92 protein-coding genes, 2 tRNA genes, 1 other RNA gene, 1 pseudogene and 2 other annotated features are annotated in these 95,304 nt (G+C 42.7%); of the genes and pseudogenes, 45 read left to right on the forward strand and 51 right to left on the reverse strand.

All coding sequences use genetic code 11. The features are described from left to right. Positions 1 to 193: 193 nt before the first annotated feature. From rsmA to metG, 5 genes are all read right to left on the reverse strand, one after another. Positions 194 to 1,081, reverse strand: coding sequence for a 16S rRNA (adenine(1518)-N(6)/adenine(1519)-N(6))-dimethyltransferase RsmA (rsmA, locus tag VK097_RS01780; RefSeq protein ID WP_324210082.1), 888 nt, complete (start codon positions 1,079 to 1,081; stop codon positions 194 to 196). Continuing rightward, entirely contained in the window at positions 1,071 to 1,640 is a 570-nt protein-coding gene (rnmV, locus tag VK097_RS01785) for a ribonuclease M5 (RefSeq protein ID WP_324210083.1), read from the reverse strand. Before rnmV ends, rsmA begins: the two co-directional genes overlap by 11 nt. Before the next feature lie 156 nt (positions 1,641 to 1,796). Beyond that, positions 1,797 to 3,065 carry a resuscitation-promoting factor gene (locus tag VK097_RS01790; protein ID WP_324210084.1) on the reverse strand — a complete coding sequence of 423 codons (1,269 nt, stop codon included), beginning with the start codon at positions 3,063 to 3,065 and terminating at the stop codon, positions 1,797 to 1,799. Between the two features lie 236 nt (positions 3,066 to 3,301). Continuing rightward, complete coding sequence (locus VK097_RS01795) at positions 3,302 to 4,072, reverse strand: TatD family hydrolase (protein ID WP_324210085.1); 771 nt, start codon at positions 4,070 to 4,072, stop codon at positions 3,302 to 3,304. Positions 4,073 to 4,248: 176 nt separating this feature from the next. Then, entirely contained in the window at positions 4,249 to 6,207 is a 1,959-nt protein-coding gene (gene metG / locus VK097_RS01800; RefSeq protein ID WP_324210086.1) for a methionine--tRNA ligase, read from the reverse strand. A 328-nt stretch (positions 6,208 to 6,535) separates the two neighbouring features. Here metG and abrB point away from each other — a divergent pair, with 328 nt between their 5' ends. After that, a complete protein-coding gene (gene abrB, locus VK097_RS01805; protein WP_324210169.1) occupies positions 6,536 to 6,814 on the forward strand; it encodes a transition state genes transcriptional regulator AbrB in 279 nt (92 codons plus the stop codon). 123 nt (positions 6,815 to 6,937) lie between these two features. Here the strand turns inward: abrB and rsmI are convergent, their stop codons facing one another. From rsmI to tadA, 22 genes are all read right to left on the reverse strand, one after another. Beyond that, entirely contained in the window at positions 6,938 to 7,813 is an 876-nt protein-coding gene (gene rsmI / locus VK097_RS01810) for a 16S rRNA (cytidine(1402)-2'-O)-methyltransferase (protein ID WP_324210087.1), read from the reverse strand. Then, positions 7,791 to 8,084 carry a GIY-YIG nuclease family protein gene (locus VK097_RS01815; RefSeq protein ID WP_324210088.1) on the reverse strand — a complete coding sequence of 98 codons (294 nt, stop codon included), beginning with the start codon at positions 8,082 to 8,084 and terminating at the stop codon, positions 7,791 to 7,793. The genes rsmI and VK097_RS01815 overlap by 23 nt, the downstream gene beginning before the upstream one ends. Continuing rightward, entirely contained in the window at positions 8,071 to 8,817 is a 747-nt protein-coding gene (locus tag VK097_RS01820) for a tRNA1(Val) (adenine(37)-N6)-methyltransferase (protein ID WP_324210089.1), read from the reverse strand. Before VK097_RS01820 ends, VK097_RS01815 begins: the two co-directional genes overlap by 14 nt. 67 nt (positions 8,818 to 8,884) lie before the next feature. Next, the gene (yabA, locus tag VK097_RS01825) at positions 8,885 to 9,229 is read right to left on the reverse strand and encodes a DNA replication initiation control protein YabA (protein WP_324210090.1); all 345 of its coding nucleotides are present in this window, start codon (positions 9,227 to 9,229) and stop codon (positions 8,885 to 8,887) included. A gap of 14 nt (positions 9,230 to 9,243) precedes the next feature. Then, positions 9,244 to 10,071: a PSP1 domain-containing protein gene (locus tag VK097_RS01830; protein WP_324210091.1), complete on the reverse strand. Its 828-nt coding sequence runs from the start codon at positions 10,069 to 10,071 to the stop codon at positions 9,244 to 9,246. Positions 10,072 to 10,075: 4 nt separating this feature from the next. Next, complete coding sequence (gene holB / locus VK097_RS01835; RefSeq protein ID WP_324210092.1) at positions 10,076 to 11,065, reverse strand: DNA polymerase III subunit delta'; 990 nt, start codon at positions 11,063 to 11,065, stop codon at positions 10,076 to 10,078. 160 nt (positions 11,066 to 11,225) lie between these two features. Continuing rightward, positions 11,226 to 11,555, reverse strand: coding sequence for a cyclic di-AMP receptor DarA (gene darA / locus VK097_RS01840; RefSeq protein WP_324210093.1), 330 nt, complete (start codon positions 11,553 to 11,555; stop codon positions 11,226 to 11,228). Positions 11,556 to 11,571: 16 nt separating this feature from the next. Next, complete coding sequence (gene tmk / locus VK097_RS01845; RefSeq protein WP_324210094.1) at positions 11,572 to 12,204, reverse strand: dTMP kinase; 633 nt, start codon at positions 12,202 to 12,204, stop codon at positions 11,572 to 11,574. Positions 12,205 to 12,260: 56 nt separating this feature from the next. Continuing rightward, positions 12,261 to 13,694: an aminotransferase class I/II-fold pyridoxal phosphate-dependent enzyme gene (locus VK097_RS01850; RefSeq protein WP_324210095.1), complete on the reverse strand. Its 1,434-nt coding sequence runs from the start codon at positions 13,692 to 13,694 to the stop codon at positions 12,261 to 12,263. An 84-nt stretch (positions 13,695 to 13,778) separates the two neighbouring features. Next, a complete protein-coding gene (locus tag VK097_RS01855; protein WP_324210096.1) occupies positions 13,779 to 13,970 on the reverse strand; it encodes a sigma factor G inhibitor Gin in 192 nt (63 codons plus the stop codon). Positions 13,971 to 14,118: 148 nt separating this feature from the next. Next, positions 14,119 to 14,385, reverse strand: a complete 267-nt coding sequence (locus tag VK097_RS01860) for a pro-sigmaK processing inhibitor BofA family protein (RefSeq protein WP_324210097.1) — start codon at positions 14,383 to 14,385, stop codon at positions 14,119 to 14,121. 70 nt (positions 14,386 to 14,455) lie between these two features. Then, positions 14,456 to 14,674, reverse strand: coding sequence for a YaaL family protein (locus tag VK097_RS01865; RefSeq protein ID WP_324210098.1), 219 nt, complete (start codon positions 14,672 to 14,674; stop codon positions 14,456 to 14,458). Positions 14,675 to 14,689: 15 nt separating this feature from the next. Then, positions 14,690 to 15,286 carry a recombination mediator RecR gene (gene recR, locus VK097_RS01870; protein WP_324210099.1) on the reverse strand — a complete coding sequence of 199 codons (597 nt, stop codon included), beginning with the start codon at positions 15,284 to 15,286 and terminating at the stop codon, positions 14,690 to 14,692. 141 nt (positions 15,287 to 15,427) lie between these two features. Next, positions 15,428 to 15,745: a YbaB/EbfC family nucleoid-associated protein gene (locus VK097_RS01875; RefSeq protein WP_324210100.1), complete on the reverse strand. Its 318-nt coding sequence runs from the start codon at positions 15,743 to 15,745 to the stop codon at positions 15,428 to 15,430. 21 nt (positions 15,746 to 15,766) lie between these two features. Continuing rightward, on the reverse strand, positions 15,767 to 17,461 hold the full coding sequence (gene dnaX, locus VK097_RS01880; RefSeq protein ID WP_324210101.1) for a DNA polymerase III subunit gamma/tau: 1,695 nt from the start codon (positions 17,459 to 17,461) through the stop codon (positions 15,767 to 15,769). Between the two features lie 157 nt (positions 17,462 to 17,618). Further along, positions 17,619 to 18,737 (reverse strand): ABC transporter permease, encoded by a 1,119-nt coding sequence (locus VK097_RS01885; RefSeq protein ID WP_324210102.1) that lies wholly within the window; start codon positions 18,735 to 18,737, stop codon positions 17,619 to 17,621. Next, positions 18,734 to 19,999 (reverse strand): ABC transporter permease, encoded by a 1,266-nt coding sequence (locus tag VK097_RS01890; protein WP_324210103.1) that lies wholly within the window; start codon positions 19,997 to 19,999, stop codon positions 18,734 to 18,736. Before VK097_RS01890 ends, VK097_RS01885 begins: the two co-directional genes overlap by 4 nt. A gap of 12 nt (positions 20,000 to 20,011) precedes the next feature. After that, positions 20,012 to 20,944: an ABC transporter ATP-binding protein gene (locus tag VK097_RS01895; protein ID WP_324210104.1), complete on the reverse strand. Its 933-nt coding sequence runs from the start codon at positions 20,942 to 20,944 to the stop codon at positions 20,012 to 20,014. Between the two features lie 182 nt (positions 20,945 to 21,126). Then, complete coding sequence (locus VK097_RS01900) at positions 21,127 to 21,768, reverse strand: response regulator transcription factor (protein ID WP_324210105.1); 642 nt, start codon at positions 21,766 to 21,768, stop codon at positions 21,127 to 21,129. 13 nt (positions 21,769 to 21,781) lie between these two features. Then, complete coding sequence (locus tag VK097_RS01905) at positions 21,782 to 22,600, reverse strand: sensor histidine kinase (RefSeq protein WP_324210106.1); 819 nt, start codon at positions 22,598 to 22,600, stop codon at positions 21,782 to 21,784. 387 nt (positions 22,601 to 22,987) lie between these two features. After that, an RNA gene (ffs, locus tag VK097_RS01910) (signal recognition particle sRNA large type) lies at positions 22,988 to 23,253 on the reverse strand. A gap of 86 nt (positions 23,254 to 23,339) precedes the next feature. Continuing rightward, positions 23,340 to 23,831: a tRNA adenosine(34) deaminase TadA gene (tadA, locus tag VK097_RS01915; protein ID WP_324210107.1), complete on the reverse strand. Its 492-nt coding sequence runs from the start codon at positions 23,829 to 23,831 to the stop codon at positions 23,340 to 23,342. A gap of 34 nt (positions 23,832 to 23,865) precedes the next feature. Between tadA and VK097_RS01920 the strand changes: the two genes are divergently transcribed. Together VK097_RS01920 and VK097_RS01925 are read left to right on the forward strand one after the other, a co-directional pair. Beyond that, complete coding sequence (locus VK097_RS01920) at positions 23,866 to 24,399, forward strand: cysteine hydrolase family protein (protein ID WP_324210108.1); 534 nt, start codon at positions 23,866 to 23,868, stop codon at positions 24,397 to 24,399. A gap of 64 nt (positions 24,400 to 24,463) precedes the next feature. After that, the gene (locus VK097_RS01925; protein ID WP_324210109.1) at positions 24,464 to 25,753 is read left to right on the forward strand and encodes a glycoside hydrolase family 18 protein; all 1,290 of its coding nucleotides are present in this window, start codon (positions 24,464 to 24,466) and stop codon (positions 25,751 to 25,753) included. Between the two features lie 180 nt (positions 25,754 to 25,933). Here the strand turns inward: VK097_RS01925 and VK097_RS01930 are convergent, their stop codons facing one another. The 4 genes from VK097_RS01930 to VK097_RS01945 form a co-directional block, all read right to left on the reverse strand. After that, on the reverse strand, positions 25,934 to 26,452 hold the full coding sequence (locus VK097_RS01930) for a type 1 glutamine amidotransferase domain-containing protein (RefSeq protein ID WP_324210110.1): 519 nt from the start codon (positions 26,450 to 26,452) through the stop codon (positions 25,934 to 25,936). A gap of 265 nt (positions 26,453 to 26,717) precedes the next feature. After that, complete coding sequence (acsA, locus tag VK097_RS01935; RefSeq protein ID WP_324210111.1) at positions 26,718 to 28,433, reverse strand: acetate--CoA ligase; 1,716 nt, start codon at positions 28,431 to 28,433, stop codon at positions 26,718 to 26,720. Positions 28,434 to 28,658: 225 nt separating this feature from the next. Beyond that, positions 28,659 to 28,754 (reverse strand): hypothetical protein, encoded by a 96-nt coding sequence (locus tag VK097_RS15515; protein WP_324210170.1) that lies wholly within the window; start codon positions 28,752 to 28,754, stop codon positions 28,659 to 28,661. Positions 28,755 to 28,853: 99 nt separating this feature from the next. Continuing rightward, a tRNA-Arg gene (locus VK097_RS01945) sits at positions 28,854 to 28,925 on the reverse strand. Between the two features lie 159 nt (positions 28,926 to 29,084). Here VK097_RS01945 and VK097_RS01950 point away from each other — a divergent pair. Both VK097_RS01950 and VK097_RS01955 read left to right on the forward strand, forming a co-directional pair. Next, on the forward strand, positions 29,085 to 29,732 hold the full coding sequence (locus VK097_RS01950; protein ID WP_324210112.1) for a deoxynucleoside kinase: 648 nt from the start codon (positions 29,085 to 29,087) through the stop codon (positions 29,730 to 29,732). A gap of 12 nt (positions 29,733 to 29,744) precedes the next feature. Then, positions 29,745 to 30,428 (forward strand): deoxynucleoside kinase, encoded by a 684-nt coding sequence (locus VK097_RS01955; RefSeq protein WP_324210113.1) that lies wholly within the window; start codon positions 29,745 to 29,747, stop codon positions 30,426 to 30,428. A gap of 509 nt (positions 30,429 to 30,937) precedes the next feature. Here the strand turns inward: VK097_RS01955 and proC are convergent. From proC to guaB, 6 genes are all read right to left on the reverse strand, one after another. After that, positions 30,938 to 31,759, reverse strand: coding sequence for a pyrroline-5-carboxylate reductase (proC, locus tag VK097_RS01960; RefSeq protein WP_414672143.1), 822 nt, complete (start codon positions 31,757 to 31,759; stop codon positions 30,938 to 30,940). A 94-nt stretch (positions 31,760 to 31,853) separates the two neighbouring features. Then, positions 31,854 to 32,068: a binding site (T-box leader), on the reverse strand. A 237-nt stretch (positions 32,069 to 32,305) separates the two neighbouring features. Further along, positions 32,306 to 32,398, reverse strand: a tRNA-Ser gene (locus VK097_RS01965). Between the two features lie 384 nt (positions 32,399 to 32,782). Beyond that, the gene (serS, locus tag VK097_RS01970) at positions 32,783 to 34,060 is read right to left on the reverse strand and encodes a serine--tRNA ligase (RefSeq protein ID WP_324210115.1); all 1,278 of its coding nucleotides are present in this window, start codon (positions 34,058 to 34,060) and stop codon (positions 32,783 to 32,785) included. A 125-nt stretch (positions 34,061 to 34,185) separates the two neighbouring features. Further along, positions 34,186 to 34,403, reverse strand: a binding site (T-box leader). A gap of 159 nt (positions 34,404 to 34,562) precedes the next feature. Beyond that, positions 34,563 to 35,447 carry a pyridoxal 5'-phosphate synthase lyase subunit PdxS gene (pdxS, locus tag VK097_RS01975; protein ID WP_324210116.1) on the reverse strand — a complete coding sequence of 295 codons (885 nt, stop codon included), beginning with the start codon at positions 35,445 to 35,447 and terminating at the stop codon, positions 34,563 to 34,565. 28 nt (positions 35,448 to 35,475) lie between these two features. Further along, the gene (locus tag VK097_RS01980; protein ID WP_324210117.1) at positions 35,476 to 36,813 is read right to left on the reverse strand and encodes a D-alanyl-D-alanine carboxypeptidase family protein; all 1,338 of its coding nucleotides are present in this window, start codon (positions 36,811 to 36,813) and stop codon (positions 35,476 to 35,478) included. Between the two features lie 172 nt (positions 36,814 to 36,985). After that, the gene (gene guaB, locus VK097_RS01985; protein WP_324210118.1) at positions 36,986 to 38,452 is read right to left on the reverse strand and encodes an IMP dehydrogenase; all 1,467 of its coding nucleotides are present in this window, start codon (positions 38,450 to 38,452) and stop codon (positions 36,986 to 36,988) included. Positions 38,453 to 38,654: 202 nt separating this feature from the next. On the opposite strand from guaB, the gene VK097_RS01990 reads away from it, so the two are divergent. After that, on the forward strand, positions 38,655 to 39,611 hold the full coding sequence (locus VK097_RS01990) for a YaaC family protein (RefSeq protein WP_324210119.1): 957 nt from the start codon (positions 38,655 to 38,657) through the stop codon (positions 39,609 to 39,611). Positions 39,612 to 39,718: 107 nt separating this feature from the next. Here VK097_RS01990 and gyrA read toward each other — a convergent pair whose 3' ends face one another. The 7 genes from gyrA to dnaA all read right to left on the reverse strand — a co-directional run bounded on the left by gyrA (position 39,719) and on the right by dnaA (position 48,878). Next, the gene (gene gyrA, locus VK097_RS01995) at positions 39,719 to 42,235 is read right to left on the reverse strand and encodes a DNA gyrase subunit A (protein WP_324210120.1); all 2,517 of its coding nucleotides are present in this window, start codon (positions 42,233 to 42,235) and stop codon (positions 39,719 to 39,721) included. A gap of 112 nt (positions 42,236 to 42,347) precedes the next feature. Beyond that, on the reverse strand, positions 42,348 to 44,273 hold the full coding sequence (gene gyrB, locus VK097_RS02000) for a DNA topoisomerase (ATP-hydrolyzing) subunit B (protein WP_324210121.1): 1,926 nt from the start codon (positions 44,271 to 44,273) through the stop codon (positions 42,348 to 42,350). 102 nt (positions 44,274 to 44,375) lie between these two features. Further along, a complete protein-coding gene (gene remB / locus VK097_RS02005; protein WP_324210122.1) occupies positions 44,376 to 44,654 on the reverse strand; it encodes an extracellular matrix regulator RemB in 279 nt (92 codons plus the stop codon). A 15-nt stretch (positions 44,655 to 44,669) separates the two neighbouring features. Continuing rightward, the gene (gene recF / locus VK097_RS02010; protein WP_324210123.1) at positions 44,670 to 45,782 is read right to left on the reverse strand and encodes a DNA replication/repair protein RecF; all 1,113 of its coding nucleotides are present in this window, start codon (positions 45,780 to 45,782) and stop codon (positions 44,670 to 44,672) included. 15 nt (positions 45,783 to 45,797) lie between these two features. Then, positions 45,798 to 46,022 (reverse strand): S4 domain-containing protein YaaA, encoded by a 225-nt coding sequence (gene yaaA / locus VK097_RS02015; protein ID WP_324210124.1) that lies wholly within the window; start codon positions 46,020 to 46,022, stop codon positions 45,798 to 45,800. Positions 46,023 to 46,207: 185 nt separating this feature from the next. Beyond that, positions 46,208 to 47,344 carry a DNA polymerase III subunit beta gene (dnaN, locus tag VK097_RS02020; RefSeq protein ID WP_324210125.1) on the reverse strand — a complete coding sequence of 379 codons (1,137 nt, stop codon included), beginning with the start codon at positions 47,342 to 47,344 and terminating at the stop codon, positions 46,208 to 46,210. A gap of 184 nt (positions 47,345 to 47,528) precedes the next feature. Then, entirely contained in the window at positions 47,529 to 48,878 is a 1,350-nt protein-coding gene (gene dnaA, locus VK097_RS02025) for a chromosomal replication initiator protein DnaA (RefSeq protein ID WP_324210126.1), read from the reverse strand. A 564-nt stretch (positions 48,879 to 49,442) separates the two neighbouring features. Here dnaA and rpmH point away from each other — a divergent pair. From rpmH to VK097_RS02085, 12 genes and pseudogenes are all read left to right on the forward strand, one after another. Then, on the forward strand, positions 49,443 to 49,577 hold the full coding sequence (gene rpmH, locus VK097_RS02030) for a 50S ribosomal protein L34 (RefSeq protein WP_324210127.1): 135 nt from the start codon (positions 49,443 to 49,445) through the stop codon (positions 49,575 to 49,577). Between the two features lie 66 nt (positions 49,578 to 49,643). After that, positions 49,644 to 49,988, forward strand: coding sequence for a ribonuclease P protein component (rnpA, locus tag VK097_RS02035; protein WP_324210171.1), 345 nt, complete (start codon positions 49,644 to 49,646; stop codon positions 49,986 to 49,988). Between the two features lie 103 nt (positions 49,989 to 50,091). Beyond that, positions 50,092 to 50,856, forward strand: coding sequence for a YidC family membrane integrase SpoIIIJ (gene spoIIIJ, locus VK097_RS02040; protein WP_324210128.1), 765 nt, complete (start codon positions 50,092 to 50,094; stop codon positions 50,854 to 50,856). Further along, positions 50,853 to 51,467, forward strand: a complete 615-nt coding sequence (gene jag, locus VK097_RS02045) for an RNA-binding cell elongation regulator Jag/EloR (protein WP_324210129.1) — start codon at positions 50,853 to 50,855, stop codon at positions 51,465 to 51,467. Before spoIIIJ ends, jag begins: the two co-directional genes overlap by 4 nt. Positions 51,468 to 51,811: 344 nt before the next feature. Continuing rightward, the gene (gene mnmE / locus VK097_RS02050) at positions 51,812 to 53,188 is read left to right on the forward strand and encodes a tRNA uridine-5-carboxymethylaminomethyl(34) synthesis GTPase MnmE (RefSeq protein ID WP_324210130.1); all 1,377 of its coding nucleotides are present in this window, start codon (positions 51,812 to 51,814) and stop codon (positions 53,186 to 53,188) included. Between the two features lie 63 nt (positions 53,189 to 53,251). After that, a complete protein-coding gene (gene mnmG / locus VK097_RS02055) occupies positions 53,252 to 55,138 on the forward strand; it encodes a tRNA uridine-5-carboxymethylaminomethyl(34) synthesis enzyme MnmG (protein WP_324210131.1) in 1,887 nt (628 codons plus the stop codon). Positions 55,139 to 55,160: 22 nt separating this feature from the next. Then, positions 55,161 to 55,876: pseudogene (rsmG, locus tag VK097_RS02060) on the forward strand (16S rRNA (guanine(527)-N(7))-methyltransferase RsmG). Between the two features lie 257 nt (positions 55,877 to 56,133). Next, the gene (gene noc / locus VK097_RS02065) at positions 56,134 to 56,994 is read left to right on the forward strand and encodes a nucleoid occlusion protein (protein WP_324210172.1); all 861 of its coding nucleotides are present in this window, start codon (positions 56,134 to 56,136) and stop codon (positions 56,992 to 56,994) included. Between the two features lie 238 nt (positions 56,995 to 57,232). Next, positions 57,233 to 58,006 (forward strand): ParA family protein, encoded by a 774-nt coding sequence (locus VK097_RS02070; RefSeq protein WP_324210132.1) that lies wholly within the window; start codon positions 57,233 to 57,235, stop codon positions 58,004 to 58,006. Then, on the forward strand, positions 57,987 to 58,826 hold the full coding sequence (locus tag VK097_RS02075; protein WP_324210133.1) for a ParB/RepB/Spo0J family partition protein: 840 nt from the start codon (positions 57,987 to 57,989) through the stop codon (positions 58,824 to 58,826). The genes VK097_RS02070 and VK097_RS02075 overlap by 20 nt, the downstream gene beginning before the upstream one ends. An 80-nt stretch (positions 58,827 to 58,906) precedes the next feature. Further along, a complete protein-coding gene (locus VK097_RS02080) occupies positions 58,907 to 60,061 on the forward strand; it encodes an aminotransferase class V-fold PLP-dependent enzyme (protein WP_324210134.1) in 1,155 nt (384 codons plus the stop codon). Between the two features lie 23 nt (positions 60,062 to 60,084). Then, positions 60,085 to 60,789: a DUF554 domain-containing protein gene (locus VK097_RS02085; protein ID WP_324210135.1), complete on the forward strand. Its 705-nt coding sequence runs from the start codon at positions 60,085 to 60,087 to the stop codon at positions 60,787 to 60,789. 255 nt (positions 60,790 to 61,044) lie between these two features. Here the strand turns inward: VK097_RS02085 and yyaC are convergent, their stop codons facing one another. After that, positions 61,045 to 61,671, reverse strand: a complete 627-nt coding sequence (yyaC, locus tag VK097_RS02090) for a spore protease YyaC (protein WP_324210136.1) — start codon at positions 61,669 to 61,671, stop codon at positions 61,045 to 61,047. 85 nt (positions 61,672 to 61,756) lie between these two features. Here yyaC and VK097_RS02095 point away from each other — a divergent pair, with 85 nt between their 5' ends. The 7 genes from VK097_RS02095 (at position 61,757) to rpsR (ending at position 66,863) form a co-directional block, all read left to right on the forward strand. Next, positions 61,757 to 62,782 carry a YkvI family membrane protein gene (locus tag VK097_RS02095; RefSeq protein ID WP_324210137.1) on the forward strand — a complete coding sequence of 342 codons (1,026 nt, stop codon included), beginning with the start codon at positions 61,757 to 61,759 and terminating at the stop codon, positions 62,780 to 62,782. Positions 62,783 to 62,852: 70 nt separating this feature from the next. Then, a complete protein-coding gene (locus VK097_RS02100; RefSeq protein WP_324210138.1) occupies positions 62,853 to 63,758 on the forward strand; it encodes a mechanosensitive ion channel family protein in 906 nt (301 codons plus the stop codon). Between the two features lie 15 nt (positions 63,759 to 63,773). Next, positions 63,774 to 63,974, forward strand: coding sequence for a DUF951 domain-containing protein (locus VK097_RS02105; RefSeq protein ID WP_324210139.1), 201 nt, complete (start codon positions 63,774 to 63,776; stop codon positions 63,972 to 63,974). A gap of 328 nt (positions 63,975 to 64,302) precedes the next feature. Next, positions 64,303 to 65,403, forward strand: coding sequence for a redox-regulated ATPase YchF (gene ychF, locus VK097_RS02110; protein WP_324210140.1), 1,101 nt, complete (start codon positions 64,303 to 64,305; stop codon positions 65,401 to 65,403). Positions 65,404 to 65,785: 382 nt separating this feature from the next. After that, the gene (rpsF, locus tag VK097_RS02115; protein WP_324210141.1) at positions 65,786 to 66,076 is read left to right on the forward strand and encodes a 30S ribosomal protein S6; all 291 of its coding nucleotides are present in this window, start codon (positions 65,786 to 65,788) and stop codon (positions 66,074 to 66,076) included. A 17-nt stretch (positions 66,077 to 66,093) separates the two neighbouring features. Then, positions 66,094 to 66,570, forward strand: a complete 477-nt coding sequence (gene ssb / locus VK097_RS02120; RefSeq protein WP_324210142.1) for a single-stranded DNA-binding protein — start codon at positions 66,094 to 66,096, stop codon at positions 66,568 to 66,570. Positions 66,571 to 66,635: 65 nt separating this feature from the next. Continuing rightward, positions 66,636 to 66,863: a 30S ribosomal protein S18 gene (gene rpsR / locus VK097_RS02125; RefSeq protein ID WP_188632028.1), complete on the forward strand. Its 228-nt coding sequence runs from the start codon at positions 66,636 to 66,638 to the stop codon at positions 66,861 to 66,863. A gap of 126 nt (positions 66,864 to 66,989) precedes the next feature. Here the strand turns inward: rpsR and VK097_RS02130 are convergent, their stop codons facing one another. The 4 genes from VK097_RS02130 to VK097_RS02145 are packed head-to-tail and all read right to left on the reverse strand — an operon-like array spanning position 66,990 to position 69,575. Next, positions 66,990 to 67,607, reverse strand: a complete 618-nt coding sequence (locus VK097_RS02130; protein ID WP_324210143.1) for an ATP-binding cassette domain-containing protein — start codon at positions 67,605 to 67,607, stop codon at positions 66,990 to 66,992. Positions 67,608 to 67,623: 16 nt separating this feature from the next. Beyond that, a complete protein-coding gene (gene modB / locus VK097_RS02135) occupies positions 67,624 to 68,301 on the reverse strand; it encodes a molybdate ABC transporter permease subunit (protein ID WP_324210144.1) in 678 nt (225 codons plus the stop codon). A 12-nt stretch (positions 68,302 to 68,313) separates the two neighbouring features. Further along, on the reverse strand, positions 68,314 to 69,081 hold the full coding sequence (gene modA, locus VK097_RS02140; RefSeq protein ID WP_324210145.1) for a molybdate ABC transporter substrate-binding protein: 768 nt from the start codon (positions 69,079 to 69,081) through the stop codon (positions 68,314 to 68,316). Between the two features lie 11 nt (positions 69,082 to 69,092). Beyond that, the gene (locus VK097_RS02145; protein ID WP_324210146.1) at positions 69,093 to 69,575 is read right to left on the reverse strand and encodes a hypothetical protein; all 483 of its coding nucleotides are present in this window, start codon (positions 69,573 to 69,575) and stop codon (positions 69,093 to 69,095) included. Positions 69,576 to 70,117: 542 nt separating this feature from the next. Here VK097_RS02145 and VK097_RS02150 point away from each other — a divergent pair. From VK097_RS02150 to VK097_RS02230, 17 genes are all read left to right on the forward strand, one after another. Beyond that, entirely contained in the window at positions 70,118 to 71,065 is a 948-nt protein-coding gene (locus tag VK097_RS02150; RefSeq protein WP_324210147.1) for a YybS family protein, read from the forward strand. Positions 71,066 to 71,092: 27 nt separating this feature from the next. Next, the gene (locus tag VK097_RS02155) at positions 71,093 to 73,066 is read left to right on the forward strand and encodes a DHH family phosphoesterase (RefSeq protein ID WP_324210148.1); all 1,974 of its coding nucleotides are present in this window, start codon (positions 71,093 to 71,095) and stop codon (positions 73,064 to 73,066) included. Further along, positions 73,063 to 73,509, forward strand: a complete 447-nt coding sequence (gene rplI, locus VK097_RS02160; protein ID WP_324210149.1) for a 50S ribosomal protein L9 — start codon at positions 73,063 to 73,065, stop codon at positions 73,507 to 73,509. Before VK097_RS02155 ends, rplI begins: the two co-directional genes overlap by 4 nt. Before the next feature lie 54 nt (positions 73,510 to 73,563). Further along, positions 73,564 to 74,937 (forward strand): replicative DNA helicase, encoded by a 1,374-nt coding sequence (gene dnaB, locus VK097_RS02165; protein ID WP_324210150.1) that lies wholly within the window; start codon positions 73,564 to 73,566, stop codon positions 74,935 to 74,937. Between the two features lie 182 nt (positions 74,938 to 75,119). Further along, the gene (locus VK097_RS02170) at positions 75,120 to 76,406 is read left to right on the forward strand and encodes an adenylosuccinate synthase (protein ID WP_324210151.1); all 1,287 of its coding nucleotides are present in this window, start codon (positions 75,120 to 75,122) and stop codon (positions 76,404 to 76,406) included. A gap of 452 nt (positions 76,407 to 76,858) precedes the next feature. Beyond that, a complete protein-coding gene (locus VK097_RS02175; RefSeq protein ID WP_324210152.1) occupies positions 76,859 to 78,340 on the forward strand; it encodes a M23 family metallopeptidase in 1,482 nt (493 codons plus the stop codon). Between the two features lie 307 nt (positions 78,341 to 78,647). Continuing rightward, positions 78,648 to 79,352: a response regulator YycF gene (yycF, locus tag VK097_RS02180; protein ID WP_324210153.1), complete on the forward strand. Its 705-nt coding sequence runs from the start codon at positions 78,648 to 78,650 to the stop codon at positions 79,350 to 79,352. 9 nt (positions 79,353 to 79,361) lie between these two features. Continuing rightward, a complete protein-coding gene (walK, locus tag VK097_RS02185; protein WP_324210154.1) occupies positions 79,362 to 81,188 on the forward strand; it encodes a cell wall metabolism sensor histidine kinase WalK in 1,827 nt (608 codons plus the stop codon). Next, complete coding sequence (locus VK097_RS02190) at positions 81,188 to 82,501, forward strand: YycH family regulatory protein (RefSeq protein WP_324210155.1); 1,314 nt, start codon at positions 81,188 to 81,190, stop codon at positions 82,499 to 82,501. The genes walK and VK097_RS02190 overlap by 1 nt, the downstream gene beginning before the upstream one ends. A 2-nt stretch (positions 82,502 to 82,503) precedes the next feature. Beyond that, positions 82,504 to 83,442, forward strand: a complete 939-nt coding sequence (locus tag VK097_RS02195) for a two-component system regulatory protein YycI (RefSeq protein ID WP_324210156.1) — start codon at positions 82,504 to 82,506, stop codon at positions 83,440 to 83,442. Continuing rightward, positions 83,439 to 84,224 (forward strand): MBL fold metallo-hydrolase, encoded by a 786-nt coding sequence (locus VK097_RS02200; protein WP_324210157.1) that lies wholly within the window; start codon positions 83,439 to 83,441, stop codon positions 84,222 to 84,224. The genes VK097_RS02195 and VK097_RS02200 overlap by 4 nt, the downstream gene beginning before the upstream one ends. 182 nt (positions 84,225 to 84,406) lie before the next feature. Then, positions 84,407 to 85,627, forward strand: coding sequence for a S1C family serine protease (locus tag VK097_RS02205; protein ID WP_324210158.1), 1,221 nt, complete (start codon positions 84,407 to 84,409; stop codon positions 85,625 to 85,627). Positions 85,628 to 85,861: 234 nt separating this feature from the next. After that, positions 85,862 to 87,442, forward strand: a complete 1,581-nt coding sequence (locus VK097_RS02210) for an L-lactate permease (RefSeq protein WP_324210159.1) — start codon at positions 85,862 to 85,864, stop codon at positions 87,440 to 87,442. 93 nt (positions 87,443 to 87,535) lie between these two features. After that, positions 87,536 to 88,255 (forward strand): FadR/GntR family transcriptional regulator, encoded by a 720-nt coding sequence (locus VK097_RS02215; RefSeq protein WP_324210160.1) that lies wholly within the window; start codon positions 87,536 to 87,538, stop codon positions 88,253 to 88,255. A gap of 143 nt (positions 88,256 to 88,398) precedes the next feature. Continuing rightward, on the forward strand, positions 88,399 to 89,118 hold the full coding sequence (locus VK097_RS02220; protein ID WP_324210161.1) for a (Fe-S)-binding protein: 720 nt from the start codon (positions 88,399 to 88,401) through the stop codon (positions 89,116 to 89,118). A 14-nt stretch (positions 89,119 to 89,132) separates the two neighbouring features. After that, positions 89,133 to 90,572 (forward strand): LutB/LldF family L-lactate oxidation iron-sulfur protein, encoded by a 1,440-nt coding sequence (locus tag VK097_RS02225; protein WP_324210162.1) that lies wholly within the window; start codon positions 89,133 to 89,135, stop codon positions 90,570 to 90,572. Further along, entirely contained in the window at positions 90,565 to 91,266 is a 702-nt protein-coding gene (locus VK097_RS02230) for a LutC/YkgG family protein (RefSeq protein ID WP_324210163.1), read from the forward strand. Before VK097_RS02225 ends, VK097_RS02230 begins: the two co-directional genes overlap by 8 nt. A gap of 254 nt (positions 91,267 to 91,520) precedes the next feature. Here the strand turns inward: VK097_RS02230 and VK097_RS02235 are convergent, their stop codons facing one another. Then, positions 91,521 to 91,898: a DoxX family protein gene (locus VK097_RS02235; protein WP_324210164.1), complete on the reverse strand. Its 378-nt coding sequence runs from the start codon at positions 91,896 to 91,898 to the stop codon at positions 91,521 to 91,523. A 332-nt stretch (positions 91,899 to 92,230) separates the two neighbouring features. Between VK097_RS02235 and VK097_RS02240 the strand changes: the two genes are divergently transcribed. Further along, positions 92,231 to 92,527, forward strand: coding sequence for a 4a-hydroxytetrahydrobiopterin dehydratase (locus VK097_RS02240; RefSeq protein ID WP_324210165.1), 297 nt, complete (start codon positions 92,231 to 92,233; stop codon positions 92,525 to 92,527). A gap of 216 nt (positions 92,528 to 92,743) precedes the next feature. On the opposite strand, the gene VK097_RS02245 is transcribed toward VK097_RS02240, so the two are convergent. After that, positions 92,744 to 93,289 carry a GNAT family N-acetyltransferase gene (locus VK097_RS02245; protein ID WP_324210166.1) on the reverse strand — a complete coding sequence of 182 codons (546 nt, stop codon included), beginning with the start codon at positions 93,287 to 93,289 and terminating at the stop codon, positions 92,744 to 92,746. 177 nt (positions 93,290 to 93,466) lie between these two features. Here VK097_RS02245 and VK097_RS02250 point away from each other — a divergent pair, with 177 nt between their 5' ends. Next, positions 93,467 to 94,795: a S8 family peptidase gene (locus VK097_RS02250; RefSeq protein WP_324210167.1), complete on the forward strand. Its 1,329-nt coding sequence runs from the start codon at positions 93,467 to 93,469 to the stop codon at positions 94,793 to 94,795. 165 nt (positions 94,796 to 94,960) lie between these two features. After that, positions 94,961 to 95,304, forward strand: a 344-nt coding sequence (locus VK097_RS02255) for a D-alanyl-D-alanine carboxypeptidase (protein WP_324210168.1), incomplete at its 3' end; no start/stop codon positions are given.

The raw sequence follows: 95,304 nt of genomic DNA on the forward strand, positions 1-95,304 counted from the left end.
GAACCGCAGGAGATAAAGGAAACACGGCGACCATAGGGAGCCGCTGTTGACTTATCGGACGGAGGTGAAGGAAGTCACGCTAGTCGCTGGGCGCTGGAGCCGGACGTGGCAATTTTTGATAAAGCATTCGTAGAGCCAAAAGTTTATACTTTCCTATACAATAAAAAACTGTTGCCTTATGAGAGCAACAGCTTTACGTGCCTGTTTCGATTATCCTGTAAAATGTATTGGCTAAGAACGCAAACTCTTCCATTGTCAGGGATTCGGCGCGCCTTTTCTCATCTATCCTTGCCTGCTTCAGGCCATCTGATATCGTCTGGTTATCAGCTGAGGCTTTAAAGTGTCTGATAAGATTATTCCGCAATGTTTTCCGCCGTTGTGCAAAACACGCCTGAACGATATCGAAAAAAAAGTCTTCATCGATGACTTGTACCGGAGGGCTTTCTCTTCTGGTCAGTTTTAAAACACTTGAGTCAACATTTGGCGGTGGCATAAAGACACGTTTGGGCACGTTCATGATGACTTCTGCCCGGGTATAATACTGTACAGCAATGGACAATGATCCGTATCTTTTGCTATTCGGCCCTGCCGCCATCCGTTCCGCCACTTCTTTTTGAATCATAACCGTAAAACTCGTTACCGGCAAATCATCATGCAACAGTTTCATCAGAATGGGCGTCGTTATGTAATACGGAAGGTTGGCGACCAAATGAATTGGCTGACCAGGTTTAAAGCAGGATTTCACCATATCAGAAACATCTGCTTCCAAAATATCCTGATGAATGATTTGTATATTATCATATGGCGTCAGCGTCTCTTTCAGAATGGAAAGGAGGCGCTGGTCAATTTCATAGGCTGTTACCTTATCAGCGTGAACCGCCAATTGTTCTGTGAGAGCACCGATGCCCGGTCCAATTTCTACGGCGCCAGTCTGCTTGTCAATACCTGCTTTTTGGATAATGTTATTCAGGATATTGGCATCGATAATAAAATTTTGTCCTAAACTTTTTTTAAAGGAAAATCCGTGTGCGTCAAGTATCTCCTTCGTCCGCTTTGGTGTTGCAATCCATTTAGTCGTCATTGTTTTCCTCCTGGATTACCTGATTCATGGCCATATCAAATTGCTCTTTTGTTATCTGGAACATGGTGAGCCGTTTGAGAAGCTGTTTTCCGTTGGTATGCCCGATCCGAAGCAATTCACCAAGGCGATCCCGTCTTGCAGCTGCCTTCGAACCGCCGATAAGGCCTGCCGAAATCAGGTCTTCCCTCGAAATGCCGGAGTCCTCTTTTTCAAATATGGAATAAACGCCCTGAAGCGCCTCCCGGATTGCTTCAGCCGATGCATGTTCAATCCCGAGACTTTTATTATGCGGATGTTTTGCACGGGCGGCTTCACGGGGAAGGAAAGCGTGCCTGCAACCCGGTACAGCCTGATCGACAATATGACGGATCCGGTGTCCCGGGTAATCCGGATCCGTAAATATAATGACACCACGCTTAGCTTGTGCGTGCCTGATCTGATTTATCACATTATTATTGACTGCGGATCCGTTTGTCTCAATTGTATCAGCCTCCACCGCCTGTTGAATTTTAGACGTATCATCGCGTCCTTCCACAACAATTATTTCCTTTATCTTCACGTATATTCCTCTTCCCATATAACTATTCAGACATTTGCTGGCAGTTCATCCCGAAACTGAACCTCGTTGTTTACCCGTTCATTTTGGATGAGGAACTGATGCGGGATACAATAATGCTCCTGCCACCATCCTGTGACAGGAGCATTATATCATATCTTAATCAAGAATTTTGACTGTAACCGATTTCCGCCCAAAACTAAGTGCGTCTGCCCGAGTTGGCACATGCAAATCGATGCGTTTTCCGCCAATGTTTCCGCCGGTATCGCCGGCAATTGCAGTGCCATATCCTTCTACATGTACCTTGCTTCCCAGCGGAATGACACTTGGATCAACGGCAACAACCTTCTTTTTAGGGTTGTTATTTAAATCAATCCCGGTGGTCGTAATACCTGAGCATCCGGAGCAATCTGCTGAATAAGCTGTCGCCGTCATCTGCAGTACTTTACTACTGCTGTTATTATTACTGCTTGATTTGCTGTTATTGTCATTATTGCCGCTTTCTGAGCTGTTTTTAGTGCTGTTGCTGCTTTCTGAAGACAGTGTTGTCAAATTCTGTTCCGGCTTTTTTTCTTTCGTGCCAAGTGCTACAATGCGCTTTTCACTTTCTTGTTTAACTTCTTTATTAACCAGTTCTTTGTTGACTTTTTTCCCATTCTCTTTAGTTATTTCGAATGTTTTGACCAGGGTGCCTTCATGCCCTTCAGCAATGACTTTCTTTTTCCCCTTCTCCAGGTTATTATCTTTGCGTTCTTCAACCTTATAGTCAATGGTTTCTTTTACTTCATCTGTTACTTTTTTAACACGTGTAATGGTGATGGGATTGTTTTCTTTGATTTTTTTATCCTTGGCCGGCTTTAATTTGTCTGAATCATCAAGGGTTATCTTATTTTCCTTCAGAAGCTCTCCGACTGTTCCCCCGGCAGTCCAGACTTTTTGCTTGTCACCGCCGTCATTTATGGTTACCTGAAAAGCCCTGTCAATCGAATAGAGCATACCGTCCCTGATGGCAGCTGTTTTATTATGTGATGTTTCATCATGCTTTGAGACGCTGATTTCCGTTTCATCGAGAAATTCATTTATCGTGTCTTCAACCGTATAGTAATCCTTTTCTTTCCCATCAGCCGCAACGGTAATCTTATTTGCTGTTTCGTATGTAATCGTCATGCCGTCTTCAATCTCAGCATCTGTATTATGTGATAATGCGTCATGTTCTTCGTAAGCGATGCCTGCTTCATCCAGTAATTCGTTAACAGTATCTGCGTGTGTCTTAAGGGTCCGTTCTTCCCCATTATCAACGATGGCTACTTCTGCTTTGGTTGTCTCAACAATGACAAATGCTGAAAATGCAATTAGGGCTAACACTCCAACCACAGAAAGAATCCATTGCCATTTTCTTTTCGGCAAAAGATTTGAAAAGATTTTCATCTTATTTCTGCCTCCTTCCATCGCGATTTTGATTATATAGACAGTACTATGTAATTACAACGAAAATTCGTTTACGGTTCATTTACAATTGAATTACAAAAAATAACCATTGTATAACATGGCCTTTTAACCATTGGTATGAGCGGTTTTATATAATAAAAAATGAGACCGGCAAGTTGGCCTGGCCTCATCAGAAATCTCGCTTTATTACAAGAAGTTTACGACAGTTTTCATGGTTATTCGTTGATATTGAAGAAATTAAAAGCATTTTTTGTCGTTATGTTACTGAGCTCCTCGAATGGCATATCCCGAAGTTCAGCAATTTTCTCAGCAACCAATTTAACGTATGATGGCTCGTTTCTCTTACCCCGATATGGATGGGGAGCTAAAAATGGGGCGTCCGTTTCAACCAGCAGCCGGTCAAGCGGAACTTCAACCGCCACATCTTTAGGCAGGGTAGCGTTTTTGAACGTCACCGGCCCCCCGAGTGAAATGTAAAAATTCATATCAAGAAACGCCTGCACGTATTCGGCAGAATCATTATAACAATGCATAATACCACCGACTTCACCGGCATTTTCTTCCTGAAGCAGCTCCATAATATCTTCAGTTGCTTCGCGATTATGGATGATAATCGGCATATTGACTTTCTTAGCCAGGGCAATCTGCTTACGGAAAACCTCTTTCTGCACATCTTCTGGTGACTTGTCCCAATGATAATCCAGGCCCATTTCGCCGATCGCCACCACCTTTGGATGACTTGAAAGCTCCTCAATCCAGGCCAGATCCTCATGGGTCATATCTACCGCATCAACCGGGTGCCACCCGACTGCCGCATATATGGTTTCATATTGCTCTGCAATTTCAATTGCAAGCGGAATCGTCTGACGATCGAACCCGACAACAACCATGTACCTTACCCCAGCATCAAATGCACGCTGGATTGTTTCTTCCTGATCTTCAAAAAACTGGTCCGCATTCAAATGGACATGCGTATCAAATAACATAGCACCACTCCTTCGTCCCGCATATAATGGACAGTAACCCGCCAAAGTACGGAGGTAACTGTCCCTAAATATCCGATTTTGTTCAACTTTAAAACCGTTCCACTGAATGAAGTTTCACTTGACCACAGGAAAAGGTCAAACTCGGCTGAGCTGACCTTTTCCCCATTTTTATATCATTATTTTACAATTGAACCATTTGGCAACGATTGTTCAACAGAGGTCAGAATAACTTGCCCGGTATCATCTTCACCGCAAAGAATCATTCCTTCAGATTTCTCTCCGCGGAGTTTGACAGGTTTCAGGTTTGTCACGCAGATGACTTTTTTGCCGATCAGATCTTCCGGATTATAATACTCGGCTATACCTGATACGACCTGCCTTTTATCTGTACCGGCATCCAGCTGAAGCTTCAGTAATTTATTCGTCTTTTTCACCGGTTCGGCTTTCAGGACTTCTGCCACACGCAAATCCAGTTTCATAAAGTCATCAATCGCAATTTCCTCTTTTTGTTCCGGAACTTGACTTTCTGATTTATTCTCTTCCTGTACCGGTTTTTGCATCATCGCCTTAATAGTTTCAACTTCTTTGTCCACGTCAAGACGTGGAAAGATAGGATTGCCCTTCTGTACGGATGTTCCCGCTTTGATTTGGCCATTTCCATACACATTGTCCCAATCATTCAGCGTATCAGTGTCCAGCCCGAGCTGACGAAAAATTTCTTTTGGTGCTTCGGTCAAAAATGGCTGCAGCATAATCGCAATTTTGCGCAATGATTCAGCAAGATGAGCCATTACATTGCCGAGACGCTCTTTGTTTGTATCATCTTTTGCCAGGATCCATGGTTCTGTTTCGTCAATATATTTATTGGTGCGGCTGATCAGCTGCCACAGTGAAGAAAGAGCGACCGAAAACTGCATATTTTCCAGCGCGTTTTCAAGCTTGTCGATTGTTTCTGTTTGCAGTTCTTCCAGTGATTGTTCAATATCTGTTTCAGATGCAATATATGCCGGCATTTGGCCGTCAAAGTATTTCTTAATCATTGCAATGGTACGGTTTAGCAGATTGCCAAGGTCATTGGCCAGATCGTAATTTGTCCGTTCAACAAAACCTTCAGGCGTGAACACACCGTCAGAACCGAATGGCACTTCACGCAGCAGATAATAGCGCAGTGCATCAAGCCCATACCGGTCAGTCAACTGAATCGGGTCGACGACATTTCCTTTTGACTTGGACATTTTGCCGTCTTTCATCAATATCCAGCCGTGGGAAAACACTTTCTTCGGCAGCGGCAGACCCAATGCCATCAGCATAATCGGCCAATAAATTGTATGGAAACGGACGATTTCCTTGCTCATCAGATGCACGTCTGCGGGCCAGAATCTCTGATACAATGAATCATCATCCGTGCCATATCCCAGCGCTGTAATATAATTGGTCAAGGCATCAATCCAAACATAAATAACATGCTTCGGGTCTCCCGGAACTTTAATTCCCCAGTCAAATGTCGTCCGTGATACCGCAAGATCCCCCAGGCCAGGTTTAATGAAATTGTTCAGCATTTCATTTTTGCGGTTTTCCGGCTGAATGAATTCAGGATTGTCCTCATAAAACTTCAGCAGCCGGTCGACATACTTGCTCATTTTAAAGAAATACGATTCTTCTTTCACTTTTTCAACAGGATTGCCGCAATCCGGACAGTGCCCGTCGTCCAATTGACGTTCCGTGAAAAACGATTCGCATGATGTACAATACCAGCCTTCATATTCATCAAGGTATATATCACCCTGTTTCACAAGCTGGTCAAAGATTTGGGCCACCACTTTTTTATGACGTTCCTCCGTTGTCCGGATAAAATCATCATTCGTAATCTTTAACTTTTTCCATAGACTTTGGATACCACTGACAATATCATCGACATATTCCTGTGGCTCCATATCCTTTTCCTGCGCTTTACGCTGGATTTTCTGACCATGTTCATCCGTTCCGGTCAGGTACATGACATCGTATCCGCGCAGCCTTTTATAACGTGCCATGGCATCACCGGCAACTGTGGAATAGGCATGTCCTATGTGCAAATTGCCGCTCGGATAATAGATTGGTGTTGTTATATAAAATGTATTCTTAGTGTTTGGCATGGGCTTACCTCCTCCATCGTTATTTCTATTGTAGCCATTTTTAATCCGTTTGCCAATATTGTTTGGCGGGTAACCAACCATTATATGCGGGATAAAGGTCTATCTACAATCATATCAGAGTGATTTTCTCGATAAACGTCATTTTAACAAAAAACATACGAGTTGTTTAGTTAATTAAATTTTCTTATTTATTTTTATCTTAAGCTCTATATTTATTGACACTTTTTATAATGACTGGTACTATATTCCATAAGTAATTGTCGAAACATGCCGAAAAATTTTAGAATGGCGACAGTAAAAAAGCGATTAGAGGGGAGATATGGAGAACATGAAATCTACCGGAATTGTTCGGAGAGTTGATGAACTCGGCCGCGTAGTCCTTCCGATTGAATTGCGCCGTACGCTTGACATCAACGAGAAAGATGCCCTGGAGATTTATATTGATGATGATAAAGTTATATTGCGAAAACACACACCGAATATGACGTGTCAAATTACCGGGGAGACATCTGATGATAATTTCTCATTAGCAAATGGTAAGCTCGTTCTTAGTCCTGAAGGAGCGGAACAGCTTATTGGAGAACTTCAATCACGATTAGACAAATAACCTAAATTTCTGTATAAAAACATCTGCATGTAAGAAAAACGGCTGACGCATTGGTTTTCCAACGTCAGCCGTTTTTTGAGAGCTGTCTGGATTACCTGGCTAGCCAGGTAAAATAGAAATATCCTACTGATCCACATGATATGTTTGATAGACTTCACGCTTTGGCATGTTTCGGTCAGATGCTGTGCGTTTGATGGCGTCTTTACTGGAGAGATCCGCTTCGTTGATATAATGGGAAACATGCTCAACGACTGAAAGACTGCTCCACCACAGTTTATCCTTCTGTACCGATTCACTGGACGTTCCTTCAACCACCAGACAAAATTCACCTTTCAATTCCGTTTTCTCAGCCCAATCAATCAGCTCTGCAGCGTTGCCGCGTATATATTCTTCAAATTTCTTCGTCAGTTCCCTGGCAACCGAGATCTGCCGGTCGCCAAGATGGGAATGCAGCATTTTTAACGTGTCTTTTATCCGGTAAGGGGATTCATACAGCAAAAGCGTACCACTGACCAGTTTTAATCGCTCCAGTTCTGCCTCTTTATCCCTTTTTTTGCGCGGCAGGAACCCATAAAATAAAAACTCATCCGCAGGCAGGCCTGACCCGACCAATGCACATAAGGCAGCATTTGCGCCGGGCAGAACAACAACCGGGTAATCGGCTTCAATCGCTGCCTGCACCAGTTCATAACCCGGATCTGATATGCCGGGCATGCCCGCATCACTGACGATGGCAATTGATTCACCATTTTCAAGTCGCTCCAGCAACTGTTCGCCGCGTGTTTCCTTATTATGTTCATGATAACTGATAAGTTGGGTGGTGATGTCAAAATGATTCAGCAGCTTTTTAGTGTTCCGTGTATCCTCGGCAGCAATGACGGAAACTTTCATTAGTGTCTTCAGTGCGCGAAACGTAATATCTTCCAGGTTCCCAATCGGCGTCGGAACGACATAAACCGTATTTAGCTCCTGTCCACTAAAGCTCTTTTGAATTTTCATATTTCATCACTTCTTTCAGCTTATCCCGGATTAACTGGGCTTTCCCTTTCCGTGTCAGCTGTTTAATCTCATGTTCCCTGCGCATGGCTTCCTCTTTTGTCTCGAATTTCTCTACAAAAACCACTTGAAATGGCCCGCGGCCGCGTGTATATTTGGCACCCTTTCCTTCCTCGTGCATTTGAACACGATGTTCCAGATCATTTGTATACCCGGTATAAAGCGTGTCATCAGCACATTTTAAAATATAAACGATATGTTCATTGTTTTCCATAAATAATTCCCTCTGCTTCCGTTGTATAAGTATTATCATTGTTATAAATATATAAAGGCGGCAAAATCTTTAAATCAGCGCTTCCATCCCGGCGGCCTTCAATCAGAATCATATTAGCATCCCGCCCGCGTTTGGGGTAGACAAACTGAAGCCGTTTGGGCTCAATTTTATATTGCCGGAATAACGTGATAATATCCACCAGCCTTCCCGGACGGTGCACCATGGCAACTTTTCCGCCCGGTCGCACATGCAGTTTGCTTGCTTTGACGACGTCTTCCAGTGTGCTGTACACTTCATGGCGTGCAATCGTTAAATGATCATTTCGATTATGTTCTGTTCTGGCGGGTGTCGGAAAATATGGCGGATTGCAGGTAACCACATCAAACCTGCTGTGCCCAAGCATATTTTTCATTTGCTTTAAATCACCGCGTATCATCGTCAGCCGATCAATCAGCCCATTCAGTTCCACGCTCCGCTTTGCCATGTCAAAAAGCCGCTCCTGTATTTCTACCCCTATGATCGATGCATTTGTTCGGCGAGATAACAATAATGGCACCACACCATTACCGGTGCATAAATCAAGAATATGGCCTTTTTTGATCGGCACATAAGCAAAATGAGCCAGCAATACAGCATCAAGAGAAAACGAAAACACCTCAGAACTCTGGATAATATGCATATTGTCCTCTGACAGCAAATAGTCAAGCCGTTCATCATCAAATAATTGTACCATGTCACCCTTCCGTTCTTTCCGCGATATAAAAACTGCCTCTACCGGATAGAGACAGTTCTATAATACGCTATTTTGTTTTACTAAGAAACTGAAGACAAAATAAGCAATCTTCCTCTTGCCGTGGCGTGCCAAAATGGACATTGCAAATATGAAATCCTTCTTCATAGAGCCGCGCCAGGTTATCATAACCTTCTCCGGGTATATTGCTGGAATCACTCACAACTTTATTTTTCTTAAAATCATCATCTGTTTGCTCCAAACGGTCGCGCAAATGGTGATTTTCCATTTCCAGGCGATGCTTTTCCTCTAAAAGATTGCTTAGTTTGCCCTTTAAATCACCAAGCTGTTCATATAATTCTCCGATCTGGGTCTCCATATCAGACACCTGATCGAAAATTTGCCGCTGTGACACGCTTATTCACCCCACTATTCTGTGGCTTGCGCTGTAATAATGCCCTCATCAATCATTTCATTTAAAGTATATTCGATAACACGTTCATTTTCAGGTAGTTCAACATGAATAACGCGTTCCAAAATATTTAAACCAACGACTTTTCCTTCACCATATGGCGTATTGACCATCTCGCCGATATCAGGCATTTCGCGTTTTGCCGTTTCATAGTCGTCGTTTTCATATTTAAGGCAGCACATCAGTCTGCCGCACAATCCGGAGATTTTTGCAGGGTTCAAGGAAAGGTTCTGATCCTTGGCCATTTTAATTGAAACCGGTTCAAAATCCCCGAGGAATGTTGAGCAGCAAAGCAGTCTGCCGCATGGCCCGATTCCGCCTAACATTTTGGCTTCATCACGCACACCAATCTGTCTAAGTTCAATCCGTGTTTTGAAGGTTGCCGCCAGATCTTTTACCAGGTTGCGGAAATCGACCCGGCCATCCGCCGTAAAATAAAAAATGATTTTGTTGCGGTCAAATGTATATTCAACGTCCACCAGATTCATATCCAACTGGTGTTCCTTAATTTTTTGAGTGCCTGATTCCAGCGCTTGATCAGCAAGTTCATGATTTTCAACGACGGTTAATTTGTCTTTTTCCTCTGCCACACGAATAACTTTCTTAAGCGGGAGCACAACATCCTCTTCATCAACTTGTTTACTCGTAATGACTGCTTTTCCAAATTCTATTCCGCGAACCGTTTCAACAACAACATATTGATCAGTCTCTACATCATTGTTCCCCGGATCAAAATAATATATTTTACCCGCCTTCTTAAAACGGACACCTATAACCTCTATCATTCAATCACCCCTGTATTTGAATGGTGAGCTGCTCCATCACAAGTGTCGGTTGGACATTTTGCTTGAGTTTCCGTTTTGCATTAAGCAGATTATTTAATATCTCCAGCAATTTTTCCTGTGAGAAGAACATCACCAGATTATCGATTTTCGAATCATCCTTGGAAAAAACGGTCATGTCATCTTCTTTGCCGATATGGTAATATAGTATATCTTTAAATGCTAAGAGCAGCAAATCGAATCCCTGTTCCTGCTGCGAGCGTTCCTTGAAATGCGGCACCCATTGCTGGTGGATAAATAAAAAAGCATCATTTGTATGTGTTGCAAACATTTCTATCAATTGTATCATTAATTTTCGTGCCTGCGCAAACCACTCATCCTCGCTCCAAGAGATGGCCTCATCCAGGTTATTGGTTAACGTGCTAAGTAAGACAGCCGTCCGCCGGTTAATCCCATGATCGATTAACTGCTGCTGAAAAGCCTGCGGATTGAGAGGCTTCAAATCAATCGTCTGGCAGCGGGACCGAATGGTCGGAATGATTGACGAACTGTTTTCGGTCATCAGAATTGCTGTCGTCTTTTTGGATGGTTCCTCCAAAAATTTTAAAATACGATTGGATGCATTCGTTGTCAGCGTGTCAGCACCTTTGACGACATACACCTTTTGATCGGTTTCGAGGCCTGAATAAATGAACTCCTTTTGAAGATGTTCGATCTGCTCTTTCTTGATGGACTGTTCATCCGGCTCGATCCAATGCATATCGGGATGGTTGCCGGAGTCAATACGCTTGCATGCGTTGCACTCCTGGCAAGGTTCAGCGTCGGACCGGTTTGTGCAAAAAAGCGTTTTTGCCAGTAATGTGGCAATAGCCTCTTTACCCGTTCCGCGTTCTCCCTGAAGCAAGTAGGCATGGGAGATGCGGTCTTTATTAATGCTGTTGGTAATAATTCTGCTTGCCAGCGGCTGGATTTCGGCTATTTCAGACCACGTTTTCATTTTTTTCCCTCTTTATTTAATATATAATGACCAATAGGCTCTTCATTTCACTGATAAAACCTCATTCAGTGGAGCGCTTTTCCCCACTGAAAAATTTAGCCGGCCCATCGCTTACAATTTTTTGATCAGGCATTGCGGAGCTCTCCCGCAATGCCCCTGACTAAAACTGTATGAATTGTTCGATCGGAAGGATAAATACAGTTGCACCACCGACTTCGACTTTGACCGGTTTAGGAATATACGAGTCGGCATTGCCGCCCATTGGGGAGATTGGTGCTACCATCTGTTCACGTTTGGAACAATTATCCCTGATAACGTTCAATGCATGATCGACATATTGATCCTCACAGCCAATCATCAGTGTGGTGTTCCCCTCTTTTAAAAATCCGCCGGTTGTTGCCAGCTTTGTGATTTTAAAATTCTCTTCACCCAGCGCATCAAGAAGACGATTGGTGTCTTTGTCCTGAACAACTGCAATGAGTAACTTCACGGCTCTTCACCCTCCTTTACTTATTATTTAAATAAGAACCGATATATTTTACTGCGTCAGATTCAACTTGTTCAAATGACTGATCCGCATTAATAACCTGAATGCGGTCCGGAAATTTTGACATAAGATATTGATATGCTTCATAAACCTGTTCATGGAACCGGATATTTTCGAGATCAAGACGATTTCTCTCTCTGTCTTTGTTTTCCGCGATACGGGCTAAACCTTTTTTCGGTTCGATATCAAAAAAAAGGGTCATGTCCGGCATCAGATCCTGAATGGCGAACCGGTTAACCGTAAATACTTCCTCGATCCCGAGTCCTCTGGCAAACCCTTGATAAGCAAGGCTGCTGTCGACAAACCGGTCACACAGCACAACTTTTCCTTCTGCAAGGGCTGGCAGAACCTTTTCAGTCAAATGCTGTCTGCGGGCAGCTGCCAGCAATAAAGCCTCAGTTCGCGCGTCCATTGCGGTATGTGCCGGGTTTAGAATGATATCACGGATTTTTTCGGCTATTTCGATACCCCCGGGCTCCCGTGTCGCCAATACATCAAACCCTAGATCCGCAAGTTTTTTTTCAGCTGATTTAAGAATGGATGACTTACCGGATCCCTCGCCACCCTCAAATGTGATAAAGTAACCGTTCACGTGTCGTTGCTCCTTTATTGGTAAAGTGAAACTTCATTCAGTGGGACGCTTTTCCCTCACTGATTGCTGGTTGAAGGGAAAACTTTTATTCCATCGTTTATATCCAGATGCTGCAAATGAACACCCTGCTGAGTTAATTCTTTCATTGCCCGGATATGATTGCATGTAATCCGTTCCCCCTTCAGGATGAAAGGTATACCGGGAGGATACGGCGTGATTGCCTCAGCTGAGATAAATCCCGCCGACTGCTGAAGCGGAACTTGCGTGATCTGTTGATGGTGCATTGCTGAATAATCCAAATCAAGTTCCGTCAGTCGTTCTGTAAAAAGATTGTCTATATTTATTATATCATGATTCCGTTTATTTTTTAATTGAGCACCAATGTCTATGATGGCTTTTTTTAGCTGGTTAAATGCCGCAAAGGGAACAAGGCCGTGAATAAACAAAACCTGGTGATTGGTGGAAAGCTCCGGATAAATACCTTTCCGCTCGAATAATCCGGCTATCTCACCCCCGGTAATGCCGGGTTTTACCTGCAGCGTTATTTTCAGCGGATCATCTGCCGGCAGGACATCCCAATAATCACTGAAATCAAAAATTTCACTTGTCTCACGGGCACTTTCCACGATTAATTCCAAATCGCGTGCTGATAAATTTGCCAAAAACGCACGCACCAGGTCCAAAGAAGCCATAATAGGGTATGACGGACTGCTTGACTGAATCATCTGCAAATAATGATGGATCCGGCTGTTGGAAATCCGCCCTGATTGAATATGCAAAAAGGCGCCCATTGTCATCGCCGGAGCCATTTTATGCGCTGACTGAACGACTGCATCTGCCCCAAATGTCAAGACAGAGTCCGGAAACATCCTGCCTGATGAAAAGTGGACGCCGTGCGCTTCATCAATCAATACTGGTACATTATATTCATGGATAAGCTCAATGATTTCTTTTATTTCAAAAGTCTTGCCAAAGTAATCCGGATAGGTCAGCATCACGGCCTTGGCATCCCGGTGCTGCTCAAGGGCCATTCTGATTGTTTCAATATCCGGTGCTGTATAACGATTAACCGAATCATCAAATTCCGGTGCCATAAATATTGGTCTGGCACCGCTCAGTTCAAGTCCATTAAAAATCGATTTGTGGCTGTTGCGCTGCACAATGATTTTATCGCCTACTGCACAAACTGATAAAATCATAGCCAGATTGCCTGCTGTACTGCCGCCAATCAAAAAGTGGGTATGCTCCGCCCCGAAGTAAGACGCAGCCAATTTCTGCGCTTCATCAATCACACCGCCCGGTCCATGCAAATCATCAAGTCCGGACAGCTCCGTCAAATCTAGCGGCAATACCGGATCAAAATATTTCCGTGCCTGCTCCGGGAAAATCCTGCCACTCTTATGACCGGGCACATGAAATGAGGTCGGTTGATTGTCGGCAAACTGTTTCAGTGCATCGAATAATGGTGTGCTGTTCTGATTAAAATTCATGATTAATCGTCCTCTTTATATATGTCTATTCATTATCATAATCAACAAAAAAGACCGCTGCAACAATTAGCAGCAGTCACCGTTCTAGGAATATAGTGTTGGCTGATTCATATTTTTTAGTTTTTGCAGATAATAGCGATACTTTTCTTCCCTTGGTTCGGTATGAATCATGTTCGTTTCGCATTCACAACAAATGAACAATTTGTATAAATGAATGCCCCATTCTTTTTCCTCTTCGCAAATACCGCACCGTTCCGTCATCAATTGTTGTGCCATGTCCCCACCTCCGTTAGCTTAGTATCTCCTAATCTAACGAATTTTATACGAATCATTGAAACTTTTCTTAAAGCTGTTTCAATGAAAGTATATGCCGAAGGGGCTTATTTCTTTACACATCGTACGAGCACAGGCCAGAACAAATTTTTCACGGTATAATAAATAAATGAATAGCGGCAAGAGACGTCAGACCAAACAAACCCAAAAACCCTGAGATAATGACTGTAAATAGATTGATAGGGATATGTAAGCCGATTGCCGCGCCGAACACATTAAAGAAAAATAAGAACAATATGCCGATCCCCAATTTCACAGTACTGTTTGCGATAAAACGCATCGGTTTAACAGGAGCTCCCACAAATAATAGAATGACGATTAACGCAACCATAATCGAAATAACCAGTGTCGAACTCATGCCGAATCACTCCTTTTTCTTTTCCCTTTCTACTTTTATATGAAAGGACAAGCGGAAAAAGAACTGAAATCTATGGATTGTACCTGATGGCACTGATCTTCCGATATCTTGCTTCCCGCCATAGAAATAAGTACTTAGCTTGAGCAAGACACTCTTTATAATAACCATCATCTGTTGGTTCAATGCTTTTCTTCACAATCGATTGAATTTCTTTCCACTCATGTTCCAGCGTAAATAATGAATCCAATAATTGTTCATCGACTTCCCATTTTCTCCGTTTTTTCCCCATGCGCCTCACCTATCTTTATAGATCTCTTCTGCCTTCCAATGCTTTCGAGAGCGTTACTTCATCAGCATATTCCAGATCACCGCCAACCGGCAACCCGTGTGCGATCCGGCTCGTTTTGATGCCTGAGGGCTTAACGAGACGGGAAATGTACATCGCTGTTGCTTCCCCTTCAATATTCGGGTTCGTGGCCAGTATCAATTCCTCAACCTCTTCATCTTTCAATCTGTTAATCAAATCGGGCACATTAATGTCTTCAGGACCGATTCCGTCCATCGGTGAAATTGCACCATGCAGCACGTGATATTTCCCGTTGAATTCTTTCATTTTTTCCATCGCAATAACATCTTTCGGATCCTGCACGACACAGATAACAGTGTTGTCCCTTGCAGTATCCTGGCAAATGGCACACGGATCCTGATCTGTGATATGACCGCAATTTGAACAGTGAGTTAATTCACGTTTGGCGTTCACCAGCGATTTGGCAAAATCCATCACGTCGTCATCTTTCATATTTAAAACAAAAAATGCCAGCCGAACAGCAGTTTTAGGGCCGATCCCTGGCAATTTTGTGAAACTGTCAATCAATTTGGAAATCGGTTCCGGATAATACATTCATACGCCTCCTAGAACAAAAGCTCGGAGCGCCCGATTAGCGACGTACGGAGGTGAAGAAAGTCTCGCTAGTCGCTGGGCGCTGGAGCCGGACGTGACTTGCTTTGCAAACAAGGTTAATCATCATATATTGTTTGATGATCAGAACATTCCGCCAGGCAGATTCATACCTTTTGTATATTCTCCCATCGTGTCATTCGTTTTATCATCAATCTGTTTGATAACATCATTTGTCGCAGCTAGAATAAGATCCTGCAGCATGTCAACATCATCAGGATCAACAACTTCTTCTGAGATTTGCACATCGGTTATCTCTTTCTTGCCATTGGCCACAACAGTCACCATGCCGCCCCCGGCTGACGCTTCAAATGTCATCTCATGCAGTTCTTCCTGAGCTTTCATCATTTTCTTTTGCATTTTCTGCATCTGCTTCATCATATTGTTCATGTTTCCTTTCATAAAAAACGCCTCCTAAGAAATTTATTCATCATGAATCTCCAGCAACTCATCCCCTACCAACTTTCTGGCTTCTTCTACCAGGGGATCCTCCTGCTGATCTTCTTCTTTGGCCGCTGATTGTTCCTGCCTGCTTAAATATTCATTACGCAACTCCTGCCATTGATTTGCCGGAATTGGTATAATCGTCCACTTTTTTCCGGTAACACTTGTCAGCACCGACTCAACTGTATCGCGGTTATCTAAAAACAGCGAACAATGAATTTCATATTTAAATTGAACGACTAATCCCTCATCAGATGCCGCTGCAGGCTTGCTGTCCTGTATTGTAGCATGTGCAGGGGCACTTGTCGATTTCAGTTTGTTTAAAAACGAGGCCCATTGTGACTGCACTTCTTTAAGCATTGGCCTTTCCGCCCCATCCAGAACACTGCGGATTTTTTCATACGGAATATTGTAGCTGTTTTTGGCCGTTCTTGGCTTTGACCGTTTCGGCTCTTGCGCCGGTGCCTGTTGTCTGGCTGCTGCAGGCGACTCCTTCAAAGCGCTCAACTCTTTCTCCAGATGCTCCAGTCTGCCGATCAGCCTTGTAACAGCCTCCGAGTCTGCCACATTCTGTGTCTCTTCTTTCCGGTTATCCTTATTGGTTATCGTTAAAATGGCAATTTCGATAAATACTTTCGGGCTGGTTGTCCATTTAATTTCCTGCTGACACTGGTTAAGCTGGGTAATCGCATCTTGAATCCATTCTTCGGGAACAGTACCGGAAAGTTCCTTAAATGGCTCATCGGCCATGGCCCGCTCGAGAATTCCTTCAAGGGTCGGCGCGCTTTTGTACAGCAATAAATCGCGCAGGAAATAAATCAGATCATACACAAAACGTGCGGGATCTTTTCCGTTCTGGATTAAGTCATCAAGCAATGTTAAGGCTTTCTGCACATTCTGATCATGCATGGCTTGAACAACATCTGTCAAAATGCCCTGGGCGACACCGCCTGTAACAGCCAGGACATCTTGCACCTCGACCCGATCGTCACTGTACGAGATTGCCTGATCAAAGATGCTGAGCGCATCACGCATCCCGCCCTCTGCCGCCAGGGCCACAGTTTCCAGTGCTTCATCCGATACAGCAATTTGCTCTGCTTCAATCACTGTCCGCATCCGTTCTACAATTGATTTATTCGAAATCGGTTTGAAGTCGAAGCGCTGGCAACGCGAAGCTACTGTCAGCGGAATTTTATGAGGTTCAGTCGTCGCCAGAATAAAGACGACATGCTTCGGGGGCTCTTCTAATGTTTTCAAAAGTGCGTTGAATGCGTTTGTTGAAATCATGTGCACCTCATCGATGATGTACACTTTATAGGGAACCGAACTTGCGGCATACTTGACTTTATCCCGTATCTCGCGAACATCTTCAACACTTGTATTCGATGCCGCATCCATTTCGATAATATCGTTGATCGAACCATCCTGAATACCGCGGCAGGATGCGCATTCATTACACGGTTCTTTAACAGGGGCATGTTCACAATTGATTGTTTTAGCAAAAATCTTCGCAGCACTTGTTTTCCCAGTTCCCCGCGGACCGGAAAAAATATAGGCATGTGAAAATTTTTCCTGAGCAATCGCATTTTGCAGTGTTTTGGTGATGTGGGTCTGGCCGACAACATCCTGGAATGTTTTGGGCCGCCATACGCGGTATAGCGCCTGGTAGGTCATAATGAATGTTTCCCCTTTATGAGGCTGTTCAAAAAGATCCCTTTTTTGAACACGCAATGATAAATTCTACCTAAATTATACTCGATGTGAGGGGGGAATGTGAAGGGGATTGCAAATAATCGCCAAGACTGGCCGTTTTGTACAGCCAGCCTTCTTTTCACATATGCCTTCGTTCCATCAGATGGATGCCAATACCCATAAACACAACACCCATCAATATCAAAATGCTAATAGGATATAGAAGCTCTTCCAGCGGATAACCATAAACCGCGATACCATTTAATACTTCCATCCCATACGTCAGCGGATTAATTTTGGACAAGGCAAGCAGAAACTCCGATTCCACAATTTCAATCGGCCAAAAGGCACCGCCAATCATTGCCATGCTGACCGAAATAATCGGCAGCACCGCATTAAACTGCTGCGAGTTTTTAACGATTCCGGTTATCAGGATAGACAACGCAACAATAGCAAATACATATGGAATCAGAAGCAGCAACGTCTCCGCAAAGCTCCCATTAAAATCAACGCCAACGACATAACGGAAAACAAGAAAAATGATCAGTACCTGCAGATAGCCTTCAAAGAAACTATAGATTAAATTGGCGACATACATTTCCCATTTCCTCACAGGAGACAGAATCATTCTATCCCACAGCCCATCCTTTTTATCAGTTAAAATCGGCAGCACATTATAACCGATTGTGTATATGACAAAAAATAGTGTAAAACCAAACAGCGTATGAAATGTACTGTCAAACTCAAAATCATCTGAACTGTTGAAATGCCTCGCTTCAATCGAAAACACCGGTGTAGCCATCGCTTCATCCAATTCTTCTCGTACAATGTCACTGTCCATATTGTCTGAAGTACGTACCACTTCCAGAATTTGTTCCCGCTGCTGCTCTTTTGCATAAACTCTTTGAATCATCTGTTCGACGGTAGCGGCATTTGGTGAATCCACGCCGACAATCAATTGAAAGTCCTCTTCATGGAGGATGGCACCAAGCTCTGCCCTTCCGCTTGATACTTCTTCTTCCACACTTTCCTTACTATCCATCCAATTGAAGGCTAACCCTTCTGTTTCAGATAAAGCCTCTCCAGCTGCAGAATCCTTTACTGATTCCTCTGCTGTATAAATGGGCACCTGAATACTCCCCTCCAGGTTTGAACCGCCCAGAATCAGGGCAAATCCAATCGACATCACCGTGAACATGATAAATATAAAGGGGTTTCGGATAAATCGCTTCAACTTTGAAAGTAAAATTCCAATCATCCCGATATCCCCCTTTTCGGAAAACTGACCACAGCTAAAACAATGGCCGCCAATGCAAACATAAACAAGAATAACAAGTGAATCCAGATCTCCTGAATGCCATCACCTCTTAAAATCCCTATATAAGCTGACATTCCGGCTCCATTCGGCGTTAGATTTCCAATCGCCCGCAATAATTCAGAGGAATTTCCGATCGGAAAAAAACTACCGCCCAAAAATGCCATAAGGGTTACCAGTATCCCGGAAAAAAAGCTTGTAATAATTTCAGAATTAATACGATAGCTGATGGCAGTCAACAACACGGTTATGCCGCCGATAGCCATCGCATATACGAACGAAACAGTTAAAAATGTCATGAGATTTGGCCAGGCTATGCCAAAAACCAGCCAGGCAAAACCATAAACAATCAATAGATGAAGAAAGCCAAAAATCATGCCCGACAGCAAAATGCCAGTGAAATAAAGCCAGCGTGACACATTTCCCAGAATGATACGGTCAAAGACGTGTGTTTTTTTCTCATGGAATGCGATTGATCCAATGGTAGAAGCAAGAAACAGTACATTCATCACAACCATCCCGACAGCATAGTATCCTTTTGCCGTTACCGGATTTTTTTGATTGACTGTTGTTGTCTCGCCTGTTACCGCATCTTCATTCTGCTCAAGCACGCCGGGATCAATTCCATTTTTGCTTAAAAATGTGCCTATCGTAAACTGTTCCTGATATTGTTCTAGAAGCCCGTTTACAATGGACACACCAATTTCCTGTGTTTCGTTTTGCGATATCTTCAATTCTGGCTGTTCAGGTTTATCAAGCACCATATATTCGAGCATGTTATATGTGAAATTTTCTGGTACTTCAATCAGAGCGGTGTAGCTGTCATCATTTTTAAGTTTTTCGAGCTCGGATGGTTTTGCGTCATGAACGTCAACCATATCACTGACATCACCACTGCCGAAGACATCTTCTCTTAATGTGCTGACTGGCATCAATCCATCAATACCTTCCCGGATCCCCTCCACTGCTTCAGGAGGCAATTCCGCTCCGAGATCCTTCATAAAACGATTAATTTGCTGTTCCTCGTCACCATGTTCAACAAATGCAACCTTTACATCAATCGGACTGGATTCCCCATTCATGGTGCCGCCAAGTGCCGTTCCGAGGATGGCAATCAATATAATGGGAAGGCCAACCAATAAAAGCAATTGAACAGGGTTCCTAAGCAACATTAGCCCTTGTTTTTTCAAGATTTGCCAGATCATAAGATTCACCGCCTAATCCCTGAGTGCCCGCCCTGTCAGATGAAGAAAAACATCTTCCAGGGTTGGTGTCTTGACATCAACTGAACTCAGCTCCTGTTCAGCTTCTTCTGCCAGATGAATTAATTTAGGAAACATATTGATTTCTTTCGACACCGTTATAGTCACTTCTTTCTCACCAGCAACCACCTGATTAATGGTCGGGGACTGCTCTAAGAGTGTGATAAAACGGCCATTCAGCCGACTGGTTTTAATGGAGATGGTTTTCTCCGCAGAAAGGATTTGCTTAATTTCTTCTTTCGTGCCGGATGCAATCAAATTTCCCTGATCCATGATATATATTCGGTTACACAGAAATTCCACTTCTTCCATATAGTGGCTCGTGTAAAGAACGGTCATCTGTCTTTCGTCATTCAAACGCTTAACGGTTTCCAGAATATAATTGCGGGATTGCGGGTCAATACCGACTGCTGGTTCATCCATAATCAACAGCTCCGGATCATGCAGCATGGACACACCAATATTCAGACGCCGCTTCATCCCACCTGAAAATTTACTGACTACTTGTTTGCGCCGGTCGCTCAAGCCGATCTGATCCAGTACTTCATCAATTTTCCGTTTCAATGCATACCCTTTCAGCCGGTATATCCGCCCGAAAAATTGCATATTTTCTTCTGCTGTTAAATCATCATACAACGCAATTTCCTGCGGTACCATGCCGACGATCTTACGTAATGATGCAGGGTTTTTCAGAATGCTCTTATTGTTAAATCTTACATCGCCGCCAGTTGGTTCCACCAATGATGACATCATCGAAATAGCCGTTGATTTGCCAGCGCCATTCGGGCCGAGCAAGCCGACTATTTCACCTTTCTCAATAAACATATTCAGATTCTTGACCGCTTCAATTTGTTTGAACTTTTTTGTTAAATCCACCAGTTCAATCATCGTACCCGCCTCCTGTGTTTTTAGTGTACGCTGTTTTGCTGTGTGGCGCATACTGCCTGGAGTCACTGAATCGTATTTTTTACGTGACTGAAGTCATTGTTCGCCTGACATAGAAAAAGCTATTGCCGTAAAATCCCGGCAATAGCCTCATTGTTTTAATGAGATCGCTGATCAAATTACGTTCAATCATCAGCAATATGATGTTTCACTGCATAAATAGCTAATTGCGTCCGGTCGCGCAGTCCTGTTTTTTGCAGAATCTGTGTCAGGTAATTTTTTACCGTCCCGATCGATAAATAAAGTTCTTCGGCAATTTCTTTATTTGTCAATCCTTCACCTATGAGCTTTGTAATGGCGATCTCCCTTTCTGAAAGATGGACATCCACGGTTTTTTCGCTTTTTGAACGTTTGAGGAGACGCGGCATCACTTTCGCGGCAACCTCTTCATGGATGGTCATACCGCCGCTCATACAGCTGTAGACGGCTTCGATTAACTTATCGGACTCCGAGGTTTTCAGCAGAAATCCATTCGCCCCTTCTTTCAGAGCCTCAACCGCATACTCATCATCATTGAACGTCGTCAATATCAAAATTTTTATATCCGGCCATTGCTGTTTTATTTTTCTTGTCGCCTCAATGCCATTCATGACCGGCATTCTGACATCCATCATAATAAAATCAATGAGATGCTTTTCCACAATCGCAATTGCTTCTTCTCCATTTTCCGCTTGCTGGACCACACTGATGTTTTCATCCTGTTCTAAAATAACTTTAAGACCCTGCCTAACAATTGCCTGATCCTCGACAAGGAGCACCCGCCACATAACTCTTACCTCCCTAAGAACCCGGTATTGTTCCTTTGACCACAAACTTTTCATCAGTCTGATATATATCAAGTAGCCCTGCTATTTCCTCTACCCGCTTTTCCATATTCGACAGGCCGAATCCAAATGCAAATGGCTTAGTGTGCTGGATTGTATTGGCAATTTCAAAAGAGACCTCTTCCGTTGCTGATTTCCCTAATGTGACATGAACTTCCCTTGACTGGGCATGCCGCATTGCATTTGTCAGCGCCTCCTGAATGACTCGGTATAAAATGACACTTTTATCATTTGACAGCGGAATTGATAAGACGCCCTGCTTGATAGTAAACTGGACGAGCAGGTGACTTTCCGCCTCCAGTTTGCGGATCAAGTGAACCACTGTCGCAATCCCTTCATTTTCCTCTATTTTAAGCGCCTTTACTGCCTGCCTCGTTTCTTCCAGGCTCTCACTTGCCATCTGTTTTAATGTATTATATTCTGGATTCCTTGTCTCAATAGCAAGCGCTTCCATTTTCATAATCAGCGCTGTCAAACGATGTCCGACAGAATCATGGATTTCACGGGCGATTTTTGTTCGTTCTTCCAGCCTGGCATTCTGCTCTGCCGTCAGATTCATGCGTTTCAGTTTTCTGTACTCACCCAAAAGCTGTTCATAAATGTCCCTTTGCTCCCGCCGTTCATCAGTCATACGGCTCAATCTCAGCATCAAAAATGAAAAGAGCAGACTGATTATAATCATTTCAAGCAGCCGTTCGTTGGTTAAGGCAGCGAGCAAAACCGATAATCCAATATTAACAGTCAAATAATGAGGGAAGGTTTTTTCGGGTAACACCGTGGCAGCTTCTATCGTCATAAACAGCAAAAGGAGCAACGAAAGGGAAGTATTATCAGTCAACAGATAACCATGCACACATATCACGAAAGAAAGCATGATATAAAGCAACAAAAGAGCTGTTTTAATAGACAGGAAAAAATAAATTGCAAGGGACACTGCAAAAAACATGATACTTATTGGTGTATTGATACTGTCTAACAGTATTATTAATCCCCAGAATATAGCAAACACACTAAACCGCAAGCTAAATATCTTCACCCTGTATACCTGCTTTCCTATGTTTATTATTGAGACAATGCCAACACTATACTTATCAAAATTATAAAAAAAGACTGCATCAATTGTCGTTCACAACTTTGATGCAGTCTCTCTTCATTATGTAAACCGTGCACCCATTGTTGATCGGGCATCCCTAAGCGTTACCCAAGTTCATGGCTCGGCTCAGGCTTCCCCGCGGCACACAAGAATGTCCACTTACTGCTGCTTCCTTCCGGATCTGACAGGGTTCATGGGTTCCTGTTGCGCAGGACCTGGGCGTCAACACCAATCCCTTGAGGCAGACCTTAAAGACGTCCAACCTCGAATGGGGATTCGGCCCCGCTATAGCGGCTTGCGAGTACAGGGCACCGCTACCTCCCCGCTTAGCACGGCAATAATTATTATACTCACTATAACTGCAAAATGCAATCATAATCGTGAAGTGGATACAATTTACAGACAGTTTTATATAAAACAACTATTTTTTCCCACGAAGCTTCCGGAAAAAATCTGTCAGCAAAGCACTGCATTCGTCGTGCAGGACTCCGCTAGTAATTTCAGCACGATGATTGAACCGCCCGTCCTGCAATAGATTCATCAGTGTACCGGCACAGCCTGCTTTTGGGTCTGGTGCCCCAAAGACAACCCGTTTGATGCGTGACTGGACAATGGCCCCGGCACACATTGGACATGGTTCAAGCGTGACATACAGTGTACAGTCTTCCAGTCGCCAGCTGCCGATGATTTGGTTCGCCTTTTCAATCGCAATCAGCTCCGCATGTGACAACGTCGTCTGCGATGATTCGCGAATATTGTACCCCGCCGAAATTATCTCGTCCTGATAAACGACCACTGCCCCGATTGGCACTTCTTTCATCGCTTCAGCCTTTTTCGCTTGTCTGATTGCTTCTTGCATATATACAGCATCTTTTTCCAATTTCAACACCCCGCAACGTTTGAAATCACCCATAAAGGAAAAACTAGAATAGGAAAGGAGTCACTTTATGGATTCGTCTATTGATAACAGTGCCATTATATTTGTTGATATTATAAACGATTTTAACTTTGACGGCAGTGATAACCTGCTGAAACATACAGATGAAATTGTACCCGGCTTAAAAAAGTTAAGGCAGTTTGGGAAAGAAAATGATATTCCCATTATCTACGTTAATGATCATTACGGCATCTGGCAGGCGGACTTCAGGAAAATCATCGACCATTGCCAAAATAGTCGAAATCAGCATTTGATTCAGGCATTAAAACCGGATGATTCCGATTATTTTCTGATTAAACCGCAGCACTCAGCCTTTTTCCAGACCCCTTTACATGCACTGTTGAATGACCTGGGCAGAACACATCTTATCATGGCAGGCATCGCCGGGGATATCTGTATTTTATTTACAGCGAAAGATGCTTATATGTACAAATACAGCATGCATATTCCGGAAAACTGTATGGCGTCCGAGAAAAAAGAAGGCAATGAGTATGCGCTTTACCTAATGCGCTCAGTAATGGATGCACTGATTGATTCAATCTGAGTTATATCCTCCTCCCTTAAATCATATTGTAGAAAAAAGAGACGATTTTAAGGGAGGGATTTTTATGCAAATCCATGTTGTCCAACAAGGAGATACAATCTATAACATCGCTGATACATATGGTTCCACACCAACTGACATAATCGATGCAAACGAACTGGATACACCGAATAACCTTGTTGTCGGCCAGGCACTTGTCATTCCAATCGTGGGACAATTTTATTTTGTGCAGCAAGGAGACAGCTTATATTCGATTGCCCAGCAATTTGGCTTGACAGCTGAACAGCTTGCACAAATCAACAATATTCCCGTCGGGGGTACGTTAACTGTTGGAACACAACTTTATATTCCTGAACAGTCAAAACCGGAAATCACTTCAAATGCCTATATCGAACCGACTGGAGAAGAAGTTTCGCAGACGTTAATCAATTCTGCAGAGAAAGCAATGCCACATCTTACTTATCTTACACCATTCAGTTATCAGGTCAACCGCGATGGAACACTGACAGCCCCGCCCCTGGATAATTTTGCACAGATCGCCGCAAACCAGAACACGTCACTGATGCTCACTGTCACCAACCTGGAAGGAGGGGAATTCAGCCGTGAGCTCGGTCACATTATCCTGACCGTTCAAGCCGTCCAGAATACATTATTGGACAGTATCGTCAATGTGGCAAATGAGATTGGATTCAATGATGTTCACTTTGATTTTGAATTTTTACCGCCGGAAGACCGTGAAGCCTATAATGAATTTTTGCGAAAAGCAAAGCAGCGCTTATCGGAAGAAAATTTATTAATGTCCACTGCCCTTGCCCCCAAAACAAGTGCAGAACAGACAGGAGCATGGTATGAGGCACACGATTATGCAGCACATGGGGAGATTGCAGACTTTGTTGTGCTGATGACGTACGAATGGGGCTATAGTTACGGACCGCCATTGGCTGTATCACCGATCGATGAAGTACGAAAAGTCGTTGATTTCGCATTAAGTGTCATGCCAGCCAATAAAATTTTGCTCGGGCAAAACCTTTACGGTTATGATTGGACACTGCCATACACTGAGGGCGGTGAACCTGCTGAAGCCATAAGCCCCCAGGAAGCTATAACAAGAGCACGCAGCCATAATGTGGCCATCGAATTTGATCCAGAGGCACAGGCACCCTTTTATACGTATACTGATACCCAGGGAAACAATCATGAAGTATGGTTTGAGGACGCACGTTCCATTCAGGCAAAGTTCGATATGATTAAAGAGCTAAACCTGCTGGGAATCAGCTACTGGAAATTAGGCTTGGCATTTCCGCAAAACTGGCTGCTCTTACAGGCCAACTTTACAATCCGAAAATTGGATTAACAAAGGCTCGGGGGACCCGTTTAGCGACGTACGGAGGTGAGGGAAGTCTCGCTAGTCGCTGGGTGCTGAAGCCGGACATGGCTTATCTTGCCAATAAAAGTTGCGTCGCAAAATTTTATACCTTCTTATCAAATAAAAAAATCCCCTAACCGCTGTTAAAGCGATCAGGGGGATTTTTTGTTATGTGCTCAACACGTTCAATGCTTCTCTGTTAAACGCCGGAATATCATCGGGGTTGCGGCTTGTCACCAATTGGTTGTCGCATACAACGACTTCCTGATCCAGTACTTCTGCGCCTGCATTTTCCAAATCAACATGGATAGATTCGAAACCAGTTGCTCTGCGTCCATTCAGTGACCTTGCATTTATCAGCAATTGTGCCCCATGGCAGATAGAAAATACCGGCTTTTTATCGTCCATGAATTGCTTAGCAAAATTCACGAAACGTTCATCTGTGCGCAGCATGTCTGGTGAAAAACCCCCGGGAATAAATAATGCATCGAATTCTCCCGGCTTTACATCACCGATGCCTTCATCAACGGTGACAGTCGTTTCATTATTTTTGCCTGTCACTTCTTTGCCTTTCTCAGCACCGATTGTAATCACTTCATGACCGGCATCTTTAAATGCTTTAGCCGGTTCGGTATATTCAATATCCTCAAACATATCTGTAATAACTGTTGCTATTTTTTTTGCCATTTGAATTCACTCCTTAAGAAATGCTCCATAATCACTCTACCCGGCAAAAATTGAACTAAAACATACCGGCAATACTTTAATAATCATTCATGTCAATAAAATAGTGGCTTTTTCGATAAGAGATTGCGACCATAGCTGCGCCAAAAATAATTGACCATCAATTAATATACAAATTGATGGTCAAGTTAGCTTACATATTTATTAAATGTGACAGTTAACGTAAACCACTGCTGTAATCGACGCGACGACCCTTGTGGCTATTATATTATTCTTCAAGCGTTGAGGTATCACCTGTTGGCAATCCAAGTTCCCAGGATTTCAGGAGACGGCGCATGATTTTACCACTGCGCGTTTTCGGAATCGCATCTTTAATTTCCAGCTCCCGTGGTGCAGCATGTGCACTCAAGCCTGTTTTGACGAATTGCCGGACCTCCTCAAGCAGTTCTTCGGAATCTTCATAACCGTCATTCAGTGTAATAAACGCTTTGACAATTTCACCGCGTTCAGGATCCGGTTTACCGATAACCCCGGCTTCTGCGACGGCAGAATGCTCAATCAGTTTACTTTCCACTTCAAATGGCCCAACGCGTTCTCCCGATGTATTAATGACATCATCCAGCCGGCCCTGGAACCAGAAGTAGCCGTCTTCATCCATATAAGCACTGTCACCTGAAACATACCAGCCATTGATAAAGTAACTTTCATACTTTTCCGGGCGTTTCCAGATTTTGCGCATCATTGCCGGCCATGGTGCCTTAATCGCCAGATTGCCCATTTGATTTGCCGGCACTTCATTTCCTTCGTTATCAACAATTGTGGCTTCAATTCCCGGAATTGGTTTACCCATTGAGCCTGGGCGAATTTCCTGTGACGGCAGATTGACAATAAGCTGTGCGCCTGTCTCCGTCATCCACCATGTATCATGGATTCTCAGATCAAATGCCTGCAATCCCCAGGTGATGACTTCCGGATTCAGTGGTTCGCCAACACTCATAACATGCCGCAATGATGAAAGATCGTGTCTTTTAACGGGATCTTCACCGGCACTGACCAGTTTGCGAAGTGCAGTAGGTGCTGTATACCATACCGATACATTATATTTGTCAATCGTGCCATACCAGGCATCCGGACTGAATCGGCCGCCGCGCACCACATTTGTCACGCCATGGAGCCATGGAGCGAAAATCCCATAACTTGTTCCGGTTACCCAACCTGGATCCGCTGTGCACCAATAAACATCGTCTTCACGCAAGTCCAGCACCCACTTGGCGGTGGCATAATGCTGAATCATTGCGTTATGCACGTGGTAGACACCTTTTGGTTTACCGGTGGATCCGGATGTATAGTGGATGAGCATGCCATCCTCAAGATCAACCCATTCGATATCAAAATCTGCTGATGCATCTTTCATTTCCTGCTGATAATCAATGTATTTGTCGGACGATTCAATGTTGTCGCCGACAAGAACGATTTTCTCAAGATCAGGCAAATCATCCTGCGGCACCCGTTCAAGCAGGTCCGGTGTGGTAACCAGCATACTTGCTTCACTGTCCTCCAGACGATCACGGACTGCCTGCTCCATAAATGCCTCAAACAACGGTCCGGCAATTGCCCCTGTTTTTAAAATGCCGAAGAATGCCGCATAGAATTCCGGGCTTCTCGGAAGAAACATAAAAATGCGATCGCCTTTTTCAATGCCATACTTTTTCAACACATTTGCAAACTGATTGCTCTGCTTGCTTAATTCATTAAACGTTACTTTTTCTTCACGGTCGGGTGATGAGTATAATAACGCAGCCTTATCTCTTTTATCCGGGTCTTTCGCATGGCGGTCAACGGCTTCATATGCCATGTTGACTTTTCCTGTATCATTCCAGCTGAAATGTTTTTTCATATCGTCCCATGAAAACGTCTTACGCATGTCTTCATAGTTTTGCAGATTATACGTTCCGTCCTGTGCAGGTATGCGCTGCATATCCATTCCTATCACCTCATCTAGTTGATTTGTAATCGATTGCAAAATCGGTTGCTCCGAAATGCATTATAATTGCATTAATTATACAATTATATAAAGTTTTATAAACATTTTGGGAACTATCCATTATTTTAGAACAATTTATGACAATTTTAAAGTATTTTAATTGGATTCCATTTAAAAACACCTCCGTATCAGCATTGTACAGAGGTGTTGTCAGGCTCTTCACTATTAACCGGCATCTTTGATTTTTCTTCGTTTTTCGCTTTCTGAGATAATATAAGCACATGCAGCATCGCCTGTAATATTTAACGACGTTCGCATCATATCCAATAAGCGATCGATACCTATAATCCCAGCATAACCAAACCAACAACTGGAACACCCGCTGTTCCAACGCTTGCCAGTATAGAAATAATTGAGGTACGCCCCCGGCAGGAATCGAACCTGCGCACACGGCTTAGGAGGCCGTTGCTCTATCCCCTGAGCTACGGGGGCAAAGTATTTACAGGAGTCTTGCAAGCGGAAAAAAAGTACAATAAACATTATACAAAATTTCGCACCGAATGAAAAGCACAGATCTCAATTTTACATGGCAGGGGCTTTTTTTCTGTGCTACAATGTCAAAAGTGATATAGACTGATTGGAGGGAAAGTTATGCCACAGGTCCCATTCGTTGCAATCGAAGGACCAATCGGAATCGGGAAGACATCACTTGCAAAAAAACTTTCTGTCCATTTTGATTTCCACCTGTTAAAAGAAATCGTTGAAGAAAATCCTTTTCTCGAAAAATTTTACGATAATATTGAGGAATGGAGCTTTCAAACGGAAATGTTTTTTCTTTGCAATCGTTTCAAGCAATTGGAAGATATTGAGCGGAAATACCTGACCCAAAATAAGGCGGTCATAGCCGATTACCATATATCCAAAAACATGATTTTTGCTAAGCGGACACTGCAGCCGGACAAATTTTACAAATATGAACAAATATACCATATATTAACAAAAGATATGCCCGTACCTAATATTATGATTTACTTGCACGCCAGTCTTGATACGATTTTAAAACGGATTCGGCTTCGCGGCAGAGAAATCGAACAAAATATCAAAGCATCTTACCTGTCACAGCTCGCACAGGATTATGAAAACTATATGAATGAATTCGAAGTACTCCATCCTGACATCCCGGTCATTCGGATCAACGGGGATGAAATGGATTTTGTTAAACACCAGGAAGATCTCGATAACATTATTGATCTTGTGAAACAGCAAATGTGCAATCACAAAACAGTATCCAAACAATAAAGGGGAACAAACATGAATTTACGTGATAAATACCAGATTCCGCATGACAGCATCATTACTGTTGCCGGTACTGTCGGAGTCGGCAAATCAACGATGACAAAAGCGTTAGCCAACGCCCTGAACTTTAAAACATCCTTTGAAAAGGTTGATACAAACCCTTATCTCGGGAAATTCTATGATGATTTTGAACGCTGGAGCTTTCATCTGCAAATCTATTTTCTGGCTGAGCGTTTCAAGGAACAAAAGAAGATTTTCGAATACGGCGGCGGCTTTATTCAGGATCGTTCCATTTATGAAGATACAGGCATTTTCGCCAAAATGCATTACGAAAACGGAACGATGTCCAAAACAGACTATGAGACCTATACAAACCTTTTTGAAGCAATGGTGATGACACCGTATTTTCCACATCCCGATTTATTGATTTATTTGGAAGGCTCGTTTGATAACATACTGGAACGGATACATAACCGAGGACGTGAAATGGAAAAAAGTACACCGAATGCTTACTGGGAAGAATTGTACAATCGCTATGAAGAATGGATCAATAACTTTAATGCCTGCCCAATTTTGCGCATCGATATTTCCGATTATGATTTGCTTAAGCAGGAGGAATCCATTGAGCCAATCCTGGATAAAATCAGCCATTTCATTCAGCAGTCACGCAAATGGAAAACGAGAGAAATCATCAAGTGAAAGAGACCGGGACATAACTTAAATTATCAGCACCAAAGACAAACAATAGCGGGAGCAAAGGCATAGGTGGACCCCGCAGTGCTTTAGCACAAAGCAAGGCTTCCTTGAGTAATCTGCGACCTGCGAGGAGTGCTGCTTCGTCGAAATCACTTGCAACACGACGAGGAGGCTCACCAGCCGCCCGCGGAAAGCGAAGTATATTTCCGAAGCGGATATTTGCTCTAACTATCTATTCCAGTTGTTCGGATTTTTGATTGATAAAAATATTTTTGTCCCAGTTTCATTTTATGATTACCCAGGCGGGAAGACATCAATTATTAATAAACTCTCTGAGGTCAATTTTATTTTCGTTAATCACCTGATTTTAATACAAGCAGTGTGGGGCATATCCGGGTCTCTGCACTGGATGAATTCTTCTAGGTGTAATACAGCATTGATCGCAATCCTTCATGCTCAGGCATCAGTAATAGAAAACAAGGAGCCCGGTGCATGACCCGGAATCCCTTTGCTCATAGTTTTTTCCCTAATTCAATTGACCGTTCGCGTGCACTATCCACACATGACATCACTGTTTCCTGAAAATTACGCTCAGCCAATGTTTCAATTCCCGCCTGGGTAGTACCGCCCGGGCTTGTAATATTTTCACGGAGTTTGGACGGATTCAGACCGGAAGTTTTCAGCATCTCCCCTGCACCGACAATCGTTTGTGTTATCAAATCATGTGCTGTAGCATGATCCAAACCAGCACTTACTGCCGCCGATTCCATTGCTTCAACCAAGTAATAAACATATGCCGGACCGCTTCCTGATATGCCAGTAACTGTATGCATATCGGCTTCGGCTACTTCTGTCGCTGTACCGATCGTATTAAACAGATCCAGTGCCGTTTTCAGATGCTTTTCCGCAGCAAACTTCCCCCGGGTGACGGCTGTGGCGGATTGTCCTGCTGCAGATGATGTATTCGGCATTGCCCGGACCACCGGGACCTCTTTGCCAATCAATTGTGAAATCCTATCGGTTGAAACACCTGCTACCACTGAAATAAGCAATTGATTCGCGTTTAGGTAATTCCTGATTGATGTCACTGCAGCCTCCACATCATAAGGCTTAACGGCTATGACCACAATGTCAGCTCCATCTACTGTTCTTTGTTTATCTTCTGTATTTTGAACATCATATTGCTTTTTCAGAAATGCAAGGCGATCTTTATCGGATTTGTTCGTTACAAAGATTTGCTCTTTCGGAAAAAACTCACTGTTTACTATTCCTGTCAGAATCGACTCAGCCATGGATCCGGCACCGATAAATGCCAATTTTTCACTCATCTTCATCTCTCCTTTGAAGTTAATGATGTTTTTTATCTTTAATCGTAAAAGCAACCACTTAACCTGACAAAATTATAAAAACACCCCAATCGGTCCTGTAAAAAAGGACGAATTGGGGTGTTTTCCGTGGTACCACCTTCATTGACATGCCGAACATGCCCACTCTGTTTTCATAACGCACCGAGATTGCGGTCAGGGTTAATCTGACAACTCCAAGGCAGGTTTCACAAAGGCTTGTCCCATGGAATCTCTCAGCCGGTGAATTCCACTCTCTTACGGAAAGCATTTTGTTACTGACCTCTTCTTCGTTTTCACTTTATAAAAAAACATTATACATGAAATGCAGACTTTTAATTCAGATGTATTTTTATGTAATATACCTGTTAATATTCCGAATGTCAAGCATTTTTCAAAAAACGTAACTTTTACCTTCGGATTTCTCTTTAATAAAATGACTTTTGTCCAAACCACCTATAAGTAAAAAAACCGCTACATAAGATATAACGGTTTGGTGGTTTCAAATATCTCCAATTTATGCGATTTAAAATTAAATGGAGGAGGTAGAGGGATTCGAACCCCCGCGCGGTTTGACCCGCCTGTCGGTTTTCAAGACCGATCCCTTCAGCCAGACTTGGGTATACCTCCATATTGACGACAAGATTAAATTTAACATGTGTCATAGGAGTTGTCAATTCATTTTTAATTTTTTTGTTATAAAAATAGGCTCCACTTAGACTAGATTGTTGTTATTTAAACCGCCGCCTGCATACACGTGCCCGTCGCGTTGCAAGTTAATCTTCCCGCAACTCGAAGCTTACTTGGCAGAAGTATCATTCATCGCTTTCCCGGGGCTGTCGGTAAGCCTCCTCAAACTGACGCTTTTTCGGAGGCCTCACCCGGGCCTTCTTCTCTTGAGAGTCTGCGTATATACAAGTTGCTAAGAGCGGTTTATGAAATAAGTTTGCCGTAATTCAAAAGACATAACCATTTGAAATAGAGAAAAAGGAAATACGCACTGTTTATTGTGCTCTACGTCTTTATAACATGCTTGCCGCCCATATATGGACGAAGCGCTTCCGGTATAACAACCGATCCGTCTTTCTGCTGGTAATTTTCCAGGATGGCGGCCACTGTGCGTCCGACAGCAAGACCTGATCCGTTCAGTGTATGCACAAATTCCAATTTTCCGTCTGCTTCTCTGCGGAAACGGATACTGGCACGTCTCGCCTGGAAGTCCTCAAAGTTGGAACATGACGAAATTTCACGGTATGTTTCCTGGCTTGGAATCCATACTTCAATATCGTATTTTTTGGCGGCTGTAAAGCCCAAATCCCCCGTGCACATACTCATGACACGGTAGGGCAGATTTAATCGCTGCAATACCTTTTCCGCATCACCTGTTAATGTTTCCAATGTACCATAGGAATCTTCAGGTTTAGTGAAGTGGACCAGCTCAACCTTATTGAATTGATGCTGACGGATTAACCCGCGTGTATCACGTCCGGCAGATCCTGCTTCAGACCGGAAGTTTGCACTGTATGCTGTATATTTTTTAGGGAGGTCTTCAACACTGAAAATCTCATCACGATGGAAATTCGTGACTGGTACTTCAGCTGTCGGAATCAGAAAATAGTCCCATTCTTCAAGTTTAAATACATCTTTGGCGAATTTAGGCAGTTGCCCGGTTCCTGTAAGGCTACCACGGTTAACGATCTGCGGCGGCATCATCTCTGTATAGCCATGCTCATCCGCATGCAGATCCATCATGAAGCTGATCAGTGCACGCTCCAGACGCGTTCCAATCCCTTTATAAAACACGAATCGGCTTCCTGTAACCTTGGCAGCCCGTTCAAAATCGAGTATATCCAATTCGGCTGCAATATCCCAATGCGATTTTTCATCAAAATCAAATACCGGAAGATTTCCCCATTTACGGGCCAAAACATTATCATCTTCATCCTCACCGATTGGAACACTTTCATGCGGGATATTCGGAATCGAAAGCATAATTAGCTTTAATGATTCCTCAATTTCTTTCAGCTCTGCATCAAATTCCTTTATTTTTGCGCCGACTTCACGCATTTCTTTGATTGCCGGTTCCGCATCTTTCTTTTCCTTTTTCAGAGCGGAAATCTGTTTCGATGCCTCATTGCGCTTTGCTTTCAGCATCTCGGTCTCAGAAATTAATGTTCTGCGCCGTTCATCAAGCTCACCGAACCGCTCCAGCTCTGATAAGTCTTCCCCGCGATGAGCCAATTTTTCCTTTACTTCCTGAAAATTATTCCGCAAAAATTTCATATCCAGCATAGTAAAATCCTCCTTGTAATGTATTGGTATTAACCAAGTTTTAGCGCGTGCCCGCGGAAAACGACGAGTACACACCAACTGAAGCTGAAATCAAGTTAAATACAAAAAACTCCCGCCCCTGATAAAACAGGGACGAGAGTTAATTCCCGCGTTGCCACCCTTGTTGAAGCGCATATCCGCTTCCGGCTCAAATGTGATAACGGCGATTTGCCGGATTTGCCTACTAAAACATTCGGCAAACCAGTTCAAGGATGGATTCACAGACCGCTCCTATCGGTTTTCACCTGCCACCGACTCTCTGGCGAAAAGCAATCCTGTTACTGCTTCCTATCACGACTATTCCTTATGTTAGGGTATATCATATCTGATTTTGCATTTAGATGCAAGCGTCTATTTTTGATTGTTCCACCCTTTAGGCGAAATATTCAATCAAGAAGTTTTCATTGGTCGATTTCGGGATGAAATGTCGTACACCAATAGTGTTTATTATGATTTTTTCTTTCTACTCACTGCGGTCCTGCATGCGGTCATGTGCTTCCAAAGTCCCCATTTCAATACCTTTCATGGCAGTGCCAAGATCTTTGGAAAGCTCGGCGATCAATTGGTAATCCGTATAATGCTTGGTTGCTTCAACAATAGCCTTTGCAAATTTTTCCGGATGATTCGATTTGAAGATACCGGAACCGACAAATACACCATCTGCTCCAAGCTGCATCATCAATGCCGCATCGGCTGGTGTTGCCACACCGCCTGCTGCAAAATTGACGACCGGAAGACGGCCTTCCTTTTTGACGTCCATCAACAGTTCATATGGCGCACCGATTTCCTTTGCATAGGTCATCACTTCATCTGCCGACATGGATGTCAGTTTTCTGATTTCCGATTGAACCTGGCGCATGTGACGTACAGCCTCGACGATATTTCCTGTACCGGGCTCGCCTTTTGTACGCAGCATGGATGCTCCCTCGCCAATACGGCGTGCCGCTTCACCAAGATTGCGGCAGCCGCACACAAACGGCACGGTGTAGTCAGATTTTTTCAAGTGATATTCTTCATCTGCAGGTGTCAGCACTTCACTCTCATCAATATAATCAACACCCATCGCTTCCAGTACACGGGCTTCTACAATGTGTCCGATACGTGCCTTTGCCATGACTGGAATAGATACAGCGTTCGTAACCTCTTCTGTAATTTCCGGGCTTGCCATCCGGGCGACACCGCCGGCAGCGCGGATATCAGATGGCACCCGCTCCAATGCCATGACAGCGACCGCACCTGCCTGTTCGGCTATTTTAGCCTGTTCGGCATTAACAACATCCATGATGACGCCGCTTTTTTGCATTTCAATCACACCTTGTTTTGCGCGTTCTGTTCCTGTATTTGCCATGTTATTCCCTCCAATAGAGTAGATGTTCTTAAAACCAGCCTTTTACCGTATCAACCACAGTACTGAAAATATTTCCAAAGAAACCGCCGATGGCACCAAGTGTCAGCATGAACCAATTATCTTTTTCGACGGCTTTTTGCGCCACAAGATCGATTGACTGTTTGTCAGCATCCGGGAAAATATAGCCATAGTCATTATCCCCATTATAGACAACTTGAGCTGTTCCAATTTTTTCGCCTTTTTCAATGGGCGCTGACAACTTGCCTTCCTTATTCAATTTATCTTCATCCAATTGATATTCGATACTGTAATTCTTTGCCTGTTCTCCTCTGACGGGTGTACTGAATGCTTGGTCAGTAGCGACTTGGACACTATCTTTTTTCCCTTTTAAAACCGGGATATCAGACTTCCCTTCCAGTTGGTATCCTGCCGGGAAAATTTCCTTGTTTTCAAATTGCTTAAAGCCATAATCCAAAAGTTTTGCCGTTTCCTTAAAACGTTCGCCCTTACTGTCTGTTTTCATGACAACGGATATATACCGTTTACCATCTTTCTTAGCAGTCCCTGTAAAGCAATACCCTGCCATATCGGTAAAACCGGTTTTTAGACCGTCTATTCCTTCATAATGGAATTGCTCAAAATTGACTGAGTCATGCGGGAGCATCCAGTTCAAATTTTCAACAGTATAGCCCTCAAACTCGATTGACGTCTGGCTGGTTACATCCAGAGCCTCTGGGTAGTCATTCACCAGATTATAAGCCAGCAATGCTGCGGATCTGGCTGATAACCGATTGGTGCCATTCGGATCCGTTCCTTCAGGCGCATTCTCACCGAGTGAACTGTTTGCCAATCCGGTTGAGTTAACAAAGTTATATTCAGGCAGACCCATTTCCTTTGCCTTCTCATTCATCTTCTTAACAAACTCACCTTCAGAACCTGCAACAAGTTCCGCTAGTGCAATGGTCGCACCATTATCTGAAAAGACAGCCATTGCATTATATAAATCTTCTACCGTATAATCCTTACCCTTTGTCAGACCGATACCTGAGAAAGTCGTATTGTCTGATATATCAAAGGCATAGTCACTAACCTGTGTTGTCGTATCCCAGCTGATTTTCTCATCCTTGATCGCTTCCTGAATCAGATATTCGGTCATCATCTTGGTCATACTAGCTGGAGGCAGTGCCATATCAGGCTTTTTGGCATAAATAACCTTTCCTGTTTCGGCATCAACCAGTATAGCTGATTTTGCATTTATATCCAGTGGTTCTGCTGCCTGCACAGAGAACGGCTGTACAGTTACGGTTGTCAGCACCACCAATGCTGCAAGCAATATTGACATACTTTTCTTCATGTTGTATTTCACTTTCTCTACCCCCGCCATATTTATGAAATGGTTCATTTATTTTAGATTAATTTTCACACCTAGATATTTTACCATAAAAACCAGAGAAAAAATAGATAGGGAAGGGCCCTATCTATCAAAAAATTAATAGATCATATTGACTATGAGCAATCAACCGTTAAGTCCGTTATATTTACGAATAATTCGGGGCTTCTTTTGTGATTTGCACATCATGCGGATGGCTTTCTCTTAATCCGGCATTTGAAATCCGGATAAACCGTGCATCATGACGCAATGCATCAACCGATCCCGTACCGCAATAGCCCATGCCTGCACGCAGCCCGCCCATTAACTGATGAACGGTATCAGCAAGCGGTCCTTTATAAGCTGTCCTTCCCTCAATGCCTTCCGGGACCAGCTTTTTGGAGTCCTCAGCCTCCTGGAAATAGCGGTCCTTGGAGCCAGATTTCATGGCACCAACCGAACCCATGCCGCGATAAACTTTATATTGCCTTCCCTGGAATATTTCCGTTTCTCCGGGACTTTCCGCTACGCCGGCAAACATGCTGCCGAGCATAACAGCATGTGCACCGGCTGCAAGTGCCTTAACAATATCACCGGAATACTTGATGCCGCCGTCAGCTATAACCGGAATACCATATTCGGAAGCTGCGACGGCGCAATCATGAACAGCGGTTATTTGCGGAACGCCGACACCGGCCACAACCCTGGTTGTACAAATTGAACCGGGGCCGATACCAACTTTCACCGCCGATACGCCTGCTTTAATTAATCCGACTGTTGCTTCAGCAGTTGCCACATTTCCCGCTATAATGGCGAGATTGGGGTATGCCTTCCGAACTGCATGCACATGATCGATTACACCTGAGGAATGACCGTGTGCCGTATCGATGACAATCACATCAACACCCGCTTCAACCAGCTTATCAATACGCGTCATCGCATCACCGGTTACACCGACGGCTGCTCCGGTTAATAGCCTGCCTATGGAATCTTTCGCTGCATTCGGGAATTCAATCACTTTTTCAATATCTTTTATCGTTATTAAGCCTTTCAATATATCATTTTCATCGGTTAAAGGCAGCTTTTCGATCCGATATTCCTGAAGCAGATGTGCAGCTTCTTCAAGCGTCGTCCCCACGGGTGCGGTTACCAGATCTTCACTTGTCATCACTTCTTTAATCGCGGTAGAATAATCCTGAATAAAGCGCAAATCACGGTTCGTCAAAATCCCGGTCAATTTTTGATCGTCGATATTATTAACGATTGGAACGCCGGAAATTCGGAATTTTCCCATTAAATGTTCTGCATCATAAACCTGATGCTCCGGGGTAAGAAAAAATGGATTCGTGATCACACCACTCTCTGACCGTTTAACACGGTCAACCTGTTCTGCCTGATCTTCAATCGACATATTTTTATGAATGACTCCCAATCCACCCTGACGAGCCATCGCAATCGCCATATCTGCTTCGGTTACTGTATCCATTCCGGCACTTATCAACGGAGCGTTAAGTCTGATTTTTTCAGTTAATGCTGTACTGACGTCGACATCTTTTGGCAGCACCTCGGATCTGTCCGGCATCAATAAAACATCATCAAATGTCAGTCCTTCTTTGGCAAACTTATCGTCACGCATCTTTCTTCCTCCTATCCTTAGTGGTGTTAGTGACATGATTATTATGTTGTCAATTGGTGAAACTAACGCATGTACACCAATCAAATTGCGATTCTATTGTTTTATAGAATACGCCAACCGGCATGCTTTTTCAATACAATAAGCGATATGTGATAAAAGAAATTTGATTCGGAAAATTTGCATTTTTAAAGGAGGGCGGTTTATGTCGAACAATGATTTGGCGAACTTCTTCACATATCTCCAGTCACAGCAAACAGCCCGTGCATATTTACAGAACTGTTATTGCCGGCTGCATGGTGTTGATAAAACTGTAAAAAGCTTCGAGAACTGTAATAAATTCATGCATTATCTGGACCATGGTCTCAGGTTTTATGAAAATGGCAGACAAATGGAAACCCTCATGCAGCCGATGCTGTTTTTTTATGGTATGGTTCATTTACTAAAAGCAGCTCTTTTAACGGCAAGACCGGATTATCCCGAATCAACAGCAATATTGGCACATGGTGTATCAAGCCGAAAACGCAAGAAAAAAAATTATACTTTTTTGGATGATGAAGTCAAAATCCAGCATAATGGATTGTTTCCTTATTTCTCTGAACACTTATTTTCAATCGGAAGGTCCCCATTCGAAAAAATAAAAATGGAGCAGCTGTTTTCGTTAATTCCCGAAATGTCGCCAATATTTAATTTTCATCACACCGAAAAAATGATTGAAATCGGGGATGTCGAAACCACCCGTTTACAATTTTCGACCTTGTTATTGGATAACTATCATTTGACGGAAAATGCCTTTATCAAGCGTATCAAATCCTATTTGCCGCCAATCAGCCGCACGGAAACAAAAACTGATTTTCTTCGGGTTGATTTAGCAGCACCGTTCAGCCCGGTAAATGCAAGTCCCTTTTTCACGGATATGCAAAACAGAATCGTTTATTTTCCGGCACATCGGGATCATTTTTTTCCAATTTCCGAAATCATGGTTCACTATTTGCTTCTTTATAACTTGAGCATGTTATGCCGCTATGAACCCGAGTGGTGGGGGGAGCTCCTGGCTGCCAGACCCGATGCGGACTATCCATTTATAAAACATTTCCTGACAATTACTGCCGAAAAAATGCCGCTGGCACTGGGGAAACAGTTAATGCGGATGAATGGCTGATTGATTTTCATTTTGTTTGAAGTTAAATTACCATTAAACAAAAAGGTGACCTATAACGAATCGAATCATAACCCGTTGTGGTCACCTGTTGAATCAGCTTGTCAGGATTATGATTCCTCATTTTCCTGATCGTCTGTTGACGCTGAACCTGTTTCAGTATTACCATCTTGCTCAGAATTTGCCTCTGGTTCCGGTTCTTCTTCCTCTACCTTTGCAACGGTTGCGACTTCTTCATCTTCCTGAAGGCGGATCAGTTTGACACCTTGTGCATTCCGTCCGGTCTGGGAGATTCCTTCAACCTGAATACGGATCAGCACACCGGCTGCGGTGATCAGCATGATATCTTCCTCTCCTGTTACAGCCTTCACCGCTACAACATGATTGTCATCTGACAGTTTACACGTGAAGATACCTTTACCCCCACGATTTGTCTTGCGATATTGATCCTCCGGTGTACGTTTGCCGATACCTTTATTGGTGACATGGAGTACTTGCAAATCTTGATCTAGTATCTCCATGGATACCACTTCATCATCTTCCCGCAACGAAATACCGCGTACACCTGCCGCATTTCTCCCCATTGAACGGACCTGCTCTTCTGAAAAACGGATAAGATAGCCATTTTTGGTGCCTATCATAATGTCTTTCGATCCGTCCGTCAGCCTGACTGAAATCAGCTCATCCTCTTCTCGCAGCCCGACAGCAATCAGCCCGCCTTTGCGTATGTTTGCAAATTGCGACAGCTTCGTACGTTTGGATAAACCGTGTCTTGTTGTGAAGAACAGGTAGTAATCCTCACTGTATTCGGAAACCGAAATGACCGCGTTGATCCATTCGTCTTTTTCAATCTGTAGCAGATTAATGATCGGTATGCCTTTTGCAGTCCGGCTGAATTCAGGAACTTCATACCCTTTGGCACGGTAAACTTTTCCTTTATTCGTGAAGAAAAGAATGGTGTCATGGGTTGAAGTGGATACCAGGTGTTCCACAAAGTCATCGTCATTTGTGCCCATGCCCTGGATCCCGCGGCCGCCGCGTTTTTGTGTCCGGTACGTCGATGCAGGCAAGCGCTTGACATATCCTTGGTGGGTAAGCGTAATGACGACATTTTCCTCAGGAATCAGATCTTCATCTTCAATAAAATCTGCTCCGCCGGAAACGATTTGTGTCCGGCGCGGATCATTATATTTTTCTTTTATTCCGGTCAGTTCTTCACGGATAATTTCCAGCACTTTTTCTTCATCGGCCAAAATGGCTTTCAATTCATCAATTTGTTTGAGAAGGTCGTTATATTCATTAGCAATTTTTTCCCGTTCAAGGCCTGTCAGACGCTGCAGACGCATATCCAGGATGGCCTGGGCCTGTTTCTCACTCAGACCGTAATTCTCCATCAAGCCATCACGGGCGATATCAGTTGTTTTTGAGTTGCGGATAAGCGAAATGACCTCATCCAGGTGGTCCAGTGCCACACGCAAACCTTCCAGAATGTGCGCGCGTGCTTCAGCCTTCCGCAATTCAAATGCAGTACGGCGTTTAACAATGACTTTCTGATGTTCCAAATAGTGCTCAAGGCACTGTTTAATGGTTAACACTTGCGGCCGTCCATCTACCAATGCCAGTGTATTGATGCCAAACGTCGTCTGCAAAGCCGTATATTTATATAAATTATTCAACACAATGTTTGGATTGGCATCACGGCGAAGTTCAATGACAACACGTAAGCCATTCCGGTCTGATTCATCACGCAGGTCTGTAATGCCATCAATCCGTTTGTCACGTACAAGTTCTGCGATTTTTTCAACTAACTTTGCTTTATTGACTTGATAAGGCAATTCGGTGGCAATGATGGTTGATTTGCCATTTGCCTGTTCATCAATATGCACTTTTGCCCGAATCGTCACAGATCCTTTACCCGTTTCAAACGCTTTGCGGATACCGCTTCTGCCGAGGATTTCTCCCGCTGTTGGAAAATCAGGGCCATAAATATAGTTTTCCATTAATTCATGAATCGTGATTTCAGGGTCCCTGCTGACAGCCAATACCGCATCAATCGTTTCGCCAAGATTGTGAGGCGGGATGTTTGTCGCCATACCAACAGCAATTCCGGCACCGCCATTAACAATTAGATTTGGAAATCGGGCAGGGAAAACAACCGGTTCCCGTTCTGTTCCGTCGTAGTTATCCGCGTAATCAACGGTATCTTTATTGATATCCCGCAATAATTCCATGGAAATTTTGGACATTCGTGCTTCCGTATAACGCATAGCTGCTGCTGAATCTCCGTCAACTGAACCAAAATTGCCATGACCGTCTACGAGCATATAGCGATAGCTGAAATCCTGTGCCATGCGCACCATCGACTCATAGACAGCCGAATCTCCATGCGGATGATACTTACCGATGACTTCACCTACGATACGGGCAGACTTTTTATACGCTTTATCTGCATGCATTCCAAGGTCGTTCATGGCATACAGTATTCTGCGATGGACAGGTTTCATGCCATCACGCACATCGGGCAGCGCCCGTGATACGATAACACTCATAGCATAATCAAGAAAAGATGTGCGCATTTCCTGATTAAGATTAATTTCCTGAACCCTGGGACGTTGTTCATCCGCCATTTAAAAATACCTCCAAATCTTCCTTCCTGAGTTGAACAGAATCGAACATTTATGGGCAGTTAGCCGCCGTTTTCCGTCAGACTTCCAATCTATTTTCTTTCAGACCGTTTTACTAAATATCCAGGTTCTGGACATATTGAGCATTTTCTTCGATGAAATTCCGACGTGGTTCCACTTTGTCACCCATCAACATATCAAAAATATTATCGGCATCCATGGCATCGGAAAGACCGACTTGAAGCAATGTCCGTGTTTCGGGATCCATGGTCGTTTCCCAAAGCTGTTCTGCATTCATTTCACCAAGACCTTTATAGCGCTGCAGTCCTGGTTTTGGCGACTCTGAAAGCTCATTCAATATGCGCTCCATTTCATTGTCATCATACGCATAATAAGCAGCTTTTCCCTGCTGGATTTTATACAATGGCGGCTGGGCAATATAAACGTAGCCATGTTCGATCAAAGGACGCATGTAACGATAGAAAAAGGTTAATAGTAATGTGCGGATATGCGCACCATCGACATCAGCATCGGTCATAATGACAACTTTATGGTAACGGGCTTTGGTAATATCAAAGTCTTCGCCGATACCGGTTCCCATTGCCGTAATCATTGCTCGGACCTCTCTATTGGATAAAATTCTATCAAGACGTGCCTTTTCAACGTTTAATATTTTCCCGCGTAACGGCAGGATAGCCTGGAAGTGCCGGTCCCGGCCCTGCTTGGCTGAACCGCCGGCAGAATCACCCTCAACAATATACAGCTCACTGATGCTTGCATCTCTTGAGGAGCAATCGGCAAGTTTACCGGGCAAGTTAGATACTTCAAGCGCGCTTTTGCGTCTCGTCAATTCACGTGCCTTCTTCGCCGCAATTCGTGCTCGTGATGCCATCAAGCCTTTTTCGACAACAATTTTAGCCACATCAGGATTTTCAAACAGGAACCTCGAAAAAGCTTCGCTGAATGCTGAATCTGTCACCTTTTTCACTTCACTGTTGCCGAGCTTTGTCTTTGTCTGGCCTTCGAATTGCGGATTCGGGTGCTTAATGGAAATGATGGCTGTCAGACCCTCGCGAACATCATCGCCGCTTAAGTTCGGATCATTTTCATTAAACATATTATTTTTACGTGCGTAATCATTAATCACCCTTGTCAGACCGGATTTAAAGCCTGATTCATGGGTCCCGCCTTCATACGTGTGAATATTGTTCGCAAACGAGTAAATGTTGCTGGCAAATCCGTCATTATACTGAATCGCTACCTCAACCATAATTTGCTCTTCTTCAGTTTCTGAATAAAACGGCTCATGGAGCACTTCACGGTTGCGGTTAATATATTCGACATATGAACTGATGCCGCCTTCGTAACAATATTCGACCGGCTCACGGTCAGCCCGTTTGTCTTCAAGCGAGACGGTTATCCCTTTATTCAGAAAGGCAAGTTCGCGCACACGCTGTTCGAGTAGATCAAAGTTGAATTCCGTCGATTCAACAAATATTTCCGGATCAGGTTTAAACTGTGTTTTGGTCCCGGTAATATCTGTTTCACCGACTGTTTCGATCTTTCCTTGTGGTATGCCTTTTTCGAAACCAAGATAGTAAATATTTCCATCGCGGTGTACGTAAACATCTAGACTGCTGGACAGGGCGTTGACAACAGATGCCCCGACACCATGGAGCCCGCCGGACACTTTATAATTGTCATTACTGAACTTTCCGCCGGCATGCAAGACTGTCATAATGACTTCAAGTGCAGGTTTACCGGTTTTTTTCTGAACATCAACCGGAATGCCGCGCCCGTTATCAATGACCGTTATACTATTATCTTTTTCAATAATGAGCTGAATTTTATCGCAGTAACCGGCAAGTGCTTCGTCAATACTATTATCGACGATCTCCCATACGAGATGATGCAGCCCTCTTTCACTGGTTGTGCCAATATACATTCCGGGTCTCTTCCGTACTGCTTCCAAACCTTCCAGCACTTGAATCTGATCGGCACCATAAGCTTGTTCATTTGTAATTTTTCTTTCTGCTGACATCTTTTCACCTACGTTTCCTGGAAAAACTTCTGTCTCGGCTCACTCAGACAACGAGTACTAAAGTTTTCGCATACTTTAATTCCATGAAGTGACCTTCATGACTTACTCAATCTCATCCGAATAATCATCCATTTTGCTGATTGTCGAAATCATACTGGCTCGTTTTTTCAGAGTAGAAACAGATAACGCACTGTAATAAATATTCTCTCTCGTTATAACAACTGACTTTATCTCGTCAGTTGGACCAAAAAGTGTATGCTGTTTTGTGGCATTTTCCATCATTTTCTCCATTATCCCCGATGATGTGACAACACTGTGATCAATAATGGAGATGACATCTTTAGACTGGATTACATTATCATTGCCAATATGAATAAACATCGTATTCCTCCACAGTCACGTTTCAACAGTACCATTCTCAACACGAAACAGTTGTGCTTCCTGCAATGTTTCATGATTAATGCCATTAACATTCGTCGTCGATACAAACGTTTGAACTTTGCCTTTGATTGTATTTAATAAATGGGATTGTCTGTGATCATCCAACTCACTCAATACATCGTCAAGAAGTAAAACCGGATATTCGCCTACTTCATTGCAGATAAGTTCAATCTCCGCCAGCTTTATAGATAGTGCTGCTGTCCGCTGCTGCCCTTGAGATCCATAGGTCTGGACATCTTTATCATTGACATAAAAAACGATATCGTCCCGGTGCGGCCCGATTAAGGTCGTGCCGCGTTCTATCTCTTTATTCTTCAGTTCATGGAATTTATTAGTATATATACTTTCTATCTTTTCCTTATTTGCCGATTCTGATACTTCAATTGTTGGCACATAGCTGATTTCAAGCCTTTCCGTACCATGGCTGATCGAATGATGAACCGGACTTGTCCATTTCCGGAGCAAATCGAGGAAAATAAATCGGCGTTCCAATAAAATAGCTGCATGCTGAACCAATTGATCCGTCAATACATCCAGCATTGTTTTATTCTGTATTTCACGACGTTGCAGCTGCTTTAATAAGTGATTCCGCTGCTTCAATATCTTTTGGTACTGTCCAAGGTGATAAATATATGTTGGCTGAATTTGCCCAAGTTCCATATCGATAAATCTTCTTCTTGTCTGCGGCGGCCCTTTAACAAGCGATAAATGCTCAGGAGCAAACATAACGACGTTAAATGCACCGATATAATCGCTTAATTTCCGCTGTTCAATATGATTTAATTTTGCCTTTTTTCCTTTTGTCGACAAAATGATTTCAAGGGGGATTGTCTGGTTCCTCTTTGTGACCCTGCCTTCTATTTTAGCATACTCCCGCTCCCATGTGATAAGTTCCTTTTCTCTTGGAGTACGATGTGATTTTGAAAAAGCAAGTACATATACTGCTTCCATCAGATTGGTCTTTCCCTGCGCATTTTCACCAATAATCACATTGATCTTATTGTTGAACCTAATATCCAGTTTCTCATAGTTCCGATAGTTTTTTAATTGCAATTGTTCAATGTTCATGTGAATTCCCCGTATTTAATTCCGGATGACAACGTAAGATCCGATACCTTCCATTTCGATTACGTCACCCGGGTAAAGTTTTCTTCCTCTGCGGTGTTCGGGTTCACTGTTAACAAGCACTCCCTGATCCTGCAAAAAGGTCTTAACCATACCGCCGGAATCCAGTACATTCAACAATTTGATTAATTGGCCAAGCTGGATATAGTCCGTCTCAATTTGAATTTTTTCAGGTTCATACATGATGATCACCAGACTTTTCACTATATTGATTGACGTATTTGTACTTCTTACCTATTTTACTAAAGATTTGGTGCTATGGGAAGGAAAGATGCTTTAATTATTATAAAATCAGCGATTAATGGCAGTTTTCCGGAGAATGGAAGAGGAAGGAAATCGACGGATCGGCCGATTTCCATTTGTCTTACTTAATAAGTCCTTACTGGCAAAATCAGTTGTAAAATTGAATCATCATCAACAGGGCGAATAATGAACGGGCGCATGGCTCCGGTAAATTTAATGACAACCTCGTCACTCTCAATGATCTTCAAGGCATCCAGCATATATTTTGAACTGAATGAGATTTTTAAATCTTCACCTTCAAGTGACTCCGCTGTGATTTCTTCAGCCACCTGACCGACTTCAGGCGAATTGCTGGTAATTTGCAAAATTCGATTATCCTGGGCAGTCAATTTTACGACATTATTCCGCTCTTCTCTGGCAAGCAAGGACGCCCTGTCAATGGTATTAATTAATCCTTTTGTTTTAACATGAAGCGTTGTCTGGCTTTGTTCTGGAATCAGACGGGATGTTTCCGGGTAATTCCCGTCGAGTAATCTCGACAAGAAATTTAAATGCTTCGTACGGAACATAATTTGATTATTTGTGATATTGATTTCTACTTTTTCGCCTTTATCGTCCAGAATTTTATTCAGTTCGTTCAGACTTTTACCCGGAACAACGATACTTGGCAGATTTAATGTGACACCTTCCAGTGGAATAGTGCGCAGTGCAAGCCGGTGACTGTCTGTAGCAGTGAAATGCAATTTTTCATTTTCGATTTTGATATTGACACCGGTTAGGATAGGTCTGGTTTCCATTGCTGAAACAGCAAAAACGGTTTGTCTGATTAAGTTTTTCAGCAGGTCTGATTGGATTTCAAAACTGTTTTCCGTCTGCAAAACAGGCAGTTGCGGATATTCGCTGGCATCCTGTCCGTTCAGGTTAAATTTAGCCTTGCCTGATTGAATGGTCACATTAAAATTTTCATCAGCTTCAATTTCAACGGTGTCCTCCGGTAGTTTCCGAACAATATCCGGAAAATAGCGTGCCTGCAGAACGACACTGCCTGTTTCAATTTGTTCGACATAAACTATGCCGTCCTCTTCTGCAGGAATGAACGATTCGATTGAAACATCAGAATCACTCCCAGTTAATGTAATGCCATTTGCAGTCGTTTCAATTTTCATCCCAGTCAAAATCGGAATAGCAGTTCTGGATGAGATAGCTTTCATGACATCCTGGACACTGGAAATTAACTGTTGACGCTGAACGATAAATTTCATGAACTTAATTCTCCTTTTGGATACATATATTTATTATTTTTTTATAAAAATATAGTAATAACAGTAATAATGTCTGTGATTATGTGGATATCTTCGAGAACTTTGCTGTACGAAAGTTATACACATGTGGATAGAGTGTTTACAAGTGTGCAAGCTTAATTCACATGATTAACAACATGATAATCTATAATGATTTCATCTGTTCTTTTAATTCTTCGATATCCCGGTGCAACAGTGTGTCATTATCCATCATTTTCACAATCTTTTCGTGGGCATGAATGACGGTTGTATGATCCCTTCCGCCAAATTCCTCACCAATTTTAGGCAATGAAAAATCTGTCAGTTCACGTGATAGATACATCGCAATCTGTCGGGGGAATGCGATTGCCTTTGTCCGTTTTTTTGCCGCAAAATCTTCCAATTTTACATTATACTTTTCTCCGACCGCTTCCTGAATGCCTTGAATGGTAATGGCGCGCGGTTTATTGCTTGGGATGATATCCTTCAGTGCGTCTGCAGCAAGTGAGGCATCAATATCCTGATTAATGAGTGAAGAATAGGCCACTACCCGGATTAATGCACCTTCCAGTTCACGGATATTGGTATCAATCTGATTAGCAATATAAAGCATCACTTCATTTGGAATATCGAGTCCATCCGCTTTTGCTTTTTTCGACAAAATTGCAATTCGTGTTTCCAGATCCGGCGGTGTAATGTCCGTAATCAGTCCCCACTCAAATCTTGAACGCAGCCGGTCTTCAAGTGTCGGAATTTCTTTCGGCGGACGATCACTGGAAATGACGATCTGTTTATTTTCTTCATGAAGTGCGTTAAATGTATGGAAAAATTCTTCCTGTGTTGATTCTTTTCCAGCGATAAATTGAATATCATCGATTAATAGAACGTCGACATTGCGATACTTATTTCGGAATTGAGTCGCTTTATTGTCCATAATTGCATTGATAAATTCGTTCGTAAACTTTTCGGATGTTAAATAAACAACGTTTGCTTCAGGATTGTGGTCCTGGACGTAATGCCCGATGGCGTGCATCAGGTGCGTTTTGCCAAGACCGACACCACCATAAATGAATAATGGGTTGTACGCTTTTGCAGGGGCTTCTGCCACAGCAAGTGATGCAGCATGTGCGAAGCGGTTTCCGGACCCGATCACGAATGTATCAAATGTATATTTGGAGTTCAGCATCGTTTTGGTATGATTTGAACCGCCATTATTTTCTATCGGGACTTTTTTAGGAGCAGGATCCTCATCATCAACCGAATCATTTGCATCCGGAATAATAAATCGCGTCGATAAACGGGCACCTGTTATTTCCAGTAAAATTTCATCTATTAATTTAGTATATCGGCCTTCAAGCCAGTCGCGTGCAAATTCATTTGGCGCCAGAACAGTTAATGTGTCTTCTTTTAATGATTGAGCTTTTGTATTTTTTAGCCAGGTTTCAAAGCTCGGTTTGCTGATTTTCTCCTCAATCTTCTCCAGCGTCGCATGCCATAGTTCATCGATGTTTTCCAACTGACTTCACCCCTTTCAGTCTTGATAAGATGATAGAAAAACCCTTTCGCGATGAACATCCTGACAGGGAGATACGGAAAGGTTTTCTGTTAAAAATGTGTGCATATTTGATTGTGGATGTTTAAGCATGGTTACTGCAGCATAATCAAAGGGTTATGTACGTTATCCACACTTTTGTTGATAGTTTAATAAACAGAGGTGTGTATATATATCCACACATTATCCACACCCTGTGGAAAAAGAAAAGGTGATATCATTTATTACACATGTTAAAACACAGTTATAATATCAGAAAAAAGCGCATCATGCAACGCTTTTTCGACACTTATCCACATTATCCATCAGTTGTAGACAATATTTATCCACACTACTATATTTTGTGAGTAATTTGTCGATACGTGTTGTGAATAAAAATTTTTCGATAAAAAAATATAACAGGTAGGTGTGGATAAAATTTAAACGATGAAAAGTTGACAGGTGGAATTGATTTTCATTATAATATCTTAGACTGCCTTTAAAATTGTGTAGTGTTATGTTTGAATTCCTCAGGGAGGTGTATGATAAATGAAGAGAACATTTCAGCCAAATACGCGCAAACGGAAAAAAGTACATGGTTTCCGTAAACGGATGAGTACAAAAGACGGACGCCAGGTATTGAAGCGCCGTCGCCGTAAAGGAAGAAAAGTATTGTCTGCATAGACCACTGACATTATCAGTGGTCTTTTTTCCACTATAGCGGGAAAATGAATGGTGAAGGTGATCGGATTGAAAAAAATATACCGGGTAAAAGATAATGAGGAATTCCAGTATGTGTTCAAACATGGGAAGTCATTTGCAAACCGGCAGCTTGTTCTATATTATATAGAAAAACCTGGACAGGAGCATTTCCGCATTGGGTTATCTGTCGGTAAAAAAATAGGTAATGCTGTTATGAGAAATCGTATCAAACGTTATCTGCGCCAGGCATTTATTGAGCTGGAAGACTATGTAAGGCCGACAAACGATATTATTATCATTGCACGACACCCGACAAGGCAGATGAATTTTCACCAGGTGAAAAAGAGTTTAGTTCACTTATTGGCCAAAGAACGGCTGTTGTTAAAAAAATAACGGGCTTTTTTGATTATATATGGAATCTTCTATTGATTTAATGGTAAAATAGCTATTAGGTTTTATACATAGGTTGTTTTTTTGCTTGTTAGGAGGAAATAAATTGCGTAAAAAGATTTGGCTGCTTATAACCTTAATTGGGTTATTGGCACTTCTTTCTGGATGTACGGATATAAGAGAACCAATCACTCCAGAGAGTACTGGAATTTGGAATTCATATTTTGTATGGCCGTTATCACAGGTTATTACTTATTTTGCAAATATGTTCAACGGAAGTTATGGATTAGCTATTATTGTTGTAACTGTCATTGTCCGCTTAATTCTTCTGCCGCTGAACGTTAAGCAGTTAAAAAGTTCTAAAGCCATGCAGGATATTCAACCTGAACTTAAGGAACTGCAACAGCAATATTCATCAAAAGATGCGAACACCCAACAAAAACTGCAGCAGGAAACGATGCAGTTATTCCAGAAACATGGGGTGAACCCGCTTGCTGGATGTTTGCCGATATTTGTGCAAATGCCGATTCTGATTGCGATGTATCATGCCATTATGCGGACGCCGGAAGTGCAGGAGCATACCTTTCTGTGGTTTCAATTGGGAACCTCGGATTATATTTTGCCGTTGATTGCCGGTGGTGCAACGTTTATTCAGCAAAAGATGATGATGGGCGGTAGCCAGGCTGCCCAAAACCCGCAAATGATGGTGATGCTTTATGTCATGCCGATCATGATTATAGTTATGGGTTACATTCTTCCAGCAGCATTAGCACTGTACTGGGTAGTGGGGAATGTGTTTATGATTGCTCAGACGGTTTTCATCCGTAAACCGATGATGGATAATCAAAAAACTGGGGGAGACAAAAAGTGAGAGAAATAACTGCTAGTGGACAAACGGTTGAAGAAGCGGTCCAATCAGCATTAGAGCAGTTAGACACCACAAGGGACCATGTTAAAGTTGAAGTGATTGATGAAGGGAAAAAAGGGCTTCTGGGTGTATTTGGATCCAAGCGCGCCTTTGTTAAGGTGATGATGGAAAAAAATCAGATTGAAGAAGCCGAAACATTCCTGCAGGATGTAACTGGTAAGATGAACGTCGAAGCTGACATGACAACGACAGTTTCGGAAAATCACGTCACGTTTGACTTATCAGGTGATAAAATTGCTTTATTGATCGGCAAGCGCGGGCAGACATTGAATGCCATTCAATATCTGGTACATCTTGTCTTAAATAAGGACGGAGACCAGTATTACACCGTTAGCGTTGATGCGGAAGGGTATCGCGGAAGAAGGAGAGAGACGCTTGAATCCCTGGCACATAAAATGGCCGATAAAGCGCTAAGAACGAATAAAACAGTAACACTCGAGGCTATGCCTGCATTTGAACGTAAAATTATTCATAACGCATTACAGACGAATGAGCAGGTAAAAACGATCTCAGAAGGCGTTGAGCCGCATCGTCATATTGTTATAAAATCATAGTAGGTTGAGAACCTCCGGAAATCGGGGGTTTTTTGTTATAGGCTGTTTATCAGTTAGCTCGAAAAGATACGCTTGCGCTCGAAAATGCAGAAGTTTCACCCGTTCCCGCTGATTACTATTATGAAGAACCGGAACTTTAAGCTGAGTATATTTCCGCTGCGGTCTTTGGAGATAGAAGGAAATCCTTTATTCACATGTGGATAAAGGATTTCTTATTGGTTATAAATAGTAACACTGTGGATAAGTTTATTTTTGATGAAATTTATGATATTCTATGATATTAGTGACAGAAAAAAAGAGTGCTTTTGATATAGATAATTCAATGTAAGATGGAGGTGAGATGAATGGAGACAGATACGATTACAGCAATATCCACACCGGTTGGTGAAGGAGCGATTTCAATTGTCCGGCTGAGCGGTTCAGCAGCAATCCCGGTAACTGCGAAATTGTTTGAGGGTAAATATCTGCATGATGTCGATTCGCATACCATCCATTACGGGAAAATCATTGATCCCGAAACAAATGAGGCTGCTGAGGAAGTCATGGTTACGATCATGCGGGCACCAAAGACGTTTACACGCGAAGATGTTGTGGAAATTAATTGTCACGGCGGCATGGTGGCCGTTAATCGTGTGCTTGAAATTATTCTTGAACAAGGTGTGCGGATAGCAGAACCGGGCGAGTTTACCAAACGTGCTTTCCTGCACGGGCGAATCGATTTATCACAGGCAGAAGCAGTCATGGATTTAATCCGGTCAAAAACCGACAAAGCCATGTCGGTTGCACTCAAGCAAATGGATGGACGGCTCTCACAGTTGATCGGACGTCTCAGACAGCAGCTGATTGAAACAGTTGCACATGTTGAAGTGAATATCGATTATCCGGAATATGATGATGTTGAGGAAATGTCACACGAGATGATGCGGACGAAATCAAAGGAAGTGCATGCCGAAATTGAGCATTTGCTTGAAGTCGCCAAACAGGGAAAGATATTGCGTGAAGGACTGTCCACTGCGATTATCGGAAGACCGAATGTGGGCAAGTCTTCATTGATGAATACACTAGTCCAGGAAAATAAAGCGATAGTGACTGAGGTTCCCGGGACAACCCGTGATATTATTGAGGAGTATGTCAATGTCCGCGGCGTTCCCCTGAAACTTGTGGATACTGCCGGAATACGCGAAACAGAAGATATCGTGGAAAAAATCGGTGTAGACCGTTCGCGGAAAGTACTGGAAGAATCAGATCTTATTTTATATATCTTAAATTATAACGAAGAACTGACCGAAGAAGATAAAAAACTTTTTGAAGCGGTCCAGGGTTTGGACTATATTGTGATTATTAATAAAACTGATTTGGAACAAAAACTTGACTTGGAAAAAGTTAATGAGCTCGCTGAAGATAAACCGGTCATAACTGCTTCTTTAATTAAAGAAGAAGGAATTGATGAATTGGAATCAGCCATTTCCGAAACATTCTTTGCCGGTGATATTGATACAGGTGACATGACGTATGTCTCCAATATCCGCCACATCCAATTGCTTAAACAGGCTAAACAGGCACTGGAAGATGCCATGAGCAGTCTTGATATGGAAATGCCGCTTGATATCGTCCAGATTGATATCACACGCACATGGGAGTTTCTGGGCGAAATTATAGGTGATACAGCCAGTGACAGTTTAATTGATCAGTTATTTTCACAATTTTGTTTAGGAAAATAACGTGAATTTGAATATAAACGACATGATGATTTGAAATAATCACAAACAGAAAGGGTGAAAACGATGGTATATGAAGCCGGACGTTATGATGTAATTGTTATTGGTGCCGGTCATGCCGGTGTTGAAGCAGGTGTCGCGGCAGCAAAAATGGGCGCGAAAACATTAATGCTGACACTGAACCTTGATATGGTTGCTTTTATGCCGTGCAATCCGTCACTTGGCGGTCCCGCTAAAGGTATTGTTGTTCGTGAAGTTGACGCACTGGGTGGTGTGATGGCGAAAGTTATTGATAAAACCTACATCCAGATGCGTATGCTGAACACCCGCAAAGGGCCGGCAGTTCAGGCATTGCGGGCACAAGCGGATAAGCCGCTTTATATTAAAGAAATGAAACATGTTCTCGAAAATCAGGAAAACCTGACACTGAGACAAGGCATGGTCAATGAACTGATTATGGAAGACGGTGAATGTAAAGGTGTTGTTACAGAAACGAAAGCAGCTTATTATGCTGATAATGTTATCGTAACAACTGGTACATTCATGCGCGGTAAAGTACTGATGGGTGATCTCGAATATGAAAGTGGTCCGAATAACCAGCGGGCGTCCATCAAACTTTCCGAAAACCTTGAAGAGCTTGGTCTGGACATTACGCGATTCAAAACGGGTACACCACCGCGCGTGAACAGTCATTCAATCGATTATTCCAAGGCAGAAATTCAACAGGGAGACGAAAAACCACAAAGTTTTTCATATGAAACGACAGAATATATTACGAACCAAATTCCGTGCTGGCTCACGTATACGAATGAATTTACGCACCAGCTCATTAACGATAATCTGTCATCATCCGCCATGTATTCCGGTATGAAACGCGGAACAGGACCACGTTACTGCCCGTCAATTGAAGATAAGATTGTCCGGTTTAATGATAAGCCGCGCCACCAGGTCTTTCTTGAGCCTGAGGGCAGAGATACAGAAGAAGTATATGTTCAAGGGCTGTCAACATCGCTTCCGGAAGATATCCAGCATGATATGGTTAAAACAGTGCCCGGACTTGAAAATGCTGAAATTATGCGCGGCGGATATGCTATTGAATATGATGCGGTAGTTCCGACCCAATTATGGCCCACAATGGAAGTGAAAAGTATTCCAGGCCTGTTTACTGCCGGGCAAATTAATGGCACATCAGGTTATGAGGAAGCAGCAGCACAAGGAATTATGGCTGGTATTAATGCTGGTGCAAAAGTGTTCGGCAAAGAGCCTTTGATTCTCGACAGGTCCCGTGCATATATCGGCGTCCTGATTGATGACCTCGTTACCAAAGGAACCAAAGAACCATATCGTCTTCTGACATCCAGAGCCGAATACCGTTTATTATTGCGTCATGATAATGCTGACTTGCGTTTAACCGAAATCGGTTATAATTACGGCTTGATTAATGACGAACGCCATAGTCAATTTGCCGAGAAGCAGCGTCTTGTCGAAGAAGAGAAAAAGCGGCTTGGCAAAATTGTTATCAAACCGGAAGAACCTGTTCAGCAAATGCTGGAAAATGCAAACGGCTCACCACTAAAAGAAGCTGTAAAAGCATACGATATGCTGAAACGGCCGGAAGTAACGTATAAAATGCTGGAAGGTGTCATCGAAACAGACGATAATCTTCCGGATATTGTCAAAGAACAGGTTGAAATACAAATCAAATATGAAGGTTATATTAAGAAGGCAAATGAACAAGTAGACCGTATGCTTAAAATGGAAAATAAAAAGATTCCGGATAACATTGATTATGATGATATTGATGGCATTGCCTTTGAAGCAAAAGAAAAACTAAAAAGAATCCGTCCGCTGTCTGTTGGTCAGGCGTCACGGATATCAGGGGTTAACCCGTCAGATGTATCCATACTGCTTGTTTATATCGAACAAGGCAAAGTGGCTCGTGTAGCCAACTAGCTGTTAAAGGAGCAAACGATTCATGAAACCGGAACAATTTGTGCATGCGTTGTATGAGCAGGGAATCGAATTGGATGAAAAACAAACAGAGCAATTTGCTGATTATTTTCAGATTTTGGTGGAGTGGAACGAAAAAATAAATCTGACCGCTTTAACAGATGAGGAAGATGTGTATTTGAAACACTTTTATGATTCTATTTCCGCTGCATTTTATCATGATTTTACGGGGAACTTTACTATTTGTGATGTGGGTGCTGGGGCGGGATTCCCCAGTATCCCGCTTAAAATCTGTTTCCCTGATATGAACATAACCATTGTCGACTCCTTACAAAAACGGATTAACTTTTTAAATCAATTGGCAGCAAGACTGGGTCTTGAAAAAGTTGCTTTTTATCATGATCGTGCTGAATTTTTGGTAAAAATAAACAATTCCGGGAATCATTTGATATTGTCATTTCACGGGCTGTGGCCCGAATGTCTGTATTGACCGAATTATGTTTGCCGCTTACAAAGATAAATGGCTTATTTATTGCGATGAAAGGATCGCAGGCTAAAGATGAATTTAACGATGGTCAAAATGCTGTGAACATTTTGGGTGGGGGACTCGATAAAATCCATACATTCCAATTACCCGAAGAAGACAGCGAGCGGTCTATTATATCCATACATAAAAATCAAAAAACGCCTAAAAAGTACCCGCGAAAACCGGGACTGCCAAACAAGAGTCCTATCACTTAACCTTTCCTGTATGTTAGCCCAAAGATTATATGGTGATTTCATACTCATTCAGAAATATATATGATAAAATGAGGATAGGATTTGACGGATTCGATAGATTGTCGTGATAGATAAATTTTCCTCTATGAATAAATAAACTTCATAAATTGTTTCACGTGGAACAATTTTAGTTGCGATGATATATTTTTTGTGGGCATTTAAAAGGGAAAGTACCGGTTTGTAGTGAAAGAACATGATTGTAAAGGTGGTGTTAGGTGGTGGTTAGACCGTTAAACCGAATTTTTGGTATGGGCGGTAAAAATGAATCTGTACCAGAGGAAGAAAACTACCATCCGGATGAGGTAACCGAAATTTCTATTGAAAAAATAGAACCGAATAGATTTCAGCCGAGATCTGTGTTCAATGAAGAAAAAATAAATGAGCTGGCACAAACGATCCTGACACACGGAATGATTCAGCCGATAGTTGTCCGAAAGTTGGAAGATGAAGATAAATATGAACTTATTGCCGGTGAGCGCAGATGGCGTGCGGCACAAACACTAGAATGGGAAAATATTTCTGCAATCATCCGCACCATGACAGATACGGAAATTGCCTCTGTTGCGTTAATTGAAAACCTGCAGCGTGAGGAATTAACAGTTATCGAAGAAGCGAGTGCCTATGCAAGGCTGCTGGACTTGCATGAATTAACACAGGAAGCTTTAGCACAGCGGCTTGGAAAAAATCAGTCAACCATTGCTAATAAACTAAGGCTCTTAAAGCTTCCCGAACAGGTACAAACTGCTGTGTTGGATAAGCAAATAACAGAAAGACATGCACGGGCATTAATTAAAATAAGCGAGCCGGAAAAACAAGTGGAAATGCTGGAGAAAATTCTAGATAAGGATTTAAATGTAAAGCAGACTGAAGAACAGATTGAAAATATAAATCAGCCTGATGAAAAACCGGCGAAAAAACGCCCCAAGCGTAAAGGCGTCAATAAAGATGTCCGTATTGCCATGAATACAATCCGTCAATCTCTGAATATGGTTTCCGACACGGGAATTGATGTTGAGACGGATGAAGAGGAACTTGATGATTTTTATCAAATAACAATCAAAATACCAAAGAAGAATTAATATATTCTATTATGCACACTAAAACACCATTCATCTTTGCAAAATTACAAGATGAGTGGTTTTTAAATCCATAAATTTAAATGGAAACTCCTGCAAAATGGTGAGTGGCAGGAATACTCTCAGTTATAGCTAATCAAAACATATTTAACATAAGTTTTTCTATAAAATATCATTTTAATAGGCGCTTGTCTGAAAAAAGTGATAGAATTATAAGTATAGATATTAGGTAGGTGACAGCATGGGAAAAATAATGGCCATTGCAAATCAAAAGGGTGGCGTTGGCAAAACAACATCAGCAGTAAACTTGAGTGCAGGTCTTGCACAACTGAAAAATAGAGTACTGGTCGTCGATATTGATCCACAGGGTAATGCTACCAGTGGTTTAGGCATAAGCAAAGCCGATATGGACCAGTGTATTTATAATGTTCTGGTAGAAGATCTGCCTGCGGAAGAAGTTTGTGTCCCGACACAAGTTGAAAATTTGGATATTATACCTGCCACTATTCAACTTTCAGGCGCTGAAATAGAGCTTGTTTCTACGATTTCACGTGAAATTCGACTTAAAAAAGCACTGGAAGACCTTAAAGAACAATATGATTATATTATTATTGACTGTCCGCCGTCTTTAGGGCTACTTACCATTAATGCCCTGACATCAGCGGATACGGTGCTGATACCTGTCCAATGTGAGTATTATGCACTGGAAGGACTAAGCCAATTATTAAATACGATTCGTTTAGTACAAAAACATTTGAATAAAACCTTAATGATTGAAGGTGTTTTGCTGACAATGCTTGATGCACGGACAAACCTGGGCATTCAAGTGATTGAGGAAGTGAAAAAATACTTTCAGGACAAAGTCTATCAGTCAGTCATCCCAAGAAATGTCCGTTTGGGAGAAGCACCAAGTCATGGGGAGCCGATTCTCAAGTATGACCCTAAATCAAAAGGTGCTGAAGTATATCTTGAATTAGCAAAGGAAGTGGTCAGCAATGGCGAAAGGGTTGGGTAAAGGAATAAATGCTTTTTTTCCACCTGAGCTTGAAGAAGAGACTGAAGATGTCATTCAGGAAATTCCGGTAGATGAGTGCCGTCCAAATCCTTATCAACCAAGAAAGACCTTCCATGCAGATGCTATCGAAGAATTAAAGGATTCAATTCTGGAATACGGCATTGTACAGCCATTAATTGTGCGAAAAAGTATCAAGGGTTACGAAATCATTGTTGGTGAACGGCGTTTTCGTGCGGCTAAAGAAGCTGATTTGGAAACACTTCCGGCGGTTGTCAAAGATTTGTCAGATGACAAAATGATGGAAGTCGCTCTGCTGGAAAACTTGCAGCGTGAAGATTTAACAGCTATTGAAGAAGCACACGCTTACCAGAACTTAATGAATGAACTCGGCATTACTCAGGATGAATTATCGAAACGACTCGGGAAAAGCCGGTCACATATTGCCAACATTGTTCGCCTTCTTTCGCTCCCTGAACAGGTGGTTGCCTATATTAACAACGGTGAACTGTCAATGGGGCATGGGCGTGCACTGCTTGGTGTTAAGGATAAGGATAAAGTGATTCCGCTGGTTAATAAAATACGTCATGAAAATCTGAATGTGCGTCAGGTCGAGCAATTGATCGTGCAAATGAATGAAAAGCCGAAAGAGAAAAAAGAAAAGCCGAAGAAAGACATCTTTCTGGAGGAGCGTGAATCTGTATTACGCGACCGGTTAGGTACAGCGGTTTCTATTAATCGGGGTAAACGCAAAGGAAAAATCGAGATAGAATTTTACTCAAATGAGGATTTGGAACGTATATTGGAAACGTTGGAAAAATAATGATAGAAAGACTGACTCAGTGAACAAAAATTAGTCAGTCTTTTTCTTTACATATCTCCATTAATAAAAGGGTGTTAAACATGATATATTTTGATCAGGCGGCATCATCCCATCCAAAACCCCCGGTAGTAGGGGAAGCGATGCTCTATGCGCTGAATGAGATAGGCGCCAATCCCGGCAGAGGGAGTCATAAATTGGCTAAAGAAGCAGCAGGTATTATAACAAAGACAAGAAAAACTGCATCACGAATCTTCGGCTGCAGCGATCCTAAAAAAGTATTGTTTTACCAAAACGCAACAGCTGCCTTAAATCAGGCAATAAAAGGGCTGCGGTGGTCAAAAGGGGACCATGTTATTGCCACAACCTTTGAACATAACTCGATCAGAAGGCCGTTGGAAAGTATCAATAAGCAGTATGGAGTGAGTGTTACATATGTACCTTGGAACGGAGATGAATCAGAGTTTTTAAAGCAAATTGGTAACTCGATCAGAACTGAAACGAGACTGATTGCGGTAACCCATGCTTCCAATGTAACCGGAGCTGTTACCCCGGTTGAACAAATTGCTTCAGTTGCCAATCAAAGTGACATACCAATACTAGTTGATGCATCGCAAACAGCCGGGCATAAGACGCTGCATATGAGGAACATGGGGATCGATATGATGGCGTTGCCTGGCCATAAAGGTTTATTGGGGCCTCAGGGGACAGGCATGTTGATGATCGAAGGTGACATCGATTTACATCCACTGAATCATGGTGGTACCGGCAGCTATTCCGAAAACCCTGGTCAGCCGTCACAGTGGCCGGAAAGACTGGAAAGCGGGACATTAAATACACCGGGTATCGCAGGACTCCATGCCGCAATGCAATCTTATGAAACACGTAATATTGGTAATGTTCCACGTGAAACAATTTTGAGCCAAACAGTTTTGCAAGGACTGAAACAGATCGAAGGCATCACGTGTTATGGACCTGATGTACAGGATGAACGCATGCCGATTGTTGCGTTTAATGTTTTGAATATTCCATCACAGGAAATAGCGATGGTGCTTGATTCACATTATGACATAGCTGTCCGGGCAGGTCTTCATTGCAGTCCGCTCACACATGAAACGTTAAACACAACTAATCGGGGTGTCGTCAGGGCAAGTTTTAGCATGTATAACACAGAAGAAGAGGCTGAACAATTTTTACAGGCGATACAGGAAGTAACAGAATCTTATAATCTTGTGTAAGATAATAAAATGGAGATGGACCAATGGCTTTATTCGGAACAATTGTTAATGGCGTTTGTATTATTGCTGGAAGTTTGCTTGGATTATTTTTTACGAAGATACCGGAACGATATAAAGAAACAGTTATGCATGGAATAGGCCTGGCGGTTATCTTAATAGGTCTCCAGATGGCTCTGGAAACAGAAGCGATTATTGTTGTGTTATTAAGTTTGTTGACGGGCGCCATTATTGGGGAACTCATACACCTAGAAGAAGGACTTAACCGGATAGGGGACTGGATAGGAAGGAAATTCACGACAAAAAATGATAATTTTAGTGTTGCCCAAGGGTTTATAACAGCATCACTCGTGTTTGTGATTGGTGCTCTGTCAGTCATCGGAGCATTGGACGGCGGCTTGCGTGGCGATCATGAAGTGTTGATAACTAAAGGTGTAATTGACGGTTTTGTTGCACTTGTATTAACAACAACACTCGGATTGGGCGTTATTTTATCAGTCATTCCGGTTGTCGTGTATCAGGGATCGATTGCCTTGCTTGCTACACAAATCAATCAATGGGTGCCCGAATCGTTTTTAAATGGACTTATTGGTGAACTGACTGCAGTCGGCGGTCTATTAATTATGGCAATCGGTCTTAATTTATTAAAAATCGTTCAAATAAGAGTAGGTAACCTGCTGCCGGCGATTGTGACAGTTGGAATCGTCTATTACATCTATTTGTTATTTTGATATAAGGGCTGAGAGCCTTCGCTGCGGAAAAATACTCGCTTTCCACGGGAAACGCTTCAGCCTCCTCAGCTCGCTCCTCGCTTGCGGGGTCTTCAGACTGTCCTTTCCCGCTGGAGTTTCGCATTTATCCGCAGCGGTGTTAACCTTTAAACCATTAAGTTACTACATCACAATTTATGAATTTTGTGTCAAAAAAACAACCATAGAAACAGCTAATATGAATCATTGAAAACCTCTGCCATATTGGGCAGGGGTTTACATTTCCCCTTCCAAAGGCTCCTGTCTTTCAGGTGCAACGACCGTCGAAAGTGATGTCGTATACGTCAATTGCTGATCAATTTTTTCCAAAAGCGAAGCAACACGCTTCGCCATATCAACAACAAGGGAGAGCCGTGTGTTCTGCAAAGTAGTGAATTCCATGAATCCGCTGATATTAACGACACCGGTCACATGAATATCACCAATGGCTGGAAGGTTTTTATTTAAAGCTGCTCCCGGATTCAGTGAGCCGACATCAGCAATAATGCTGCCTACTGAAGCAGCTTTTCCCAATGAAGCATCGACTGCTATAACAAATCCATCTTGGTGATGTTTATAAATGTGCTGTATGTAATCCGGCATATTTGTGGCATGGACAGGTTCAGGCAAAGTGCCGTATACGTTTAAGTGCTTTGGTTTCAGCTCCGATAGATAGGACCCTATTAAAGGCCCGAGCGCATCACCTGTCGACCGGTCTGTTCCAACACAAACCACAACATATTCTTTCGGCAATTCCGGAAGCCAGGAAATAATTCGTTCATTCATTTTATCAAGAAGATCCGGGTTCATATAATTGATCTGGAGTTTTTCTTTTTTTGTGATGAAACGATTCATTAGATTCATAGCTTTTCCTCCACAAACATATTGGTATTAGTATACGGAGAAAATTATCAAACTATACCTGGATAAACATAATGGAGGAGAAGCAATGTTGCGAGCAGGTTTGAAATGGATGTTTTTAATCATCGGGACAACAATTGGTGCCGGCTATGCTTCGGGGAGGGAGTTATGGCAGTTTTTCGGCCATGAAAGCGGACTGGCTATCCTGTTATTTGCCGTGTTTTTTTCGATATGCTGTTATGTCATTATGCATGTAAGTTATCAAAAGAAATCAAGTGATTATTTACCGGTGCTTCGCGATATTGTGGGGGACAAGCTGGCAAAAGTATATGATATCATGATATTTTTGTATTTAACGACGACAACGGTTGTTATGATCGCAGGAAGCGGTGCTACCGGACAAGCATTTGATTTATCCTATTGGTGGGGCGTATTGATTATGACGGCCGGTTTAATCGCATTATTTTTAAGGGATATTAACGGTTTGCTTGCCATGAATCAAATTGTGTTGCCATTATTGATTGGCGGACTGCTGTATATCTTATTATTATTTATCAATGACCAGGGACTGAATGTATGGTCCCATCTGCATGAACAACGGAATTGGACAGCGGCTTTCCCGTTTACAGCACTGAATATACTGCCGTTAATCGCTGTGTTGGGGGCGATTGGCAATAAAGTCAAATCGAAACAGGAAATATATGTTGCGGCAATTGGCAGCGGAATGATATTAGGCACCATCTCTTTTATTTATAATAACAGTCTCATTCAGATTGCTGATGAGCTGCTATTATATGAAATCCCATTATTTGCCATATTGAAACACTATCCGGTTGAAATTCTTATTTTTATGTCTGTTCTCTTGTGGTTTGCTATATTCACAACTGCTGCATCGGGTGTGCTGGGTATTGTGTCCAGAATCCAAAGCCGCTGGAATGCACCTGTTTGGTTTCTGGCAGCAGCGGTCATCATCCCAATGGTACCATTAACAACCGTTGGATTTTCCGCACTGATAAATTATATTTATCCAGTATACGGGATTTTAAATTTATATGTGTTAACACGATTACTTCTTTATCCACTGTGGAATAAGAGAGAAAACACCCATGTATGACATCACTTCTCTTTTCATAATGTGATGGATATTGTAAAATCTATTTATATATTGAGTTGTCGGAGGTTTTATGGTGGATTTTATAATTAATTGGTTCATTGGTCTGTGGGGTGTAGTAACCGGGACGGATATTTGGGCCGACATAGGCAAAGCATTATTCAAGGCAATTGCCATTCTAGTGATTGCTCTGATTATCGTACGGGTCGGAAACAAGGTTATCGGCCGGATTTTTGAAAGCAGATCCCGGGGACCGCTGCGAATTACCGAAAGACGTGAAGTTACCATTAAGAAACTAATCCAAAATTCAATGAAATATACCGTATATTTCATTGCGTTTATCATGATTTTAGATGACGCATTTGGTTTTGATATTGGTGCTTTACTGGCTGGTGCCGGTGTAGCTGGCCTTGCTATCGGTTTTGGTGCACAGAATCTGGTCCGAGATATCATTTCGGGTTTCTTCATTATATTCGAGGATCAGTTCTCTGTCGGCGATTACATTCTTACGGCGGGTGCGGAAGGTTATGTTGAAGAAATCGGCATGCGTACCACTAAAATTGAAAGCTGGACAGGTGAACAACATGTAGTACCGAATGGAAACGTGACCCAGGTGACCAATTATTCGATTCATAACGGACTTGCCATAGTTGATGTCAATGTCCCGTATGAAAATGATGTTGCTGCCGCTGAAAAAATTATTGGGGACGTTATAAAGACATTGCCCGATAAACATGAAGAAATTGTTAAGGTCCCTGAGATCTTCGGGGTGGAAGTGTTGGACACGTCCCACTTTGTTCTTCGGGTGATTGCGGAAACATTGCCTTCCTATCAATGGAAAGGTGCCAGAAACATCCGAAAAGAGATTAAAGAAGTTCTTTATAAAGAAGGCATACAGATTCCTGCACCGCGTCTTATCATGTATTCACGAAATCAGGAACCTGACTCACTGCAAATAGATCCAGAGCGGGAAGTGTAAGGAAGGAGAAAGAATATGGCAGACAAGGCATTCGGTTTAAATGACATTGTCCAAATGAAAAAACCGCATCCATGCGGCGAAAACCGGTGGAAAATTATTCGCATGGGGATGGATATCAGGATAAAATGTATGGGTTGCAATCATAGTGTGATGATTCCGCGAAAAGAGTTCACGAAAAAAATGAAAAAAGTTCTTGAGCGGATGGAAGAAGACTAATGTGAAACTTTATTCAGCAGGTTTATTTGCCTAATGAATGTTAGTTGGACGGACTCGGGCGTTGACGATAGGTGCTCCTGTTTTTTATGGGGACTGATCGTTATATGCACCATAAAATTTAACCAAAATTCTGTTTATCCTCCATAATTGTTTATTTTATCGGGACCTATGGATAAAAATATAAATTTTAACGATACTCCCTGCAAAAATAAGCATTTTTGAATGCTTATTTTTGTATTTCCATGGCTTGTCATTTTAATGGCTTGTATCTATAATTGTTATGACTGACGCGTTCATATGAATGGAATCCTTAAGGAGTGAAAGTTAAATGTCATTGACAGCAGGAATTGTCGGGCTTCCCAATGTTGGCAAATCAACATTGTTTAATGCCATCACACAAGCAGGGGCCGAGGCGGCGAATTATCCGTTTGCCACAATTGATCCGAATGTGGGCATTGTGGAAGTTCCCGATGATCGCTTAAATAAATTGAGTGAATTGGTTAAACCGAAAAAAACAATTCCAACAACATTTGAATTTACAGATATAGCCGGGATTGTAAAAGGTGCAAGTAAAGGCGAGGGGCTTGGCAATCAGTTTTTATCCCATATCCGCCAAGTGGATGCCATTGTCCAGGTAGTCCGCTGTTTTCAGGATAATAACATCACGCATGTTTCAGGTGAAATTAATCCTATCGATGATATTGAAACGATTAATTTTGAACTTATTCTGGCAGATCTGGAAACGGTTAACAAACGTTTGCAGAGGGTCGAAAAAATGGCCAGACAGAAAGACAAAGAAGCTGTAGCGGAGTATAATCTGCTTGAAAAACTGAAAGAAGGACTGGAAGCTGAACAACCTGTCCGAGCCCTGGAATTTTCCGATGATCAATGGAAGATGGTAAAGGGTCTTCATTTGCTGACGAGCAAACCGGCTTTATATGCTGCGAATGTGAGTGAAGATGATGTGGCAGATCCCGAATCAAACGAAGAGGTACAAAAAGTAAGAGAATACGCTGCTAATGAAAATGCTGAAGTAATTGTTGTCTGCGCTAAAATTGAAGAGGAAGTTGCTGAACTGGACGCGGAGGAAAAGGAAATGTTCCTGGATGATTTGGGAATAGCAGAAGCAGGCCTTGACCAGCTTATCAAAGCTTCCTATAATCTATTGGACTTGGGAACCTACTTTACAGCAGGCGAGCCTGAAGTACGCGCATGGACATTCCCCAAAGGTATAAAAGCACCACAGGCAGCCGGTATTATCCATACAGACTTTGAACGCGGCTTTATCCGGGCAGAGACGGTTTCCTATGAAGATCTTATGGAAGCCGGATCCATGGCAAGTGCACGGGATAAAGGCAGGGTTCGCCTGGAAGGAAAAGAATACATCGTACAAGATGGCGATGTCATCCACTTCCGGTTTAATGTTTAAAGTTGGAGAAACTGGCAGGTGATTTCAGCTCCATGCGCTCGCTTTTCGCTCACCTCGCGCCAAGCAGCCCGGTCAGCTGCCAGTGGGGCGTAGTGCCTGTACCGCGGGATTCCCGCGTCTTCCGCTTCAATTAACTTTTTAGCTCAGCAATATCTGCTGGCTGAAGAACGAAGGAAACAATCGTTGTCCCTTGGAAACTGAAGTGTGTTATCTGCAGTGACAAAAAAGAATGTTAAATTTATAAAACAAATCAGGATCTCTCGAATGCTTGTTTTTTAAGATATATTTTGATATAATTTCGTATTGTGAGTAATGAAGTCGAAATTACTCCTTGCTCTTTTCACTGAAAAAGGGCCGCTAAGACCAAAAGGAGGTGTAACGGATGAGAAAATATGAAATCATGTACATCATCCGCCCGGACATGGAAGAAGAAGCGCAAACAAGCTTAATTGAGCGTTTCAATAATGTCCTCACAGATAACGGGGCGGAAATTGAAAAAGTTGATGAAATGGGCAAGCGACGCCTTGCATACGAAATCAACGACTACCGTGATGGATATTATGTTGTCATTAACTTCAGCGGGGACGAAACTGCAATTAATGAATTCGACCGCCAGGCGAAGTTCACTGATGATATAATCCGCAGTATGGCAATTCGAGAAGATGATCAATAAAATAGGGAGTGGTTCTGATGTTAAATCGTGTCGTATTAGTTGGCAGATTAACGAAGGATCCTGATTTGCGTTATACACCAAATGGCGTTGCTGTAGCTAATTTTACAGTAGCAGTGAACCGTCCTTTTTCAAACCAGCAAGGGAATCGGGATGCTGATTTCATTAATTGTGTAGTATGGCGGAGAGCCGCTGAAAATCTGGCAACGTACATGAAAAAAGGCAGTATGATTGGTGTTGACGGCCGGCTGCAGTCACGTACATTTGAAGGACGGGACGGAAACACCGTTTTTGTAACTGAAGTAGTAGCAGACAGCGTTCAGTTCCTGGAATCAAAAGGGTCTTCACAGAACAGAGATCAGCAACCATCAGGGTTCCAGCCAAACCAGAACCAAAATCAGAACCAAAATCAGAACCAGTCAAATCAAAATAGTGATAATCCATTTAAAGACAATGGGGAACCTATTGATATATCAGACGATGATTTACCATTCTAAAAGCTGTGTTAGATGATGGAAACAATACAAATTAACAGAGCTTAGCATATAAGGAGGGTTACGAAATGGCTCGTCGTGGTCGTGCAAGACGTCGTAAAGTGTGTTATTTCAAAGCGAACGGTATTACACACATCGATTACAAAGATGTTGATCTTTTGAGAAAGTTCATTTCCGAGCGTGGAAAAATCCTTCCTCGCCGTGTAACTGGAACATCTGCAAAATATCAGCGTAAACTGACAAAAGCAATTAAACGTGCCCGTCAAATGGCACTATTGCCATACGTGGCTGAATAATCTAATTAAAAACCCGATTCACGCGCTAAGTCGTGAATCGGGTTTTTAATTCCGGGGAGCGAAAAGCAGCATTTCCTAAGGAGAAGAAGCGGGTTCAAAGTAATAACAGCCTTTCTGATAACTCTTTTACATAACAAGTTTCCCGTTATCTATCCTCAACAACTGATCACCGAGCTTTTCCGCCTCTTTCTCATCATGGGTTACAAGAATAATAGGTATGTTCCACGATTCTTGAAGCTGCACCAATTCATGCTGGCATGCCAGCTTTGTATCATGATCCAATGATGAAAACGGCTCGTCCAGAAGCAGAGCCTCAGGTTTTGTCATTAGGGCACGTATCAGCGCGACACGCTGTTTTTCACCGCCGGATATTTGATGGGGATAGCTGTCAAGTAAGTGCTCAATCCCGATCATATTGATAAGGCGATGGAGTAATTGGTCATTTTTGCCTCCGTATCGAATATTTTTTTCAACAGTCATGTGCGGAAATAAAGCATAATCCTGAAATAGGTAGCCGGTCCGGCGCTTGGCTGTAGGCACGTTTTTTTTCTTATCTTGATAAAGTTTGCGTCCATTTAGCGTAATTTGACCGCCATCAGGATGGCTGATTCCGGCAATGCAATTCAGAATAGTTGTTTTCCCGGCACCTGATGGGCCGAGCAGGACAGCGATTTTGTCGTCAACTTTTAAATGAACATCAATCATGAATGATTTTAATTTTTTCTGTATATTAACTGAAAGCATGAGGAATCCCCGCCATTCATTTATTACTAGTAAACCGCAAAATATTTCGTTCACTCCACCAATTCAGCCATAATATGGCACCAAGACCGATGATCAAGATACTGATTACCCAGAATAATGCTGCCTCCTGATTGCCGGATTCTGCTGAAAAATAAATAGCCAGTGGTATGGTTTCTGTCTTGTTCGGAATATAACCGGCGACCATGAGCGTTGCCCCGAATTCCCCCAGTGCTCTGGCAAACGTTAAAACCAAACCTGCAAGTAATCCGGGCCATGCAAGTGGAAATGATATCGTCCAAAACACCCGCCATTTGGATGCCCCCATTGTCAGAGCGGCATTTTCAATATTCCGGTCGTATCTTTGAAAAGACGCAGCCGCACTCTGGTACATAAGCGGAAAAGCAACGACAATGGCCGCTAAAACAGCACCTGTCCAGCTAAAAACAATTTGAATGCCAAACCAGCCCGAAAGCCATTTGCCAATAATCCCGTTGTTTCCGAATAAATAGAGCAGCCCAAACCCGACAACAGTTGGCGGTAAGACTAACGGCAGCATCAAGACCGATTCGAGAAGACGTTTTCCCGGAAAGCGGCTGCGTGTGATAATCCTTGCCAGAAAGACGCCCGTTACAAATACAATAAGCGTTGCGATTCCGGCGATTTTTAAAGATAATAGCAGCGGTGTCATGTTCATATACTTTCCCCTTTAGCTTGCAAATCCATTATCACGTAAAATAGACTGCGCCTTGTCCGTCTGCAGAAACTGAATAAATTCCTGAGCCTCTTCCTTCGCTGTGCTTGACGCAGTGACCGCTGCCGGGTAATGGATTGGTTTATGGAGCGATTCATCAATGGTGAATACTTTCTTAATCAAATCAGACCGGGTCAGATCACTGACATAAACAATGCCGAAATCCGTATTTCCCGATTCAACATATGTCAGGGTCTGCTGTGCATTACTGGTATAAATCAGTTTGTCTTCAAAATCATCCCAAATACCGCTTTCAGTCATCGCCTGTTTGGCATAACTTCCTGCCGGTACGCTGTCCGGGTTGCCAATCGCGATTTGTTCCACTTTCATATCCGGCAAGTCACTCAATTGGCTGGCTGAAATTGACTTATTGCGGCTGGACACCAGGACAAGCCCATTTTGGGCGAAATCAGTCCGTGTATCAGCAGCAATCGCCTCCTTCTGAACAAGCCTGTCCATCCATTTTGGATCAGCAGAGAGGAATACATCAACCGGGGCGCCTGACTGAATCTGCTGGGAAAGTTTTCCCGAAGCCCCGTAATTTAACGTTAATGTGATGTCCTGATGCTCTGACTCAAAGGCATTTTTAAGTTCGGAAAGTGTTTCGGATAAACTGGAAGCGGCTGCCACCAATAATTTTGTATTGCCTGATTGTCCCTCATTTGAACAGCCTGCAAAAAGCGTGATACTGGTTATCAGTAAAACAAATGTGAAATATCGCATAACCAAGACTCCTATTTTCGTGGTTTTCGCTTTGGAAAAACGGTGATAATTTTGATCATAAACAGAAACGTATACAGAATAAATAAACCTGTTAATACATCATTAATCCGGAAAAAGAATGCAAGTGTGGTATACAGCAAAAAAGGAATCGTCGTTGTATAAACAACAAGTTTCCACAATATTGAAAATCTTATTTTGCGTTTAAGCAATTTTGCAATGCCCGTCCCAATATATGCCACCAATGAGATGAGCAAAAATACGACAATGTTTAACGGCAAGTAAAAAAATATAAAAAAGTAAACAAGTAACAGAAGCCAGTTCATCCCTGTACCTTCACCGGTTAACAGCTGTTCAGCCAATGATGGGATGGAGGCGAGCAGCAGAAGAATAAACAAATACAGAACTGCTATATCCATGCTGATCCGGTTTAGCGCAAATATTGCTTGTCTGTTCGGCAATCTAAGACTGTTTATAAACGTACGCCAAAATTTCACACTTTTCATCTCCGGTTATGTTATCATACAATGTCTCGTGACAGAGAAAAATCATCTGATACTCAGCCCATATACAAACAGGTGCATATAGGAGGTTGTTCAAAAAGTCCGGTAAAAATGGCACTTCGAAATTCTTTGCCCTTTTTAACCTCCTTTTTGAACACACACTATATTAAAAATACCATTAATTATACAAGTTGACTATGAATATTCTCTGAATTTTAGTCGTCGACAAATTTCCCGAAATTATTTCCCGGGAAATATTGAGTTTATCCCGCATGTAACTGGCAGTAAGTTCCCCACTTCAATACTATGAAATCAACTCAACAGGGGTGAGTGAGGTTCCAACTGCCAGTAAATGTCCGATTCGGCTCAACTAATATTCACTTGGGAGTGGAAAGACCCCCCAGTTAATTAAAGTTCACTTTATATTATTTCTAGCACCAATTACTGCTGAAATCGTGTTATCATATAACAACGAGGTGATAACCTTACATGGGTAAGATAACAATAAATTTTGATGAGTCAAGAGGGTGCAATCGATGAACCAATCAAGACAGTTGACAGACGGGGCACTCTTAACAGCAATATTCATGATATTAATGCTGATTGCGACCTTTGTTCCTGTGATCACATTAATCGCTACGTTTCTGTTGCCCGTCCCATTTATTATATTTGCTTCCAGATATGATTGGAAGCCATCGATTATCATGCTGACAGCTGCTTCCATTTTATCAGCATTGCTTACATCCATATTTTCCTTGCCGCTGCCGGTATTAATGGGATTGGGCGGGATTATGATTGGAAGTGCCATTTATCATAAGCTTTCTGCATATGAAACGCTGGCTCGCGGAACGATTGGTTTTGTAGTGGGATTAGTGTTTATATTTGTTTTCAGCCAATATGTATTTCAGGTCAATTTGGTAAATGAAATGAATAACATGATTGAACAGTCAATTACAATGAGCCAGAATGTCATGGATCAATTAGGCATGGAAGAACTTTCTGAAGAGCAGATGGCGATGTTAACCGAACAATTCGACATGCTGACAGATCTCTTGCCTGTGTTCATAGCGATTGTGGCATTGCTGCTTGCATTTGTCAGTCAATGGGTGGGTTACAAAGTGATCAGCCGGATGGATAATAAAAAGCTGCAATTTCCGCCGTTTCGGATGCTGCGGCTGCCGGTTTCTTTAATTTGGATTTACTTCTTTTCACTGATTATGACATTCTTCGGCCTTGATCAGAATGGCATGGTTTATCTCGCCGTTAATAATGTTTTGATGCTTGCCGGGATTTTAATGACATTACAAGGGTTTTCTTTTATTTTCTATTATGCCTATGTGAAACAAATGTCGAAAGCATTGCCAATCGGAAGTGTTGTATTGACGATATTTTTACCGTTTATCTTTCTTTACCTTGTGCGTCTGTTGGGTATAATTGATATAGGCTTTTCCTTGAGAGATCGCATTTCCAATGATAAAAAGTGAGTGGGAGTGCAGGTAGGAGCTGATGATATGCAGGATTTTCAAAGCAAGCGAATATTAAGCAGTCACCTGTGGGTGATCTATTCATTATCTGTCATACTGCTTGGCTTTGTTTGGTTCTTTCACTGGATAATCGGTCTGGTGCTGACCATCTTGCTTGGTGCATCATTGTACTTTAGCATTTTTGCCGAGAAAAAGAGACGACAGGATACAGAAAATTATATCGCAACGCTCTCACACCGTGTAAAACGTGTCGGTGAAGAAGCGCTGCTGGAAATGCCGATTGGGATTATATTATTTAATGAAGACTATAACATTGAATGGGCTAATCCTTATATGAACCGATTGACAGAAGATGACACATTAGTTGGCAAGTCGCTCAACATGCTTTCGGATGATTTTGTCTCTAAAGTTAAAGAGAATGATAATGAAATATGGCTTGATCTGGAGGGCTATCATTTTCAGGTCTCCATCAAAAAAGACGAACGCCTTTTGTATTTATCGGATCGGACTGTACAATCCGAAATTCAGTCACGTTATGTTAATGAGAAGATAGTTCTTGCCATTATATTTCTCGATAACTATGAAGAGATCACACAAAACATGGATGACACATTGAAGAGTCAATTAAATTCTAAGGTAACTTCTGTCCTGAATAATTGGTCGAATGATTACGGCATTTATATGAAGCGCTCATCCCAGGATCGATTCTTGGCTGTTTTAACGAAGGAAAAGCTGGATCAGCTGGAAAAGTCGAAATTCGACATTCTTGATGAAGTGCGCGAGTTAAACGCCGAACAGAACATACCAATCACACTGAGTATTGGAATAGGGGTGGGAGACAGTACGCTGCCCGACCTTGGTGAAATGGCTCAGTCAAGCCTTGATTTAGGACTGGGACGCGGCGGTGATCAGGTGGTCATAAAAGATGATGCTGGTAAAGTCCGGTTTTACGGCGGCCGTACCAATCCGATGGAAAAACGCACACGGGTGAGGGCACGTGTTATTTCCCACGCGCTGAAAGATTTGGTTCAGGGAAGCGATAATGTCATTATTATGGGGCATAAGGCACCTGATATGGATTCGATTGGTGCAGCGATTGGTATCTTAAATATCGTCAAAGCTAATGATGTGGATGGTTATATTGTCCTTGACCCTGATGATATTGATACCGGTGTCTACCGCCTTGTTGAAGAACTGAAAGAAGACGAAGAACTGTGGCAGCATTTCATTGATCCGGAAGAGTCAGAAGCGCTGGTCACCAGCCGAAGTCTTGTCGTTGTTGTTGATACGCATAAACCAAGCATGGTTGCCAATGAAAGACTCTTAAACAGGTCAGAATATAAAGTGGTGATTGATCATCATCGCCGTGCTGAGGAATTCATTGATAATCCGACCCTTGTTTATATGGAACCATATGCATCGTCGACAGCAGAGTTGGTGACAGAGCTTCTCGAATACCAGCCGAATAATTTGAAATTGAAAATGCTCGAAGCGACAGCATTATTGGCAGGGATTATCGTTGATACAAAAAGCTTTACATTAAGGACCGGCTCACGAACATTCGATGCTGCTTCCTATCTGCGCTCAAAAGGGGCAGATACGGTTCTGGTGCAGCGGTTCATGAAAGAAGACCTGGATATTTATATTAAACGAAGCAAATTGATTGAACGGGCAGAGATATATCATGATACAGTTGCCATTTCAAAAGGGCAGCCCGGTGAATCCTACGGCGGTGTTTTAATTGCTCAGGCAGCGGACACCTTGCTGACGATGAGCGGTATTAACGCATCCTTTGTTATTTCTGAACGAAAGGACGGGCGGATTGGAATAAGTGCCCGTTCACTTGGTGATGTGAATGTCCAGGTTGTTATGGAAAAAATGAACGGAGGCGGTCACTTAACAAATGCCGCCACACAAATTGAGGATACAACGATTGAGGACTCAGAGGCATTGCTGAAAGATATATTAGAGGAATATTTTAATGGAGGGGAAACCGAATGAAAGTCATATTCAAACAAGATGTCAAAGGAAAAGGCAAAAAAGGTGAAGTGAAAAATGTTTCAGATGGTTACGCCCGCAACTACCTGCTGAAAAATAACCTAGCTGTAGAAGCGACAAAAGGCAATATGAAAGAACTGGAAGCGAAGAAGAAAAAAGAGCAACAGCAAGCAGAGGAAGAAAAGAAAGAGTCTGAACTTCTAAAAAATGAACTTGCCGAGGCGACAGTTGAGATATCAGCAAAATCGGGTGAAAGCGGCCGGTTGTTCGGGTCTATTACATCAAAGCATATTGCTGATGTGCTGAAAAACGATTATGGCTACAAAATTGATAAACGAAAAATCGAACTGGACACCCCAATCCGCACACTTGGTTATACGGATGTGCCAGTGAAACTGCACCCGGAAGTAACCGGGACCATTAAAGTTCACGTTGTGGAGAAATAAAGTACGTGGATTATCTGGCATCCTTGGAAAATCTCTCCACGAGGGGGGAAGACAATGAGTGAACTTTTGAATGATCGCACACCACCACACAATATAGAAGCCGAACAGGCTGTGATTGGTGCCATTTTTTTGGAACCTGATTCACTGTCTTCGGCCGCAGAACATTTAATGCCCGATGATTTTTACCGGGCAAGTCATCAGCGCATATTTGATACGATGCTAAAGCTGGTGGATAAAGGAGAACCAATCGATCTGGTGACGGTGACAACATCGCTGTCAAATGAAAAAAAGTTGGACGAGGTCGGCGGAGTTACTTATCTGTCGGATTTGGCCGGCAGCGTTCCGACAGCTGCTAACATTGTCTACTACAGTAAGATTGTTGAAGAAAAAGCAGTACTTCGCCGGTTGATCCGGACAGCGACAGATATTGTAACTTCAGGTTTTTCTCAAGAAGATAATGTGGAAGAAGTCTTAAATGAAGCGGAGAAAAACATTCTGGAAGTCTCGGGGAAGAAAAATACCGGAACATTTAAGGCGATTAAAGATGTTCTGATTGATGTGTACGATAATATTGAGCAGCTTCACCACCACGATGGCGATGTGACTGGGATTCCGACGGGTTACCGTGACCTGGACCAGATTACGTCCGGTTTCCAGCGCAATGATTTAATTATTATTGCGGCACGTCCTTCAGTTGGTAAAACAGCTTTTGCCTTGAATATTGCCCAAAATGTTTCTATTAATGCTGACGAAAACGTGGCGATTTTCAGTTTGGAGATGGGCGCCGACCAGCTGGTTTCCCGTATGCTTTGTGCAGAAGGCAATATCGATGCACAGCGGTTGAGGACGGGAAGGCTTGAGCCCGATGACTGGAGCAAACTGACGATGGCAATGGGCAGCTTATCCAATGCCGGAATTTATATCGATGATTCGCCTGGTATCCGTGTCAGCGAGATCCGGTCAAAATGCCGCCGTCTTAAACAGGAGCATGGCCTCGGTATGATTTTAATCGATTATTTGCAGCTTATTCAGGGCAGCGGAAATTCCCGGGAAAACAGACAGCAGGAAGTTTCGGAAATATCTCGTGCTCTTAAAGCTCTTGCCCGTGAGCTGAACGTGCCGCTGATCGCTCTTTCACAGTTATCCCGTGGCGTGGAGTCCCGGCAGGATAAACGTCCAATGATGTCGGATTTGCGTGAATCGGGTAGTATTGAGCAGGATGCTGATATTGTCGGCTTCTTATATCGTGATGATTACTATGACCAGGAATCAGAGAAGCAAAATATTATTGAAATCATCATTTCCAAACAGCGGAATGGCCCAGTTGGCAATGTCGAGCTGGCATTTGTAAAAGAGTATAATAAATTTGTCGATCTGGATCATCGCTACTCGGATAGTGATGTACCGCCAGCACCCGTTCAGGCTTAAACAGCTTCAAATGTAGAAGCTGTTTTTTCTTTTTGGCTCTTAACAGATTTTCTCATGAAACGAATGTTATAATTTAATTTTATGTTATTATTCGTATTTTGTTTTGACAACAGCTGAATTTCTTGATAAAATTACGCTGTTAATAAGGAAAAGACAGATGTTAATAAACTTGGAGGTGCGCTATGTCCTCAGTGGTAGTGGTAGGAACGCAATGGGGCGATGAAGGCAAAGGAAAAATTACAGATTTTTTATCACAGAATGCTGAAGTTGTTGCCCGTTATCAAGGCGGCAACAATGCAGGGCACACGATCAAATTTGACAATGTGACATATAAATTACATTTAATCCCATCCGGTATTTTTTTCGACGACAAAACGTGTGTGCTCGGAAATGGTATGGTAATCGATCCAAAAGCTTTCGTAAACGAAATCAAGTATTTGCACGACCGCAATATTTCAACTGACAATCTGCGTATCAGCAACCGGGCACATGTTATTTTGCCATATCATTTAAAGCTGGATGCACTCCAGGAAGAAGATAAAGGCGACAACAAAATCGGGACGACGAAAAAGGGGATAGGTCCGGCATATATGGACAAAGCAGCCAGAAGCGGAATCCGGGTTGCAGATTTACTGGACAAAGAAACATTTCGTACAAAACTTGAACAAAATCTAAAAGAAAAGAACCGTTTGTTTGAAAAAGTTTATGAAGTGGATTCGATGAAGATTGAAAATATTTTGGATGAGTATTATGAATATGGTCAGCAGATGGCTGAGTATGTGTGTGATACGTCTGTTGTCTTAAATGAAGCGCTCGATGACGGGCGTCGGGTATTGTTTGAGGGCGCGCAGGGCGTTATGCTTGATATCGACCAGGGTACATACCCATTTGTTACCTCGTCCAATCCAATCGCAGGCGGTGTCACTATCGGTTCAGGTGTCGGCCCATCGAAAATCAATCATGTTGTCGGTGTCTCAAAGGCCTATACAACACGTGTCGGTGACGGCCCATTCCCGACTGAACTGCATGATGATGTCGGAGAGCAGATCCGGGAAACCGGCAATGAGTATGGAACCACCACAGGGCGTCCGCGCCGTGTCGGCTGGTTTGACAGTGTTGTTGTCCGCCATGCCCAGCGGGTGAGCGGGATTACGGATTTGTCTATCAATTCACTGGATGTTTTAACTGGTATTGAAACGCTGAAAATTTGTGTGGCATACAAATATAAAGGTGAAATCATCCATGAATTCCCGGCAAACCTGGGCAAGCTGGCGGAATGTGAGCCTGTATATGAGGAGATGCCCGGATGGAATGAAGATATAACGAACGTGAAAAGCATCCATGAACTTCCGGAAAATGCCCGTCATTACCTCGAGCGGATTTCACAGCTGACCGAAATCGGCTTATCGATCTTTTCGGTTGGACCGGATCGCAAACAGACAAACGTCGTCAGAAGCGTATACAGCTAGTAAAACAAGAGGCCCCTGCTTGGCTAGGCAGGGGCCTCTTGTGTATGTCAGCTGTTCGCATGATTCCATTCAATTCCAGTCGCAGCCAGCCTTCAGATTTATTCATTGCCGAACTATTTAAGAAAGCGTTAACAATACCTGTAACACAATCGTAAAAATGCAGGAAAATTAATAAATAACCTGACAAAATAATACAGTATATAGCATGTTAGACGCCCCTCTGTGGATAAAATTTCAAGCTATTATACAATCATATTACATTTGCGCTGTTCCCGTTTTTTACCGAAAAAAACTATGGTAGATTGATATGTGGAATCGAGAAAGCCTAGTTGAACAGAATCGGACATTTAGGGAGAGTTAGCCGCCGTTCTTTGGCGGGTTACTGTCCTTTACATGCGTGAAGAAAATAGAGATAAATTTAGTTTGAAAGGCATTGAGGGGGGAGTACAGTCTTGCTTCAGGAAAATACGAAACCTGCGGAAGGCGCTTCAGGAAAGCTGGGCATGCTGAAAAAAATCGGACTGACAGTATGCATCGGACTTTTGCTGACAGTAACTACAGTCTACGCAGACGATAATCTGGAAGAGATATATCATGTTTACCTCGATGGTGAACACATCGGTAAAATAAACGATAAAACCGTTATAAAGAATATGATGGATGCCAAAGTTAAGGAAAAAGAAAAAGACTATAACGGGTTTTCCATGACAATTGATGAAAAAGTTTCATTTGTCTCGGAACGCGTATTCAACCCGGAATACAATAACCAGAGCGTAAAGAATCATCTGGAGGATAACCTGTCGGTAAATACGGAAGCGGTAGAGCTAAAAATAGCCGATGAATCCGTTGGTTATTTTAAAGACAGGAAAGCTGCTGAAAACGTCTTGAAGAAGTATAAAGGAAAATACATAGATGAAGATGTGCTCAAACAACTTTCAGAAAAGGATAACACCAATCCTGATTATAAACAGCAAGCTTTGGTAAACAAGGAAATGAACAATACAACGCTCGAATTGGGTGACTCTGTTGTGACAGATGTAACCTTGTCGGAAGATGTCACGTTTTCCGGACAAGAAGTGGCTCCGTCGGATGTTATGACGAAAAAACAAGGCTTGAAAAAACTTGAAAAAGGGAAGCTGGAGGACAAAGTGCACAAAGTCAGTGAGGGCGAAGTGCTTGGCGACATTGCCGATAAGTATGACTTGTCCGTCGAAGAAGTGCTTGATTTAAATGATGGCTTAAATAAAGATTCAGTCCTGCAAATCGGCCAGAAAATCAATGTCCAAGACTATAAACCGTTTGTCGATGTGATTGTTAAAAAAGAAGAATTAAAAGAAAAAACGATTGATAATGATACAAAAGTGACGAAATCAGATGAGCTGTACAAAGGTGATGAAGAAGTCAAGCAAGAGGGGCAGGAAGGTCAAAAAGAAGTCCGATATGCGCTTAAGCTGAAAAATGGTAATGTTACCAACAAAGAGATCATTAACGAAAAAATCACTAAAAAGTCAAAAAGGAAAATTGTCGTAAAAGGTACTAAAGTCACTCCGTCACGCGGCACAGGTGACCTGCACCATCCAACTGTCGGCGGTCATGTATCCAGCGAAGCCGGTGAACGCTGGGGATCGACGCACAAGGGAATAGATATAGCAGGTCCAAGCAATCGTTCCATATTAGCTGCAGATAACGGAACAGTCGTCTCGGCGGGTTATAATGACGGCGGTTACGGCAATAAAATTGTCATTAACCACAACAATGGGATGAAAACTGTGTATGCACATCTATCATCCATCAATGTCAGTTCGGGAGAAACGGTAGAAAAAGGCAGCAAAATTGGTGTGATGGGTTCTACCGGTAACTCAACCGGCGTCCACCTGCACTTTGAGGTTTATAAGAACGGATCACTCGAAAATCCGCAGAACTATCTAAATTAAATATTAAATTAGTCTTAAAGACTGGCTCAATTACAGGGGTCAGTCTTTTTTCGTATGATTGGTTCGAAGGAGCACAAGCCGCTGGGCGCTGGAGCCGGACGTGGCTTATCTTGCCAATAGAAGTTATACCTCTGAATTTTATACTTATCTTTAAAAAAACTTCGAACTTTCCCCGGCTTTAAAGCATATTCACCTATAATTTCCATCTATAACAAAAGACATTTACGCAAAAGTACGATAGAATGGATACAGGAGTATGAAAAAGTGCGTGTTCGATTGAAATAACGTTAAAAAGGAAGTGACAGTTATGGCCCAAAAAATACTGGTAGTCGATGATGAACAGCCAATAGCAGATATTTTAAAATTTAATTTAGAAAAAGAAGGTTATGACGTGATCATAGCGTATGATGGCGATGAGGCGATTAAGCTTGCTGAAAACGAAACACCGGATCTTGTACTGCTTGATATCATGCTTCCGGGCAAAGACGGCAATGAAGTCTGCCGGGAAATCCGCAAGACACAGTCCATGCCGATTATCATGCTGACAGCAAAAGATGCAGAAATTGATAAAGTGCTTGGGCTTGAACTTGGTGCAGATGATTATGTGACAAAACCGTTCAGTAACCGCGAAGTAATTGCCAGAGTGAAAGCAAATATCCGCAGGCAGCAGCAAATCCCTGATGACGCTGTCCAGACAACGAAAAATATTGAAATTGGACGACTGGTTATTCACCCGGATGCGTATGCTGTGACACGGGATGGTGTGCAGCTGGATTTGACCCACCGGGAGTTTGAGCTGCTCCATTATCTTGCCCGTCATATCGGTCAGGTGATGACCCGTGAACATTTGCTTGAAACGGTATGGGGTTATGATTATTTTGGTGATGTTCGGACTGTTGACGTGACAATCAGACGTCTCCGGGAAAAGATTGAGGAGAATCCAAGCAACCCGATGTGGATTGTTACACGGAGGGGCGTAGGTTATTATTTGCGTAATCCTGAACAGGAGTAGGTCTTTCTGATGCATAACGTTGGTTTTTTTCGCTCGATACAACTGAAGTTCATCATCGTGTTTATATTGCTGCTGCTCATAACGATTCAGGTGATCAGTGCCTATTTCGTCCGCGGGCTGGAACAAGAACTTGTGGAAAACTTTGAGGAATCGATTGAAGCCAGTGTCGAAATCCTGGAGGTGAACCTGGAGCAGGCTTTCAGCAAAGACCGGTCAGATAATAGTGATGATCAGCCAACGCTGCAAGAAGAAGTTCAGAATATTGTACGGGTCAACGATACGACAGATATCATTAAAATACAGGTTGTAAATATGCAAAGCCGGATTATTGCATCAAGTGACACATCAAGTGACAGTAATATCAACAAAAAAACATCTGACGAATTTATAAACAATACCCTGCATTTTGGGAAAGAAAACAAAGGCAAAATATTTAACCGGGAAAGAAATCGGAATTATAGACGGGCAGTCCCGATTTATGATAATGAACAAACACAAGTTGGCGCCCTTTACATCGAAGCATCGCTTGAAGGGGTTTATAATCAGCTGGATGATATTAACCGCGTTTTCCTGCAGGGTTCCATTTTAGCAATTACTGTATCGGCATTTCTTGGGATTCTGGTTGCCAGAACGATCACGAAGCCGATTAAGGAAATGCGCAGACAGGCACAAACAATGGCACGGGAAGACTTTTCCCAGAAGGTTAATGTTTATGGAAGGGATGAAATTGGCCAGCTTGCCGAATCGTTTAACGATTTAAATGCCAAATTGAAACACTCAAGGGCACTGACGGAAGAAGAGAGACGCAAACTGAGTTCGGTCTTATCCAACATGTCCGACGGTGTTATAGCTACCGACCGTAACGGGTTCATAACGCTGTTAAACGATGCTGCCGGGCTTCTGTTCAGCCAGGAACCTGATGAGGCACAGGGGAAATTCCTGCTTGATGTATTGCAATTGGATGAGAACTCTGTTGATCTTTCGGAATTGCCTGAGAGCGGTTCGATGATTATTGATCTTAGTGATGATGACATTTATCTGATTCGCGCCAATTTCTCAACCATTAAAGATGAAGATAATGATATTACCGGATTTATAACGGTTCTGAGTGATGTGACCGAACAGGAGAGAATTGAGCGTGAGCGCCGTGAGTTCGTCTCCAATGTGTCACATGAGCTAAGGACACCGCTGACAACGATGCGCAGTTATATTGAAGCGCTGACGGAAGGTGCATGGGAGGACAAAGACATTGCGCCAAAATTCCTTGGTGTCACCCAGAACGAAACAGACCGGATGATACGGATGGTCAATGATTTGCTGCAGCTTTCCAGAATGGATAATCAAAGCGAGTCATTGCAGCAGGAACGGGCAGATTTTATCGACTTTTTCCATCAGGTGATTGACCGTTTTGAGATGAATGTATCAGATAAAATAGAGCTGCAGCGTGACCTGCCTAATGAAAAGCTGTATGTCTGGATCGATAAAGATAAAATGAATCAAGTGCTCGATAACCTTATTTCCAATGCGATCAAGTATTCTCCGGAAGGCGGGACAATCCGCTTTAAGGCAGCCAGGCAGAAAGGACAATTGCTGATAACTGTTTCAGATCAGGGTCCCGGCATACCGAATGATAAGGTCGATAAAGTATTTGACCGTTTCTACCGGGCCGATAAAGCCAGATCACGTAAACTCGGCGGAACAGGTCTGGGGCTTGCGATTGCCAAGGAAATCGTTGAATCACATCACGGCAGCATTTGGGCTAAGAGTAAAGAAGGTAAAGGGACGACGGTTCTCTTTACACTTCCGCTAGTGAATAAGAAGCGGAGGGGTAAATAATGCAGCTTGAAACCGTAAAGTCATTTATATTATGGGTGCTGATCGGTCTCAGTCTGGTGCTTTCGTTTGCCCTTTGGAGCTACACACCGGAGCTCGATCAGCCTTCCCAAAATGTCGTAGAAGACAGTACAAACCTTGGCGGATCTGAGCAAACGACCAAAAATCTTGTGGAGCCGTCATCCATTATTTTTGAAAGTGACAATAATTACTTTGGATTTTCTGACGCTGACGATCGCAAGTCACTGTACGAGGACATACAGAAGTGGACTTTGTATGATTTCCGGACAAGCAGCACAGATGGCGTGCCGTCAGAGGAAAATCAGGTGGAAATTATCTTTCCGGATGCCATCCCGATGGAACTGGCAGACGATTTGTTTACGTTCAACGATGACGTTAGCATGCCCGGATGGGGATTTAAACGACTGTTTTTCACATTTAATCAGGATTCCAACACGATGAACATGATCTTTTTATCCGAAGACGGTGAGCAGCAGGCAATAGCGGTCATCAATAACTCTGAAAATTATGCCCAATTATGGGAATACCTCACGACATTTGAGGGTTTGCGTGAATATGTAAGGGCTGAAGGTGCTGAGGGGCCTGTCTATATACCAAGTAATCAGCAGAATATTTCCAGCAAGTCAATAGCGGTTAAAGAAATCAGTTCAAACCCTATGGTTGACACGCTGTTCAACAATCCGGATATTGTAAGCGAGAACCGAATCAACGAAAATGAAATCTATTTCACCGATAGTGCACGCGGTATCATGCGTGTTTATCCGAATAGAAGGACAGTCGAATTTCAGAATCCGCTCCAGTCGTCATCATATGAGCAGATGGAACCGGCAGCATTAGTTGACCAGAGCAGAAAGAATATTAATGATCACCGGGGCTGGACGGATGAATATAATTTAATGTCTATTACCACAAACGCTTCGAATAACAAGGTGCGTTACCAGATGTATTATAAAGGTTATCCTGTTTTTGGCAGCAATTATTCCTCGGTCATTGAACAGCAATACCGTAAAACGGAACTGCATCAATACAACCGGCCATTATTCAGTCTGGCTAACTACTTGGGCGGGGATGAGTCCACGAAGCTGATTTCAGGCACGAGCGTCATTGAGAAGCTTTCAAACAGCAGCACTTACAATATGGATAATGTGTATGATATCAAGGTCGGCTATGATTTGACCTATCAAAGCGATGCAGATGCGGTAACACTGGAACCGGCCTGGTTCATGGATTACAATGGCAGCTGGCAGAAAATTAGTTTTAATAATCAATCTCCGCAGCAGGAAGGAGGGAATTGAGGATGCAATGGAAAAAAATTAAAACATTATATATCCTCTGTTTTCTCATTTTGGATATTTATTTGCTGCTGATGTTTGTCAATAAACAAAGCGCTTCAGAATTTGCCATGCCGGACACATCCAGCTCGACGTTCGAAGAGCAATTGGAAGCCGAGGATATCAGTATCAGTGCTGATTTGCCCGATGGCGAATTCAATGCACCCTATTTGTCATTAAACCAGAAAACATTTACGGATGAAGAATTGACATTTTTTGAAGAAACGGAAAATCAGCAAACAGAAGTCATTAATGAAAACTTTATCTTCTCCCGTTTTGAAAAACCTGTTGCTATACCTGAAGATGCAGATGGCAAATTGATCAGTAAGATTGTGAAAAGCAGTATTCTTTTGTCTGATCATTATACATTTGGCAGCTGGAATAAGGAAATGAATATTCTAGTCTTTTTCCAGCAAAAGAATGGTCTTCCTATCTATTACACCCAAAATGGAATCGTACTTGTTTACTTAAATGACGACAATGAAATGATTTTTTATACACAGACAATGCTTGGTGAGGACGAATCGCCTTCAGAAGAGAAGTCGTTAATCGAACCAAGAACTGCAATTCAGGCGCTTTTTACTGGTAATAGCCTGGAATATGGTGATGAGATAACGGGTGTGAATATGGGTCTGCATAGAAGAATTCAGGTCGATAGCGGGGAACAGGTTTTTTCACCGACATGGACGGTTACAGTGAATGACGAGGAATATTTTTATGTGAATGCGATTGAAAACCTGATCGCTTCCAGTGATGAACAGACGTTTTTGTTGGGCTCGATAACATCCACGATTGAACAAATACAAAAAAGTCTTGATGATGATAGTGAGATAAAGGATTTTGCATTATCACACCTGAATGAAATACTGACATCCAACCAGCAATCGGAGAGTGAGATTGAATGACATTGCGTTTTAGTGTACTGGCATCGGGAAGCTCCGGAAACGCTTTTTATATTGAGTCGGATAAGCAAAAGTTATTAGTTGATGCCGGGCTGAGCGGGAAGCAAATGGACAGGCTGTTCGGGGAAGTGGCGGTCGATCCGTCGAGCCTGGACGGTATTCTGGTTACCCATGAGCACAGTGATCATATTAAAGGGCTTGGGATTATCGCCCGTAAATATAATCTCCCGATCTATGCGAATGCAAAAACATGGAAAGCCATGGAAAACTCCCTAGGCACGATTTCTCTTGATCAGAAATTTGACTTTGGCATGGAGGAAGTTAAAACATTTGGCGATATTGATGTGGAGTCGTTTGGTGTCTCTCACGATGCTGCTGAACCCATGTTTTTCACATTTCGGAATGACGGGAAAAAAGTTGCCCTTGTAACGGATCTCGGATATGTGTCAGAGCGGATTAAGCGAACAGTGGAGGATGCTGATGCTTACATATTCGAAGCAAACCATGATGTAGGTATGCTGCGGATGGGGCGTTATCCCTGGAATGTTAAGCGCCGGATTTTAAGCGACTCCGGGCATGTGTCCAATGAGGACTGCGGACTTGCTCTGAGTGACTTGATTACGAATCGGACAAACCGGATTTATTTAGCACATTTAAGCCAGGATAACAATATGAAGGATTTAGCGCGCATGTCGGTCGAAAATATTTTAAAAGAGCGCGGCATAACACTTGATGTTCGGGATACCGATCCGAAAAACCCGACAGGATTGTATGAAGTCGGATAATAATTTTCCGATTGGTGTAATACTATAATGTGATGAGTTAAGGCTGTTTTCTGATATTGAGTGGTTATTGAATCTGCTGCAGCTGCAGGCGGATGCTTTCCGCTCCTTCGAAATATTAAATCAGCATATTCGATGATGAAACAGCATGAGCTAAAATCCTTTATGGTAAAGGAGCAGTTTAAATGGGCTATTTTGATGATGATGACCGGCAGGAGCGTCATAAGAAGCGGCGCTGGATATGGCCTGTGTTTGCCGGCATTATAATTGGCATTGCTATTGCACTGATCGCATTACCCGGCGTGTTACAATCTGACTTTCTGCCCGAAGCATGGACAGATGATAGTAAAACCGCACAGGAGAGCGCAGACGGCAATGATGCCCGCCCTGAATCAAGCGGTTTCGTATCGGTCAATGTATCCTCCCAAATAACAAAAGTGGTCGATGAGGTCACACCTGCCGTGGTCGGTGTCATCAATATTCAGAGGCAGGGCGACTTCTGGCAGCAGCAGGAAGGCCAGCAGCAGAGCGAAGCCGGTTCAGGATCCGGTGTCATTTATAAAAAAACGGACGGTAAGGCCTACGTGATTACCAACCATCATGTGATTGAGGGGGCAGATACCGTTGAGGTTGTGCTCTCGGATGACAAACGGGTCGAAGCTGAAATTCTCGGCAGCGATTTGTTTTCTGATTTGGCTGTACTAAGAATGAAAGGTGATAAAGTTCAGAAAACCATTGAGATGGGCACGTCGAAAAATATCAAGGTTGGTGAGCCTGCCATCGCAATTGGAAATCCGCTTGGAATGTTTCTTGGTTCGGTGACACAGGGTGTTATCAGCGGAACACAACGGACGATTCCACAGGATTTTAATCAGGATGGCCGTAATGACTGGCAGGCGGAAGTTATTCAGACTGATGCAGCTATTAACCCTGGAAACAGTGGGGGTGCTCTGATTAACATTGACGGGAAGCTGATCGGGATTAACTCGATGAAGATCAATCAGGAAGCGGTAGAAGGCATTGGCTTTGCCATCCCAATTGATATAGCAAGGCCGATTGTGAATGAGCTCGAAAAGACCGGAAAAGTGACACGTCCATATATGGGCGTGGAAATATACTCGCTGGAAGAAGTGCCGCAAACGGAGTGGAAAAATACATTGAGTCTTCCTGATGACGTGGAAGGCGGCGTCTATGTTTGGTCCGTTGAGCCTGGTTCGCCGGCAGACAGAGCAGGGATGAAACGGCTTGACGTCGTTACGGCGGTTGATGGCACACAAGTAATGAACATGATTGACCTGCGCAAGATTTTATACCAGGAAAAAGAAGTCGGTGATTCGCTAACGGTCACCTATTACCGTGATGGCGAGCAGCAGGAAGCGACATTTGAATTGGTTGAACAGCGATAAAATGAAACTTATTAAAGCTATCCTTTAATGCGGGGATAGCTTTTTTTATCATTTTCAAATGAGTCAGTCCCAAAAGTGTTTCCGGATGATATGTAACAATGATTTTATTGAAAACGGTTGTAAAGGATTAAGAAATATGGCAAATTAATGGTATGGTCATCTGATGACCATACCACTAATTTTGTAATCGCCTTAGGTCTGTGAGATTAAAGTTTTAACTCCAGGAGGATTTAGATGTATTTACTTATTGCCTTAAGTGCTATTATTTTTCCATTTCTTTTTTTGGTTATATTAAGAATGCCTGCAGCTAAAGGAATGTCTATAAGCGCCATTATTGTTATTGCATTAGGGTTTACGGTTTGGGGGATGGGAGGAAATGTTATTACTTCCTCAACATTGCAAGGGGCTCATAAAGCATTAACCATCCTTTGGATATTGTTTGGTGCATTGGTATTATTAAATACCCTCCGAAACACCGGTGCAGTTGATCGAATTAATCAGGGATTCCAAAATATTTCCGGGGATATGCGAGTACAAGTCATTATTGTTGCGTTTTTATTTGGATCTTTAATTGAGGGAGCAGCGGGTTTTGGAGCTCCTGCTATGGTTACCGGACCATTATTGTTTGCATTAGGATTTAGCCCGTTGGCAGCTGCAACAATAGCCCTAATAGCCGATAGTACAGCAGTTGCCTTTGGAGCTGTTGGTACACCCGTTGCTATTGGTTTGAGTAATAATCCAAATGCGGGGGGAGGATTTTTTCAGGAAATTGCAGTTTCCGTTACAACGATGGATTTATTAGCGGGGACGTTTATTCCATTTATTGTAATAGCCGTATTAACCGGCTTCTTTGGTAAGGGGATAAAGGATGCATTTACCATGCTGCCATGGACTTTAGTGATTGGAATTGTATATACCGGATCGGCTTTATTGTATGCGTTTTTATTTGGTTACGAATTTGTATCGATTCTTGCTGCGCTAACGGGTTTGATTGTTGCTGCGTATACAGCTAAAAAAGGTTGGCTATTGCCAAAGGGAGAATGGAAGTTAGCTTTAAGACAAGATTTTCAAGTGGCTAGTGAAAAATCAAAAATAGGAATTATAACGGCATGGTCTCCTTACATAATTGTCGTTATCCTGCTTCTGCTTACACGTATTGTACCATGGCTTCAAGACTTCACAACGTCAGCGGTTGACCTTTCATGGACGAATATAATGGGAGTAGAAGGAATTACATCAGAATGGGAGTTTCTGTATTCGCCTGGGACTGTCCTGACTCTTGCAGCCATAAGTGCTATATTAGTTCAGCGTAAATCATTTGGCACATTTACAAGCGCATCTAAAGAATCATTAGCATCTATGAAAATGACAGCCATATCGTTAGTTGCTACATTGGTCATGGTTCAAGTATTTGTTAATTCAGGAATGAATATGAATGATTTAGTAAGTATGCCGCAGCATATAGCTGAATCTTTAGCTAATTCCTTAGGTCCAATTTGGATATTTGTTGCACCATTTTTAGGAGAACTTGGTGCTTTTATTACAGGGAGTGCTACCGTTTCAACATTAACGTTCAGCCCAATACAGTACAGCGTTGCAACGCAAGTAGGGTTTGATGTCAATACAGTATTAGCTGCACAGCTGATCGGTGCCGGTGCGGGTAATATGATTTGTGTTCATAATGTAGTTGCAGCAAGTGGTGCGGTCGGATTATCCGGTAAAGAAGGAGATATTATCCGAAAAACGTTAATCCCCGCTGTTATTTATGGTTTACTGGCTGGACTTTCCGGATTTATTATCATGAGTATCTTTTAGACCAGTTGCAGTCGCTCACGCTCGGGAAGAGATTTTATAAATTCATTTATTCGCAGTAAAATGGAATCAAATAAGTAGGAGCTGAGTAATGGTATGGAATATAAAAGAATACAAACCAAAAAGATCTATGAAGAAGTAGCGGAATCTATTATAGACATGGTTAGGAAAGAACGATTAAAGCCCGGGGAAAAATTACCATCTGTGGAGCAATTGGCAAAAAACTTTGATGTTGGTAAATCGGCTATCCGGGAGGCACTAAGCGGATTGCGTTCTATGGGCATTCTCGAGATGAAACAAGGGGAAGGGACCTATGTAAAGTCTTTTGATCCTTCAAAATTCTCGTTACCAGTAACAACAGCTTTTTTAATGAAAAAAGACGACGTAAAAGAGCTGTATGAACTTCGAAAAATATTGGAAGTCGGCACAGCCAGTCTTGCTGCTAAAGTTCATAAAGAAGAGGATCTAATACCTATAGAAAAGGCTCTGATTGTAATGGGAAATGCGAAAGGAAATGAAGATCTGGCAGCAAGTGCCGATACGGATTTTCACGTTGCAATAGCCGATGCAACACATAATCAGATGCTCATCAACCTGATAGCCAGTGTGTCGAATCTTATTTCTGAAACAATACGTGAAACAAGGAGGGTACTTCTGTACTCAGAAAATCGGTCTGAAAAACTATATAAGGAACATGAGCAGATTTTTAAAGCTATCAGGAATAGGGAAACAGAACAAGCACATGAGCAAATGTATAAGCATTTAGATGAGGTTAATAAGGAACTGTTTCAATATATCGACGAAATGTTGGAATAGTCCTATCCTCTAATAAAGTCTTAAGAGTAGACGAGTGTCTGAGAAGGGAGCCGGTATGTTTTCTGCCTCGCTTCTAAGCGAGTGATTTATTGACCAGTTTAGCACCATGGATTTTTAGATGAGTTTAATCGGGGAGGATAACTATGAAAATATCATTATTTGTAACGTGTCTCGGTGAGTTATTCTATCAAGAGGCTGCAAAAGATATGGTCGAGGTGCTTGAACGCCTCGGCTGTGAGATTGATTTTCCGCGGGGGCAGATTTGCTGCGGACAACCAGCATACAACAGTGGTTACAGGAAAGATGCGCAAAAAGCAGCAAAACAAATGATTTCCACCTTCGAGTCATCAGAATATGTTGTCACACCTTCCGGATCTTGTGCCGGTATGTTTAAAGAGTATCCCGGACTTTTCCGTGAGGATGCGGTCTGGCAGGAAAGGGCTCAGAAGGTCGCTGATAAAACATATGAGTTTACCCAGTTTATCGTTAATGTACTCGGTGTTGAGGATGTCGGGGCAGTGTATCCGGCGAAGGCTACCTACCATACTTCATGCCATATGATGCGTTTGCTTAAGGAAACGGAGTCCCCGTTCATGCTATTGAATAACGTAAAGGGTTTGGAGCTGCTGCCGCTGGAGAATAGTTATGACTGTTGCGGATTTGGTGGAACATTTGCAGTGAAAATGGTGTCGATTTCAGAGCAAATGGTTGATGAGAAAGTACGGCATGTTGAGGATACAGGTGCAGATGTGCTTATAACAGCAGATGGTGGATGCCTGATGAACATAAAAGGACGGATTGATCGTGAAGGAAAACCCATAGCTGTTAAACACATTGCACAAATTTTAAATTCTCGTGAATAAAGGAGATGGTATTCATGGCTATGAAAATCGGCGAAAAACCGTTTTTTGACAGGGTGGATGATGCATTAGACGATGACTTCATGCGTGAATCAATGGCCAAGGCACAGGACGGTTTAAGAGGTAAGAAGGTTGCTGCAACAGAAGGCGATGAGTCGATTGGTGACTGGGAGACATGGCGCAGTGCCGGGGAAGATATACGCCGGCATACGCTGGAAAACCTGGATTATTATCTTGAACTTCTAAGCGAAAATTTTGCCAAGCGCGGCGGGCATGTTTTCTTTGCGGAAACGGCTGAAGAGGCGAATGCTTACATACAACAAGTAGCGAAAGAGAAAAATGCAAAAAATATCACGAAGGCAAAATCAATGGTGACTGAAGAAATCGGGATGAATGAAGCATTGGAGGACATTGGCTGTCAGGTTCATGAGACCGATCTGGCAGAATATATTTTGCAGGCTGAAGAAGAAGACCGACCGTCTCATATCGTAGTACCATCACTGCATAAAAACAAATCACAAATTCAGGATACACTGAAGGAAAAAGCCGGATATAGCGGTACCGACCAGCCGGAGGAAATAACATCATTTGCCCGCAGTCGGCTGAGAGATGTGTTTATGAACGCTGATATTGGAATTACCGGGTGTAATTTTGGCGTTGCTGAATCGGGCTCTGTGTCCCTGGTTACAAATGAAGGCAATGCCAATATGGTAACCAGTTTTCCGGAGACCCAAATCAGTGTGATGGGTATGGAGAGACTTGTTCCGTCATGGGAAGAACTTGATGTGATGGTAAACCTCTTGAGCAGAAGTGCAGTTGGTCAAAAGATCACAACATATGTAACGAATGTGACGCCGGAAGTAGAAGAAGAGAGCGTTGACGGCCCGAGAGACTTTCATTTAGTGATTGTGGACGGCGGCAGATCCAAAGCGCTCGGTACGGAATTTCAATCAGCACTTCATTGCATTCGCTGTGCTGCTTGTGTAAACGTATGTCCTGTATATCGTCATATTGGCGGCCATGCTTATGGTTCAATTTATCAAGGACCAATCGGTGCAGTTCTTTCGCCAATCTTAGGTGGTTATGAAGAATACGGCGAACTGCCCTATGCGTCCAGTCTTTGTGCCGCTTGTACTGAAGCCTGTCCGGTTAAAATTCCGCTGCATGAACAACTGATCAGACACCGTGAAAATTACGTTGAGCAAGGGTATTCACAAAAAAGCGAACAGGCAGCCATGAAGGCCTTTGGTATTGGGGCAAGCACGCCATCCTTGTTCAAAATTGCTACCAAAGGGGCACCTGTTTTTGCCAAACCTTTTGTTCATGAAGGTTCAATATCAAATGGTCTTGGCCCAATGAAACTTTGGACCAAAATACGGGAATTGCCGGCACCAGCCAATGAAAATTTCCGGAAATGGTTTATAGAACATAAGAAAGGTGGCAGCCGTGATGAGTAAAGGTACAATTCATAATAGAAATAAATTTCTCAATCACATTGCTGATCGGCTGGGAAGAGAACGGAAAACGGACGTGCAGCTGCCCGATTGGGAATATCAGCCGCAGTGGGATGTCCATCAGGATAGAATGGAAGATGAGCTTTATTCACTGTTTAAAGAGAACAGTGAAGAAAAAGGCACCTATGTCGTGGAGACAACAAAAGATGAGCTGGCAGAAACTGTTGAAGATATTATGGAACGATATGGCGGCGGGACTATGGTCGCAACAAAAGATAATCGATTCGACGACTATGGCCTGACGGATGTTCTGACCAAAAATGATGTCCATGTATGGGAACCAGCATCAGGAAATTTGAATATTGAAGTGGCAAAACAGGCAAATATCGGTTTTCTGTTCAGTGATGTGAGTTTAGCTGAGTCAGGGACAATTACACAATTCAACGACCGGGATATAGCTCGGTCTGTCAGTCTGCTGCCGGTAGCCTATGCGGCTATTGTTCCTAAGTCATCCATTGTTCCAAGAATGACCCAAGCAACAGAGCAGATTCATAAGCAAGTCGAGGATGGCCAGAATATTTCTCCGTATATTAATTTTATTACAGGGCCGAGCAATAGTGCAGATATTGAAATGAACATTGTTGTCGGCGTTCACGGGCCAGTTAAAGCGGCTCATATCGTGGTTTTGGATGCATGATTACAAAAAGGCCAATGGTAACAGTAAAGAAAAATATAAAGAATCCCCGTTATGCCTAGTCCTGACTGGGCATAACGGAGGCTTAATACTGTTGATTGGCTTTGGTATATGTTTGTATCTGCTAACAGCACCTTATTATCCACAGTGTGTGGATAAAATGTAGATAACATCCACATCTTGTATAGAACATAATTTCTGCAACAAAATAACTGCGAACATTTGTGCATATGTGGATAAATTTGTGGATAAGACTATTACAGCTGTTTACTTGGCTTATGCTGCCAGAGCAATATCAATAAAATAAGCATCACAATATCAAGGCGAGCATCAAAGGCGAATTGCAGGAAACCCTGATTCATTAATATCGGCAGTTTTGTTAGGTAAATCGCGCCAAGAATAATGAGAATTAGCGGAGCAACAGCGTGTCTCATATATAATCGAGCTAATATGAATGCACTGCAGGCAATTTCCGTCAGGGCAACGAGAAGTAGCATGGTTTCCGGAGATGGCAGTCCAAGATTCATGAATGTTGCTTTAAAATCGCTGGACACGAGCTTGAGAATACCTGACGCCAAAAAAACATAACCGACCGCATACGAAACCCACTTAGGCATATGCATCGTCTGCATCATAGAACACCTCCATCATTAGTGATACCTAATACATATGCAAGATTGTGGACAACTTTGACAACCTTCTTTTAAAAAAGGACTCCGGGTTTCGGCGCAGCCTGGAGCCTTTGCTATTTCTGCCTTTTATATTATCGGGGAAAATTTTTGAGCCGAGTAGGCGATGAATGCAATCACATAAAGATATAATTTTTTCCCATTGCCCAGGTTATCCACAAAATTCTGTGGATAGAGTGTGGATTGTATGTTGATTTACTGCTTAGGAAGCTAAAATTTGTTACACTATGGGTAACAACACGATACGGAGTAAGAAAATTGAATGGAGGGAAAAGCGAATGGAACGTTTGAGTGAAGAACAGATTGAAAAGGAATTGGAAAATTTGCCTGACTGGAAGCGGATTGATGAGAAATGGATCGGCCGGCGCTACAGGTTTAAGGACTTTTTAAATGGCGTCCATTTCGTGGATAAAGTCGCCGAATATGCTGAAGGCAAAAGTCACCATCCGTTCATTTCAATTGATTATAAAATCGTTACTATGAAAATATCGTCATGGCAGATGAAAGGGTTGACTGATTTGGATTTTGAGATGGTCAATCACTTTGATGAACTTTACGAAAAAGTAGCTAAATAGAAAAGAGACTGGGACAAAAGCATTTAGGGTAAAGAAAAATCCGAACGATGATTCAGCTTTCGAATCAGTTCGGATTTTTCTTTTTGTTGTAACATGGGGTTCCGCGTAAACCAGCGTAGTATTTTTCCGAAGCGGTAGTTAATACCTACAATTGCTATCGTTCGTTTTTAGTGTTGAACATTTTAGTTTTGTCTCAGCCCCTTTTATTTCTTAGCGTTATCGATCTCTCCACTCATGTGCCAGCATGCCGTACACAACATGATCGACATGATGATCATAAAGCCACTCGGCCTGCCGGATTTGACCTTCCTGCACAAAACCGAGACGCTCTGGTATCGCCCGGCTTTTTTGGTTGGCATAAGCAGCGCGTATTTCAATCCGGTTCAGTTCCAGTGAATAAAAAGCATAATCAATCAGGCCGCTGACAGCTCGTGTCATGATCCCCTTCCCTTCATAGTCAGTGCCAAGCCAGTAGCCAATGTGTCCAACTCCATTCGTCCAGTCAAATAGATTGAAACCTGTAACGCCGGCAAGCTCGCCGTGATAAAGAATGCCGGTGGTGAGGCCTCTTCTGTCTGCAAACTGCTTTAATACGGATTCAATAAAAGATTGGGAATCTTCAGGTGTTTTGGTGTGGTCAACCCATGACAGCCATTGCCGTAATGTGTCCCTTGACTGATCCGTTAGCCGGAACAAAGGAGCCGCATCAGTGATTTCCAGGTGCTTCAAAGCAATTTCTTCGTCAATTTCAAACAAAAACATAACATGCGCCCCCCTGATTTAAGTTGAAGATTATTTTACCATATTTGCCGGAGTTATCAAGAGGCATTTTGGGTTAGCCATAAGTTGTTCCATTAGCCTGTTTCCAGTCTGAATGTGCACGTACCGTTACCGTACCGTCAATCTTTCATAGAAATAATTGTGAAAGGTGGTGGCAGAATGTTTGGATATTCAATGGTTCAAACGATACGTGCCAATGCAGACAAGATGGATAAGGAACTGCGGAGTAAGGTTTTAAATTTATACAAACCATTCAAGTGGATGCCCTGTTTCATGCACAATATGATGGAAGGTTCACTTAAGCGGTTCAGAAAACTATCATTGATTATAGAATTTGAGAACGATTACTATGACTCAGGCTGTTCGGAAGTCAGGCAAGTAACCGACGGGCGATTCCGCCATAAATTCCGGCATGACTTCAAGCGAATATCGTGTTGCAGTGTGGATGTGACACCTAAAGGACTTGAGGAACTTTTGTCCAGCTCCAGATCTATCAGGCGGATTTATCTGAACCGGGAAGTGCATGCACTTCTGGATGCAGCAACAGATGCAATTAATGCCCGGGATGTTGTTTACGGTGAGACTGAATTGTCAGGAGAAGGTGTATCGATTGCGATTATAGATACAGGCATTCATCCGCATCAGGATCTGTCCGGAAGAATTAGAACATTCGCTGATTTAGTCAATGATCGAAATGATCCGTATGATGATAATGGCCATGGTACACATTGTGCAGGTGATGTTGCCGGTGATGGAACCGCTTCTTCGTCAAAATACCGGGGACCTGCGCCTCAGGCCGAACTGATAGGTGTGAAGGTTTTAAACAGAATGGGCTCCGGCTCACTGGAAACCGTTATGCAGGGGGTCGAATGGTGTATCCAATACAACGAAGACAATCCGGATTCCCCGATTGATATCATCAGTATGTCGCTTGGCAGCGAAGCGGGCTCTTACAACAATGAAGATGATGATCCTATGGTCAAAGTTGTTGAAAAGGCTTGGGATGAGGGGATTGTCATGTGTGTTGCCGCAGGGAATTCCGGACCGGACCCGCAAACTATTGCCAGCCCGGGTGTCAGCGATCAAGTGATTACTGTTGGCGCATTGGATGATAAAAATACAGCCGACACACGAAGCGATGATACGGTCGCCGAATTTTCCGGAAGAGGTCCGACAGTATATGGTGAGATAAAGCCGGATATATTGGCACCAGGCGTCAATATTGTGTCGCTTCGAGCACCGAATTCTTACCTCGATAAGCTGCAAAAGTCCAGTCGCGTCGGGAATGATTATTTCATGTTATCAGGAACGTCTATGGCAACACCCATCTGCGCTGGTGCTGTCGCATTAATGAAGCAGGCTTTCCCGGACGCTTCCCCCGATGAACTGAAAACTCTGCTGAAAAACAGCGCTGACCTTTGGACTGAAAGAGATCCGAATGTTTACGGCGCAGGTTATCTGAATACAGAGAACACGATAAACGGATAATAGCGGGCAGGCTGAGACCTGCCTTTGTTCTTTCCTCTGGTTCGTTCTTACTAAATCCCATTATATATATAGGTTAAAAGGATGATTTTCTCAAAATTTTAACAAACTATTAGTATATTTTATTATAATAAAAATATTCCAAATAATAAAGGGTGTGAAGATAGCATGATTGTGAAGGATTACGGGAAGAAACTGTTTCTATTTTTCCTGCTGGCAATGGTTGTTGTTATCCCATTTGCCGACCAGGACCAATCAATTGTATCAGCATCCAAAGATACGGCAGAAAAACCTGATCAAACCGAAACAATTAAAACAACTTCTGAAGACCAGGATTTGGAGGACAAGCTTGATGCGATTCTGGAGCATGACAGTCTGAACGGCACAAGTGTTAGTGTCAGCGTCCGGAACGCTGAGAGCGGCGAGATTCTGTATAATCATAATGGCGATTTGCGCCTCCATCCGGCTTCAAACATGAAGTTGCTGTCGGGTGCGGCCGCCATGGAAACATT

The organism is Lentibacillus sp. (assembly GCF_035301675.1).
Taxonomy (GTDB): Bacteria; Bacillota; Bacilli; order Bacillales; family Amphibacillaceae; genus Lentibacillus.

What these genes read in the sequence shown, in the direction of transcription:
- rsmA (WP_324210082.1), bottom strand. Translation starts at nt 1,081, where the DNA reads ATGACGACTAAATGGATTGCAACACCAAAGCGGACGAAGGAGATACTT.
- VK097_RS01790 (WP_324210084.1), bottom strand. Translation starts at nt 3,065, where the DNA reads ATGAAAATCTTTTCAAATCTTTTGCCGAAAAGAAAATGGCAATGGATT.
- VK097_RS01795 (WP_324210085.1), bottom strand. Translation starts at nt 4,072, where the DNA reads ATGTTATTTGATACGCATGTCCATTTGAATGCGGACCAGTTTTTTGAA.
- metG (WP_324210086.1), bottom strand. Translation starts at nt 6,207, where the DNA reads ATGCCAAACACTAAGAATACATTTTATATAACAACACCAATCTATTAT.
- abrB (WP_324210169.1), top strand. Translation starts at nt 6,536, where the DNA reads ATGAAATCTACCGGAATTGTTCGGAGAGTTGATGAACTCGGCCGCGTA.
- rsmI (WP_324210087.1), bottom strand. Translation starts at nt 7,813, where the DNA reads ATGAAAATTCAAAAGAGCTTTAGTGGACAGGAGCTAAATACGGTTTAT.
- VK097_RS01815 (WP_324210088.1), bottom strand. Translation starts at nt 8,084, where the DNA reads ATGGAAAACAATGAACATATCGTTTATATTTTAAAATGTGCTGATGAC.
- VK097_RS01820 (WP_324210089.1), bottom strand. Translation starts at nt 8,817, where the DNA reads ATGGTACAATTATTTGATGATGAACGGCTTGACTATTTGCTGTCAGAG.
- VK097_RS01830 (WP_324210091.1), bottom strand. Translation starts at nt 10,071, where the DNA reads ATGATAGAGGTTATAGGTGTCCGTTTTAAGAAGGCGGGTAAAATATAT.
- holB (WP_324210092.1), bottom strand. Translation starts at nt 11,065, where the DNA reads ATGAAAACGTGGTCTGAAATAGCCGAAATCCAGCCGCTGGCAAGCAGA.
- VK097_RS01850 (WP_324210095.1), bottom strand. Translation starts at nt 13,694, where the DNA reads ATGAATTTTAATCAGAACAGCACACCATTATTCGATGCACTGAAACAG.
- VK097_RS01855 (WP_324210096.1), bottom strand. Translation starts at nt 13,970, where the DNA reads ATGGCACAACAATTGATGACGGAACGGTGCGGTATTTGCGAAGAGGAA.
- VK097_RS01860 (WP_324210097.1), bottom strand. Translation starts at nt 14,385, where the DNA reads ATGAGTTCGACACTGGTTATTTCGATTATGGTTGCGTTAATCGTCATT.
- VK097_RS01865 (WP_324210098.1), bottom strand. Translation starts at nt 14,674, where the DNA reads ATGGGGAAAAAACGGAGAAAATGGGAAGTCGATGAACAATTATTGGAT.
- recR (WP_324210099.1), bottom strand. Translation starts at nt 15,286, where the DNA reads ATGTATTATCCGGAACCGATTTCCAAATTGATTGACAGTTTCACAAAA.
- VK097_RS01875 (WP_324210100.1), bottom strand. Translation starts at nt 15,745, where the DNA reads ATGAAAGGAAACATGAACAATATGATGAAGCAGATGCAGAAAATGCAA.
- dnaX (WP_324210101.1), bottom strand. Translation starts at nt 17,461, where the DNA reads ATGACCTACCAGGCGCTATACCGCGTATGGCGGCCCAAAACATTCCAG.
- VK097_RS01885 (WP_324210102.1), bottom strand. Translation starts at nt 18,737, where the DNA reads ATGATTGGAATTTTACTTTCAAAGTTGAAGCGATTTATCCGAAACCCC.
- VK097_RS01890 (WP_324210103.1), bottom strand. Translation starts at nt 19,999, where the DNA reads ATGATCTGGCAAATCTTGAAAAAACAAGGGCTAATGTTGCTTAGGAAC.
- VK097_RS01895 (WP_324210104.1), bottom strand. Translation starts at nt 20,944, where the DNA reads ATGATTGAACTGGTGGATTTAACAAAAAAGTTCAAACAAATTGAAGCG.
- VK097_RS01900 (WP_324210105.1), bottom strand. Translation starts at nt 21,768, where the DNA reads ATGTGGCGGGTGCTCCTTGTCGAGGATCAGGCAATTGTTAGGCAGGGT.
- tadA (WP_324210107.1), bottom strand. Translation starts at nt 23,831, where the DNA reads ATGGGTGATTTCAAACGTTGCGGGGTGTTGAAATTGGAAAAAGATGCT.
- VK097_RS01920 (WP_324210108.1), top strand. Translation starts at nt 23,866, where the DNA reads ATGGATTCGTCTATTGATAACAGTGCCATTATATTTGTTGATATTATA.
- VK097_RS01925 (WP_324210109.1), top strand. Translation starts at nt 24,464, where the DNA reads ATGCAAATCCATGTTGTCCAACAAGGAGATACAATCTATAACATCGCT.
- VK097_RS01930 (WP_324210110.1), bottom strand. Translation starts at nt 26,452, where the DNA reads ATGGCAAAAAAAATAGCAACAGTTATTACAGATATGTTTGAGGATATT.
- acsA (WP_324210111.1), bottom strand. Translation starts at nt 28,433, where the DNA reads ATGGATATGCAGCGCATACCTGCACAGGACGGAACGTATAATCTGCAA.
- VK097_RS15515 (WP_324210170.1), bottom strand. Translation starts at nt 28,754, where the DNA reads ATGATGCGAACGTCGTTAAATATTACAGGCGATGCTGCATGTGCTTAT.
- VK097_RS01950 (WP_324210112.1), top strand. Translation starts at nt 29,085, where the DNA reads ATGCCACAGGTCCCATTCGTTGCAATCGAAGGACCAATCGGAATCGGG.
- VK097_RS01955 (WP_324210113.1), top strand. Translation starts at nt 29,745, where the DNA reads ATGAATTTACGTGATAAATACCAGATTCCGCATGACAGCATCATTACT.
- proC (WP_414672143.1), bottom strand. Translation starts at nt 31,759, where the DNA reads ATGAAGATGAGTGAAAAATTGGCATTTATCGGTGCCGGATCCATGGCT.
- serS (WP_324210115.1), bottom strand. Translation starts at nt 34,060, where the DNA reads ATGCTGGATATGAAATTTTTGCGGAATAATTTTCAGGAAGTAAAGGAA.
- pdxS (WP_324210116.1), bottom strand. Translation starts at nt 35,447, where the DNA reads ATGGCAAATACAGGAACAGAACGCGCAAAACAAGGTGTGATTGAAATG.
- guaB (WP_324210118.1), bottom strand. Translation starts at nt 38,452, where the DNA reads ATGCGTGACGATAAGTTTGCCAAAGAAGGACTGACATTTGATGATGTT.
- VK097_RS01990 (WP_324210119.1), top strand. Translation starts at nt 38,655, where the DNA reads ATGTCGAACAATGATTTGGCGAACTTCTTCACATATCTCCAGTCACAG.
- gyrA (WP_324210120.1), bottom strand. Translation starts at nt 42,235, where the DNA reads ATGGCGGATGAACAACGTCCCAGGGTTCAGGAAATTAATCTTAATCAG.
- gyrB (WP_324210121.1), bottom strand. Translation starts at nt 44,273, where the DNA reads ATGTCAGCAGAAAGAAAAATTACAAATGAACAAGCTTATGGTGCCGAT.
- remB (WP_324210122.1), bottom strand. Translation starts at nt 44,654, where the DNA reads ATGTTTATTCATATTGGCAATGATAATGTAATCCAGTCTAAAGATGTC.
- recF (WP_324210123.1), bottom strand. Translation starts at nt 45,782, where the DNA reads ATGAACATTGAACAATTGCAATTAAAAAACTATCGGAACTATGAGAAA.
- yaaA (WP_324210124.1), bottom strand. Translation starts at nt 46,022, where the DNA reads ATGTATGAACCTGAAAAAATTCAAATTGAGACGGACTATATCCAGCTT.
- dnaN (WP_324210125.1), bottom strand. Translation starts at nt 47,344, where the DNA reads ATGAAATTTATCGTTCAGCGTCAACAGTTAATTTCCAGTGTCCAGGAT.
- rpmH (WP_324210127.1), top strand. Translation starts at nt 49,443, where the DNA reads ATGAAGAGAACATTTCAGCCAAATACGCGCAAACGGAAAAAAGTACAT.
- mnmE (WP_324210130.1), top strand. Translation starts at nt 51,812, where the DNA reads ATGGAGACAGATACGATTACAGCAATATCCACACCGGTTGGTGAAGGA.
- mnmG (WP_324210131.1), top strand. Translation starts at nt 53,252, where the DNA reads ATGGTATATGAAGCCGGACGTTATGATGTAATTGTTATTGGTGCCGGT.
- VK097_RS02070 (WP_324210132.1), top strand. Translation starts at nt 57,233, where the DNA reads ATGGGAAAAATAATGGCCATTGCAAATCAAAAGGGTGGCGTTGGCAAA.
- VK097_RS02075 (WP_324210133.1), top strand. Translation starts at nt 57,987, where the DNA reads ATGGCGAAAGGGTTGGGTAAAGGAATAAATGCTTTTTTTCCACCTGAG.
- VK097_RS02080 (WP_324210134.1), top strand. Translation starts at nt 58,907, where the DNA reads ATGATATATTTTGATCAGGCGGCATCATCCCATCCAAAACCCCCGGTA.
- VK097_RS02085 (WP_324210135.1), top strand. Translation starts at nt 60,085, where the DNA reads ATGGCTTTATTCGGAACAATTGTTAATGGCGTTTGTATTATTGCTGGA.
- yyaC (WP_324210136.1), bottom strand. Translation starts at nt 61,671, where the DNA reads ATGAATCTAATGAATCGTTTCATCACAAAAAAAGAAAAACTCCAGATC.
- VK097_RS02095 (WP_324210137.1), top strand. Translation starts at nt 61,757, where the DNA reads ATGTTGCGAGCAGGTTTGAAATGGATGTTTTTAATCATCGGGACAACA.
- VK097_RS02100 (WP_324210138.1), top strand. Translation starts at nt 62,853, where the DNA reads ATGGTGGATTTTATAATTAATTGGTTCATTGGTCTGTGGGGTGTAGTA.
- VK097_RS02105 (WP_324210139.1), top strand. Translation starts at nt 63,774, where the DNA reads ATGGCAGACAAGGCATTCGGTTTAAATGACATTGTCCAAATGAAAAAA.
- ychF (WP_324210140.1), top strand. Translation starts at nt 64,303, where the DNA reads ATGTCATTGACAGCAGGAATTGTCGGGCTTCCCAATGTTGGCAAATCA.
- rpsF (WP_324210141.1), top strand. Translation starts at nt 65,786, where the DNA reads ATGAGAAAATATGAAATCATGTACATCATCCGCCCGGACATGGAAGAA.
- ssb (WP_324210142.1), top strand. Translation starts at nt 66,094, where the DNA reads ATGTTAAATCGTGTCGTATTAGTTGGCAGATTAACGAAGGATCCTGAT.
- rpsR (WP_188632028.1), top strand. Translation starts at nt 66,636, where the DNA reads ATGGCTCGTCGTGGTCGTGCAAGACGTCGTAAAGTGTGTTATTTCAAA.
- VK097_RS02130 (WP_324210143.1), bottom strand. Translation starts at nt 67,607, where the DNA reads ATGCTTTCAGTTAATATACAGAAAAAATTAAAATCATTCATGATTGAT.
- modB (WP_324210144.1), bottom strand. Translation starts at nt 68,301, where the DNA reads ATGAACATGACACCGCTGCTATTATCTTTAAAAATCGCCGGAATCGCA.
- modA (WP_324210145.1), bottom strand. Translation starts at nt 69,081, where the DNA reads ATGCGATATTTCACATTTGTTTTACTGATAACCAGTATCACGCTTTTT.
- VK097_RS02150 (WP_324210147.1), top strand. Translation starts at nt 70,118, where the DNA reads ATGAACCAATCAAGACAGTTGACAGACGGGGCACTCTTAACAGCAATA.
- VK097_RS02155 (WP_324210148.1), top strand. Translation starts at nt 71,093, where the DNA reads ATGCAGGATTTTCAAAGCAAGCGAATATTAAGCAGTCACCTGTGGGTG.
- rplI (WP_324210149.1), top strand. Translation starts at nt 73,063, where the DNA reads ATGAAAGTCATATTCAAACAAGATGTCAAAGGAAAAGGCAAAAAAGGT.
- dnaB (WP_324210150.1), top strand. Translation starts at nt 73,564, where the DNA reads ATGAGTGAACTTTTGAATGATCGCACACCACCACACAATATAGAAGCC.
- VK097_RS02170 (WP_324210151.1), top strand. Translation starts at nt 75,120, where the DNA reads ATGTCCTCAGTGGTAGTGGTAGGAACGCAATGGGGCGATGAAGGCAAA.
- yycF (WP_324210153.1), top strand. Translation starts at nt 78,648, where the DNA reads ATGGCCCAAAAAATACTGGTAGTCGATGATGAACAGCCAATAGCAGAT.
- walK (WP_324210154.1), top strand. Translation starts at nt 79,362, where the DNA reads ATGCATAACGTTGGTTTTTTTCGCTCGATACAACTGAAGTTCATCATC.
- VK097_RS02190 (WP_324210155.1), top strand. Translation starts at nt 81,188, where the DNA reads ATGCAGCTTGAAACCGTAAAGTCATTTATATTATGGGTGCTGATCGGT.
- VK097_RS02195 (WP_324210156.1), top strand. Translation starts at nt 82,504, where the DNA reads ATGCAATGGAAAAAAATTAAAACATTATATATCCTCTGTTTTCTCATT.
- VK097_RS02200 (WP_324210157.1), top strand. Translation starts at nt 83,439, where the DNA reads ATGACATTGCGTTTTAGTGTACTGGCATCGGGAAGCTCCGGAAACGCT.
- VK097_RS02205 (WP_324210158.1), top strand. Translation starts at nt 84,407, where the DNA reads ATGGGCTATTTTGATGATGATGACCGGCAGGAGCGTCATAAGAAGCGG.
- VK097_RS02210 (WP_324210159.1), top strand. Translation starts at nt 85,862, where the DNA reads ATGTATTTACTTATTGCCTTAAGTGCTATTATTTTTCCATTTCTTTTT.
- VK097_RS02215 (WP_324210160.1), top strand. Translation starts at nt 87,536, where the DNA reads ATGGAATATAAAAGAATACAAACCAAAAAGATCTATGAAGAAGTAGCG.
- VK097_RS02220 (WP_324210161.1), top strand. Translation starts at nt 88,399, where the DNA reads ATGAAAATATCATTATTTGTAACGTGTCTCGGTGAGTTATTCTATCAA.
- VK097_RS02225 (WP_324210162.1), top strand. Translation starts at nt 89,133, where the DNA reads ATGGCTATGAAAATCGGCGAAAAACCGTTTTTTGACAGGGTGGATGAT.
- VK097_RS02230 (WP_324210163.1), top strand. Translation starts at nt 90,565, where the DNA reads ATGAGTAAAGGTACAATTCATAATAGAAATAAATTTCTCAATCACATT.
- VK097_RS02235 (WP_324210164.1), bottom strand. Translation starts at nt 91,898, where the DNA reads ATGATGCAGACGATGCATATGCCTAAGTGGGTTTCGTATGCGGTCGGT.
- VK097_RS02240 (WP_324210165.1), top strand. Translation starts at nt 92,231, where the DNA reads ATGGAACGTTTGAGTGAAGAACAGATTGAAAAGGAATTGGAAAATTTG.
- VK097_RS02245 (WP_324210166.1), bottom strand. Translation starts at nt 93,289, where the DNA reads ATGTTTTTGTTTGAAATTGACGAAGAAATTGCTTTGAAGCACCTGGAA.
- VK097_RS02250 (WP_324210167.1), top strand. Translation starts at nt 93,467, where the DNA reads ATGTTTGGATATTCAATGGTTCAAACGATACGTGCCAATGCAGACAAG.